Below are 115,343 nucleotides of genomic sequence, written 5' to 3'. Positions count from 1 at the left end.
GCATCCGGTTATATGGCGAGAGCGGCATTTGTGGTCGATAAACTGATGCGCCTTTTGGGCTTGCCGGGTAAATCCTTTGTACCGATGATTGTCGGATTCGGCTGCAACGTGCCTGCTATTATGGCGGCAAGAACCCTCGATTCCGAACGAGATCGCTTACTAACAGTATTAATGAGCCCTTTTATGTCCTGCAGCGCCCGTCTGGCGATTTACGCAGTGTTTGTCGCCGCGTTTTTTCCCAGCGGGGGACAAAACGTCGTTTTTGCCTTATATCTTATTGGTATTTTAATGGCGGTATTAACCGGGTTACTGCTGCGTAAAACCACTTTGCAGGGACAGGCGTCGCCTTTGGTTCTGGAACTGCCCGTTTATCATAAGCCTTCATTACGCCGCCTGCTCAGAGAGACCGGCTTTCGCTTGAAACATTTTATTGTGCGCGCCGGGCGGGTCATTATTCCTGTTTGCATTTTATTGGGCGGTTTAAATGCCCTGACAGTCAGTGGCGGCATTAGCAGTAATGAGGCCGATACGCATTCCGTTTTGTCCTTGCTGGGTCAATGGCTGACGCCGCTGTTTGCGCCCATGGGGCTAACCCAGGAAAACTGGCCGGCCACGGTGGGACTCCTGACTGGCATGCTGGCAAAAGAGGTGGTGGTCGGCTCTTTAAACTCTCTTTATGCACAACTGGGTCATGTAGGACAATCTGCGCTTGACGGCTTTGATTTCCTGGGCTCACTGCAATCGGCCTTCTGGTCAATTCCTGAAAATCTGGCCAATCTCGGGCAGGCTTTGATTAATCCCATTCTGGCAAGCGCGCCTGATAACGAGCTTTCTCATTCAATGTATGGCATGATGGCCGAGCGTTTTGATGGAAAAGCCGGTGCATTTGCCTATTTATTGTTTATCCTTTTATATATACCCTGTGTTTCCACAATGGCAGCTATTCGCCAGGAAGCCAATCGCCAGTTAATGTGGTTTTCAGTGATCTGGTCTTTTGTAGTGGCTTACACAGCAGCGGTTTTATTTTATCAATTGGCGCGATTCGGTCAGCATCCGTATCAGACAATTAGCTGGATTACAGGTTTGGCACTGTTCATGACTGGATTTATCAGTTACCTTCGCTGGCAGGGGGTTAGGAAAAATAAACATGCTTATGCAAATTCTTGAGTATTTTAAAAAAGAGAAAGTAGCCAGTAATCAGCAATTGGCAAGATTATTAGGCGTCGATATTGGCGCACTGCAGCCTATGCTTGATCTGTGGCTGCGCAAAGGAATGATTGCCTGCTGTCAGGAAAAGTCAGCCTGTCAGAGCAGTTGTTTCAAGTGTAAAGCCACACCACCCGTTTACTATCAGTATGTCGCTCCAAACTAATAGCTTGCGATGCACCACTTTTTGTTGACTGCTGCCTGGATTTACAAATTTTTTTCTATTTATCAGGGATACACCTATCCTTAAATTGAGCTAAGATAGTCTATAGATAGTGAACCGGTGTAAATTATGGCTGAAGCAAATAATTCTGATGGCTTTTTGATTGGGGATGACATTCGCCAGGAAATTAAAAATGCCCAGGATATGGACCCTATAGCATTGGTAGAACAGGTCTATCAACTCTGGTGGCATTGGGCTAATTTTGAATTGTATATTATTAGTCCTATTATTGATCCGGTAATACCCCCTTTAGTTATCGAGCCTGAATTACTGCCCAACTCGCAAGAGCGTGAATTCGTTTACAATATCCATGATTTCGGCCATAAAATGACCACGTCAAAGGCAGAGGATATGTATGAGGCGGGCATGTCGATGTGCAAACTGTATTACACCATAGAAAAAATGATCTTCCTGCTAATTGAACGATTAAAGTCGGGTGGTATTGATCAGGAAACAGAAGTACAAATTGCTTTTGGTGGTCATGAGCTGGGCCAGCGAAAGGCTTTCGAGTCTGTAATCAATCTCAGTTACAATGTGGTTGTAACCAATTTCGACCCCGGTGCCTGGGGCGAACGCTATTTGCAAAATGTCAAAGTATTGGCCGCCAAGGGCTATGGTTATCCTGAAGGTACCCCGCGTGATGTTTATCGAAAACACCCGCAGGCGGGCACTCCAGGTATGAAGAGATAAATCCTTTTAACGCCAAATGCCTACGTTCCGCGCTTTATGCGCGGAATCCAGTTTCTTTACGAGTCTCTGGATCCCTCAGACAAGCCGAGGGACGTAGAAGCCAGGAGCAGACAGTAACTCAAAGTTTAATCAGCCTCCATTGCGTTTTCCCTTTATTAACCAGGCGTAATTTCCAGCTTCGCATTCCGATAGTCTGTCCTCCGGAACGCAGAGAAACGAAGTAATAAAAAAAGAAAAGCAACGATAAGGCGAGTTGTAGATAGTGATTGCCTGGCATGATCGCCTGGCCATGATTCAGAAATACAGCAATCCCTGTCAAAATAAAACCGAGGGCGCTGAGAATCAGGCAGTCATAAAGGCAGGCGGCAAGGCATCGAATCCACATATATAATGATATTAAATGAAATTCCCTGTTTTAGCAGGAGAATCCCTGCCAAAGCAAGCAGTTTACTGTGAAAATTATCATTCTTTCACAAAGAGTGGAATTGCTTCAAAAAAACAGAGTGGTATACTTTGCGAGGTTTTGGCTTGAGTTTTGATAATTCAGCGTTGATTATTGTCTCTAATTTTAAGGATGGCTAATAAGTGAAACAAAAACGACCGATAAATCTTGATTTGGGGTCTTTAAAATATCCACCGATGGCAATCGCATCGATTTTACACCGCATTTCCGGAATACTATTATTTGTGTTGATGCCAGTCGCATTCTATTTTATAGATTTATCCCTCCAGAGCGAAGAGTCATTTCGCAAAGTGGGAGAGATGATGGCCCATCCATTTTCAAAACTGGTGTTCTGGGGTCTGGGCGCAGCATTAATTTATCATTTTCTTGCAGGCATACGACATATGCTGATGGATTTAGGTTATGGAGAACACCTTGAATCCGGGCGGCGCGGGGCGATTTTAGTCATTAGTGCGTCGGTCATCTTTTCACTTCTTCTGGGGATATGTATATGGTAACAAATGTCACCAGTTTGACCGGAAATGGTCTACGGGATTGGTTAATTCAAAGAGTCAGTGCGGTTTATTTTGCTGCCTATATGGTTTTTATTCTGGCATTTCTGCTCATCCATTCGCCGTTTAGTTACACCGAATGGCATGCCTGGGCTCAAAGCAGCTGGTTCAAAGTAGCCAGTTTACTGGCATTGGTTGCATTCTCTCTGCATGCCTGGATAGGAATATGGACTGTTACTACTGACTACATAAAATGTACGGTTCTGCGGCTCAGTGTCCAATTATTGGTTGCAGGTTGGTTATCCGCCCAGTTTATCTGGGGCTTCATGATTTTCTGGGGACTATAAATGGCCTTAGCTCGTAATAAATTTGATGCGGTAATTATTGGCGCTGGCGGTGCAGGTATGCGCGCCGCCCTTCAGCTCGCCAATTCAGGATTGAAAGTGGCTTTATTATCAAAGGTCTTTCCAACCCGATCACATACAGTATCGGCGCAGGGAGGAATTACCGCGGCACTCGGCAATGCGGATGAAGACGATTGGCGCTGGCATATGTATGATACCGTCAAGGGAGCAGACTATATCGGCGATCAGGACTGTATCGAATACCTGTGCAAGACCGGGCCTGAAGCAGTGTACGAATTAGAACATATGGGGCTGCCATTCTCCCGTATGGACAATGGCCGTATTTACCAGCGTCAGTTTGGCGGGCAATCAAAAAACTTCGGCGGTGAACAGGCCGCTCGAACTTGCGCTGCCGCTGACCGGACAGGTCATGCGCTTTTACATACGCTGTATCAGCAAAACCTGCGTGCCAAAACACATGTATTCAGCGAATGGTATGCCCTTGATCTGGTAAAAGATGCGCAGGGCAGGATAGCTGGTGTAACCGCAATCTGCATCGAGACTGGTGAAGTTGTATTCTACCAGACCCGTATCTGTATTCTGGCAACCGGCGGTGCTGGACGTATCTATCAATCAACCACAAATGCCTATATCAATACTGGCGATGGATTTGGAATGGCGCTGCGCGCTGGAATCCCCCTGCAGGATATGGAAATGTGGCAATTTCATCCAACCGGTATTGCTGGCGCAGGAACACTGGTTACTGAAGGTTGCCGCGGTGAAGGCGGTTATCTGATCAATAAAGATGGCGAGCGCTTCATGGAGCGCTATGCGCCACGCGTCAAGGATCTGGCTTCCCGTGATGTGGTCGCCCGGGCGATGGCACTGGAAATTCGTGCCGGCAAGGGCTTTGATCCACAGGGTGTAGATTATGTAAAATTAAAGCTTGACCACCTTGGTGCCGATTTAATTAAAGCCCGCCTGCCAGGCATTCGCGAGCTGTCAATCAAGTTTGCAGGTGTGGATCCGATTGTCGAGCCAATTCCTGTTGTACCCACCTGCCATTACAGCATGGGCGGAATTCCAACCAACATTCATGGGCAGGTTCTGACACATCGCAACGGTATGGATCAAATCGTTGAAGGCTTGTACGCTGTGGGTGAATGTGCCTGTGTCTCCGTGCATGGCGCAAATCGTCTTGGCGGTAACTCACTGCTTGACCTGGTTGTTTTTGGCCGGGCTGCTGGATTGCATGTAGAAGAATTATGGCAATCGAATCAATTGCCGGATATGCCTTATGTAACCGATGATGATGTCGCCATGTCGCTGGCTCGCTATCAGCGCTGGCAAGATGCAAAAGAGGGTGATTCACCGGCGGTACTGCGCGCAGAAATGCAGCGGGTGATGCAGGAAGATTTTGGTGTGTTCAGAACAGGCCAGGTGATGGCAGAAGGGCTGCATCGTCTCGATGCATTGAAAGCACGTCTGGAAAATGCCTGTATCAAAGACAAGAGCAAAGTATTTAATACAGAATTAATTTCAGCTCTTGAGCTGGACAATTTAATGGCTACGGCCTATGCGACAGCGCAATCAGCACTCGCACGCACAGAAAGCCGCGGAGCGCATAGCCGTGAAGACTTTCCAAAGCGTGATGATGCGAACTGGATTAAACATACGCTATATTTTGGTGAAGAGAACCTCATTGATTATCGGCCGGTTAATGTGAAGCCGAAATATGTAGAGCCGTTTCAACCCAAAGAACGTGTTTATTAAGAGGATATATTATGTCGGCAAGCAGAACATTGAGCCTGCATCTCTATCGTTACAATCCTGAGGTTGATAGCAAGCCTTATGTGCAGGAATTTAAAATGGAGATCCCTGCCAAGAGTGATCCCATGCTGTTAACATTACTGGAAAGGCTTAAAGCGGAGCAGGACGAGACGATTACTTATCGTCGTTCCTGCCGTGAGGGCGTTTGCGGATCAGACGGAATGAATATTAATGGCACGAATGGATTAGCCTGCATCACTTCTTTGTCACAATTAAAAACCGATAAAATTGTGGTTCGACCTCTGCCTGGCTTCCCTGTTATCCGTGACCTGGTTGTTGATATGTCGCAATTTTATCAGCAATATGAGCGTATTGAACCTTATCTGCAAAATGATGAGGTGGCGCCTGCTCGTGAGCGGCTGCAGACTCCGGAAGAGCGTTCCAAGCTGGATGGTTTGTATGAGTGCATTTTATGCGCTTGCTGCACCAGTTCCTGTCCGTCATTCTGGTGGAATCCAGATAAGTTTGTTGGTCCAGCCGGATTACTACAGGCGCGGCGCTTTCTTGCAGACAGTAGAGATACAGCTACTATTAAACGGTTGGATAAATTACAGGATCCATTTAGCGTTTTTCGTTGTCGTTCGATTATGAATTGCGCCAATGTGTGTCCGAAGGGACTCAATCCGACGCAAGCGATTTCTGATATTCGCAAGCAAATGTTAACAGAGGAAACTTGATAAGATTCTGATAGCTCTGATTAATCAGAAAGGCGGCGCATGCAGCGAACGATGTGATTGAGCAGAGCATTTCCCTTTGGAGAGTGAAAAATGAGTGCTAGTGATTTGCAAAATGAATGGGCTTTAGGCTATCTTTCAGGCGGCAGTATGGCCTATGTGGATGGGCTTTATGAAGATTATCTTCAGGATCCTGATTCCGTTCCTGCTGATTGGCAAGCTGTTTTTAGCAAAATGGCTGCGGAAAATAGAGGTAATGGTCAGGATGTAGCGCACCGTGAAGTTCGAGATTACTTTTTGCAAAACGCAAGCCGAAAGAAAACAGCAGTTGTCAGCTCTGAAGACAGCAAGCAATATCAGATAGCTCATCTCGTCAATGCGTATCGTGCCTACGGCCACCATGCGGCCAGGCTTGATCCTCTTGATATGGCCGAGCGTATCTCTGTACCGAGCCTTGAACTAGGTTATCACCATCTTACCGAGAGCGATCTGAACCGCAGCTTTTATGTCGGTAATAATTTCAATGGCTCTGAAATGCCTCTGAAAGATCTCTTCAAGGCATTACGTGATACCTACAGCGGCAGTATCGGTATTGAGTACATGCATATTTCGGATAATGAAGAAACCGAGTGGCTGCAGAAAAAAATGGAGTTCAGCCGCGGTCGTCCTCAATTTAATAATGAACAAAAGAAAAAAATCCTCAACGATTTGATTGCTGCAGATGGTCTGGAGCGTTACCTGGGTACGCGCTATGTCGGACAAAAGCGTTTTTCGCTTGAAGGCGGGGATTCATTAATACCGATGATGAAAGAAATCATCCACCAGGCCGGTGAGTTTAAAACCAATGAAGTCATCATCGGTATGGCACATCGCGGCCGTCTCAACGTGCTGGTGAATGTGCTCGGAAAAGCCCCTGATGCCTTATTTCAGGAGTTTGAAGGCAAGGTTAAATCAGAGCTGACTGGTGATGTGAAATATCACATGGGCTTTTCTTCTGATATTCGTACCGAAAGCGGGGCAATTGTTCATTTGGCTCTTGCATTTAATCCCTCGCATCTTGAAATCATTGGGCCCGTGGTAGAAGGTTCAGTTCGCGCCCGCTTAAGACGGCGTAATGATTTGGAAAAAAAGGACAAAGTGGTTCCAGTGGTCATACATGGCGACGCAGCCTTTGCCGGCCAGGGTGTCGTAATGGAAACCTTCAACTTCTCCCAGGCACGCGGTTATTCGACTGGCGGTACAGTCCATATCGTCATTAATAATCAGATTGGGTTTACAACCAGCAATCCTCTCGATGCCCGTTCCACGCTTTATTGTACGGATGTGGCTAAAATGGTTCAGGCGCCGATCATTCATGTGAATGGCGATGATCCGGAAGCCGTGGTTTTTGCGACCCAGATAGCCTTTGACTTTCGTATGAAGTTTAAACGCGACGTGGTAATTGATTTAGTCTGTTATCGCCGTCATGGACATAATGAAGCCGATGAGCCGTCTGTTACGCAGCCGACGATGTATCAAAAAATAAAAAGCATGCGTCCTTTGAGAGAAATTTACGCCGACCAACTCATAAATGAGCAAATTATTTCCAGGGAGCAAGTAGACGAAGCCATGGAAAATTATCGCAACCGTCTCGATCAGGGCCAGCCGGTTGTTGAACTGGTACACGGTGATTACGAAGGAAACATATCGATTGACTGGTCGCCTTATGTGAATGCCAAATGGACTGATAAAGCCGATACAACAATAAGTCCTGCCGATATTAAAATGCTTTCCGATAAAATACAGCAATTACCGGAAGGGTTTGAACTGCATCCGGTCGTCAGTAAACTGATGGCTGAACGTCAGAAGATGACTGATAATGAAATCCCCATGAACTGGGGTTATGCGGAAACAATGGCCTATGCCAGTCTGCTTAATGATGGCTATAAGGTACGTCTGTCCGGTCAGGATTGCGGTCGTGGTACTTTTGCTCATCGCCATGCGGTTTTGCATGATGTGAAAACAGGGGATTCTTATGTTCCACTGGAAACCCTGTCGACCGATGCTGAACGAAACTTCGTGGTAATCGATTCGGTGCTGTCAGAAGAAGCCGTCCTCGCATTTGAGTATGGTTATGCCTCTTCCGAGCCAACCTCACTGGTATTGTGGGAAGCGCAGTTTGGTGATTTTGCCAATGGTGCGCAGGTTGTAATTGATCAGTTCATCAGTTCTGGTGAGCAGAAATGGGGACGCTTATGCGGTCTGGTGATGCTGTTACCGCATGGTTACGAAGGCCAGGGACCGGAACATTCATCAGCTCGTCTTGAACGGTATATGCAGCTTTGCGCCCAGCATAATATACAGGTCTGCACACCTACCACACCGGCACAAATGTTCCATTTACTGCGCCGGCAAATGATTCGAAACTTCCGTAAGCCCTTAATCGTAATGACGCCCAAAAGTTTATTACGTCATAAGCTCGCAGTATCCCCGCTTTCTGATCTCTCGGAAGGAAAGTTCCACACTGTAATCCCTGAAGTGGATACAATGGATCCGGCCAAAGTTACAAAAATAGTATTATGTTGCGGAAAAGTTTATTATGATCTGTTGCAAAAACGCCGTGACGAGAAAATTGAGAGTGTTGCAATCATTCGAGTTGAACAACTCTATCCTTTCCCTAAAAAAGCGCTAGGAAACGAGCTTGCCAAATTCCCGAATGCAAAAGCAATTGTCTGGTGTCAGGAAGAACCTCAAAATCAAGGGGTCTGGTTCTCTTCCCAGCACAACATCAAAGACTGTCTGAGCCCGGAGCAAACATTGAGCTACGCCGGCAGAAGCTTTGCAGCTTCTCCAGCAGTAGGCAGCCCCTTGCTTCATGCCAAGCAACAACAAGAACTGGTACAAGCGGCATTAAGTAATTAAAAATGATAGGTCCAGCGGTATAGCCGCTGGAGAAAATAACAATTAGTTAAGAAGGACACACCATGTCTATTGAAGTGAAAGTACCGACGCTGCCAGAATCGGTTGCTGATGCCACCATTGCAGCCTGGCATAAAAAAGCAGGCGACAGGGTCAGCCGCGATGAAAATCTTGTAGATTTGGAGACTGATAAGGTTGTTCTTGAAGTTCCGGCTCCAATGGATGGCGTACTCACAGAAATCCTGTTTAAAGAAGGAGATACGGTTACAGCCAGCCAAATCCTGGCTAAAATTGAAGCAGGGGAAGCCGCAGCACCAGCCCCTGCTGCACCAGCCAAAGCAGAGCCTGCAGCTCAGGCCGAGCCGCAGGAAGACAAAGCCACAGGTCCCGCAGTGAGACGCATGCTGTCTGAGCATGACTTACAGGCGCAGCAAGTGACCGGCAGCGGTAAAGACGGTCGTCTGACCAAAGAAGATGTGGTTTCATTTATTGAATCCAATCGAGCCAAATCTGCTCAACCTGCAAGCGCTGCTTCAAGCCAGCAACCAGCTGCTGCAATGGGGGCAAGAGAAGAACGCCGTGTGCCCATGACTCGCCTGCGCGCTAAAATTGCTGAACGTCTGGTCCAGGCACAGCATAATGCGGCCATGTTAACGACCTTCAACGAAGTTAATTTGAAAGGCGTCATGGATCTACGCAACCAATACAAAGATCAGTTTGAGAAAAAACACGGTGTTAAATTGGGATTCATGTCCTTTTTCACCAAGGCAGTTGTAGAAGCATTAAAATTGTTCCCGGCAGTTAATGCATCTATCGATGGTCAGGACATTGTTTATCATGGCTTTTATGATGTTGGTATTGCAGTTTCCACTGATAGAGGATTAGTTGTTCCTGTAGTGCGCGATGCTGATCAAATGAGCATGGCCGAAATTGAAAAGGCAATTAACGACTCTGCTGGCAGAGCCAGACAGGGCAAGCTCAGCATGGAAGAAATGCAGGGCGGAACCTTTACCATAACAAACGGCGGTGTTTTCGGCTCGCTGCTGGCCACACCCATTATTAATCCACCGCAAACTGCCATTCTGGGTATGCACAAGATTGAAGAGCGCCCCATTGCCGAAAAGGGCCAGGTTGTCATCCGCCCAATGATGTATGTGGCCTTATCCTATGATCATCGCTTAATTGATGGTAAGGAGTCGGTACAGTTTTTAGTGACCGTGAAAGAGTTACTTGAAGATCCTGCACGCTTGCTGCTGAATGTATAGAGTCTACTCACAATCCATTAACCAGGCTGACCTGCGGTATGCAGGTCTGTTTTTTTTATAAGGTGTTGCAATGAATTTACATGAATATCAGGCAAAGGAGCTATTTAATAATTACGGTTTGCCAGTTCCTAGGGGACATGTGGTCTACACAGTTGAAGAAGCGGTTCAGGCTCTGGATATGTTATCCACTCCCAAAGCAGTAGTGAAAGCGCAGGTTCATGCCGGCGGGCGTGGAAAAGCAGGTGGTGTCAAGCTGGTTTCCAGCCGTGATGAATTGGCCAATGCGGCGAAAGCCTTGTTAGGCACGCGTTTAGTAACCTATCAGACTGATGCCAAAGGTCAGCCGGTTAATGCCCTGCTAATTGAAGAAACCTGTGACATCGGACGCGAACTCTACCTGGGCGCAGTAATTGATCGTTCCACACAGCGAGTTGTCTTCATGGCTTCTACAGAAGGCGGCGTGGAAATTGAAAAAGTAGCGCATGAGACACCTGAGAAAATTTTCAAGGTCATCATGGATCCGCTGGTCGGTATTATGCCATTCCAGGGCCGTGAAATCGGTTTTAAACTGGGACTGGATGATAATCAGATTAAGCAGTTCACCCAGTTAATGATTGGACTTGGGAAAATGTTTGTTGATTGTGATTTAAGCCTGCTGGAAATCAATCCGCTGGTTGTGACCAAATCAGGCAATTTGTTATGTCTGGATGGCAAAATTAATCTTGATGGTAATGCGCTGTATCGTCAGCCAAGGCTAAAGGCAATGCGCGACACTTCACAGGAAGACGAAAGAGAAAATCATGCGACCAACTGGGAGCTTAATTATATCCCGCTGGATGGCTCGATTGGCTGTATGGTTAACGGGGCGGGTCTTGCGATGGCCACCATGGACGTTATCAAACTGCATGGCGGTGAACCAGCAAACTTCCTCGATGTCGGCGGTGGCGCCACCAAGGAAAGAGTGAGCGAAGCATTTAAAATTATTCTTTCTGATGAACAGGTCAAAGGTATTCTGGTCAACATTTTCGGCGGTATTGTTCGCTGTGATTTGATTGCTGAGGGGATTATTGCCGCAGTAAAAGAAGTTGACGTTAAAGTGCCCGTTGTTGTGCGCCTTGAAGGTAATAATGCGCAGTTAGGTGCAGAAATCCTGAACAAAAGTGATCTGAATGTGATTGCAGCGGACAGTTTAACCGATGCTGCTAAAAAAATCGTAGCCGCAGTGGCATGATTTACGAATATCTGTAACCTTGATACGCAGAACGCATCAGGGTTTTCAGTTCAATGGATTCAGAAGAAAATTATTAGAACCAGTTTGAGGTTAGCATGAGCGTATTAGTTAATAAAGAAACCAAAGTAATTTGCCAGGGTTTCACCGGCAAGCAGGGAACCTTTCACTCCGAGCAGGCAATTGCCTATGGAACTAAAATGGTGGGTGGGGTAACCCCTGGAAAAGGCGGTCAGAGCCATTTAGGTTTACCGGTATTTAATACCGTCAGGGAAGCGATGGAGGCAACACAGGCTGATGCGAGTGTGATCTATGTTCCGGCTCCATTCTGCAAAGACTCCATTCTCGAAGCAGCCGATGCGGGCGTAAAGCTTATCGTCTGTATCACTGAAGGGGTCCCCGTACTGGACATGCTGGATGTGAAAGTGTATCTGGAAAACAATACCCAATCCCGTTTAATCGGGCCTAACTGTCCAGGAATTATTACCCCTGGCCAATGTAAAATCGGTATTATGCCTGGTTCAATTCATTTACCAGGAAGAGTCGGTATCGTTTCTCGCTCTGGTACACTGACTTATGAAGCAGTGAAACAAACAACAGATAAGGGATTCGGTCAAAGCACCTGTATCGGTATTGGCGGCGATCCAATTCCTGGAACCAGTTTTATTGATGCCTTGAATCTGTTTGAGCACGACGAGCAAACCGAAGCAATTATCATGGTGGGCGAGATTGGTGGTTCTGCTGAAGAAGAAGCGGCAGAGTTTATTAAATCGAATGTCAGCAAACCGGTTGTTTCCTATATTGCCGGGGTCACTGCACCTGCTGGAAAGCGTATGGGACATGCCGGCGCTATCATTTCTGGTGGAAAAGGCACTGCAGCTGAGAAATTTGCAGCGCTGGAAGCTGCAGGAGTGAAAACCGTCCGCTCACCCGCTGAACTTGGTGATGCGATTGCGGAAGTGACTGGCTGGTAATAGGCAGTTATGCTGGTTCGAAGTGTCGGTGGATAAATAGGAAATATGTCGTCTTTGCGAACGAAGTGAAGCAATCCAGAGTAAGTCTTGAACACACAGTTAGGAGCATTGGATTGCTTCGCTGACGCTCGCAAAGACGGTTTTTTGTGCACCTATCTTCATTAGCCTACGTACCGCGACTTGTTCGCGGTATCCAAGGATGCTTGAAAAAGGAATTAAAATGCTCAACTGGATGATTTATGGGGCGAATGGATATAGCGGGAAGCTGATAGCAAGAGAAGCCAAATCAAGAGGTTTAAATCCCATTCTGGCTGGGCGCGACTCACATTCCATCACGGAACTTGCGAAAGACCTGGGGCTTCACAGCCGGGTTTTCGATTTAAGCGATCAACAGAATCTCTGTACACAACTCGCTGACGTAAAACTGGTTTTAAATTGTGCGGGTCCCTTTTCTTCCACTAGTCAGGCAATGATCAACGCCTGTATTCAATCAAGAGTCCACTATTTAGACATTACCGGTGAAATTTCTGTTTTTGAATATGCGCAGAAACAGGATAGTTCAGCAAAGGCCGCGAATATCATACTTTGTCCAGGCGTTGGTTTTGATGTAATACCGACAGACTGTCTCGCCGCCCAGTTAAAGCAACAGCTTGCTGATGCCAACTATTTGGCCCTCGGGTTTGACTCAAAATCAGGCCTGTCTCCGGGAACGGCAAAAACTGCGGTAGAAGGATTAGCATTAGGGGGTAGAGCTCGGGTGAATGGGTTAATACAAACCGTTCCTCTCGCCTGGAAAACGCGGACGATTGATTTTGGGCGAGGGGAGAAACTGGCAACGACCATTCCCTGGGGAGATGTAAGCACTGCCTTTCATACCACCAGAATACCCAATATTGAAGTCTATATCCCAATGAGTCCAAAGCGAGTATCGATGTTAAAGAGGCTCAATTATCTGCGATGGTTATTAGGCTTCAAGTGGGTGCAGAATTTTCTGAAATCGAGGGCCGCCGGGCAAAAAGGGCCTGATAATGAGCAGTTACAAAAGCAACTCACCTATGTCTGGGGAGAGGTAAAGAATGCCAGGGGCGATATTAAAACATTAAGATTTGCTACAGCGAATGGATACGCACTCACCGTCACGGGCAGTCTGGCTATTGTTGAGCACTTACTGGAAACAGAGATAAGCGCAGGCTACAAAACGCCATCGCAAATAATGGGAGCAGATTTTATCACTAAATTGCCTGGGTATAGCGAAAGGATAAATGATGAGGCCGCATGAACGTATTGATGGCAATGGTAAGCTAAACTTTGTTTTGATTCATAATGCCGGTGGCAATCATCATTTTTTTAGCCACCAGGTAGAGTTACTGAAGCAGTTTGGTAATATCGTCTGGCTTGATCTGCCTGGCCATAGCGGTAGTGAGGGAATCGCAAGCTACGAGATGGCTGATTTATCCGCTTTAATAAACAAGGTTTGCCGAGAACTATCGCTCGATAATATCTGCTTAATTGGCCTTAACAATGGTGCAGATATAGTGTTTGATACTGTGCTTAGTCATAATCTGCCCATCAAACACATTATCCTTATCGATCCGCCGATTTTTATGGATGAAAAATTTATCGAGGAAATTGAGGAGTTTATCACTGCCCTGGACACGGCAAATTATGAAGAATTTGTTGATGATCTGGTCAATGCCCTGTTTATTGATGCGAATGAATCAACTAGGAAAATAGCGGCAGATGCCTTTAATCAGGTTGAAAAAAAGGCACTGCAGAAAATGTTTAAAGGCTTAATTGAATGGGATAGGCATTCTACAGGTAAATTAAGCCAGATTTCTTGTCCCGCATTATGTATTATTACCGATGAGCATCACTGCAGATATCAAAAATTACGGCAGGAAGCGCCTCAATTTGAGATTGGTAAAGTGATAGGATCCAAATGCTGGGCAACCCTTGAAGTACCAGAGCAGGTTAATGCAATGATTGCGCGATTTCTACAACTTAACAAAGGGTAAAAGCCAATATAACTTTTATCCCCTCCTGATAAAATCCCAAGCCGCTCCTTCAATCCTTAAGCTTCCGTTAAGTTTTCGATCGTATACTTTAAAGGAATGGAGAAAGGGAGTTATCATGCAAGTGATAATTGTTGAAGATCACGCCTTTAACGCATATTGCTTAACGCGCTTACTGCAGGAAGTTAATCCGCAGGTTAGCATAACCGTCTGTGCAAGCAGTTCTGATCTTAATCATTATTTGTCTCAATCAAGCCCTGATTTAATTATTCTGGATGGTGATTTGGGAGCTGGGGATGGTCTGGCTTGTAACGGCCCGGCCGTGGCCGATAGTCTGCTGCAGGCCAATAAAGCCGTGCCTCTCGTTGTATGGACTAATTCACCTGCGATGCGCGCTGCGTTTTCAGGGGTATTTGCCCAGTACCGATTAAAACTATCTGAGGTGAATTGCTGGCCTAAAATGGTTTCAACAGAGCGGATTAGTCACACCTTAAAAACCTATTCTGCCAGCTGCCAATCCAAGGCGGCAATGTCCCTGCCGATACCAGCCCGTCTAAGGGGAAAGGTCTCAAGGAATAACTTGCCTCGCGCCCAGTAAGCGAGCGTGGCGGCTTAGAAACTCATGCCATACTTTGGTAAGAGACAGTTTATCAATGGCAATTCACTAAGAGCTGCCTGATCTTTTCCAAGAATGAGCTGCTGCAATCGAGTTATTTTCTCTTTTGCTAAATATTCCGGGTCATTACCACCTCTAGCACTTGCCCTAACGGCTTCTTCGCATTCTTGTAAAGCCTGTATCACATACTTCTCTTTCTCTGCAGAAAGATCTTTAGAAGAAAGCTGGCGAATCAGGAAATCCTGTTTGGGAGCTACCTCGAGTTTTTTTGCAAAGTACTGAGCTGTTTGGTATCGAAGCTGATTAAGAGGGTCGCTATTACAGGGAACATTCAATAATTGTAATTGTGCAGACTGCAATTTGTCATAAAATTTCTCTATTAATGATCTGGCTGCATCCATATTTTGTTCAAAACTACCGCGATGACGATTACCATCGCCATCATATGCTTGTGACATTGCCTCATATTTTGTCAGCAGGTTTTGTAGTATCTTCAGATGCACTTTATCATCACCCGTACTAGTCAAATGTTTAAGCTCGCGTATTAAATCGACAGCCAATTCCAGTTTAGTTGATGATAGCTTATGATCAGGCGTTAAAAAGAATGTATTAGACATACTGACATTCGCCGCCTGATGTTTTTTTGTATACTGCTTTATATGATTTATGAGCAACTGCTTCGCTATTACGAAAAATGGAGTTCTTGAGTTATAAATCTTCTCAAAATCAGCTGCTGCAGTAGGTAGGTCTAATGAATGTTTATAACCTCTTCTAGCTAATGTCTGGACTAATTGCAGAAAGTGTTGCCGATCCCTGATATACTCTGCACCATCTCCTTCCTTTATCCAGGTTAATAAATAATCTGCACTTGTCATTAGCGGTTGATTATTCTTCGCAAGCCAGCGCTCAAAAGAATCAGCAATTTTCCTGTTTGCAAAATCTTCTTCGGAAATTGGCACATCCATAGCCGTTGAATAGCCTAATGCCGCTACTTCCTGTGCCAAGGCTAAAAAATCGCGGTGTCTTTTTACTAATTTGGTATGTTCATGGCTATCCAGCCATTTGAACAATAAATCGATATGCGATTGGTTGGAGTGACGGTTACCATCCATCCAGGCATCGAATGCCTTCGCAAAGGCTGCTATTTTCAAATGGGATAATTTGTTTTTAGTAGAAAATAAACTCATTTGGCAACTCAAAAGGCAGGTAATTGCAAAAATTATACGCCTGCGCTTTTAAATTGTCATTACAGGCGATTAATGCGCCTCTCCCCAATTTTTCCCGACACCGGCTGAAACTTTTAGAGGAACAGATAAAGACACAACATTTTCCATTAACCTACAGATAGTGTCCTTAGCGGATTCGACGCATTCCTGCTTTACCTCAAAGACCAGTTCGTCATGAACTTGCATGATCATCTGAAAATCAGTATTGGCGGTGTCATTTTGCCATTGGATAATAGCCAGCATTGCTTTTTTAATAATATCAGCGGCAGTTCCCTGCATCGGTGCATTAATGGCGATACGTTCTGCTGCCCGCTGGCGGGTGAGGTTTCTGGAGTTGATTTCCTGAAGATGAAGCCGTCGGCCAAAGAGGGTTTCAACATAGCCTTGCTGATGCGCGAGACGACGCGTCCTTTCCATGTATTCGAGAACACCGGGATACCGTTTGAAATAGCAATCCATATAATATTGCGCATCCTGCCGATCAATACCTAATTGTTTGGCGAGACCGAAAGACGACATGCCATAAATCAAGCCAAAATTGACCGCCTTGGTACGACGGCGCTGTTCCTGGGTTACTTCATCCAGCGGCACCTGGAAAATTTCACTGGCAGTGGCATTATGAATGTCCCAATTATTGGCAAAGGCGGTTAACAGACTATCATCATGGGACAAATGCGCCATGATTCTTAATTCAATTTGCGAATAATCGGCAGCGAGGATCACATGTTCAGGAGGCGCAATGAAGGCAGTTCGGATAAGCCGGCCTTCTTCATTACGGATAGGAATATTCTGTAAATTAGGATCACTTGACGATAGGCGACCGGTTGCAGCCACGGCCTGATTATAAGAAGTATGCACACGTCCGCTGTCTGCATTAATCCATTTAGGCAGGGCATCAATATAAGTGGACACCAGTTTACTTAAACTGCGGTATTCAAGAATTATGGCTGGCAGGCGATAATCGTAAGCCAATTCCTGTAAAACGGCCTCCGCTGTTGAGGGTTGACCGGTTGGAGTTTTACTGATGGCAGGCAGTTTCAACTGATCAAATAATATTTCCTGCAATTGCTTGGGCGAGTTAAGATTAAAAGGGCTTCCTGCAATGGCAATAGCCTCGGTCTCCAATTCAAGAATACGTGCCTTTAAACGTAAGCCATGCTCAGCCAAGGCATGGGTGTCAATTAAAACGCCTTTTCTCTCGATATCTGCCAGCACGGTGAGCAAGGGGATTTCAATTTCGTTGAAAACGCTTCTAAGCGGCTGATCCATCATTCCGTAAAGGATTTCATGGAGCTTCAAATTCAAGCTGGCATTTTCCGCGGCATAGTAAGCTGCCTTTTCAATTGGAATTAAATCAAAACTCAATTGCCGGGCGCCTTTTCCAGCAATCGCTTCAAGACCAAGCGGCTTGTGACCAAGAAATTTAAGAGACAGCGAATCCAGATCATGAGTTCCGGCTGAGCTGTTTAAAATGTAGGATTCGAGCATGGTATCAAAGGCAATGCCTTGCAGTGTAATACCATAGTGCTTAAAAATCGTATAATCCTCTTTCAGATTATGTCCAAGTTTCGCAATCAGCGGGTTTTCCAAAATGGGCTTCAAACCTGCAAGAACGCTTTGCAGTGATAATTGTGCACTGCTTTCCTGGTGGGCAATCGGTATATAAACCGCATCCGAGGTCTCGATAGCAATGGAAATGCCCGTAATTTCTGCATTAATGAATTGATTGTTTTTTGTTTCGGTATTAATACAAAATCGTTTGCAATTAGCCAGCTGGCCTAACAAGGCTTTGAGTTTTTCTTCGGAGGTAATAATCTCAAAATTGGGTTTAGGGCTTTCCTCACCACTCTCCATTGCATTGGCTTCGCTTTGTTGAAGCAGTTCTTTCAGCCAGCCTTTGAATTCCAGTTCCCGTATTAATTCGATTAAACGGCTATCATTTGCTTTGACAATGCGCAAATCGCTTAACAGCACCGGTAATTCAACATCTGTTTTGATGGTTACCAGGCGCCTGGACAAAGGCAGATGAGCCAGGCTCTCTCTTAAATTTTCGCCAATTTTGCCGCTTATGCTGTCAGCCTGAGCAATGAGGTTATCCAGGGTCTTAAATTGCTCAAGCCATTTTACCGCTGTCTTTGGTCCGCATTTATTCACCCCTGGAACATTATCAATGCTATCGCCGATCAGGGTAAGATAATCAATGATTTGCTCAGGAGTCACTCCGAATTTGGCCTTAACTCCCTCGATATCCAGGATCTGTCCAGTCATGGTGTTCACCAGGGTCACGTTGGCATTGACTAATTGCGCCATGTCTTTATCGCTGGTCGAAACAATAACGGAAATATTCTGCTCGGTGGCCAATCGGGCCAGAGTGCCAATCACATCATCCGCTTCAACCCCCTCAATGGTCAGCATCGGGATGCCCATCGCTTCAAGAAGGCTGCACAGCGGATCAAACTGGCAATACAGATCATTAGGCATCGGGGCTCGGTGCGCCTTATATTCCGGATACCAGTCATCGCGAAATGTTTTGCCTTTGGCGTCAAAGACTACCGCAAACTGCGAACTGGGATAGTCTTTCAATAAACGCTTAATCATATTGGCCACACCGTAAACCGCGCCGGTGGGCAGGCCTTTGGAATTTGTCAAAGGTGGAAGAGCATGGAATGCTCGAAAAAAATAGGAAGATCCATCGACAAGAATTAAAGGATCATTCATCGTTGTTCTCATATTGGTTAAGCCGCTCATCTAATGCATTTACTTTTTCACTAAGCGCCTTAAGATTTTTACGCATGATTGGTATTCGAGTGACCGACAGTTCCTGCTCAATGGCTTTATCCTTGGGACGGGCAGGATTACCAAGATATATATTCCCCTGCTTTAAATGTTTTCGCGGTGGAACGCCTGCTCTGGCGGCAAGGATTACCCCATCGTCAATGCGCACGTGATCGCTAACGCCGACGTTAGCAGCAAAGATGACGTTGTTTCCACTGGTAGTGCTGCCGGCGATGCCTGTAAACGCACAAAGGATATTGTTTTTTCCAAGTTTGACTGAATGGGCAACCTGTACCAGATTATCAATTTTGCTTCCTTTGCCCACGACTGTCGAGCCAAGTGTCGCTCTGTCAACTACCGAGTTGGCGCCAATTTCCACATCGTCTTCAATGATCGCATTGCCGACATGCGGGATCTTAAGGTGCGCTCCATCTGTAAAAGTATAGCCGAAACCATCAGACCCAATCACTGTTGAAGCATGGATGCTTACTCGATTGCCCACTACGGAGTGATCGTAAATAGTGACTTGAGGATGAATTACGGTATCAGTACCTATTTTTACTGATTGCCCTACATGAACATGGCTTTTAAGGATAGAGCGATCGCCAATCACTGAGCCCGCGCCTACTACTACAAACGGCCCAATCACCACATCTTTCCCGATAATCGCTGTTTTATCAATGACAGCGCTTGAGTGGATACTGGCTTGTAACCTGGGCGCAGGATAAAACAAATGGATTAGCTCAATAAAGGCTTTTAACGGATTATCGACCTGCAGCAATGTCTTGGACGCACTGCTGGTCTGCCGATTAACTAAAACGGCAGCAGCTTCCGATTGCTCGGCAAGATAGAGGTTGTCTTTTCCTTCAGCAAAAACCAGAGCGCCAGGGATGATATTATCAATAGGTGATAGCTGAGATATTGGAATAGTCATATCACCCAAAACAGTACCATTCAGCTTTTGAGCTAACTCTGACAACGTAACATTCATTGATTATTCTACCAATCACGCAAAATGTTTGGAATTATAACGCTATTGCAGAGTTTTGTCGTGGTTTAGATTTTAAGTTCTGCTGACTTCTCATTTTTTGGCTGTAGAACTGGCTAGTCTGCACAAATTTTAATTAGTTGAACGGGAGATATGGAGCAAGAAAAAAGGCTGCACCAAAGAAAGCCGTTGACTCAATTGTTTTATCAGGGAGAATGGGAGTAAGGTTTTGAGTGATTTATCGAAACAATATTTGCTAATCGAAACAGAGCGGGTTGATTTAAACCCTGCATCTTAAAACACATGCAACACAGGGAGATTTTTTTATGAAGAACACCGTGTCCTTATTTGCCGGATTGACTTTAATGGCAGGCATACTATCCGCACATGCAGAAACTGCGATTATTAAAACCTCTCAGGGAACCATTACCTGCGAATTATTTTCAGACCAGGCACCCAACACCGTCGCTAATTTTGTAGGATTGGCAACCGGTACAAAAGAATTTAAAGATCCCAAAACCGGTGAAATGGTCAAACGACCTTTTTATGATGGATTAACTTTCCATCGCGTGATTGCCGGTTTTATGATCCAGGGTGGTGATCCCCTTGGCAACGGCACCGGTGGGCCGGGCTATCAGTTTGATAATGAAAACACCAATGCCAGTTTTGACAAGCCAGGTGTACTGGCAATGGCTAATGCCGGCCCAAATACGAATGGCAGTCAATTTTTTATTACCGTTGCACCAACTCCCACTCTGCAAGGCGGTTACAATGTATTCGGCCAGGTCACAGCAGGACAAGACGTCGCTGACAAGATCAGTCAGACGGCGACCGATTCACAGGATAAACCGGTCACTCCTGTGGTAATTGAAAGCATTACTATTCAAAAATAGCCAGGCAGAAAGGGGTTTATAATCAACCCTCACCCTGGCCCTCTCTCACAACTTGGGAGAGGGGATTTTCTCTTAAAAGGAATCTTCCTTAAAGTCCTCTCTCCCCCTGGGAGAGAGTTAGAGAGAGGGCTTTAAAATCTACCATCTAAAGGAATCTTCCTTAAAGTCCTCTCTCCCTCTGGGAGAGAGTTAGAGAGAGGGTTTTTTACTGAACAAGTCGGAAATTCGAAGATCCTGCCTAAATATCTTATAAGCTCTATATCTTGGGAAAAAAAATGTTTAGGATCCAGGGCTTAGATTCTTCTCTGTATTCCAGGAATTCTTATGAGATGTGCTGTGATTCAATGGGTTAGTTTATTGTTGCTATTACACGGGAGTAGTGCGATTAGTCAGGAATACCCATTCTCGATGTTATATTCTTTTGACTATTATCTGGGCAGCGCCCCGCAAAATGCCTTAATCATCAGCAAGGATCAAACCTTGTATGGTCATACAGATTCCTTTATCTATCAATTCAAACTGAAATCTGCGAAGGATGAACTGGGGATATTGCAGGAAGCCGGTAAACAGCGCGACGGGGCGCGTTTAAACTTCACTGGGGAATTAACCCTGGATAAGCAACAGCAATTTCTTTATGGAGTGCGTAATGGCTTTTTACAGGGCGATGTTTTTAAAATGAGCATTGATGGGCGTTTCTTTCAAGTTCTCCATGAGGCCGACATCGAAACACGCTATCCAGAAGGCTATGATTTGAAAGGCGGGTTGGTCTTAAGCCCTGATGAGCACTTTCTTTACGGTGCCGCTGAATCCGGAGGGCTTGGAAATGAGCCGCGCTCTACTTCCGGTGTTATTTACCGAATCATTCTTGATAATTCCTTGCAGCCTGCCTATGAAGTCATTCATGCTTTCAAAGGTCAGGAGGATGAAAACGGTTCGGCACCGGCTGCAAGCCTGGCATTAAGCCAGGATGGGCATAACTTATATGGAATTACCAGTTTGGGCGGCAGTAAAAAATGCGGCAGTCTGTTTAAGATAGAGAATGCTGATTCAAGTGAGCCCCATTTTAAGCATTTACATTCGTTTGATTGCAACAATGAGGCAGGCTCTCGAAATGGCGGTATTCCTGAAAAAATTATTTTGAATGAAAAGACGCAGGCTATTTATGGGATTGCTTATAAAACCAGCCATTGGAATAATTCAGGAATCATTTTCAAAATTGATCTATCTGATGAATCCTTTTCATCCAGCGTATTGCATGAGTTTAGCGTTCATGACGGGATCCATCCGCAAGCCCTAACTCTTAGCCCGGATGGTAAAACACTTTTTGGTGCGACCAATTATTTTGGTTCGACCAAATCCAATTATGGAACCATCTTTAAATTAGACCTCGAAGAGCCCAAATCAGGGTTTGAAGTACTGCATGTTTTTACAGGCGCTAATGGACAGCCCATGAATCCTGGCTCGGGATTATGCCTGGCTGCCGACAAGCTTTACGGTGTGACCGAATTTGGCGGCAGGCATGGCTCTGGTGGATTGTTTGAGATTAGTCTCTGAGCTGTAGAGGCTAAGGGCATTAATAGGCTCTTCTTAACAAGAGAGCGGCATTGGCTCCACCAAACGCAAAATGGTTCGAGAGGGCGATATCGATGCGTTTGGGGCGTGCCTGGTTTGCCACATAATCCAAATCACAGGCTGGGTCCGGATTGTGAAGGTTAATAGTTGGCAAAAGAATGTCCTGCTGCAGGCTCAGGGTGGTTGCTATTATTTCCATTGCTCCGGCTGCTCCGATGGCGTGTCCTGTCATCGCCTTTTGGGCAGTGATAGGGATTTCATAGGCTCGTTCACCAAAAACTGCTTTGATAGTTTCGGTTTCGGTCAGATCATTTAACTGGGTTCCTGTGCCATGTGCATTAATATATTGCACATCACCTACAGATAATCTGGCATCGGCAAGTGCTGTTTCAATCGCCCGGGTTTGTCCTTTCGTATGCGGAGCAGTCACATGGTAGGCATCGCAACTGGCGCCAAAACCAATAATTTCCGCATAGATGGTGGCGCCTCGTGCTTTGGCGTGTTGCAATTCTTCGAGAACCAGAATGCCGGCGCCATCGGCCATCACCATGCCATCCCGGTCTTTATCAAAAGGACGGCAGGATAAATGAGGTTGTTCGTTTTGGGTTGACATGACTCGCAGCTTGCACCAGGCTGCCATAATCGATTCCCATAACAGCGATTCGGTTCCACCGCACAAAGCAAGCGCAAGCCTGCCATGTGCAATGTGCTGATAAGCAGTGCCAATGGCTTCCGCCGAGGACACACAGGCATTGGAAATAGTGGAATTTGGGCCGCCAAGACCAAAAGCGATTGCCACAAAATTGGCAATGGAATTGGGCATGCCGCGAATAACGCTTAAGGCTGGGATTTTTCTCCAGCTTTCTTTATAAAAGAATTCATAGGCTGTCTCCAACTCCGGTGTGCCGCCTACACTGGTGCCTATAAATGTACCGGCAAGAGATAATTCCTGAGGCGTGAGTCCTGCGCGCTCAATCGCATGATGCGCGCAGTAAAGGGCATACTGCGCTGCACGTGGATAACGTTTGCTTTTGTCAAACTCGGGCAGATGATCCAGTGACAAATCAGTCACTTCTCCCCCAATCTGGGTGGGGTATGGGCTGGGATCGTAATGCTGAATCCGCCGAATACCACAGCGGCCTGCCACTGCAGCCTCCCAAAAAGCGTCTAAACCACAACCTATAGAGGAGACAAGATCCATCCCCGTAATGACCACACGTTTTTTCATGCCACACCCTTAGGCGCTATCCATAAGCGTAAAAGGCAATACTAAAGTGGCCGCTGAAAATCTGTCAAGCTGAATTCTCGAAATCAGCAGGAATCGTCGCTGAAATGACCTCTTTCCAGTAAAGTCTGTATCTTTTCTATATTAATGACCCAATAATCAAAAACGCTGGCGATTTTAAAATCATGCCGCAGATAGAGATTTAATGCATTTTGATTCGTGGTTTCAACGTCGAGCGTTAGTTTGTATACTTCCTGCATCAACGCCTTGTTAATGCAATAAGCCAGAAGAGTACTTCCGAAGCCCTGTCCCTGGAATTCCGGTAAAATGGCAATGTCTGAAAAAGTGGCTTTATCATTTTGCCAGTGAATATGTGCCTTGCCGATTGGCTGCTCGCCCTTTATTGCCAGATAGATGCTGTAGTTCGGATCATTCATTATCTGAGTGAAGCGCTCAATATTACTGGGAACATCCATCTTAAAGGCGGAGTTGTCAATTTCGCACAATAATCCGGCATCATCAAAAACCGCTTTTCTAAAAGAAAGCGTGGAATGGTTGACAAGAATGGGCTCATAACTTTGCCGTTGCATGTGATAATCGCTCTGCTGATAGTTAAATCCCAGAGGACCAAGCCATGACTCGTTGAATTTATGGCCCATTGAAAAAATAAGACGCTTCATTTTTTTTGACTGGAGAAGCGGCAAGATATTAAAAAGCAGTTTACTGGCCAAGCCCTGACGGCGAGAATCGGGGTCTACCAGTACACTCACTTCGCAAGCGTCCTCATAAAAAAAGTAGGCGCTTAAAAAAGCAATCAGTCGGTTATCGACATAATACAGGATATTATTGGCTGTTTCTCGTTTCTGTCTCAGGATATGCGGGTAGAAACTGGGCAGTCCGCCATCAATGGCCTTGCATCTGTTTTTGAGGTCAGTCAATGCATCCATTTGCATTTCGGTTAACTGATAGGTTCTGAGAAGCATACGGTACTCCGTGTTCAGATTCTAATTAGTAAATTATAAACATTGCCGCTGAAAAGTGTGTATCTAAAGCGACAATTTTCCTGGTAATTGTTTAAAGTATTATTTGGTTTTTACCAAGGATATCATTCATCGAGGGGTGACCAGCAGGATGAGTAAAACCCGCAAACTGTCGAAAATACTGTTAGCAGGGAGCTTGCTACTTCCCTTTGACCTATCAATAAAATCAATAGGATACTCCATGATTTTGGCCTGCGTTTTATGCAGGGACCAAAATAATTCCAGTTTATAGGCAAAATTATTGGAGATAAATTGTCTGGGCAGAGCCTTGTTTAATACATGCGAGTGGCTGGCCCGAAAGCCACTGGTAAAGTCTTTGTATTTACTGGTCAATACAGTCTGACATAACCAGTTTCCTGCTTTGGATAAGAGTCGTCTGTACCAGCTCCAGCCAGACGGAATACTGCCGCCGGCAACATAGCGGCTTCCTACAACTACATCATAAACCGCTAACTGCTCAATCATTGGCAGCAAATAATGAGGCTGATGAGAAAGATCGGCATCAAACTCAATTATTATGTCCGCCCCTATGTCGCTCAGTGCATAACGCATTGCTTGCATATACGCTGAGCCCAGTCCTGTTTTGCAGGGTTCTGTCTTCAAATAAAGACGAGGATAAATGCTTTGCAGTCGCAGCACGATTTCCCTGGTCTGGTCTATCGAGCCACTGTCAAAAACCAGAACATAAAAAATCAGCGCAGAGCTTGATACTGACTGGAAAACCTGATGGAGTGTTTTTTCAATGGTAGCCGATTCATTGAACGTCGGAATGATGATTACGGCCGATTGAATGCTCATAATTATATTGTGTAGCTTTAATAGTTTCTGCAAAACAGTATTTATACTATATTAGCCGCGTCTTTCTCCATACCTGACCATCAAAATGCCTAAAGGTCTGCTTTTGCTCGAATATGCTATTCAAGTGCTGATTATCGGCGGTCTGAGCACGCTTTTTTTTGATTTTATCCATGTAGTCTTTCATTTATGCCTGAAATCCACTAACAGCGTATTGAGGCGAATAGGGCGATGGCATCTTGTACATCATCAGTTTTTAAATTCGCGACTGGAAATTAATGCCAATTTATGGCCTGACAATTTAATTTATCATGCAATACCTGAGTTTCTCATTCAGATTATCGCTTGCTTATTTTGCCTCTTCTTTTTTTCAGCCTCGGCTGTTTTTAGCACCATAGTTATTGAAGCATGGTTTTTTCTTTTGTCTGTATACAGGAGAGGAGTGGATAGAAATCATTCGCCGGTAAAGCGTCTGCCTGCCTGTTCAAACGGTTTATTGGTAACACCTGAGTATCATGCCTTGCACCATGTTTTTCCTGAGAAATATTTCGGTTCAGTAAGCCGGTTAATCGATTATTTTCTGGGAAGCGGCTGTCAGATTGCCAGAAAAAAAATTATGTTAACCGGGGCCAGTGGTGCTTTGGGGAGCGCACTTAAACTGCAGCTCGAGAAAGCCGGGGCATTAGTGACTACACCGCGTTTTGGAGTCGACTACCACTATGAAGATTATGAAAAAATAATTCCTCTGCTAAAGAGTGCTGATATCCTGGTGCTTTGTCATGGCTCAAAATATCAATTTGCCCAGCAAGCAAACTGTGATTCATTTATTGCAATAATTGAACTGTATAAACAGGTAAAAGTGCCTGCACTTTACCCTGCGGAAGTATGGGCGGTTGGTTCAGAGATTGAAATACAGCCTTGCTTCGGGAGAAAAAAGATAAAAGACTATGCGAGCTCCAAACGAAATTTTGCCAGGGCGGCTCGCGTTTATTTCCATGAACAGGATATTTTGTATCGGCATATGATTTATTCCCGCTTTACTTCGTCTATGGGAAGAGGTTTTATGAGTGCTGATTTTGCCGCCAGGGTTACCCTCTTTTTGATAAAAAGGGGATTCAAATATATTCCGGTAACGTATACGGGTTTAGCCTTTCTTAATTATTTTCGCTATTTATTCAAAACCTCCCATTCTATTCTGAACATAAAACAGAATTAAGATGATTTTTCTTCAATATTGAAGATTGCTTTGCTATATTGCTGCTTCGCTGAGGATAGGGAGATCATTAATGGCTGTAAAAAATATTTTTCATTGCTTGTTAAGCATTTGCCTGATGAGTACCTTTCATACCGCAATTGCCGGCAATATGGGCAGTTCAGTACCTCCTTCTTCCTCTTACCATCCTAAGGTAATAATTCAGGCTGGCGGTTTCTGGCCCTCATTCGGGCGCGCACAGGATATTAACATTGTCGATTTGGTGGGGGATCATTTTTCGGTAAGCGATCATTCCCGCTTTAAAGGGCTTGCCGGTCTTGGTATCTACTTCAACGCGCTTGAGCGCGAACGGTTCAATGTTTCTGTGGGTGTGAATACAGTTTACTTTTCGCGTACTTCAGTGAGCGGGATTGTCACTCAGGAGCAATTATTTACGAATCTGGCCTATCGTTATTCAGTCAGTAATTGGCCTGTCTATCTGGCTGCCAAAACGGATATTACCAGTTTTAGCGACAACTATGCACTCACCCTTGATGCCGGAGTAGGGCCCAATTTCAACAAAACCAGCCGTTTTAACGAGACCTCTCTTGATGGCGGTATCACCTTGCCTGATTATGCTTTCTCAGGACGAACCAGTACAGTGTTGAGTGCAATGGCGGGAGTTGGTATCAAATGGAATAACGTGTTTGGTCACTTGCCTCTGGAATGCGGATATCGGTATTTTTATCTCGGGCAGGGACGATTCAACCGACTAACTGATCAATTATTAAATACCTTAAATACGGGTCATGGCCATGCCAATGCGATCGTTTGTGCAGTGACTCTTTAATCTCATCAGGACTATGAAATGAAGAAAGTATTAACGCTGATTGGTTTTCTAATAGCAGGTTTGTGTAGCCAGAGCTGCCTGGCAATTCCCGGATTATTTTTTAATATAGCGGCCAGTGGCGAAACTGCCACTGTTAATATTACTCTTTGTCTAAATGGCGTCGCTCCTTTGTCTTGCCAGAATTATAATGTTTCGGCTTTGAGTCTGAGTATCGCCACGACCGTTCCTAATCATCTGTATCCTTCTGCCGGTATTAAAATTAATACCCCCGGATTTAGCCTTGCCAATCTGGGTCTGGAGTGTCGCCTCATAGCGAATGGATATTGTATTTTTTCCGTGAGTAACCTGAATCCGGTAAGAATTACCCTGAAAAATAATAATACACCGCCTCCTCCGCCACCTCCAGTTCCCCCGCAAGCACTGACTGTGGGCGGGAACGTGAATGGTTTGGCTAGCGGCAGCTCGCTGGTATTGCAAAACAATGGCAGCGACCCATTGTTGATTAATGCCAATGGCCTGTTTACCTTCCCGGCGGTATTGTCGGCAGGAACTCCCTATGCGGTTACAGTGCGAGCGCAGCCTGCGACACAGATTTGTACAGTCAGCAATGGCACAGGTACAATTAGCAACACGGCGGTCACTAATGTAGTGGTAAGCTGCAGCAGTTTTGTAAAGACCTTCAGAGCTGTTGGACGACGGCTTGTGGGAGGTATAGCTGCACCCGTTGCCTACAGTTCCTCCGACAATGGAAATACCTGGACAGGGGGAGGGTTGATTCCGGTGAATGATTCTATTTTACTGCTCACCTCTCTGGAGGATGTCGCCTGTGATCTGCCTGGTCAGACTTGTGTTGCCGTAGGTCAGATAGGTAATGCGATAAATACTAGCAGTACCTCGATGGGTTACTATGTTTCTCCAGCCACTGCCGATATATGGCAACCATCGGCATTTAATACTACGCCGCCAGGCACCGGGTATATTCTTTCAAGCCCGGCCTGCGATGGCCAGATCATTGATTGTCTGGCAGTGGGTAAATACGCTCCTCAGATTAATCCCCTGACCACAGCGCCTTTGAGCTTAAGCTCAATCGATGGGGGGGCTAACTGGAATCAAACGGCCACTCAGGCGATTGCAAGCAATAATCTCGATGGCTTAAACGGCGTGGCTTGCGACACGGCCACCGGGTTGCATTGTATTGCGGTGGGTAGTTCGCAGGCGGTGACTCCAAGCACCACGATAAGTCCTGTGAGTTATGTTACCCTGGATGGCGGTGCCACATGGAGTAGCGCCAATATATTTCCCTCTAACGGGCAGCTTAACAGCATTGCCTGTGATATCAGTGCCATGCGTTGCATAGCAGTGGGTTCTCGCGTTCAAGCCACCGGTAATTTGCCAATGGCATTCCTGACTGTTGACGGTGGAACTTCCTGGAACAGTTTGACGCTGCCTCTAATAGCAGGCATTGTATTAAATGGGGTTTCCTGTGATGTTACAGGTCAATTATGTAGTACGGTGGGCACACAAACAATATCCGGATCATCCTCCATTCCTGTGGGCTTTACCACCTCCAATGGCGGTGCTAGCTGGACAGCTTCAAGCTTTTTTGGAGGAAATGTCGTCTTGCTATCAGTACTGAATGATGTAGCTTGTTATGCCGACGGAATACATTGCGTTGCCCTGGGAACCAATGGCAACAATACTGCTCTGGCTTATCATACAGTTGATGGAGGAATTAACTGGATTGCTGCGGCCATTCCTCCGCAAATACCGGCTGGCAGTATTGGAGTCAATATTCTGGGTGCGGCTTAACGCGTTTCGGCTGATCTATACTCCTGCGTCCCGCGATGTGTGTTCACGGGATGCAGGAATCTAGCGGGATCACCGGATTATGCGGATAAACTGCAGAATGCAGGATGTCAAATTTTTTTACACTAGTTTGGGGTAAACGCTATTCTGTGCAGGAAAGTAAATGAGTTGTTCACCGGAGTTGACAGCAGAACCATTGAAGGCGTTTGATAAGAAGCGCTTATCTGGTGCATGGTTGCATGAATCAGGCATTACAGGATTTCGTGTTTTGTATTTTTTTATTGTCCTGCTTTACTTTCTGCCTTTTTCCTATCATCCCAATATGCGCTCCCCTAATGAATTATGCCGGCTATGGCAGACGATTGCGATTGTGGATAATCACAAGCTTAGCGTTAATGAAGTCCTTAAAACGCACGGGATGCTTGGCGATCTGTCGTTTTATGAGGGGTTTTATTATCCCAGCAAGGCGCCATTTTTATCCTTTGCTGCAGTTCCTGTTTATGGAGCACTCAAACTCATCAGCTCCAGTGACGATGAAGTGGCACTGGTGTACTGGGCGCGTGTTTTTGTAACGCTTTTACCCACTTTAGGATTGATATTACTATTGAGGCGTTTCCTGCTGCATTATGTATCCGCTGCTATTGCAGACAGTGTGGTCACAACTTATGCCTTGGGCTCTCTCGCCTACAGCTATTCCCTGCTGTTTATGAGCCATCAATTGGCTGCCACTTTTCTTTTTTTCGCTTTCTACAGTATCTGGTATCACTTGCGCTCGGGTTCAATGAAGGCTTTGCTGCTGGGTGGGCTTGCTTGCGGTGCTGCGCTGATGACAGAATATACAAGTATGTTAGGTATTCTGGGAATAGCGGGTTATTTAATGTTCGCCCGCCTGAAGGCAACTAATTTTTGCTGGAAGGATGAATTAAAAAGGTTTGGCTTTATGGGGATCGGTTCATTACCCTTCCTTGTGGGACTGATGTTCTATCATGCCACTTGTTTCGCGGGCCCGTTTGACTCTGGATATCAGCATCTTATCGATATCGCATCCCGAGAATTTCATAGGGGCGGGTTTCTGGGAATCAGATTGCCTGACTTGACAGCCTTTGCAGGCTCGTTTTTCTCACCCCTTTGTGGATTGTTCACCCTGTCGCCATTTCTTGTGTTAGCACTTCCGGGAATCCTGGTGTTAAGACAACAAGTGAACGGTACAAAAGATCAGGCACTGCTATGGTTTACTGTCCTGTTATTATTTTTGTATACCTATTTCACCTCTTCTTTTTCTTATGAATCCTGGCAAATGGCTACAGGACCGCGTCATCTGACGCCGCTGGTTGTATTTCTTATGTTACCGGTTGCTCTCTATTTAGAGCATTTACGGCAGTCAGGCTCCCAAGGGTTCGCAATAGCAATTGCTTTATGTGCCCTGTCGATTCTGAACGTCGGAATGCTAAGTTTTGTCAACTACATCCCTTTAATTGGGGATAATGCTTTATTTGGTTTAGTTATTCCCTTGTTTACTAGCGGCTATCTGCCACCCAATGTGCTCCACTGGACCGGGATTTTATCCAATCCCCTATCGGGGGGGTTATTGTTTTGTTTACTGGTTCTCGCTACTTATTGGGTTATCCGCCGCTCTTTGAGCGGATCTTGCGTAACTTTTAAAAAGGCGATGATAATTATTTGCCTGCTGAGTTTAATCTATTTTACAGGACTCTGGTTATTACAATTTAATGAGCAGGAAAACCAAAAAATGCTATATTATATCAGCACGTTGTGGGCTAAATAATTAGCAGAACCTAACCCTTATCAGGAAGAATGAATGTCGTTACAAATCCGGATGTTGTTTGTGTTGGTTTGCGGGCTGTATCTTTTTACCTTTCCTTATTTACCCAAATGGGCTCCCCCTAACGAGATTTCCCGCCTCGCCGAAACCATTGCTATTGTTGATCATCATAAGTTGAGCATCAATGAAGTGATAAAGCAGTATGGTACTGTAGGTGATTTGTCTTTTCATGAGGGTCATTATTATTCAACCAAAGCCCCTTTACTGGGATTCGCCGCGGTTCCTGTCTATGAAGTGTTGAAAAAAACCTGTTTCGCAGAGCAGGAGATGGATTTCTCGGTGCTGGTTTATTGGGCCCGGTTGTTTGTTACTATTTTGCCAACGCTTGGCCTATTGATTTTACTTAACCGTTTTCTACTATGTTATGTGTCGGCGCCTGTGGCCAGCGCAGTAGTGGCCACTTACGCTTTGGGAACACTGGCCTTTAGCTACTCCTTGCAATTTATGAGCCACCAAACGGCAGCCAATCTGCTTTTCCTGGCTTTTTACGCTTTATGGCGTTATTTGCGCAATGATTGGGCACGTAAAAGGCTTCTGATTGCAGGGATGGCTGGCGGGGCAGCGCTGATGGCGGAGTATCCCGCAGGGTTTGGCTTGGTGGCGATTTTGTTTTATACAGCACTCAGTTGCCTGACCAGTATGAATACAGTAAAGGAAGGTTTCTCTAAATTGTTTCGAATCGCGGTGCTGGTAAGTCTCGGAGCTGCTCCATTTTTGGCGCTGTTAATGGCTTATCACTGGTTGTGCTTTGGCAGCCCATTCGAGAGCGGCTATAGCCACATTGTCGAACCTGCTTATCGCTCGGTACATGGCAGTGGTGTAGGGGGCGTTTTCCTCCCGAATGGTGAGGCCCTTCTGAATTCATTCTTTTCGCCATTGCGTGGCTTATTTGTTTTAGCGCCGTTTCTTCTTCTGGCATTCCCGGGACTTTATCTTCAGTGGAAACAAATCAAACTGATGTCCGCTAATGACCGTGCTGTGTTTTGGTTCACTATTATTACATTTCTTAGTTATAGCTATTTTACGGCATCTTTTTCTTACGATGGCTGGGGATGGTCTACGGGGCCGCGTCATATTACGCCGCTGGTGATCTTTATGCTATTGCCGATAGCCCAGTTGCTGCAATATTTAAGAGATAAGCAGAGACTCTTCTATCTGGGAGTTGCCGGCGGCTTGTGTATCATCTCCATGTTCGTTACTGGTTTGCTGACTTTTATTGATTACATTCCTGATTTTATCAATAACGCTCTGTTTGAGCTGGTATTTCCGATGTTCAGGGATGGGTATTTTCCTCTGTCAGTATTCTCATTTTTTCATTGGCTGCCTCAAAGTGTTTCAGGAATTATATTACTGACTGCATTATTATTGGCTATGATGCTGGTTTTAGCTCTTTTACTGGGCCCTGAAAAAAAAACGGAAAGTCACCACCATCCTGCTCTTCTTTCAGTGGCTGTAGCAAGCCTTGTTTGCTTCGTCTATCTTGGAGTATTATGGCAAACACAAGGCGATGAAGCGCAATCTCAAATTGCGCTGACCATTATAAAGTCACTCTGGGTTGATTTGGCATAGAGTCAGCGGCTGTTAGTACTATGATTTTTGATGACAAAATTTCTGTGATTGCTCCCATGTATAATGAGGAGGCAATCATTGAGAGTTTCCTTATAAAAACGCTGGCTGTGTTACAATGCCATTTTACCGATTATGAAGTCATTCTGGTTGACGATGGCTCTACGGATCGCAGTTTAGCCTGTTGCGCCCCCTTTATTAAAAGCAATAAAAATATACGTCTGCTTGCTTTTTCGCGCAATTATGGGCACGAAATTGCCTCTACAGCCGGTCTTGATCATGCCACTGGCGACTATGTGATTTTAATGGATGCTGATCTCCAGCATCCACCCGAGTTGATTCCGGAGATGATGGCGAAAACAGCGGAAGGGTATGATGTAGTCTGTGCCCGACGCGTCAATCGAGCGCATGAGCCTCGGCTAAAGCGTTTTCTGGCGAAAATATTTTATCGGCTGACCAGTAAAATGACCGGTTTTGATATGCAGGAGGATACTGGAAATTTTCGTCTGCTAAGCCGTAAAGTGGTCGACTCCCTGAAAAAAATGAAGGAAAGTAATCGTCACTTACTCATGCTTTTTGCCTATGTCGGGTTTAAAACGGCAACGATTCCTTTCCACTGTCCGCCGCGGCAGGGAGGAAGCAGTAAATACAACTTAAAGAAGTTAATCAATTTATCTTTAGACTCTATTATTTCTTTCTCTGCACGTCCCCTGCGTGCCATGTCGGTTTTGTCTTTTCTGATTAGTCTTGCCATGATGGTTTATGCAGGATTTACATTAATAGGCAAATTATTCAATCCTTCCGGCAGCGAAGGGCTTGTTTCCATCCTTTTCTTTATATCGATTTTGTTTTCCGTATTGTTCCTGTTTCTGGCGATAATTTCCGAATATATCAGCCGCATTTTGGTGGAAACTAAAAATCGGCCGCTTTATTACATCAAAGAGGAAATAACCCAGGAGACAATCGAGCATGGGTTTTAGGGAAATACTCTTATGTGCAGATGATTATGGGCAAAATGAGGCTATTTCCGAAGGGATTAGACGGTTGGCTACCAGCGGGAGAATCAATGTCATCAGTTGTCTGGTCAATTCCGGGCACTGGACGCATTCTGCGGCTTCTTTAAAGAACTGCAATGAAGTGTATCTGGGTTTGCATCTGAATCTTAGCTTTGGTGATGCCTTAAGTCAGACATGGCGCCATCAATATGGCCATAATTTTAGAGGCCTGGGCTGGCTTTTTCTTCAGAGCTATATGCGAAAGCTTGATATTAACCGGGTGCAGGCGGAAATCAATGCGCAGCTGGATTGTTTTATTGAAACGATAGGGAGGCAGCCCGATTTTATTGATGGACATCAGCATTGTCAGCAATTTCCCCTGGTGAGAGACGCCTTGCTTGCAGTGTATAGTCAACGAAAGCTATTCAGTTATTGCCGGCACAGCAATGTGAATTGGCAGGCTATGTTTACCGCACCTTACTTCGTTAAACAGCAAATAATTACTTTATTTGGGGGGCGGTATTTTTACAAGCAGTTGCAAATTCAACAAATTGCGACTCATACCAGTTTTTCTGGCAGTTATAACTTTTCAAAAGCAAAACATTATCGGTCTTATTTCCAACAATTTTTACGACAAAGCACTTGTCAGGGGCTAATTATGTGTCATCCGGGAATGGTTTCCACTGATGCAGAGGATCCTCTGCATCTATCACGTATTCATGAATTCAATTATTTGATGAGTAATGAGTTTCTAAACGATTTGCAGATGGCGCAGTGCTGTTTGAAAAAAAGACAGCCCGTTTAAAAGATCTGGCTTGAGCGAATCATAAAAGAGAAGTGCTATCAGTCGAGCTTCAGGCTTTCATTATGCTCTTTTCTTTCATCATTTGTTCAGAAAATATAACTGAATATTTTTTTGCCAGCTGCTCCATATCATCGGCAATCGTTAATGCGTTGTTGGCAGCGTCTGGCATTAAGAGAGTATTTTTTCTAATGGCTTTTTTCCACAAAGGGATTTCTTCCAAAAGGAAATCAGCAAACTCGCTGGCATCTTCCAGATTGCTTACTTCCTTATTGAATGAGCGGGCCGAGCCTAATTGCGGAAAGCATCGCTCTGCATCTTGTTGGAAGTAAACTGCCGATTCCATTGAGATTGCTCTTGAGAGAGTAAAGACCAGATTATCTGCCTGCAGGCAGCAATACGCGACCACAAAGGTCTTGATTTCATCGAAAAGCACACAGTCTTTTTCTAGCTGATGGCTTAATGAAAAGTCATAAAACGCCTTGATATGAGAATTAAACTGTTCAAAATGATTACCATAATCCAGTTCTGCGCTAAGTCCACTGTCCAATGCTTCTATGGTCAATCGGATTAATTCCGGATAGTGCTGACTGTTCAGTGCTTTATTGATTAAATTGCTGGAGAGATTAAGACTAAAAGTGAATTTGCCAGTTGAATTTGCGGCCTCTTTGACAATTTTCTTTTTTGCCAGTTCAACTCTGTCATTAGCGCGTGCTAATTTTTTAACTAATGAAGTACAATTCTCTCTTGTGCAAGGTACATTATTGACAATAAATAACTCCACATCAGCTTTCTCCCCGAACCGACTTTTCCAAAAAGAGTGCATTTTGACCTCCTGTCAATTGCAGTGTTTTTCTGTTGCTATGATGTGGGATTAATCCTTCGCTCGTCAAGTTATGAAAGGAAATGAGCCCGCGTCAAAAGAACAGTTTTTCATTTTTTGAAAAAAATTGTTTCCTTCCTGGTGTATTCTAAAAATAAGCCAGCTTGCTAACAATGCAGCTTTTGCATCAGTGAGTGGCCATGACATTAACTATTGAAGCGATCCCGGCACATCTGTCTGCAGACCGAAGCACGTTAGTGCTTAAAAAACTCCAATTGGAGGATAATGATATCCGGCTTGTCTGCGACTATCTGCAGGAACATCCCTCCATTGTGCGTTTAGACATTAGCCAAAACGGCTTAGGCGATACTGCGGCTGCCTTATTGGCCGAAAATAATACGCTTGTGTATCTTGATATCGGTTGTAATCGTCTTAGTGCTGCGGGAGCGAAACTATTGGCTGGGCATAAGATGCTGCGCAGTCTAAACATCGGCAGCAATCAGATTGGTGCAGAAGGCGCGCATTTTCTGGCCGCTAATGAGCGGCTGATTGAGCTTAATATTAGCTGGAACGCTATTTTTTCAAAGGGTCTCATAGCCTTTGCAGACCATGAGTCGCTGGAGAAGCTGACTGCTATTGGTAATGAAATCGACAACGAAGGAGCTATCAGTATAGCGGCCAATAAAAAACTGAGCATATTGGATCTTGGATGGAATTTTATTGAGGATCGTGGCGTTGCCGCCTTTGTGAATAATAGACAGTTGAAATTTTTAAATCTGTCCTGGAACCGTATCGGGGATGAAGGGGCCACTGCTTTATCCAAAAATACAAGTCTGACTGGTTTGGATCTGAGTTTTAATCTGATTTATAAAAAAGGCATTGCGGCTTTGTCCTCTAATTTCAGGCTCAAGCAGTTAAAACTAGGGGGGCTGACTTGTCTTGGTGAAGAAGAAATGGAAGTCATTTCGGAAAAAAATCCACTGCGAAAGGCTAATTTCCGAGCAGGTGAGAAAGAAGTGCCTCCCTTGGTTTCACTCAGTTTGTTCAGCCTTCAAAAGGGAATCAGAGAAGGAAAAATCAGCAGTGAAAAAATTAAATCCTTGCCGCAGGAACTGATGGAAACACTTCGATATTAAATTATGCTGTTGTATCGTATTTATACCTACCTGCTTTAGTGTGCACTGATTAAAGCAGATTCAGCCTACGCGAGCATCATTTCGCGATATCTGGCAGTAAATAATCCTGTTAATAGAATTTTGACAACCTGTTTCTTGTATAAGACAATTGATACATTGGAATTTCTCAGTCTGAGGAATTTCTATAGATGAGCGTTGCAGTCAATGACTATCTATTGCCTAGGAAAATGAATGAAAGCGAAATTGGAAACCACTGCGGTAACAGCATTTAAAAAAGCAGTTGCAGAAGGCGATTTAAAACAATGCCAGGACATATTGGCGAATTATGCCAGTTATGAAAAAGAATTAATTACCGCCCTTAAATCCTCAGAACTATTGAAATTAAAAGAATTAACTCGGTATACAAGTCAATTTGATGGCGTGACCTCTGTGCCTTTCCCCCCAGAAACTGCAGCCGATTATTTCAAAGAAACCGAAGAGTATTACTATGTTGTCGACGAAAAATATGCTGAACGCTTTAAAAAAATTCCTCCTGAAGCGTCTTTTGTGGAGTGTTTTAATTTAATTAATAGCTTACGAGTTAAGTATGGATTTCCCTCTTATGCAAACAAATCTGAAGACAGAATAATACCTGAGAGATGGCCCTGGAATCATCCGGAAATAGATTGGGATATGGCAAATTATTCTTATACCTGTATCATAAAAGGAACCCGCAGTGCAGCACCCGCCAGGACACCACCCGCCAGCCCCATTCTTGAAAACGACATTGAAAGACAATTCCTTAATTCCACAACGCATTGGCCTGTACAAAGGTCCGAGCAAGAAACCCGCGCTCGGGCTTTTTTTGAAGAATTTGTCCGCAAAGCGCTAAGCGGTCGCAAAATCGAGGACAAAAAAGAGCCTGATGATTTATCTCCAGCTCAAAATGCCAATCAGTTAAAGTAGTGTGGGAAAAAAACAGCGAGCATCCAAAACTTGCCCTTTGGGCAGTAGTTAATTGTTGTCGCTTTGGTTATGCAATCTTTTAGATGCCTGCACTGTACATTTGGCGCGCCATGAGTTTAAATGACTGCCATCTGGATAGTTAATTTTGCATTCTATGTTTTTTGATGATACTTATTTGAATTATAAGGCAAGAGTTAATTACTCTGTGTCTCGCATTGAAGATTTTAATGAAATAGCTGCGTTTATCAAGGCTAATCGAATTTTAATAACACCTGTCGACTTAGCCGCGTATATCCTTAAGCCGGAAAATTATAAATATGCGATTATTGCCAGAATAAAAAATATCATTGCAGGCATTGTCTTATTTACGGATTTTGAATCGGAAGTATTTATTAATTGTCTGTTTGTAAATCCTGTACATCGATTTAAAGGGATTGGCTCAAATTTATTGAAAGAATTAAAAGCGTTTATGGGGCAAAGAACTGTTACTTATTTCGATACAAGTAACAATTACATGCCCTGGATGGATGCTTTGGATGTTTCTAATAAAGCAGCAATGATAAATCAATTGGGCTCTTTTTATAAACCCGGGAAGTGATAGCCAGAGTATTTTTTAAAAAATAATTCTAGCCTCCTGGTCCACACCGTGTTGATAAGGAATTCTCTTGCTGATGCCTGACAACCTCTTCACGGCATTCTCTGATTCTATCCTCTTTCCTGTAATCGCCGAAGCCTTGCAGTTCTGCAGCAGTTTTGCCCTGATGGTTCTCGATGCTGCTATCAACTCTGGGGTCTTGCAGCAGGCGTTTAACACACTCGAGATGGCCGCGTTCTACTGCATCATGGAGAGCGGTGTATCCAATATTGTCCTGTTGATTGGGGTTAAGTTTCTTGTCTTCCAGGAAGAGTTCAAGAAGCTTCACATCATTGATGGAGGTCGCCCAAAACAAATGGGGCTCAGTAGAGGAAGTGGTGCTATTCATATCAATGCCTGGCGTATTCAACAGGAATTGGATCAGTTCAAATCCCTTCCTGTATTTCTGGCCTTCTGTTCCAGCCAGATTGCGTATAGCTTCCATTAAGGGACTTGTACAATAAAGATTGCTCGATTGAAATACGTTTATTTCTGGGAAAGTAAGCAAGGCGCCGCGAATAGCAGGCAAATCATGGTTACGAATTGCAATAATCAAATAGTCTATATTTTCTTCAGCAATCCCGGGATTTACGCTTTGAAAATGTTTGAAATACTTGAGATCACTTTTACGTTGTTTTTTCTCAGCCTTAATTTTCTCTCTTAACGGCTCATCCTCTTTCACCATTTTAGTCAGTGAATCGCCGCGGTATGGTTTGAACAGGGTGCCTGGATAACTCAATAACAATTCGGCGGTGTCCTTACGGGCTTTTTTAAGCGCCAGATACAAAGGGGTTATACCATTAACATCCCTTGCAGCAGGATGTGCACCACCGTAATAGATCAGGGAACGCAGGTTTTCGTTATGACCCCCATTTGCAGCCGCATGAACAGCCGAGCGACGGCTGTGGGTGCATTTTTTTATTGCCTCTGGATGATGCTCCATTATCGCTTCCAGAATCTTTGGATCCTTTGTGGCGGCATAATATGCCGTATGTTTACTGGACTTTGCCCCTTGTTTAAGCAAGGCGAGAACCAGATCCAGTCGATTCTTTCTTACTGCATTGTCCAGGGCATTATCAGGCTTTGTTTCGTCCACACGTGCTCCAGCACTGACCAGAAGATTAACCATCTCCACAGACTTCACCAGACACAGTGGTTCATCATCAAACCAGTTTTTTAAATTCACCGCTTTCGGGAATAGCGCCAGCAAAGAGGAGGCAAGGGATATATTGTCATTCAGTACAGCAATATGTAACAGATGATAGCCCTGAAAGGTTTGTTCCTCAGAAGACCATGATTTAATTTCATCCAAATCATCTGCAGTGATCTGATTTTTAAGAAAGCGATCCAGAATTTGTCGGCGCCGGTTCGAGCCAGGGTCAAGAACAATGGAAAGGCGCTGCAGTTGCTCGTCGAATTGTTCGGTGGATTCGCCATTGATAATCAATAGCCATCGTTTAATCATGAATTCAGTTTGCAGGATATCCTGGCTGGTTGCAGAGGTAAAATGATCTCTTATCAATGTTTCTATCAGTTCCAGCTTATTCTCAGCTAACAGTTTTTGATTGATTAAACGCATCAAAATATGCGGCAGAACTGCATTTTTAGCATGATATGAAAGATATTCTTTCAGAAAAAACTGTTCAAAAAACTCGATACTGTCTTCATAAATCCGATCGGCAATCTCCTTGGGTAAAAACAGGCGATATTTGGTTTTTAAAGCAATTAACTGGCTGTAGAGTCCACAATTGCCAACCGTTTGAAAATGATCACCATGGCTTTGAGTGAACTCCAAACCGAGAATTTCATGTAAATCCTGTTGAATATAGGTTTTATTTTCTTTTCTGCTATTATACTGATAAAGCCTTTTGAATAATGTGTCAGTTAATTGATCGGGCCTGGTTATTTTATATTCTTCTGTGGTGGCATCAGTACTGCAGCCGCCAGCGTTATTGCGATACAGGTCATCTTGCTTAATGATGAGGTCTATTGCATGCCCTTTCCATCCGGTGACTATTTCGACCCCTCCACTCTGAATATCTGATAAAATCGAGTCTGTAAAAGGGTCTGCTTTTGGCGAATAGCCAAAAAAGGGGTTAGCGGCAAAAAAATATCGCATCGCTTTGACGGTCATGTTTCTTACTTGCCTAATCGCTTCTAACTGCTCATGATGTTCCCCACTGCTCTCACAATGTGACACATAGGCATTCATTAAATGAACCATGAAGGGGGCCGTCTCTGACGTGAACGAGCCAGTTAATTTTTTAAGTTTATTATTAACTGGGATATAACCATTCAGTGAAAATAAATGACCAAACATTGCTGAGTCGGTTTCGAGTTTATCTGCTTTTTTACTGCGAAGAAATCGCTCTTCCCAGGCTAGAACGTTCGAGTCAAAACAATCAAGTGATATGCCGAGTAGTTCAAAGACCTGTAATCCTCGTTGCCGTTTTATCGAGTCTTCTTCAGTCAGGCTTTCTATATAGCGGAAAATTTGATTAAAATCGAAATCAGGTTTTATTTTTTTAAGATAATTTGCGATATCCTGCTTGCGGAAATCTGAAGAACCAGTCGCTGTCATTACGAGAATATATTCAATGTCAATATCAATTTTTGCGCGCAGAATTCCCTCAAATAAGATATCCATTTCCTCAGTAGATATCCGAAACTTCTGGAAGTCATCAATGCAGTCTATGATTAGTTTGTTAATAAATTCACTACTGCCTGGCTGACTCTTGCATAGCTCAAGTAAACCAGGGAATTCGTCTCTGACGGCATTATCCCGCTTTCTAAGCAGCCTTCCCAATACTGATTCACCGTTAAGATATCTGGCAAGCAGTGCAGAAGGCTTAAGCTTAAGAATTTCAATTATGAATTCTGCACGTCTGACTTTAAGTTTAATCAAATCAAATACTGTTTTGCCCTCATCATTTTTATGCTCTGGATTAACCCCTTTTTGAATCAATTGTCTTGCACCATCACCGGGATTATTATTGTAACGAACCAGCAGTTGCAGATAATTATTCCCCTCATTATCCAGGGTGTTTATATTAAATGCCGGCAGGTTAATGCAGAGATCTAATAAAGTATTCAACTGCGATTCAATGCTGTAGTCGCGGCTTTTGATTAGCTCCGCTAATATTGTTTTACCGTTTCTATAGCTTTCGAGTATGGATGAGGGATGAAGTTTAAGGATTTCAAGCAGCAACTGATTATTGGCATACTCTGAACGCCTGGCTTTGTTTTCAATAATCAGGTCAAATACTGATTTGCCCTCGTTATTTTTATGTGTGACATCAATTCCGCTCTGAACCAGTAGTTTTGCAATGCCATCAGCCTGTACATTGCAATGAAGAACGACGAGCTGCAGATAGTTATTTCCTTGATTATCCAGCATGTTGATATTGAATGCGGGGTGCTTAATGAATTGGTTTATCAGCTCTATATCTTTGAACGACCCATCCGTCAAAATGCTGGCGAGGGCGGTTTTCCCATCTGGATTTTGAACATTAATATCAGTTTTTGCGTTAGTCACGATAGCTTCCAACTGCTGCACATTCGATAATTTCAGTTCACAAATCAGATGGAGCAATACAGAGTTATGCTTAGAGGTTCTTTGGTTAGGATCAAACTTTGGATGTCTTAATAAAACCTTATATAAATCGCGTACTGAGTAAGAGCCTGAATTACAAACAAGCTCAAAAAGACTATAGCCGTCACTGCCCACTTTTTGCTGAATATCAAGGCTTTCAGATTCAAGCAAATGTTTCAAGGTATCATCAGAAAAAGTCGAGCCAATTTCCAAATAACAAGTTAGAAAAGATCGCCCTTGCTGATCAACAATATTTGGATTTCCACCTGCTGAAATCAGTTGCTCAAGAAATTGGTAAAAATTATATTGTTTTACATGTCTTGAGAGCAGCAATAGATGAAAAATAGAATCGCCTTCCTCAGTACGTTCATTAACAGAGAAATTTTCCTGAGAAAGAACAGTTAAAATTTCAACAGGGTTTTGTACTTTATTGAGAATCTCCAGGAGCTTTTCTGATTTCATGTTGCTTTCCATTCAGCTTCAATTTTCGACTGAATGATACCAGAGCAATATTAAGCTAATGTTAAGGCAATATCTCGCATGTCATTGGTGGACTCAAGCAATTAATAGTTCCTATAAACGAGGCTTGATTTCTGCTTCTTCCAATGCGCTAAATTTCAAACCGAATTCTATATTTACCAGGCCCGTTTTGCCGCAAGAGGGCATATATCGTTTCATCTCAATCGCAGGATAATAAGGACGCTTTTTATTCCAGGGGTCGATAACGATTACTGTAGCTGGAAGGCTTGCACAATAGGGTATTAATTCTTCTGCGGTTTTTGGAAATAACCCTGTATGTTCAAGATTCATTAACAGGAGGGTATGTCCGCCGCGCTCATTTTTAATGTCAATACGATAAAGGCTATGCACTGGCGAAGCGACATGACTACTGGCTGCTTCCCGCGCCAGACTATACAGGAAAACAAAAGCGCAGTTTGCCTGTTCAGAACAATTCCCAAAGACAGGGCTTCGGCTATGAGCATGGTAATACCACATGCTCATGTTATAGCCAGTTCCCTTTCTAAATGCCGTTTGCTCAAACTCAGGATATTCTATTTGTTCGCGTCGTTCTTTAAAGCGGTTAAATACTTGCCTTAACTGCGTATCATTCATTTTTGTACGAAAGTCCTCAAGGATACGCATGCCAGCAGGAGACAAGGGCTTGTTTGCAGCCCTCATTCTGCGGTTTACATAGTCACATGCTTCTTTAGCGATGCATAGATTATTTGTTAACTGTTCAATTTCCTGCAAACGTTGTTCCAGGCCCTCATTGTGAAACTCAGGACTGGCAAGTTGATTCTGAAAAATAGATATCTGTGCTAATAGTGAGGGTTCATCAAGCTTTAGACGATTAATGCGCTCGAGAAGAACCCCCAGGCGTTGTAGATAAATTTCACGCATGATTTTTTCAATACAAAATGACAATGAATAATACATCATTGCATACTAAAGATCACATAGTAATCTCTTAGTGGTGTGATGGCTAATCAAATAATAACTTGTTGCGCCCAGAAATGATTTATATAATTGCCCGCCATAAAGTCTAAGCGTGTTTTCAGGATCAACAAGTTAAGGAAAGTTATGGTTGTTATCTTTCTCCACGGCTGGAGTGTTACGCATACCAATACCTATGGAGAGCTTCCTCAATGGCTTGAAAGTCAGAGTAAAGACGGAAAACTAGGCCTTCAGGTCGGGAATATTTATCTGGGACAGTATATTAGTTTTGATGATACGGTGACCGTTGACGATATTGCGCGCGCCTTTGATCAGGCAGTGCGTGATGAAGTTGCTGAGAAGCTCAGCAATGGAGGACGTTTTGCCTGTATCACCCACTCCACGGGCGGTCCTGTGGTTCGTAAATGGATGGACTTATACTATAAAAACAATCTTTCCAAATGCCCGCTAAGTCATCTTATCATGCTGGCGCCGGCGAATCATGGTTCGGCACTGGCGCAACTTGGTAAATCCCGTCTGGGCCGTATAAAAAGCTTTTTTGAGGGAATTGAACCGGGACGGCATATACTGGATTGGCTTGAACTTGGAAGCGAGATGAGCTGGCAGCTTAATGAAAGCTGGCTTGACTATGATTGCACTGCAAACGGCATTTATTCCTTTGTGCTTACAGGACAAAGCATTGACCGCCAGCTCTATGATGCGGTTAATTCTTATACCGGAGAAGCCGGATCGGATGGCATTATTCGCGTCGCTGCTGCAAACATGAATTATAGCCTGCTAAAAGTGCATCAGGAGGGAAATAATGGTGAAAATCTTGTCGTCGTCAAAATGAGACGCACACAGTCAATGGCCATGGGAATACTCCCAGGATGTTCGCATTCGGGTAAAAAAATGGGCATCATCCGCAGTATTACGATGGCCAATGCTGCCACGCATCCCACGGCTGTTTGGGTGTTAAAATGTCTTCAGGTGAAAAGTCGTGAATCCTATAATGCATTGGCAAAAGAGCTTGATAAATTAACTAAAGAAACTCAGGAAAGTGAACACAGAGAGGTGGTGAGTACGCCCCTTTATAAGCGTGAGTATATTACCAATCGCTATTCTATGATTATATTTCGATTGATTGACGACCGGGGCAATCATCTTGAGGATTATGATCTTTATCTGACTGCCGGCCCCCAGTATTGCGAAAATGCACTTCCTGCGGGTTTTTTCGCAGATCGCCAGCGAAACCAGTATAGCCGGGGAAAATTAACCTATTTTCTCGATTACGATATCATGGAAGGCGGTATTAATACGCCAAAAATGCAAGGTAATCTCGGCTTTCGCATCAAGGCTCATCCTGAGGCCAGTAATCAGGCGCTTGCCTATTACAGGCTGCTGGATTTTCATTCCTCGCTTGCCGACATTCACAAAATCCTTCACCCGAATGAAACTGTAATGGTTGAAATTATGCTGCAACGGCGCGTCGATAGAATTGTCTCTCGAATTACCAATAACCTTAACCCCGCTAGAATTAGCAGAAAACCAACTGGGAATAAGGCAGACTGAAGATATTTATTTATTCTAAACTCTGCTATACTACAAATGTAGCAAAACATTACGATTGTAGGTGATTTATGGGAATTCCGATAAGAATTGATGAAAGCATTTATTATGAGGCTAAGAAAGTTGCAGCTGCAGAATTTCGTTCAATTCCGAATCAAATAGAATATTGGGCTAAGTTAGGAAAATGTGCATTGGATAATCCTGATTTACCCATTGAGTTTATAAAAGATATTTTGCTTTCTAAACTCCAGGATAAGTCTTTAGCCGAACCTTTCCAATTCGAGGGTGAAGGTGAGTGATATTGAAATAAGACAAATGCCAGCGTTTAAAAGGGTCTATAAAAAATTGCCCGACTCGCATCAATGTATTGTGAATGAGGCTGTGCGTGCAATTATCAATAATCCCAGGATTGGAGAAGAGAAGAAAGGAGATTTAGCAGGAGTATACGTTTACAAATTTAAAATTAATCATCAACAGTTCCTGTTAGCCTATGAATGGGATCCCGAATTAAGGGTATTATTAGCACTGGGAGTCCATGAAAATTTCTATCGCGATCTGAAGGGAAAGTAATTAAATTATGAACTAAACAACTCCAGATAAAGCAATAATAAAGCGGCTGCCGACATCAGTAAAAACGCCAAAATACCAATCAGATTGGATAACCAGCCATTGGTAAATTCTCCCATTATCTTCTTGTTATTAGCGATATGCAGAATAATCAGTATGAGTACTGGTGCCGTTAGACCATAGAGAATGGCGGTCATTAATAAGGCTTCGATGGGGTTAAAGCCTGTAAAATTGATAAGCAATGCGATGATTAGAGAAACAATAATAATCAGATAAAATTCTTTTGCCGAGGAAAAGGAGTTATCCAGTCCGCTTTTCAAATCAAAAAGGGTAGTCAGCATATAGGACAAACAGCCGCTTAATACCGGAATTGCTAAAAGCCCCGTTCCAATGATGCCGAGCGCAAACAGGAAGTAGGATAATTCACCGGCTAAGGGTTCCAGTGCTTTGGCTGCCTGCTCCACGGTTTGTATGTCATTAATACCGGCTTTGTACAGTACAGTACCCGTGGTTAGAATTATAAAATACATCACCAGATTGGAGCTGAACATCCCAAAACTGACATCCCCGGTCATCGCAGTAAGCGATGAGCGTGTTATGAATGAAGACTGTTTTTTACTGCTTTCCTCCGCTTCCATCGTGGCTTGCCAAAAAAATAAATAAGGTGAAATAGTGGTTCCTAATATCGCAACCAGAATGCCCAGATATTGCTTGTTAAACTGGATATGAGGAATCAGAGTATTTTTTATTACCTGCCAGGCATTGGTATTTACCAGAAAAGGAATAATTAAATAAAGGAAAAGCGATAAGCACAAGTATTTTAAAACTGCGACAATCTTCTGGTAGGAACAAAAAACCATTCCTATGGCCAGAAGAATAGTAAACAATATTGAAAAAATGGCAGCGGGGATTTGAGGTATAACCAGATGGCTGACTGCCCCCATACCAGCAATATCAGCACTTATATTTAAAATAATTGCCGGCACAGTAAGCAGAGCAATAAAATATAGAAGTGGGCGGGGATACTGCTCTTTAATGTTACTGGCCAAGCCCTTGCAAGTGACTTTGCCAATGCGGGCGCACATTTCCTGAATGACGGTCATCAGTGGGAAGGTGAATAAGGCCGTCCATAAAGTGCTTAAACCAAATTGGGCTCCCGCCTGAGAATAGGTCGCGATGCCGGAGGGGTCATCGTCGCTGGCGCCAGTAATCAGTCCTGGCCCGAGCTTTTTAAAAAAATTACGTATTTTGGAACTGGTCTTGTGTGTTGTCATACATCTCCATTGCATAGATTCTCTGTGCGCTTAATCGTTAAGCTCTAATAAAAATTAGCGGTTACCCCAAACTTCTTCCAGCCGGCTGTCGCGGCCGCAGCGGTAGCGATAGTAGCGGTATCGCAGCGGGTTTTTCTGAGAATAATTCTGATGATAATCCTCTGCGGCATAGAAGGTTGTTGAAGGCAGTATCTCAGTGTAAATTTTTGGAAATTTTTTTTCCAACTCTTTTTTACTTTGCAGGGCTATTCGTTTTTGATTGTCATTCAGGTAAAAAATAGCTGCACGGTATTGACGTCCGCGTTCACAGAATTGCGCGTCTTTGGTTGTTGGATCAATATGGCGCCAGAAATAATCCAGCAGCTGCTTATAGGTTATCTGATCGGGATTATAAATGATACGCACAGCCTCCGTATAATTAGTACGTCCAGCGGTGACATCGTCATATGTCGGCTCTGGTGTTGTGCCGCCATCAAAACCAGTGACAGTGGCAAGGACTCCTTTCTGTTGATAAAAATCCGCCTCCATAAACCAAAAACAGCCGCCAGCAAAAATTGCTTCAGCGGGTTTTGCAAAAACAGACATACTGCTACCTATCAGGAAAATAAAGCAAATTAATTTGTTCATTGTATTCCCTTGAGCCAGCACTGATGTGTAGATACTATTTATTCCAAGGACCAAAATGTTATTTTGTATAGGCCAGGCAGAAAAATAATGCTATTAAAAACATCACTATTACAAAGCGTAGGGCAATACAGTTAAAATATCCAGCAATAATGAACAAGGAAAATTATGACAACTGCTATCATGTGGTTTCGTGCCGATTTACGCTGCGAAGACAATCCTGCCTTTGCCGCCGCCTGTGAAAATGCCCGCTTGATTCCGCTATATATTCGGGATGAGGAAACGTCTGTCGTCTTGGGTAGTGCGCAAAACTGGTGGCTGCATCATAGCTTGCTGGCGCATCAGAAAGAGCTGGAAAAAAGAAATTTGAAATTATGTCTCAAAAGCGGCAGGTCATTAGATATTTTGTTGCAGTTGATTGAGAAACATCAGGTGGAGGCTGTTTACTGGAACCGTTGCTATGAGCCTGCCACTATTGAGCGCGATCGGAAAATAAAATCTATTCTGAAAGACAGAGGCATTAAGGTTCATTCCTGTAACGGCAGTTTATTAGCTGAACCCTGGACTTTGCAGACTACGCAAGGAGGGTATTTCAAGGTATTCACCGCGTATTGGAAGCATGCTCAAAAGCAGCTGGATTTACCCGATAATATTGCCATTACTCAATTTCCATCTTGCCCCGAAACCGCTTCTGAAATTATTGAGGATTGGGATTTACTTCCTGACAAACCCAATTGGGCTGCCGGGTTTTCCGATTACTGGCAACCTGGAGAGATGGGTGCACAGGCGCGTTTGAACGACTTTCTTGATGAGGGGCTTTCAACTTATAAAGAGCAAAGAGATTGCCCGGCGCGTATTGGAACCTCGCGCTTGTCACCGCACTTGCATTTTGGCGAAATTAGTCCGACGATGATTTACAGACAAGTGCTGCAGATGCAGGAATCTCAAGCGTTGCCCTCTGCTTCAGTAAATCAGTTTTTAGCCGAGATAGGCTGGCGGGAATTTTCCTATTACCTGCTTTATCATTTCCCAAAGCTTCCGGAGCAAAACTTTCAGCCGGCATTTGATGGATTTCCCTGGCAGGATGATCTCTCTTTACTGCATGCCTGGCAGAAAGGCCAAACTGGATATCCTTTAGTGGATGCCGGCATGCGAGAGCTCTGGCACACAGGCTACATGCATAACCGCGTACGAATGGTAGTGGCTTCCTTTCTGGTTAAAGATTTGCTGGTTGACTGGCGAAAGGGGGCTGACTGGTTTCAGGATACTTTGTTAGATGCTGATTTAGCCAGTAATTCAGCAAGCTGGCAATGGGTGGCTGGCAGCGGGGCGGATGCTGCTCCCTATTTTCGTATTTTTAATCCAGTATTGCAGAGTGAAAAATTCGATCCCCAGGGCGAGTATATCAAAACCTGGGTGCCGGAATTGAAGAAGCTGCCAGCGGCATTAATCCACAAACCCTGGCAGGCAACGAAGGAAAAAGGATTTCGTATTGGTGAGGATTATCCGTGTCCGATAGTCGATCACAGTGAGGCACGAACTTTGAGTCTGCATTTCTATGAGTTGATTAAAAAGAAAAAATAAAATCTGTACGTCTTTGCGAGCGTCAGCGACGCAATCCAGATCAACTAAAATAAAGTCAGGAAGTAGATTGCTTCGCTGACGCTCGCAAAGACAGTTGTATGTGCCCTTTACTGTTCGCTTACTCCTGCCCTTAAGCGCCCTGGCAATGGGATAAACTGCTGTCCGCGTCTTTATTAAAGGTGGTTGAACCAAAATCCTTTTTTAAGTCAGTAATAAAAATCTGGGTACTGGTTTCCGTATTTTTTCGATCAGTCGAGAAAAAAAAGTTTCTATGTTGCGCCATAATCTCTGAGGCCGTTAAATTTTTAAATTGGTTCCCGGCGATCGGTGGCGAGTGTTCCCAATTTTCGATAAGGTCTCCCACTATGGCTTCGGTATTCCCATTGAAAGCGCTTACTAATTCACTACGAAGATTTTGGAACGCTTTTATCTTCAATTCCGGGTTTCTTAAGAAAATACTGGATTGCTCAAGCGTGTCTATTTGCGCGGCAATCCTTGTGAGAAGCGCAATTGCCGCTAATGCATTATCGTATTCTTCCGCGGATTGATCCGGATATAAATCGCGGTTGTTTAATTTGTTGGTTACAAGTAAGGTGGCAATTGCCAAATCAGGTGATTGCTGCTCCCTGTACTCCTTAATGGATTCAATCACTGCGGTTAAATCATCGGCAATTAAAATGTCGCTTACCCAGTCAGGTTTGTATTTTAAAAATAAGTCCAGCATTAAAGCTTTGGTGTGCTTATAATTCATTCGGTTAGCAAGACGGTCGGCAAATCCCTTGGCAAATGTACTTCTTTCCAAGAGGCCGTTAGGCATAGGAACTGAACCATCTTTGGCAGTTAATTTTTCAAAATCTTTTCTTGCTGCCTGAAACGCCGCCCCTGGAATATTTTTATCTGGCTGGTAATCCAATAAGTTGTCAAGAAAAGGATTATCTTCTCGCAGCTTGCTGATAAAATCATCAAATTCATTATCAGTATAAAGATATTCTTTTTCACCAGTCTCCCTGGCTTTAACTAGCAGCTGATCAAACCGATGAGCATTTTCCCTGGTCATTTGATTCCAGACCAGATCACAGGGCGTAATAATGCCATGTACGGTAAATCCTTTGGCTTCCAGTTTTTTTATTAATTCGATTCGCTCCTCGGTTTCCAGGACACGAAACCTCATATCCGAGAATAAATAAATGTCCTTAATGCCGTTTCGATGCAAAGCGTTCAACAGGTTTTCGTTTAAATCATTTGCATTAAAAAGAAGTGTTTTATCGATATCGAGAAGAGCGACAGGTCTGTTCATGATAATCCGTTACGAGGTGTGTCCTTGTATATAACTATATAGCAGAATTATTAAGGTACTCTTAATACCTTATACTCTTACGTCCCCCGCTTTATGCGGGGGACCCAGACTAACTCAACAGAAAAAACACCATAAAGGTTAAACTTAAAACGATCAAAAAAGGTTTTACAGCTTGTCTAGACAACAATTTTAACAGGGTGTATAAAATAATCCCCGCCCCAATCCCGTCTGCAATAGACGAAGTCAGAGGAATCATAATGATAGTGAGCATGCAGGGAGCAATTTCCGTCATATCGGTCAGTTTCAGGTCCACCATATGCTTCATCATGCAGCAGGCAACATAAAGTAAAGCCGGACCTACCGCATAAACCGGGATCATCCTGGCCAGTGGAAAGAAAAAAAGCATTAATAAAAAACCGGCGGCAATGACGGCAGCTGTCCATCCTGTACGCCCGCCTGCTTCAATACCAGCGGCGGATTCGATAAAAGGAGAGGTACTGGCTGAGCCCAATAATCCAGCCAGCATCGAGCCTGCAGCATCCGCTGACAAACTATTGGCGATTCGTTGCTGATGATCCTTCTGATCTTTAAACAGGGATTGATTCAAAAGACCAATTAAGGTTCCCGTTGCATCAAACAAAGCGATTAGGAAAAACGTAAAGGTTGCCTTTAAAGTAGTTGTCGAGCTGAAGGAAGAAAAATCAAGTTTCATAAAAGTAGGTGCTAAAGAAGGAGGGAGCGCAAAGAGCCCTTGCCAGGCCACCATCCCTGTAAGTAATGAAATGAGGCTAATCGAGAGGATACTCAAAATAATGGCACCAGATATTTTAAAATAGTCAAAGATTAAAATAAGAATAAAACCGAGAAAGAAGAGTCCGGCTTCAGGTCTTGCCAGATTTCCCATCTGTAAAAGAGTATGCGCATTACTGATGATAATCTGATTGGATTGCAGCGCAATAAGTGCTATCAGAAAGCTAATCCCAATAAGAATAGCTAGCTGCAGATTATCTGGAATTGAATCAACCAGTATTTTTCGTAATGGAGTAAGACTTAGTAACAAAAACAAAAGTCCGGATACAAAAACCATGGCCAGTGCCTGTTGCCAGGGGATCCCCATGCCCAGAACGACACTGTAGGAAAAATAAATATTCAGTGCCATACCGGGTGCGACCCCGATAGGCGCATTGGCTAGTATTCCGGTTAGCAAAGTGGTTATTGCAGTCACCAGGCAGGTGGCTGTAAATACCGCGCCCTGATCCATTCCAGCATCATGTAAAACAACGGGGTTTACAAATACGATATACACCATTGTTAAAAAGCTGGTAATCCCCGCGAGGACTTCAGTGGAAAATCGGACCGGATTGTTTTGAGCGGTTTGAACAGTATTCATAATGCTGGAATTAAGGGAGGGCATTGGAATCACAATGCTATCCAATCCAAAAAAATTTGCAATGAGTAAATTTAGAAATGAATATTTAAAACGCCGAAGATAATTTCTATCGCGATTAGGAAAATAATAATAATCTCCAGACTGTGCGAATGACGGTTTTCGAGATAACCATTAAACATATCAAAGATTTCATTGATTGTATCGAGACGATGATTTAAGGCATTCACCCGGCGTGGGATGTGTAAATACCGCTCCAGCATCGTGTAATACTCCTCCAGTGTCGGGTGTTGCCAGAAATATTTAGGGTGATAAAGAAAATTACTGATTAAATTCATTTCGCTTTTTGCGCCCAGGATTTCACCTATGACCTGGCGGATCTGATTACGGCTGATTGGCATTTGCCCTTTATGCGACAGGCTTTGAATCAGGGGGTTGTACTTTTCAATGAGTGCATCAATTTTAGTTTCAAAATATTGCAGCTTAACCGATTGTGAAAAGCCGTAGGACAAGCTTAATTTCAAGTCATCACTGTTGTCATCAATGCTGATGCAGTCAACATCAAAATAATCATGCGGTTCGATGGCGATTTTGTCGCTGATCCGATAGCTGAACTCGTCGCGGACCAAAAACGAGACAGGTTTATCGGCGTATAATTTAAACAATTCAATATAATTGTCAATCTGATGCCGTTTGATCCCCCAGGAAACTACGGTTCCATTTTTAAATATGAAAATCACATACTGCTCACCTGTGAAGGGCGTCAGTTTGAGCACATCACGTGATTTAATCGCAGAAAAGCCTTTCACGCTTGCTTTAAAATAGTGATCAAGACGTGTTAAATCAATACTATTGGCTACACAATAACTAAGGCATTCCATCGATGAAACCTGTTTTAAAACCCGTTGCTAACGGCATCAGTCAACTAATAATTGAATTATATACGATTTGCTTTTTTTATGCAGTCTCAGTTTCTTTCCTGACTGGATAAGGTTTCTTTCTATCGGTTGCCCCGCTTAACCACTGAGGACAAATTTCAAGAATCTGCGCAATTTTATCCAACTGCTCACTGGAAGGAAGCAGATGACCGAAAATCATCGCATTTGCTAAATGGCGGGTAACGCCAAACACTTTTGACACTGCTTTTATTTTTTCAGCGAGTTCTTCGGGGAAACCTAAAACAGCTAACTCCGAATTAAAACGCTGTGAAAATACCTTACTATTCATTTTTCACTCCATGAAATTTCTAATTACTCAGGGCTATTTTTATTAGTTAATAGTTCCCCATATACAAACATGTCCTGCCAATCCCTGTTACAGAACATAAGGTAGTCTAAATCCATTGTTCGCTTCCATTAAGAAGATGAGCTTTGGAGATTCTATCCGGGAATATCCAGCCTTTGGAATTAATACCACCCATTCTGTTATAACTCATTTTTCTCAAGTCGAAAAGTATTTTCTTTTGTTTTTAAAAACAGAGAGTTAAGCGGGAAATGTTTTAAGACTAATCTCAATGCAGAGTGGGCATCAAGCCCGGTAAGGAAGCATTATATGGCTGCCCAATCTTCATCGGGCAGTCATTGCGCCATAGCTGTTCTGATTATTCATTGTCCTGATGATATTTGAAATAATTTAAATCAAGTTCGCGGGCGGCCCGCACATCATCCAAACGTTTGACTGGTAAATTATGAGGTGCTCCTTTCAGTAATTCCGGATTTTTCTGGGCTTCGTCGCGTATGGCATGCATGGCAGCTGCCAGGCTGTCCAAATCTTCCTTGGATTCTGTTTCGGTGGGCTCAATCAATAAACATTCAGGAATCAACAAGGGAAAATAGGTTGTCGGTGCATGGAAACCATAGTCGAGCAGGCGTTTTGCCAAATCCATTGCCGTGACGCCGAAGTTTTTCTTTTCCTGACTAAGCGTCAGAATAAACTCATGGCTGGCCCGACGTTCTGGATAAGCGGCGGTAAACCCGGCTTTACTTAACACGCTCAACAGGTAGTTGGCATTAAGACTTGCAAACTCTGAAACACGCAAAAGTCCTTCTTTACCCAGGACACAAATATAGAAATACGCTCGCAAAAGAATGCCGGCATTGCCCATGAAACAGGACAGGCGGCCAATGCTCTGAGGATAGTCTTCCCGGGTTGCCCAGCGATACTTATCATCGGATTTTACAACCACCGGAATAGGCATATAGGGCAGAAGTCGTTTGTTGACGGCAATAGGACCAGAGCCAGGGCCGCCGCCACCATGCGGTGTGGCAAAGGTTTTATGCAGGTTTAAATGCATAACGTCAAATCCCATATCGCCCGGTCTGACTCGACCCAGAATGGCATTTAAATTCGCGCCATCATAATAGAGTAAACCACCGGCCTGGTGAACAATGGCTGCAATTTCCTTAATCTGCTTCATGAACAGCCCGAGGGTGGAGGGATTCGTCAGCATAATACCCGCTGTTTTTGGCCCCACTTTGCTGCGCAGTTCCTCCAGATCAATATCTCCATCTTTAGCCGTGCTTATCTCGATGACTTTAAACCCGCACATCACTGCAGAGGCGGGATTAGTGCCGTGCGCCGCATCCGGAATAAGCATCTCGGTTCGCGCACTGTCTCCTCTGGACTGGTGATAGGCTTTAATCATGGCAACACCGGCAAATTCGCCTTGTGAGCCGGCCATTGGGGTCAGGGAAACCCCTGCCATTCCGGTAATTTCTGCCAGATAGGATTGCAGCTCATACATCGTCTGGAGATAACCCTGGCTATGCTCTGCACCAGATAGAGGGTGTCTGCTCAGAAAGCCATTAATAGACGCCGCCTTGTGAACTCCTCTTGGATTATATTTCATCGTGCAGGAGCCGAGAGGGTATACATTGGTGTCAATCGAAAAATTCTTTTGCGAGAGACGAGTATAGTGCCGAATGACCTGCAGCTCAGAACATGCCGGCAAGCGGGCTGGTTTCTGGCGCAGAAATTTTTCCGGTATTCCAGAACTTTTCGTGCAGGATGAGGGGATCTGGGCTGCTGCACGACGTTTGGCTTGTGAGCGTTCAAAAATCAACATAATTTGCCCTCCGTATCCTGAATTAAATTTTTGAGTGCAGCACAGTGTTTCACTGGTGTAAATTCGATGTAGTTATAATCTGCAATTTCCGCCATGTAATAAGGATCCTTTTCCATTACTGACTCGAGATACTTACGATCAGTTGTCGCGGCAATAATGATCCCGCCGGTACGCGGTTTCATAGGTCCTGAAGCAACCAAAAGGCCCTGTTTATAGTAATAATCGAGAAATTCCCGATGAGCCTGAAGGTATTTATCTACCTCACTCAGCGGCGTTTTATAGGTTAATTGAATGATGATCATTACTTCCTCACTTAGCCATAATGCATTTCATCGTATTAATGAAGTGATCAATTTCTTCTGCCGAGCGCATTTCTGTGGCACAAACCAGCAGGCTGTTTTTCAAGGCCGGATAATGCGATTCCACAGCATAACCGCCCGCTATCCCTGCCTGGTGCAGCCGTTTAAGAACTTCTTCCACCGGGCTATCCAGTTGCAGCAGACACTCATGGAAAACCGCCGCTTTGAAAGCAATGCGGACGCCGTCTATTGCGCTTAAACCCTGAACAAGAGCCTGCGTATTGGCATGGCAATGTGCCGCTACCTGCTCTAGCCCCTCGGCGCCCAGTAAACTCAAATGAATGGTTGCGGCGGTGACCAGCAAGCCCTGATTCGTACAAATGTTGGACGTAGCCTTTTCCCGGCGAATATGCTGCTCTCTGGCCTGCAAAGTCAGCGTGAATCCGGTTTTACCTTCTTTGTCCAGCGTTCGCCCGATAATGCGGCCAGGCATTTGGCGAACATGTTCCATCCGCGTGCTGAAAAATCCAAAATAGGGACCGCCGGAAGCCATTGGACAGCCTAAGGGCTGGCCTTCGCCGCAAGCGATATCCACACCGCTTTCTCCCCATTGTCCTGGTGGTTTCAGTAAGCCCAGAGAGATGGGATTTACACAGGCAATGCTAATAACCTGATTAGCTTTCGCCCAATCCGTCATGGCATCCACTTCCTCGAGGCAGCCAAAAAAGTTAGGCTGGGATACAACCAGGGCTGTGATATCCTGGCCACTGTATTGTTCAAGAACGGAAAGGGCGGTAATACCCTGTTCCATATCCACAGGCAGCGTGATCACTTCTATGTGCTGATTACAAACAATGGTTTCCAGTGTCTGTCGATAAAATGGATGGACGCTTCCAGCGATCAATACCCGGCTGGTTTGCTTGTGCTTTTTGATGCGAACGGCCATCAGCACGGCTTCTGCCAGGGCGGTGGCCCCATCGTACATTGAGGCATTGGCCACTTCCATGCCGGTGAGCTCGGCAATCATTGTCTGAAACTCATAGAGCAGCTGCAGGGTGCCCTGACTGGCTTCTGCCTGATAAGGCGTATACGCTGTTAAAAACTCACCACGTGAGGCAATATCCCATACTGCGGCTGGAATATGATGTTCATAGCTGCCAGCCCCGATGAAACAAATGCCATTATCATTCAAATTGGCAATATGCTGTGCTTTTTTAAGCATCGCCATTTCACTGATGCCTGATGGCATATTTTTAAGTTCGTTATACAGCAACTCCTTGGGAATTTCGTCGAATAACTGCTGCGTGTGGCTTACGCCAATCTCGGCGAGCATAGCTTGTATATCATCTTCTGTATGGGGAATGTAAGGCATAATTAATGGTCCTCAGCAATCTCTTGCTCATATTCGGCTTGATTCAGGAGCCCGTTTAATTCGTCTGGATTACTGGCTTTAATCCGCACCAGCCAACCAGCTCCAAAGGGATCGGCATTCACAATCGCGGGATTTTCACTGACCTGATGGTTGACGGCTACAATAACACCACTGATCGGAGCGTAGAAATCAGAAGCGGCTTTCACTGATTCAACTACACCGATTTCATCTCCTGCTGAGACTTCATCTCCCTCTTCAGGCAACTCAACAAAAACCATATCACCCAATAGCTGCTGTGCGTGATCGGTAATTCCAACAACGCATTCATCTTCTTCTAATTGTAGCCATTCATGGGTGGGAGTAAATTTCATAACCATCATGATATCCTTTTATTAATGTTGAAAGACTTCAGTTAAACTTTTCTGACTAAACAGATGCGTATTAAAGAGGTGCTCCATTTTTAACAAATCGGGGCTTAACCACTTTTGCATTTAACAACTTACCCCTGATCTCTACCTGCACCTCGTCCCCAGTACCTGCAGGTACTCTGGCCAGAGCGACTGACTTTTCAAGTGTGGGGGAATAGGTTCCGCTGGTGATGATACCGTCATTCTCTGCTTGTACAGCAACCCGTTGTCCGGTACGCATGATGCCTTTGTCTTCGAGAATCAAGCCGACCAGTTTGCGTTTAACACCATGTTGTTTTTGAGATATTAAGGCCCCCATACCAATAAAATCGCGATCCTCGGGTTGCCATTTAACGGTCCAGCCGAGTCCCGATTCAAGAGGTGTGGTGGTCTCATCCATATCCTGCCCATAAAGCAACATGCCTGCTTCCAGTCTTAAAGTATCCCGGGCTGCAAGGCCGCAAGGTTTAACCCCTGCCTGTATTAATGATGTCCATAACGCTCTGGCGTTGTCGGGCGGAAGAATGATCTCCAGACCTTCTTCACCGGTGTAGCCGGTGCGGGCAAAAAAGTATTCATTGACATCGACACATTCAAAATAGGTGAGTGTGGAAACAGCATCTGCCTGTGCTGGTGTGAGAACCGACAGAGTTTTGGCCAGGGCTTGTGGACCCTGCACTGCCAGCATGGATAACTCGGTTCTTTCCTGCAGCCCAATGGAAAAGCCTGCACTTTTTTCGCGTATCCAGGCCAGATCCCTGTCGCGGGTAGCGGAATTTAGAACGATGCGGTAATTATCTGAAGCGCGCTGGTAAACAATCAAATCATCGATGATACCGCCATGCTCATTGCACATACAGCTATATAAGGCCCGGCCGGTGTGAGCTAACTGATCCACATCATTGGTCAGCAATTTGCGCAGGAACTGGCGACCTCCTGCTCCCAGGATGTCGACTACCGTCATATGCGAAACATCAAAAATCCCCGCGGCCTTACGCACGATGTGGTGTTCTTCCAACTGTGAACCATAATGCAAAGGCATATCCCAGTCATGAAAGTTAACCATTTTTGCACCCAGTTCCAGATGCAAGGAGTGCAGGGGTGTTTTAGCTACCATTTCTAATCCTTTAATTCGCAGGTGTGGGTCTGATTATACTCGGTTAAGTCATGAGGACAAGTCTAATTAACTCTTTCTATCTGCTGCTTGTTTGTACACAAGAAGCTGTCTTATAAAGAATATAGCACCGATACTTGCTGTGGTTTCAATCACATGCCAACATTAAAGGAAGAAATAAAAAGGAGCTTTAAGAATGGTTCAGGATTTGCCCCCTCACTCCTGGAGAAGCCGGCTGAAAGACACGTTGGTAGGGCTCATTTGCGGATTGCTGTGTATTGGATTGGCAAGCTACCTGATTTTCTGGAACGAAAGAACAGGTTATCGTTACGACTACTCGCTCGACCAGACACAATCACTGGTTACTTCAATCCCTGATCGTCCGGTGAACAATGATAACAATCAAAACGTCGTCTATGTTCAGGGAGATGCGACAACCAATCGATCACTTAGCGATTTGCAATTGAACATTACAGTGGATGGTCTGGCTTTAAAACGGCAGGTGCTGATTTATCAATGGCAGGAAGAAATTGATACAGATCATGAACAACCCCGCTACCGATATTTTACCGGCTGGGCTGAAAAATTGATTCTAAGCAGCAGTTTTCAGGAGGCGAATTCACATCCTAACCCGGCCACCTTGCCAATCGAGTCCTTGTATCAATATGCTGAAGATGCGGCCTTGGGAGATTTTGTGCTGCCGAGCACTGTTATTGACGCCATCCCCGATGTATCGAATGTGGATTTATCCAAAGTGGATCTGCTGTCGCTGCAGCAAAAAGTCAATAAGCCTGCGCATCTTGTTAATAATGAGATCTATCTCGGAGCTAATCCTAAAGAACCGCAGGTAGGGGATATGCGGATACAAGTGACCGCAGTTTTTCCACAGAAAATAAGCGTGATTGCCCAACAGAATGGAAATACCTTGCAGGCTTACCAGACTGCCACCGGTGATTCAATTCTGCTGGTTGCTCCTGGTGATGTATCAAAAGAGCGAATGTTTGAAAAGGCACGGGAAAGAAGCCCTGGCGTTGTTTGGTTTTTGCGCTTTTTCTGCTTATTGCTTTGTGTGACCAGTGTTTCCCTGCTATTGAAAATCATGATGGTTTTTGCAGATAAAGCAAGTTTTGCCCGAAAAGTAATTCACCCGGGCACCACGCTAGTCTCGGCTATCGCTGGCGGAAGTTTATGGAGCTTTATTACTGCTATTGCTATTGCTCCATTACAAATAGAAATAACCCTCGTACTCCTGGCCATCACAGTGGCCGGTGTTTATCTGCTAACCCGCATTCACCCCAAAGGATAGTAGTGTGAGTAATCCGACTAATGAGGAGTTTATACAGTGACCTTGCAGGGTACTATTGCGGTTATCTGGATGCTCATCCTGTTATTTATGCTGGGTTATTTCTGGCGGTACCGCTCTAAATTTAAAGCCTCGCAGGTCTGGCCCTTTGCAAAAGGTCAGATTACCAGGCTGAACTGGATTAGAAAAGATCATTTTCTCTGGGCGGATATTCAATACAGCTATGTCGTTGATGGGGTGAGTTATACAAATAACAGTCTGTTTATTGAGCAGCGATTTCGCTCTCCAAAATCAGCTTATGCGCGCCGCATTGCCTATCAGGCGGCATTGGCTTATGAAAAAGGAGAGGAAATTACGGTTTTTTATAATCCGGTGAACCCTCAGGAAGCTGCTTTGGATACCCGGGTGCCTTTAAAGCTGACGATTATTCTCATTTTACTGGGTGTATTCCTGGTCATCCATGTCTCAAGCATTCTAGTTGGCAATGTTCTGTGATCGGGTGCCTTCCAAAACCAGCTGAGAAGAATGCGACACTTTCGTCCTGAATCATATCATTCACTTATCTGCCTACTGTGTCATTCCCAGCAGGCCTTGTGCATAAATAGAACCACACAAGCAATCTGTTGTCTTTGCGAGCGTCAGCGAAGCAATCTAGATCGAATCCTAAACAAAGTTAGGAAGTGGATTGCTTCGCTGACGCTCGCAAAGACAGTGTTTTAGTGCACCCATCGTCTTCCATGCAACTATGCCGCGCGGAAATGACAAAGAGGTCTAAGTGCTACTTATCAGGGTTTTCCTGCCTCATGATGTTCAGCTTTACTTTGGCACTCACAGGGCGGTTCGATGGTTTTAGACGTCAGACTGGTGATCGCAAGTCCTCTTACTCCTTGCCCTGATGGAGCCTGTTCAAAGGTAATGGTGACGCTTAAATTCTGTTTCTGCTGGTATTGCGGGTTTTTATAAAGCACCAGGACAGGCATGGTGGCCTGCCAGTGACCATTTCCTGAAGCGCTGACGGTCGGGGGGAGCGTTGCCACTGCGCTAACATAATAGGCATTGGTTTTTACCGCATCGGGCAGCTTCGATTCATTAAGCGCTGTGCTGTAGGCTATCCATCCATTGGAACTGAAATATTTGGCAATCTGTTTCTGACGATCGATAAAATTCTGATAATTGAAGGTATAGGTTGCAATAATTGCTTCATTCGCCCAGACCGCCTGCTCTGTGAAATCCTCATCTGCTGCAAGACAGGAGGCAGAACAGAATAGTGAAACTGAAAGGAAACAGACTTTAGCTCTCATGATAATCCCTTAAATTAGTACCGCTTGGCCGCTTATAACCGGGAAACTAATAGTTTAACTCAATGTCTGCTGGCATCAAGTAATTTCCATTACCCCATAAATGGCATAAAAAAACCCGGCCTTAGGCCGGGCTAAATAGCATCACGTAACTGCCTGTATCAGGAGTTACCAGGATGCACGCCCCATCCAAGAGGGAAGATGAAGCGAAGCAATTACATTGCTTATTTGGTTAGACGTGACAAATTTGAAAAAGTTCATTTCTTTTTTTAAAATTCAGATTTTTTTCCGGTATCGAATGATGTGTATTTATGATACTCTAGGCCCTTACGCTCATTTGCGGCTTTAGTGCATAGAGCCTGGCGTTGAATTTAACCTGATTCATTCAATAAATTAAATCTTTATTCAGATTTGAACACGTATAGTTTGAAAAATTCAAGCTTGTACAAAATTGCATTTTCAATGCGGACAGGATAAAAAAATCCTGACTCGTCATTCTTATGATGGCTTGAACCATCAAATGGATTTGCCTGTGCGGAACATAGGTTGAAGTGGAGTTCGCTAAGACCATGAACGAGATCCGTATAAGTAATAAAAACTGATGAGAGGGGTGGCTTGGTGCGCAATAACCGATTCTACTTTGCCAACCGCGAAAATGTTGGTCGCTTTGTTAATCGCTGGGATTTATTGTTATTAATCCTGACCTTTTCGCTGTTATTTTTCCTGGGCTGGGCAGGCCAGCAAATGGCGGTTCCCTATCAATTGGGTGATCCCTTACCGATCTCCCTGGCCCCTTCTCATTTGCCTTTTTATGCGCTGCGTACCGTATTGCGTATGTTTATCGCGCTGGCCTTATCCATCCTGTTTACTTTTGTGGTAGGTGCCGCCGCTGCAAAAAACAGAAGAGCGGAGCAGGTGATTGTGCCGGCGATTGATATTTTGCAATCAGTCCCGGTCTTGAGCTTTCTTTCCATTACGGTAACCGGATTTATCCATTTATTTCCCAATAGTTTACTGGGACCTGAATGTGCGTCGATTTTTGTAATTTTTACCGCTCAGGTCTGGAATATCACCTTTGGATTTTATCAATCATTGAAAACAGTGCCGCATGACTTGAAGGAAGCGGCGGCCATGTTTCAATTGTCGTCCTGGCAAAGATTCTGGAAAGTCGAAGTGCCATTTTCCATGTCCGGTCTGCTCTGGAATATGATGATATCGATGTCGGCCAGCTGGTTTTTTGTGGTGCTATCGGAAGCTATTTCAGTTGCGCACCAGGATATCCTTTTACCCGGGGTCGGATCCTATATTGCCCTCGCCATCGAACAGCAGAATTTAGCCGCCGTAGGCTATGCGATATTAACAATGGTGATTGTGATCTTTCTTTACGATCAGATTTTATTCAGACCATTAATTGCCTGGTCGGAAAAATTTAAAGTTGAGCAATCGCCGGATGAAGAGGAATATCAGTCCTGGCTGATTGATTTGATTCGCAGCAGCCAGCTTATCAAACGCATGGCCAAGCCGCTTTCTGCTTTAAAGGAGCGTTTTGTCAATGCACGAAGGTTAACGAATCGCGGGCCTTCAGTGGTTAGAGAAATTGATTCGCGGCGGCAAAAAAAACTGGACTGGTTATGGAATGGGTCTGTGCTGCTGATTATTGTTGCCTGCAGCTGGATGCTGCTTGAATTTATCCTGACTAAACTGCGGATGCATGATATTGCCCATGCCTTTCTGTTGGGGGCAGCGACCGGCGCGCGGGTGATCATTCTTATTCTTCTAAGCTCTGTGATTTGGATTCCAGTCGGTGTATGGGTCGGTCTGAGGCCGCGTATTGCACAGAAAATTCAGCCCATTATTCAGTTTGCAGCAGCTTTTCCGGCCAATTTGTTTTATCCCTTATTCGTGATAGCCATTGTCCGCTTTCAGCTGAATGTTGAAGTCTGGGTCACGCCGCTCATGATTTTAGGTACCCAGTGGTATATTTTGTTTAATGTGATTGCGGGTGCGTCAACCATACCTCGGGATTTGTATCTTGCTGCCGACAATTTCGGTTTAAAAGGCTGGATTTGGTGGAAGCGTCTGGCCTTGCCAGGTATTTTCCCTTTTTATATCACCGGGGCGATTACCGCCGCCGGCGGCGCATGGAATGCCAGCATTGTGGCCGAATGGGTTAGCTGGGGCAGTACTACTCTAAAGGCGACGGGTCTGGGTGAATATATTCACGCCAGTACTATTGCAGGGGATTTTCCTCGAATTGCCCTCGGAACTTCGATGATGTGCCTTTATGTACTGGCCTTTAATCATTTGATATGGCGTCCTCTGTATCGGCTTGCAGAGAATCGTTTTAATTTTAACTGAGACTGTTTAATGTCAAAAACTATAATTAGTCTGGAAAATTGTCGTAAATCGTTTAAAAAAGCTTCAGATCAGGACTTACTGGTTCTGGAGGATGTCAATTTTGAATTGCATGAAGGTGAAATTGTCGCCTTGCTGGGAAAATCAGGCTCTGGTAAATCAACCCTGTTGCGAATTATCGCCGGTCTGGTCCCACCCAGTGCGGGCAAGGTCAGTTACCGTGGTCAGCCCGTGACCAAACCCGTAGCAGGTATTGCGATGGTATTCCAGTCTTTCGCCTTGATGCCCTGGTTAACCGTTCTCGAAAATGTGGAACTGGGATTGGAAGCGCAGGGTGTTGGCCGAGAGGAACGTCGCCGCCGCGCAATTGAAGCGATTGACATTATTGGTCTGGACGGATTTGAATCGGCTTTCCCGAAAGAATTGTCAGGGGGAATGCGGCAGCGGGTGGGATTTGCACGTGCACTGGTGATCAATCCCGATGTATTACTGATGGATGAGCCGTTTTCTGCTCTGGATGTACTCACCGCGGAAAACCTGAAGTCTGACTTGCTTGAGCTATGGCAGGAAAAGAAAACCAATACCAATGGGATTTTGCTGGTCACTCATAATATTGAAGAAGCGGCCATGCTTGCTGATCGCATCATTATTTTTGGCAGCGATCCGGGTTATATTCGTGCTGAATTACAGGTTGAACTGCAGCAGCCTCGCGATCCGGAAACGCCTGAGTTTAGCGCGCTGGTGGATAAAATCTATCGTCTGATGACTTCAGGACCGAAAGAGCGAGCCAAGCGGGCGCAGCGTGAACGCCAGATTGGCCTGGGTTATCGTTTGCCTGATGTGGAGCCCTCTGAGCTTTCAGGTCTGATCGACACTCTGCAAACCTACGAAGAGCGTATTGATCTTCCTGAGCTGGCCGATGAGCTCATGATGAACATTGATGATTTGTTCCCCCTGCTGGAAACATTGGAAATCCTCGGCTTTGCCAAGGTATCGGATGGTGATATCCAATTGACTGAGCTTGGCAATCAATATTCGGAAGCGGATTTACAGGAAAGGAAGAAGATATTTGCCCGCCGTCTTCTGGATAAAGTGCCTCTGGCGCGTTATATCCGGCGCATACTTGACGAAAAATTCGGACATCGGGTTTCTGAAGAACGCTTTCTTAGCAAACTGGAAGATTATCTGAGTGAGAAAGAGGCCGAGCGTGTCTTAAAAACAATGATTGACTGGGGACGCTACGCCGAGATTTTTGCCTATGATTTCAATACCGGTATTTTAAGTCTGGAGAATCCGGGAACCTCTGACCATATGGATGAGGAATAGGTTTAGTGGTCTAGGGATCCCCTCTCCCAAGTTTGGGAGAGGGCTAGGGTGAGGGTTGATTAACCCCCCCCTCTCTCTAACTCTCTCCCCGAGGGAGAGAGGATTTTTAAGGCAAACTCTTTTTCGAGGCGGCCTTTATCCTCAGCATGTAGGTTGTGCCCTTGGCACAACATTGAGTTCTGGATTAGTTCAACCCCTTTGTTGGGCCAAGGGCCCAACTACAATGATTTCTTTCAAGCCATACTCTTAGTCACCAGCTCCTTCAAATCATTCGACAATTTATGCCTGGCAAGTTCATGCAGCTGATTTTGCATCATTGATTGCCGCGGCAGATTATATTGCTGCCAGCGGGTAAATGGTGTAGCCAGTCGGGCTGCGATTTGCGGATTGATTTGATCCATTTGCAGCAGCATTTCAGTAAGAAACTCATAACCGCGGCCATCCATCGCATGGAAATTCCTCGGATTCGCCTGGCAGAAGCTGCCGATTAATGCTCTTACCTTGTTTGGATTTTTGATAGAAAATGCTGGATGCTGCAGTAATTTGCGGACATGCTGCAAGGTATCTCTGGCTTCACAACTGGCCTGGATAGCAAACCATTTATCAAGAACCAGCTCATTGTTTGCCCATTGCTCATAAAAGCGTGAAATGGCCTGCTGCTTCGCTTCATGATTATGCGAGTTAACCAATAAGGCGAAACTTGAAATCTGATCGCTCATTGTTCTGGCGCCGGCATATTGCTGCTGGCAAAGCGTGAGGCTGGTTTCTTCTTCTGCTTTCATCATAAACCAGAGCACGGTATTACGGAGCCTGCGGCGACTGTAAGAACTGGCATTCATCGTATGATTTTCTTTTTGCCATAGGCTTAAGTATTCAGATACCAGTGATTCATACAAGGCTTTACCCAGCTGACTGCGATAGGCATCGCGTGCGGCCTCCAGCAAATCAACGTCAACATCATGAAAATTAGTGATAATTTCCTCGAAACCTGGAGGGGTAAGCAGCTCGGCTTTAAGCGCTCGGTCAAGCGATTTATCGTGCAGGACATGCTGGCAGGCATTGATCAAATCATTGGGTATTTGCCATTGCGAGGAGTCCTGTTTCAGAAACTGGCCGATACAATCTGTAGTAAGACATTGTGCCGCATCCCATTTCGCGACACCGTCGGTTTCAAAGCGAAGTAATGATAACAGTTCACGACGGTTGATTTCTCGCTTTAATTTCACCGGTGCTGAGAAATCCCGCAATAAAGAGACCACAGGTTTCTCTGGAAGATTGGGGATACGGAAAGTTTGTTCCTCTTCTTTTAATTCCAAAACGTCCTGTTCAATCTCCAGTTCTTTTCCATGGGTATCAAACAGGGCAATACGAATGGGAATATGAAAGGCTTGCTTTTGCTCACATTCAGGCGTTGGCGGGCAGTGCTGTTTCATATGCAGGCTAAGCTCACCATCCTTATAAACGCTTTTGATTTCAATCTCGGGTGTTCCCGCCTGACTGTACCACAGTTTGAATTGGGTCAAATCAACCCCATTGGCATCTTCCATTGCGGCCACAAAATCATCAATTGTTACCGCCTGACCGTCATGGCGCTCGAAATACAAATCCATACCGCGGCGAAAACCTTCTTTACCAAGAATGGTGTGCTGCATACGGATGACTTCCGCCCCTTTATTGTAAATAGTTGCGGTATAGAAATTATTGATTTCCTGATAGGAGTCGGGACGAACCGGATGCGCCATACTGCCGGCATCCTCCGGGAACTGAGTGGTTCGCAGCATCTTCACATCAAGGATGCGGTTAACGTCTCTTGAGTTCATATCGCGGGAAAATTCCTGATCGCGAAAAACAGTTAGTCCTTCTTTTAAACTCAGTTGAAACCAGTCGCGGCAGGTGACGCGATTACCAGTCCAGTTATGGAAATACTCATGACCAACAACCCCTTCCACATCGGCAAAATCCTGATCAGTCGCAGTTTCCGGACGGGCTAGAATGTATTTGGAATTAAAAATATTTAATCCTTTATTTTCCATAGCCCCCATGTTGAAATCACTGACGGCCACAATCATGAAGATCGATAAATCATATTCCCGTCCATAGACTTCTTCATCCCAGGTCATGGCGTTTTTCAATGAATTCATCGCGTGCTGGCATTTGTCTTCGTTTCCAGGTTCAACATAAATGCGGCAGTCCACTTTATTACCAGAGCGCGTAATAAATTCATCCTGAATATGCACCAGACGTCCGGCAACCAGTGCAAAGAGGTATGAAGGTTTCTTAAAAGGATCCTGCCATACCGCCCAGTGACGCCCGCCAGGTAATTCGCCAGAATCAACGAGATTTCCATTGGATAATAAAACCGGATATTTTTCCTTGTCCGCTTTTATGCGTGTGGTGAAGACGGTTAACACATCAGGCCTGTCAGGGAAAAAGGTAATGCGGCGAAAGCCTTCTGCCTCACACTGTGTACAAAAGAGATGATTGGAGCGATAAAGGCCGGATAACTGAGTGTTATCCTGGGGGCGAATGCGGGTGACTATCGTAAGCTCAAATTCATCAGGACAATCCGGTAAAACAAGATCATTGTCTTTACGATAATAAGCCCCTTCATTCAAGGGAATATTATTGAGTTTTATACTGACTAGCTCAAGTTCATCGCCGTTTAAATGCAGTGCTCCGAGCCCCTGGCGCTTCAGCTGCATGTGATTTTCAACCATTGCATGATCATCGTATAAATCAAAATCCAGATCGATTTTCTCGATAGAAAATACGGGAGGCTGATAGTTTTTACGGTAAATAGTAGTGTTGGACATAAACTTTTCTCCCTTTAAGAAATAATTTTCATTTCAATAACAAGTCAGTAAGGTCAGTCGCTTGATTCTTTGGGAATTTTTTATCGAAAGCACCTAGTCGGCAAGCCTTATTTGATCCTATACTAAATTTAGGAAGATAGTGTCTCGCTTTTACCAGCGAAATGCAAAATTAGAATGAGAAAGACTCGCGGATTTCCCGGTAGGGATCTGTAAAAGGGGATAAGTGATGAATACGCACGATTTTTTAGCTGGTTACACCAAACGCTATGTGGATAACAAAGAAGAGGAATTCACACTCGACGAATATCTTGAGATATGCAGCCAGGATCCCTCTGCCTATGCGAACCCGGCAGAGCGTCTGTTAATGGCTATCGGGGAACCCGAAGTGATTGACACCCGCCATGATCCGGTACTGTCACGCATATTCTCTAACAAAATTATTCACCAGTATCCTGTGTTCAAAGAATTTTTTGGCATGGAAGACTCAATTGAGCTTATCGTTGGATTTTTAAAGCATGCCGCTCAAGGTCTGGAAGAAACCAAACAGGTACTGTATCTACTGGGTCCTGTAGGGGGCGGTAAGTCCTCACTGGCTGAAAAACTGAAAGATTTAATGCAGAAGGTGCCGATATACGCCATCAAAGGTTCGCCAGTGTATGAGTCACCACTTTCCTTATTTGATCCCCAGGAAGATGCGGAACTGCTCTATGAGAAATTTGGCATTCCTTCACGTTATCTGCGCTATGTGATGTCTCCCTGGGCTGTCAAACGCCTCCATGAGTTCAATGGCGACATCAGCAAATTCAAAGTTATTAAGGTCAAGCCATCGCGTCTAAAGCAGATTGCGGTCGCCAAAACCGAGCCGGGTGATGAAAATAATCAGGATATTTCTTCTCTGGTCGGTAAGGTCGATATTCGTAAGCTCGAAGAGTTTTCTCAGGATGACCCGGATGCTTACAGTTTCTCTGGCGGTCTGTGCCGAGCTCACCGTGGTTTGCTCGAGTTTGTGGAAATGTTCAAAGCACCCATTAAAGTGCTGCACCCCTTGCTGACAGCTACTCAGGAAGGTAACTATAATGCGACTGAAGGCCTTTCCGCGATTCCTTTTGAAGGTATAATTCTCGCTCACTCCAATGAATCAGAGTGGCAGACCTTCCGTAACAACAAAAACAATGAAGCCTTCATCGACCGGATTAACATTGTCAAAGTACCTTATTGCTTGAGGGTCTCCGAGGAAAAACGCATTTACCAGAAACTGCTTGATCATAGTTCTTTAACCGATGCGCCTTGCGCACCAGGAACCCTGGATATGCTGGCCCAATTTTCCGTACTGACTCGCCTGAAGGAGCCGCAAAACTCCAGCATCTACTCCAAAATGCGCGTGTATAATGGTGAAAGTCTCAAAGATACCGATCCGAAAGCCAAGTCCTATCAGGAATATCGGGATTTTGCCGGAGTTGATGAGGGTATGAGTGGTATTTCAACCCGGTTTGCATTCAAGATCCTGTCCAAAGTATTTAATTTTGATCACAGCGAAGTGGCAGCCAACCCGGTTCACCTCTTGTACATTCTGGAGAGACAAATTGAGCAGGAGCAATTTCCCCAGGAGCAGCATGAGAAGTATCTGACTTTTATCAAAGAGCATTTAACCCCGAAATATGTTGAGTTTATTGGCAAGGAAATTCAAACGGCCTATCTTGAATCCTATTCAGAATACGGACAAAACATCTTCGATCGTTATATCACCTACGCTGATTTCTGGATCCAGGATCAGGATTATCGTGATCCTGATACGGGTGAAATCTTTGATCGCAGTTCTTTAAATATGGAACTGGAGAAAATTGAGAAGCCAGCAGGCATTTCCAATCCCAAAGATTTCCGTAACGAAGTCGTTAATTTCGTATTAAGAGCCAGAGCGAATAATCATGGAAAAAATCCAATCTGGAACAGCTATGAGAAACTGAAAACAGTAATCGAAAAGAAAATGTTCACCAATACGGAAGATTTACTCCCGGTTATTTCCTTCAATGCCAAGGCATCGGAAGATGACAAGAAGAAGCATGAAGAGTTTATCGCGCGTATGGTTGATAAAGGATACACCCGAAAACAGGTTCGCTTGCTGTGCGAATGGTATTTAAGAGTGAGGAAGTCGCAATAATAGAAAATCCCCTCTCCAAAGTTGGGAGAGGGCTGGGGTCACTGCCATTAAGTTAAGGAAATTTGTCTTTCCCGCGAAGGCGGGAATCCATTCCTCAATTGGCATTATAGCGAGCTCAGAGATGGATCCCCGCCTTCGCGGGGAGGACAGTTTATATACAACTGAGCTTAACTAATGGCAGTGAGGGCTAGGGTGAGGGTTGTTTTTAAATCCCTCTCTCTAACTCTCTCCCTGAGGGAGAGAGGATTTTTGCTTAGCTAATGCTTGGAAACTGGTATTTTGAATAGGATGAGCGTATGTCGCAATTAATTGATCGACGACAGAATGCCGGCAAAAAGAGCACAGTCAATCGCCAGCGCTTTCTGAGACGTTATAAAAACCAAATAAAACGTGCCGTTTCTGATGCTGTAGGAAAACGCAGCATCACCGAGATTGATCAGGGCGAAATGATAAGCATCCCGGCAAAAGATATTTCTGAGCCGCAATTTCACCGTGGCAGAGGCGGGCGAGTTGAACGAGTCTTGCCTGGCAATGATCAGTTTATTGCCGGTGATCGAATTCGAAGACCCGATGGCGGCGGCAGCGGTGGCAGCGGGAGTCAGGCCAGTAACAGCGGTGAAGGCGAAGATGAGTTTGTATTTCAGTTATCTCGTGAAGAGTTCCTGGATCTCTATTTTGAAGATCTGGAGCTTCCTGATTTAATTAAAAAAGAACTGGCGCAGTTAACAACCTATAAAACTATTCGAGCCGGTGTAACCAGCAGCGGTATTCCGACCAATATCAATGTTGTCCGCTCAATGCGGCAGGCTACCGGGCGGCGTATGGCCCTGGGCGGCTCTTATAAAAAACGTCTGCGGCAGGCGGAAGAAGAGATGGAGCACCTGCAGGCAAATCCTGATGCCGAAAAGTTTCAGATATTAGAATTGCAGCATGAAATTGAATTTCTTAAGAAAAAACTGAAAGCGGTTCCATTTATCGATACCATTGATTTGCGCTATAACAATCGGGTAAAGGTTCCGGCCCCTTCAACGCAGGCGGTTATGTTTTGTGTAATGGACGTTTCCGGATCAATGGATGAAGCAAAAAAAGATATTGCCAAACGATTCTTCATTCTACTGTATCTGTTTCTGACCAAGAATTATGAAAAAATTGAACTGGTGTTTATACGCCATCATACTTCCGCCAAGGAAGTCAATGAAGAGGAGTTCTTTTACTCGCGAGAGACGGGAGGCACAGTAGTCTCCAGTGCACTGGAGTTACTCAGTACTATTATTGAGGCGCGTTATCCGGTCTCTGCCTGGAATATTTATGTGGCCCAGGCCTCTGACGGTGATAACTGGAATGCCGATTCACCATACTGTCAGGAATTGTTGCAGGAAAAAATTATGCCGCTACTGCAATATTTCGCCTATATTGAAATTATGCCGCGTCATCATCAGAGTCTCTGGGAGGTTTATCAGAAAGTGCATGAGCTATATCCTAATTTCGCTATGGAAAATATCGATAATGTAGCTGATATTTATCCAGTATTTCGTGAACTGTTTAAAAGGAAGACCGCATGAAAAAAGAGCCGCTGTCAAAAGGGGCCGAGTGGACCTTCGACTTAATCCAGAGCTATGATCGCGAAATAGGCCGGCTGGCCAAAGATTTCAAACTGGAAACTTATCCCAACCAGATTGAGGTCATTACCGCCGAGCAAATGATGGATGCCTACGCTTCGGTGGGCATGCCGATTGGTTATCACCACTGGTCGTTTGGAAAACATTTTGTCGGGGTTGAAAAAAGTTACAAGCGGGGTCAGATGGGATTGGCCTATGAGCTAGTTATCAATTCCAATCCCTGTATTGCTTATCTGATGGAAGAAAATACAATGGCGATGCAGGCGCTGGTTATCGCCCATGCCTGCTATGGCCATAATTCCTTTTTTAAAAGCAATTACCTTTTCAAAATGTGGACTTCCGCCGACGCGATTATTGATTATCTGGTATTTGCCCGTAATTATATCAGTGAATGCGAAGAGCGTTATGGAATTGATGAGGTCGAATCGATTCTTGATGCCTGCCATTCATTAATGAATTATGGTGTTGACCGTTACAAGCATCCCGCTATCCTCTCGGTACAGGAAGAAAAAATTCGTCAGCAGAATCGCGAAGTATACTTGCAATCACAGGTCAATGAATTATGGCGAACCATCCCGCAAAGCAAGCGGGTAGACAGTAATGGTCAAAAGAAACGCTTCCCAGAAGATCCACAGGAAAATATTCTTTATTTTATTGAGAAAAATGCGCCCCTTTTGAAGTCCTGGCAGCGGGAAATTGTTCGGATTGTACGAAAAATAGCTCAGTATTTTTATCCGCAGGGACAAACCAAGGTAATGAATGAAGGTTGGGCCTGTTTTTGGCATTACACCCTGATTAATGCACTTTATGATGAAAACCTGGTCACTGATGAGTTTATGCTGGAAATTTTGCAAAGCCATACCAATGTGATTATGCAGCCCTCCTTTAACAGCCCTTATTTTAGCGGTATTAACCCCTATACTCTGGGTTATAACATGATGCAGGACATCAAACGGATTTGTGAGAATCCTACCGCGGAAGACAAGCAATGGTTTCCATATCTCGCAAATACCGATTGGCTAAGCAGTCTCGATACCGCCATGCGTAACTATAAGGATGAAAGTTTTATTGCCCAATACCTTTCACCGCAGCTAATTCGGGATCTCAAACTGTTTCATATCGTGGACGATGACCGCCAGCCTGATTTAATGGTTGGGGCAATCCATGATGAGCAGGGTTATCAGTTAATTCGTGAAGCTTTGTCCCGCCAGTATAATCTCGGTTTTCTGGAGCCTGATATTCAGGTCTACTCTGTGGATGTCGAAGGGAATCGAAGCCTTACATTGCGCTATATTCAGCAAAACCGCTCGCCCTTGGGGGATAATACCCAGGAAGTATTGAAGCATCTGTACACGCTTTGGAAATTTCCAGTTCTTTTGCAAACTGTGGATGCTCAGGGAGAAGTTATCGCAGAATATCATTGTCCGCCTGTAAATAAAGGAAATAAACCTCCTCATTGATAGTTCAAAACAGTTCCTTTGCGAAAAAATAAACTGGCAATGCGTTATTTAAAAATAGGTATTGTCAGTAGGAGGGTGGGCTCATTTTGATCGATCAAAAAAAGGCTCTTCTGTACATTAATCGAATTTCATGTTTAAATGTTGATCTTTTGCAGGGCTTTAACCTGCAGATGATATCGTTGTATGTCGTTTCATCTGTACGCAAATAAAACAGGAAACTATTATGCAATTCATTTTATATTTAGGTTTAATGCTGCTTACAGTGGCTTATGTTTATCGAAGAATAGTCCAGTCTACCTTAACTTTCCCTCATCCTGTCTCTTACTTAAAATTAACGGCCACACTGTTTAGTGAAAAATTACAATCCACTGAAAAGCCTGAATTAAGTAAAGAAAAAATACAGGAAACCTTTATGCAATTCGTGGTTGATGTAGGTAAAAAATCATTACAGCCCAATCATAAAGGCATCAGTCTTTTTCTTTTACCCAATCTCTCTCGGGTGTATGTCATTGCAAAACCTGCTCTGATTCACCAGATTTACAACACTAAAGCCTTGCAGGGCAAATTTGGCCAGACCCCTTTGTTTAACCGCCTTGATCATATTCTAGGCCCGCATAATCTGATGTCTTCAAAAAATGGTACACCTGGTCATGATAATCTGCGAGGAGCTATCTTGCGGCGTAATGAAGACCTGCTTCATCGGAAAAATAAGGAAAATCGCTATGAGCTGGAGACTTTGATAGAAGAGTTTTTTGAATTGCAAAGTGCGGATGTGAATCCACATAAAAAAACACTCGGCCAGGTTATGGATACGCTGTCCAGGCGTGTGCTGCTGTATAATTATTTTAGTAAAAAAAGTATTGAGGTATTTGAAAAACTCTATCATCCCAGTTTAACTCAGGAACTGATGGGCTGTTTGTTTGATATTGAGCCCATATCCGATGCCGAGAAAATGCAATTATGGAGCCTGCGAGAAAAGATTTTTAATTTTGGCTGCTTACTTCTGCAGCATGAGGACCTGAAACGAGAACTCTGCGCGACGGATAGCTGGCTTAATCGTTTAATGACCGCGCATGTTCTGGATAAGAAAGCTTTGGAGAAGGACCTGCTAAGCCAAGGGATTGATCCGAAACGCCCTTTAGCAGGGGGTGATTGCTCAAACTTAATCGAATTTGCAAAATGCCATGGGGATACTTGTGCGTTATCCTCCGCGGTCATTGATGCGCTTAATGAAAGTCTGTTTATCCCGCTGCTGGGTTTTGATGCGACTGCGACCCTGCTAATCACAACGCTTAGAATTATGCTGCAGGATCCAAGGATTTTAAAAATGGTCCGCCAGGAATTAGCCACCGCTGATTTTGACCACTCCAGACTTTCCACCTGGGGAGGCGAGGAAAAACTGTCTTATACCGAGGCAGTCATATTGGAGGCATTGCGCATACTTCCTCCTGCTCCAGCGATCCCTGAAGTGGTACAAGAGCCTTTCGAGCTTAAGCAGGATGGTCAGTCAATCACGTTTCCACGCGGTGCTCTTTTGTTAATGCCGCTTGAAGCAATCCATCAGGATAGCAGCAATTTTCCCGATATTTATTTGTCCGCAGAAGGGGAGGCATCATTGGGGAAAAAACTAGTAACCGCCAAAGATATTTTTCCTGAGCGCTGGCTGCCAGTAGACTCTCAGGGAAATCACTACAATGCCTGCTTGTTCGCTGATACACCACAAGCTATCCATCCTGCTCAGAAGGAGAAAGAGGGCAGCTTTCTATCATTTAAAACAGGCCGACGGCGTTGCCCGGGACTTCGACTTGCTCTTGGTGAGGCGCTTTCGGTGGTCAAGATGTTGACTAAATATGATTTTGAAATCGAGGGTGAAGACGCGCTGAATTTTCCCTTTGTCTATAAAACTCCGTTACAAAGGCAGGGGGGAAAGGGACATTTGACGATAAGGAAACACCAGGAATCCAAAAAAGCGCATGAAAATACCTCTGTTCAAAAGCCTTCTCCAAGCATAGAGCATTTCAATAATGTCTCTGATAAATACATTAATCTTCCGGAGGAAGATTTATCACAGCATTTCATTAAGGGCTAGGAGGAGCGTCCCTGGCCTTCTTTCTATTTTTTCATGGCTAGAATATTTTTTGTATTTAAGCGTTTATCATGAGTTTCTTAAATCTATGCATGCTTATCGAAATGTCAAATAGTTCCTGTCAGTCCGTGGGATTAGAGAATTGCACAGAATCTTGTTGATGAAACAGATTCTATGGTCTCGGTGGTATCAGGAACTGTTGGTATTTCAAGAAGATCAAGAACCTCACTGTCACTACTCGCCGAGCCACTCGCACTTCTCATGCTTGATAAAATGCAGGAATAAGAGGAAGCTTCCGGAACGAGCGCTTGAATGCTCGCATTGTACTGAGCATTCTGAATATCATTATGTAAAGCGGGTTTCATTTATCTGACTCAAGTTAAATTTTTGCTCATATTATATATGGTAAAAAACGCCATGCATCTAGGTTCTGTGAACCAATTTTAATTGTGGCTGCAAATGCGGCTAACTGGTGCCAATATGCCTTTGAATTCGTTAAATAGGACTCGCTATTCGCCTCATTCAAAAACATATTGGCACTCAATTATCCGCATTTTCGCTCACAATAAAATTGGTTCACAGAACCTAGTGATTATGGTTATATTTGTAAGTCATTACCAATGACAGCCTGTGATTAAGATTGTCTATTGTGATCTGAATGAAGTCAGTGTCCCACCGCATCAATCGCGCCCCGCTTAGAATCAGGTGTGATTGATGCGGCGAAGTGAGGAGGTTTTAATTAATCACTTGCCAGTTCGATGGCAAAAGCCAAGCCTAATTTGGCAAAATTAACCATATGTTCAGGAGTCAGACGATCCATTGTATCGCCAGAGGTATGAATTTTCTGGTTATGGTGTTCAAAATCAGTCTCGCAGGGGAATGCTGCAGGAACCCCAGCTGCTGTCCATGAAGCATGATCGCTACAGCCATAACCACATTCTGATTCAGCCACAGGAACACCAATATAAGTCTTGATTAACTCAGACAGATAATCCGTTAACATATCATTGGTGTAATCGCGGAAAACCCACATGGTAGGATCATTGCGATCATTACGGAAACCGGTCATATCAAATTGAACTGCGGCAAGCACAGGAATATGTTCCTGCTCAAAATGCTCGACTACATACTGAGAACCGACCAGACCGCGCTCTTCCGCAGCATACCAGATGATATAGATTGGACGGTTAAACTCCTGATGTGAGTTCAGTAACACCCTTGCAATTTCCATGACGCTTGACGATCCGCTGCCGTCATCCCCGGCTCCGGGCATACGGCCATCAAGAGTGTCCATATGCGCGCCAATCACTATTCCGGGAGATCGGCTGTCTTTATTTATTACCGTAACCAGAGAGGGCTGCTTATACCACACGCCCGTTTTGACAAAATAGGCATCCACATCGGTACGTCCTGCTTCTTTTGCCATTTGTAGAAACTCTGACTTAAGCCATTTAGCGGCCTGAACTCCGGTATTTTTGGTAGCGGAACGATTCTCATAATCAGTCAGGTGCTTAAGAGTTTTTAAAATATTCTCGGATTTAACTTGCTCGAGCGCTTCAATAACCGCCGAACGATGCTTGAGTTTAAACTCGTTCTTTAAGAGCGTGTTCTGCTTTAAGGCAGGTTTTGTCAGCAGGTGATGAGCAGCATCTGCTTTTTGATTGCCAGTTTTGTTACTTAACTGTCCGCTCACATTAACAAATCGACCACAATTCAATTGGTCAGCCAGCAAGCTGATACTTTGAAGCTCGTCAGAAGGCAGATTGATAATCTTAAACTCGTTGTTCTCCGCAAGGACTTCAAATTGCGAAGGCATTTTAGCTGCAAGACATTGCGGGACCTGTATTTGTTCCATATGAGCCTGGCTTTGTGCTGCCAGAGGATTGGTTATCAGCATTAACCCAGTGGAAAGAAAAGTCATCCATTGATTCAAACGCATCATTACTCCTTAATTGATAAATGGCTTAATTCGTCATAAAACATGTCTGCTGCAAGCGCTGATAGGAGGGTACTCAACAGGCTGTTTGAGAAAATGTTTTACGATGCCTACAGATAGTACATGATGACTTCAAGATTGTAATCCTAAATTTTTCCTAAGAATTCATCCAGGCGGTCAAAATCGACTCTATGCTAGATTAATCAACAGCTTGCCTTATAAATCTCACCAATAAAAGTCGCTTATTAAGAACAATATGTGTCATAATTGCCCGTTTCCTTATTGATAATCATTTTCATTTGTTATAAAGTTGCAAATTCTTTTGGATGGTAAACACGGGCTAAAAATGAAATCAAAAAAAATACCCTATTATCTGCTTCTCCTTCTGTTAACTGTTGGAGCCAGCCTTATTCTCGGCTTCCTGAGTTTTGGCGGTATGTTTGTTCTTTGGCCCGTTCTCCCTCTGGCTTTCGGCGCCTTCTTTCTCTCTGTTGCTTACGAATACGAAATATACATGCAGAATATCACCGGCGCGCTCGGTAAGCTGGGTTTTAAACGTGATTATCTGGAACGCCATCTGGCCAAGGAGTTTTTGCTTAATAACTTTCCTAAAGAAGGAGAAGAGCTTGCAAACGGGCCGGAGTTTTTCAGAGATTATAAAAAAATGCTGGAGCGTCTTCATGCCTTTGGTGAGGATCCTTTAGACGAAGCAGGTCGTCTCAAAAAGAAAAAGATTGAGAAAAAACTCAGCGATATGGAAAAATGGTTTGCTGAACAACTCTTTGCCAAGAATGATGAGGAAGAGGACCTCACTCCCTATCAGCAGGAGCTTCGCCAATGGTTGAAGGCCAGAGGTCAGGATGAAGTGCAGGAGTTGTTTACAAGACGTCGTCTATACTACCGTCTAGCCGGTGCATTCAGTATTCTTGCGGGTCTTTTCATGGGGGCGGGAACCACTTACCTCCTGGTTGGAGAATTTGCTGCTATTCCTTTACTGGCGGCGATACCGTTTTCCGTGTTACCGGCCTTCATTCTTCCAATGGCTATCATTGCCGGGGCTGCATACGGCTTTCTAACCTATAATGCCATTACGGACATGATCAATAATGATACTTTGCGACAATGGTATTACAAGATTCGTGATAATTTAGTCAAAGAAGTCAATTGGCGAAGTATTTTCCTGGCAGCGACTTCCGTACTCCTGGTGGGGCTGGCCATTGCTTTAACGATTTGTACGGCTGGTACCTGGTGGACAGTGGTTAAGAACTCGCGTCCTTTGTTTGCCTGGATGGGTAAAATCCCCGTATTCGTAATGGGGATCATAAATCCCATTATCACAGGCCTTTCTGCAGTGTTTTTTAATCTGGAAAATACCAGCAATACCTTTGAAATTATCGAAGGCGCTCTGAAAAGTAAGAAATCCTGGTTTAGAGAATTGGTAAACGATATCAGGCAAGGTTGGGCTGAACTGCGTCAGAAGGAAAACTGGCTACAGATCATCAATCCATTCCGTCTGGTCATTAATATTTTATTGGCCCCTCTACGTCTGATTTTATTTTTAGGGCATTTGATTAGCATTGGCGTCACTTCCGATCGCGTGCCCGGGATTCCGGAAACTGTGTCTGCAGGTTTGGGAACCATAAGTGAACTGGGTGAGGACTGGCATTATTTCTTCCCCGGCAGCCATGAGCATAAGCATGATGATTTCAAATTAAAACATGCTTTAAAAGATCGTCTGAGTGCAAAAGGAGGGCATAGCCATGATAATGACGATGCGCCTACCCTCATATTGAAATTTGTACTTTCTCCTGTATTTTTGCTGGCAACGCTTTATGCCTGGGGAGCAAGCCAGTTTAATAACCCGAATGATCCAGCGAATCCCCGCGAGGTCTTAAGTTTCAAACAGGCCTGGTATCAGCAAACAGGGCGAAAAGCAGAAACCTCTATCGAATTGAAAGAGCCGGTTGAAGCTGTCTCTGAGGACTGGGAAATTGAGCATACCCTCTATAAAGTGGATAATTTCCAGAAAAAACATTTCAGTTCTGCCTTTAATTCCAAAATAGTCAAGGAAAAAACTGAGGGTCTGAACAGCTTCCAGAAGGAGCTGCGTCAACTGGCGAAACAAAAGACGGCTCTAAGCGAAGAGGATTCTCCAAAGCTGAATCTGAAGGCCAAAATTGAAGAAGAAGCCGAAAAGGCTCTCTACAATAAGCATCGTTTCTTTGAGAAAGGCGACGCTACGACCAAAACCTTCCTGCAGGAGTTGCCACAGTCGGTTTGTGCCGCTTGATCCTGCTTGCTTCCATCCTGCGAGAATGGTAGAAGGTAGTTTTAGAATTTAGAATCGAGGCAGTTATGTCAATTAAATCGGATCAGTGGATTACCAGAATGGCACTGGAACACGGGATGATTTCCCCGTTCCAGTCGGAACAAGTACGAGACACCGGCAACGGTCGTATTATTTCCTTTGGTGTGTCCAGTTATGGTTATGACGTGCGTTGTGCGGATGAGTTTAAAATTTTTACAAACATTAACTCAGCAATCGTTGATCCCAAATCATTTGACGCCAACAGCTTTGTTGATGTCAAATCGGATGTTTGCATTATCCCCCCCAATTCCTTTGCTTTAGCCAGGACTGTGGAATATTTCCGTATTCCACGCAATGTTCTGACGATTTGTCTTGGTAAATCGACTTATGCGCGCTGCGGCATTATCGTGAACGTCACACCGCTTGAGCCGGAATGGGAAGGGCATGTCACTCTGGAGTTTTCTAACACGACCCCTCTACCCGCTAAAATTTATGCTAATGAAGGGGTGGCGCAAATGATATTCCTCGAGTCTGATGAGGTCTGTTCTGTTTCCTATCGCGACCGTCACGGCAAGTATCAGGGGCAAACCGGGGTTACTTTGCCGCGAACCTGACGTTGTCCTGGTAAGCGAAGCTTACCCAGGTTCTCAAGCGGTTAATGCCCAATAGCCGTTCCCTGGGTGCGCTTTGCTTACCGAGGCTACGGCTGCATTAATCCCTATTCGTCGTCTTCCTCATCCTGCAACGGGATGGTTTCCCTGGAACTGTCTACCCGCTCACGTAGCTCTTTTCCTGGCTTAAAGTGGGGACTATATTTAGCCTCAGTGATAACTTTTTCACCTGTTTTAGGATTATGGGCATTTCTGGGTGGACGATAATGCAATGAAAAACTGCCAAAGCCACGAATTTCAATCCGTTGACCGCTAATAAGTGCTTCACTCATTAATTCCAGAATACGATTGATACCATCACTGACTTGCTTTTCGGGCAAGTGAGTCATTTTTGCAGCTAGGTTTGCTATGAGTTGCGATTTAATCATACCTACCTCGGTTGGCCGCGTTTCAGAAGGCTCTTGCCCAAAAGGCTTCAGCTAAGAGCTTAAAGTACTACTCTATTAATCAGTATAGACTCGCAAAAAAATTATTCAATCTTATCAATTAACTGTAACAAGATTTTATGAGTCTGCAAATAGTAAATAGCCTGAACTTTTTATTACTGTCTTTGCTGGATAAAAACATCGACTTCGCCCCAGTTCATTTGCACTCTGACAATGCGTATCAGAGTAAACAAAGAGGATTGCAGTGCTTTGCTGGTGCTGAGCACCAGGCTGCCGGCGGCAATGCCTTCCAGTACATGACTTAAGTGCTGCCAGCGCTCGCCAAAAAAGGCGGTGGCATTAATATAGACTATGTTTGCATCGGAAAAGTCAGCAGAAAAGATATCATTATTTTCAAAATGAATATGATGATAACTTTCTTCATAAGCAAGCATTGCTTTTAGTTTTTCCTGCTGCCGCAGGGCGCTGCAATGGAGATTTTCAAACAGCTCTATTCCCGCGCTTTTTTTAACTGGAAACACCATCGCACAGGCAAGTACTGTTTTGCCGGTTCCGCTGCCTAAATCATAGAAAATGGTAGCAGGCCCTGGCTTGCATAAAGACAGCAAGGCAATAAATGATTGAAACTCAATTTCTCCGTATACATATTCCGGCGAATCATTGTGAGCACGGGCCTCCTTGGAAAGATGAAATCCGCTAACCGATTGATATAATTGATTGAATACCTTTTCATGTGCATCAAGGTTTAGGCCATTACGCCATTGCTTCAGCCGCCATCCTTTGCGCCATTTTTTGATATGAATCATCAACAAAGGGATGGCCGCTATACCAAGAAAAGTCCACATATCAGCTCTTATTCATTGAGGCAGTATTCAGAATCTTGTTTTTTTCCTGATGGGACAGGTTAGGCCAGGCCTTTAGCAAGACTTTACCCGCCTCACGCTCGTTTCGGGCATGCTGATGCATTTCCCAAGGCATTTCATTGCTGATGTAAAGCCCGATAAACAAGCTGGTAATAAAGGTGACAATCAAGGCGAGGCTCACTGAACGCCATTGAAATGAGCGTAGAAGGCCTGTGCTTTTCTGAATGGCGCGAGTCGCTACTTTTTCAACCTGGACACAGCTCTCATTGGCAATCCGTTTGAAATAGTGTGCATCATAATCCGCCAATTGCTGATCAATTTTTGCGATAGCCTGCTGGGTGTGTTGTTCAATTAAATTAAGTTGTTTGTGAAAATTTTTATTAAATTCCCGCAGCTGGCTGGCAATTTCCACGAGCATTTGCTGACTGGCTTTTTCCAGCATAGCAAGATGTTTTTCTCCCTGTACTAACGTTTGCTCAGCACTGAGCCTGAAGCGCGCCAGACCGGCCTGGGTGAGGACTTCATGCAGGGATTCCAGTTCCTGATGCAGATTTTGTAATTTCTGCTCTATCTTCAGATGCTGATTATGCGCCTGTTCTTCAATATCTTGCCGCCAGGCAATCATTTTCGTCTCTGCCAGTTCAAAATAAGCAATAAATTCACCAGTATGCCGTAACAGCTCTTTCAGTTTAGCTATTTCCTGGTCTCGCATTAGTTCCATAGGCCCTCCTGGTTGTCAGAACTGGCACGCCTGTTAATATTAGAGTTCCGCTGCAATTTTTCATTGTAAAAGGTTCTTCATGTTAAAAAATTTTGCCCTCTTTAGCATTTTATTTATTCTGCTGGGAACGCTTTTTATCTTTTTTTATCAAAGAAAACTAATCTATTTTCCAGCAAAACTGATGCCAAGTCCTGCGAGTTTCCAAGCGAAGGATATGCAGGTAGTACCATTGCGGACAAGCGATGGACTGACATTGCAATCCTGGTACAAAGCGGCTAAATCCGGACAAGCCACCGTTCTTTTTCTGCATGGCAATGGTGGCCATATTGGGATGCGCATGCCGATGGCAAGGCAATTGATTAATCATGGATTTGGCGTCTTTCTTTTGGAGTACCGTGGCTACTCGGGTAATCCTGGCTTTCCTTCAGAGAAAGGTTTTTATCAGGATGCTGAAGCGGCAAGAGCGTTTTTAAGACAGCAGGGTGTAACCGATAAACATCTGGTGATTTACGGTGAATCGCTCGGCACTGGAGTGGCTACCTATTTGTCAGTAAATCATGGCGCATGTGCTGTAATTCTGCAAAGTCCATTTACTTCGTTAAGCGCTGTCGCCAGATACCATTATCCGCTGATACTGATTTCTCCCTGGGATAAGTATGATTCCCTTTCGCGTATTCAGGACGTCAAAAGCCCCCTGCTGATACTTCACGGAGACCAGGACATAATAGTGCCCTATGCTCAGGGGGTTGAGCTCTTTGATGCCGCCAATCAGCCCAAGGAATTTATTCGGGTTCAACACAGAGGGCATAATGATTTATGGGGGCAGGCCTTTTATCAGAAAGTCGTTCAGTTTATTCAGCAAAATTGCAGCCAATAGTCCGGTGTGCACACAAAAACTGTCTTTGGGAGCGTCAGCGAAGCAACTCCTGACTTTGTTCAATGTCAGGATTGCTTCACTTTGTTCGCAAAGACAACAGGCTTTTCTATACAAATTAATATTTCCTTAATCTATATTGATTAGAATGGAATCATACAGGTAAGAGGAGAGGTGTCATGGCCATAGCGACGACATCGACATTTTTTAGACAAGCCCCAGGTATCACTTCACTTGTCCGGCCTGTCATCCAATCCGCTGACAAGCAGCAGGCAGGATATATTTATGTTGGTGAAGAGAACGATTGTTTCTTTCGTTCTGCAGCGGCCGCAATTATCAGCAAAGCTTTGGATAATCCAGCAAAGCATGAGGGACTGATTCAGCAGATCCTCGAATACCATAAACCTCTTTTTCCGAAGCCCCAGCAGCTTGAACGAGCTGATTCTTATGTGAAACGTTTAAGACAGCTAATGGCACAACAGCCCATCACTCAGTTTGTGAGAGATTTGGGCTTTACCCTTCGCCAGATCACTGTCGATGAGTTGGTTTCTGACCCGGTTGCTTATCAGGATGCGTTTTCTGAACCGCTTTCATCGGTGGCAGAAATGAGGCAGTCTGACACCCGAATCAATGATAATGTGGTAAGGGATGCCTTGGCAAAACGTTTAAGTTTATCCATTAAGATACTTGAAGTGGAGCCAGGTAAAGAATTTCATGCTACTCATCATTCTTCACCACCGGAAGGCGTGACGCCTGCTGCGAAACTTAAACTGCAAGTCGAGGACAAGCTTTATCGACCACATGTAGCCAATATTGCCGTTTTTGAAAAGTATAATGCTGCTATGGCCTTGCCAGAGTTGCCTGAAGTAAGCCGAGCCAATGAGCCCAGTATGGACGAACTGAAGGCTCAAATTAAAGAAAGCCGACAATTATTGCGGCAAGATTATTTACGCCGCGCTAAAAATCTGGAAGTGCAATATAACGCAAAAGGCTTTGATAAGACGGGACTCAGGGAAACATTGCTTGAGGAATGGAAATATAGCTTTAATTATCATTTGCGTGTTCCCTATGCGGGTATTGAACATGGTGTTCAGAAATTTTTTCGCAGGAACATTGGGCTTGCCAACAAGCATGAAGCAATCAATAGTAAGCCGCAGAGAGATTACCAGGAGCATACAGCTCTGGATTTCATCCATGCTATCGCTCAGGGATTATCCCTTGGAATTTTTAATGAAGACAGGGTATTTGCTAATTTGGAGAAGTACTCTTCAAAAAATAAGAAGCAAGAGCCATCTCCTGGAATGAGAATGCGTTAATTTTTAAGAGATCCTCTCTCCCCTCGGGGGAGAGAGTTAGAGAGAGGGTTTAAAATCAACCCTCACCCTAGCCCTCTCCCAAACTTGGGAAAGGGGATTTTCTCTTATGTTTACACCCACGCCGGCTCAGGAATAACAAAAAAATTTATTAACTTAATGGCAGTGTCTCTAACTCTCTCCCCTGAGGGGCGAGAGGATCGCTATGGATTCAAATATCCCTGTTGCCGCATCCAATCGTCACTGACAAATTTACTCATGTAGTTGCGAATTGAATCAGGGAGGATGACCAGGCATTTGTCCCCATTTTTTAAGGATTTAGCTGCCTGCAGCGCTGCCCAGGCGGCGCCTCCGCTGGAGCCTCCTACCAATAAGCCTTCTTCGCGAATTAAACGTCTTGCTGTATTAAAAGAGTCTGCATCATTGATTTTGACATAACGGTCGATGAGCTGGTTATTCAGAACATCGGGGAAGAAATCATAGCCAATGCCTTCCACGTCATAGGGTTTAATTTCATCTCCGCCGCCCAGAATAGAGCCAATCGGGTCAACGCCGATTATCTGGATTTCAGGATTATATTCTTTCAGACGTCTGGCAATTCCGCTAATCGTCCCACCGGTGCCAACGCCTGCCACGACCATTGTCAGGCTTTTGCCGAAATCCTCAATGATTTCTTCCGCTGTTCCATGGTAATGGGCATTGGGGTTATTGGGATTGGCGTATTGGTCGAGAATATGCGAATTGGGTATCTCTTTCTGCAGCCGGCTGGCCAGCGAAATATGGCTTTCAGGCGCATTCCAGGCGGCTTCAGTCGGGGTTCTGTAGATTACAGCCCCTAAACGCTCCAGAGCCACTTGTTTTTCCTGGCTCATTTTATCCGGCATGGTAATAATGACTTTATAACCCAGCACAGCTCCTGCCAGCGCAATGCCAATTCCGGTATTGCCTGAGGTGGGTTCGATCAGCGTATCACCCGGTTTGATACGGCCTTCCTCCTCTGCTTTTTTCACCATTTCATAGCCAATACGGTCCTTAACTGAACCCCCTGGATTGAAAAATTCACATTTGGCATACAGCTCACAATCGAGTTCTTTTCCCAGTTTATTTAACCGCACAACCGGAGTATGGCCTATCGTTTCCAGAATATTTGAATAAATCATGAATAACTCAAGATTAAAGAAGGAGGGTGCTCTACTTTAACAAGTAATTTTATCAGGAACAATTGCTAAAATGATTAGCCCAATTCCAGGGCCACAACCTAAATTCAAGCATATTGATTTTACAAGTTAAAATACAAGAGCTAGAATTTCAACTTGTATGGAATTAACTAACCGCAAGGAAGAATAACCATGAAAAGAAAAATCGCTTGGGTTATATTGGCCGCCCCTTTGGTATTAACTGGCTGTGAGCAAATGGACTCCTTATTTGGAGGATCTGATCACAATGAGCCTTACTATCATGGTAAACGCTCTTCTTCTGCCAGCACAGAAAAGAAAAATACCAGCTCTCACCAATCGAACTCATCCAACAACAGTTCCTATAGCAGCTCCTCCTCCAGCTCTTCGTCATCCTCTGGACAATCAGGGAATGCTGCACAAAGCGTCACTTCAGTAAGCGATAGCCCTGCTGATATCAGTAATGCGGCAACCACTCCCAAACCTGTGCCAAGCGGAGCTGTACCGAATACCAGTCCGATGGTAGGTCAATAATCTGTTAACAAGGAAAATGGCATGACGACTGTTGCTGATGTGTTTATCGATACCCTGGAAGAAGCCGGTGTTAAGCGTATTTATGGGATTGTAGGCGATTCCCTCAATGGTTTGACCAATGCTTTGCAAAAAAGGAAAACCATTTCCTGGGTTCATACAAGGCATGAAGAGGTCGCTGCTTTCGCAGCAGGTGCCGAGGCTCAGCTCACCGGCGAGTTAAGCGTTTGCGCGGGAAGCTGCGGCCCTGGTAACGTTCACCTCATCAATGGACTGTATGACTGTCAGCGCAGTAACGCGCCGGTATTGGCAATCGCGGCGCATATTCCCTCACCTGAAATTGGAGGGGATTATTTTCAGGAAACGCATCCCGCGATCCTGTTTAAGGAATGCAGTGTGTATTGCGAGATCATCTCTTCTCTGGAGCAGATGCCGCGCATTTTGAAAATTGCCATGCAAACAGCAATTGCAAAGCGTGGGGTTGCGGTGATCGTCATTTCCGGGGATTTCGCTATGCAGGAAATTCGTACCCGGCACTCACCTGCCTGGATTCCAGCACCAAAACCCGTGGTTTTACCGGATAATGCGCTGCTTAAGCAATTGGCTAAAGAATTAAATGATGCCCAGCGAGTCACCATTTTTTGCGGGATTGGCGCAGCAGGCGCGCATCAGCCATTGATGACTCTATGCGACAAGTTAAAATCCCCGGTGGTCCATACGCTGCGCGGCAAAACCTTCATTGAATATGATAATCCCTATGACGTCGGCATGACCGGTTTAATAGGATTTTCCTCAGGCTATTATGCAATGGAGTCCTGCGATGTCTTGTTATTATTGGGAACCAGCTTCCCATACCGTCAGTTCTATCCTGAAAATGCCAGAATTATTCAGATTGATATTGAAGGCAGCCAGTTAGGAAAACGAGCCGACATTGATTTAGGCGTGGTGGGTGATGTGAATGCTACACTGGAAGCATTGCTGCCATTAATAAAGCCTAAGACAGATAGCAGCCATCTTGACAAAGCGGTGGAGCATTATCGTCATGCTCGCAGAGAGCTCGATGATCTGGCGAGCGCTAAGCCTGGTAAGAAACTGATTCATCCCCAATATCTGGCAAAACTAATCAATGAAGAAAGCAGCGATGATGCGATCTTCACCTGTGATGTAGGAACTCCAACGGTATGGGCTGCCCGTTATCTGATGATGAATGGCAAACGGCGTCTGCTGGGCTCTTTCAATCATGGCTCAATGGCAAACGCCCTGGCGCAGGCTATTGGCGCGCAGGCCTGTTATCCCGAGCGCCAAGTCGTTGCTCTGTGTGGCGATGGCGGGTTCAGTATGCTGATGGGCGACATTCTGACTCTTGTTCAGCAGCAATTACCGGTTAAAATGGTGATTTTTAATAATGGTACTCTGGGCTTTGTCGAAATGGAAATGCATGTCGGTGGAATGCTTGAGTATGGCACTGAGCTGCATAATCCCAATTTTGCCCAAATGGTTGAAGGGGCCGGGATTCATAGCCTGCGAGTCGAAGACCCTGCTGATTTGCGGGATGCCTTGCGGGCTGCATTCAAACATCAGGGGCCGGCACTGGTTGATGTGCGAGTGAATCGCAATGAGCTGGTTATGCCGCCTGCAATCAATATTGCCCAGGTTAAAGGATTTAGCCTCTATATGATGAAGGCCATTATTAATGGTCAGGGCACAGAGATTTTAAATCTGGTTAAAAATAATTTATGGCGGTAGGATTTTTATGGAATCATTAAAGCAACAGGCTGCGAAAGCTGCCCTGGATTTCATCGACGATGATATGATTGTCGGTGTCGGAACGGGTTCAACGGTTAATTTTTTTATTGAGCAGCTTGCTGTCATTAAACATCGTATTGATGCCTGTGTGGCCAGCTCTTTGGGCACACAACAACGTCTTCGGGCATTGGGAATTCCTGTAGTCGATCTCAATGTGGCCGGCGAGGTGGCTATCTACATTGATGGCGCTGATGAGGTCACGGTCGCTCACCAGATGATCAAAGGTGGAGGGGGAGCCTTAACCCGGGAAAAAATTCTGGCGGCTGCATCCAGACAGTTTATCTGTATTGTGGATGAGTCTAAACTGGTAAATCGTCTGGGTGCGTTTCCTGTGGCGGTAGAAGTGATTCCAATGGCCCGAAGCATGGTAGCACGAGAATTAGTCAAGTTAGGCGGTGACCCTGAGTATCGGGAAGGTTTTGTGACTGATAACGGAAATATTATTCTCGATGTCTATAACTTTGAGATTGAAGATGCGATGGCACTGGAACAAGCGATCAAATTGTTACCTGGGGTAGTTGAAAATGGGCTTTTCGCAAGAGAGCTGGCTGACAAGGTCATTGTGGCTGGAAAGCAGGGGATCCGTGTGGTGTAATGAATGAGTCCTGGTATCAATTGGAAGAGGGAAAGCTGACTCTTTTTCTTTATATTCAACCCGGCGCTAAAAAAAGTGAAGTCTGCGGTTTACATGGCCAAAGTCTGAAAATTAAACTCGCCGCACCCCCTGTTGAGGGCAAGGCCAATAAAGTCTTGATAAAATTTTTGGGCAAATCCCTGAATATCCCGCTCGCGGCGATTTCAATTCGTCATGGGGAGAAATCCAGGATGAAGACGGTGATAATTCAGGGTGGCAGGAAAGAGCATTTGTCATCCCTTGTTGATCAGAAAATTTAAAAAGTCCTCCTCTATAGAAACAACTTGAAAATCTGCTACACTGAAAACTTCCTCGGTTGATAATGGATTATCATGAGACTATTTAATTTTCTGTGTTGTTTATTAATTTCTTCAAGCTGTATTGCAGAAACCAAAGAGGTGGCAATCACCATTGATGATTTGCCTCTGGTCGGTTCCAGTATGAATACCCCGGGCAATCAGCAGCGCTCAACCGAGCGATTCCATCGAATTGTTCAGGCTTTAGTGGATAATAAGGTACCGGCAACCGGATTTATTATCGCGGGTGCTATCGCCAAGGGGCAATGGGAGTTTCTGGAAGAGTTTCGCAATGCCGGTTTTATGTTGGGAAATCACACCTATTCCCATTACAACCTAAATAGCATGAACGCGGACAAGTATATTGCCGATCTGGATAAAGCGGATAAAAAGCTTGAGCCGATTATGACCGAACCCAAATATTTCCGCTATCCTTATCTGGCAATGGGAAATAAGAACTCAAAGCCAAAAGTATTAGCCTATCTTCAGGAACATCATTACACCATTGCCCCGGTCACCATCGATAGCAAAGATTTTCAGTTTAATGAGCAGCTTTACAGAGTGCCTTATCGTATGCGTGAAAGTTATGTGAATAAACTAAAACCGCGCTATCTTGCCTATATCTGGAAACAAACCCTGAGAGCAGAAAAGCAGGCAGAGGGTAAACCGGTTAAACAGATTCTGTTGATTCATGCCAATTTGCTTAACAGTTATGCCTTGCCCGATATCATTAAGATGTACCGTGATAATGGGTATCAGTTTATCAGTTTGACAGACGCACTTAAAAACCCGGCGAACCAGTTAAATTATGGCACCGAAGAGAAAGATAACAGCGATGATGAATTGGAAAAAGAGCTGATGCCCTTTTCTTTGGATTGATTGAATGAATACAGATTCGGATTGCTCAATCCGGATCTGTTTCCTGAGAATTGTTTGGCTGCTTTTTCTGCTCCAGCAACTCATCAAAGAGTTTCTGCTTTTCAGGCGATAAGGATGCCCGTCTTAGCTGCATCATCTCGGCGTAAGTTCCCTGCACGCAATCAGGCGTCAGACGATCAATAATTAAAATGCCATTTAAATGATCAATTTCATGCTGAAGCACTCTGGCATAAAAGCCTTCAGCCATTTGCTCATGTGGCCTGCCCTGTTCATCATAATAAGTGACCCGAATTTTATTAAAACGAGGAACCTTGCCTGCCTTGCTGTTCACTGAATAACAGGCTTCGAAATCAGCGGTCTTCTCATCACCCACTGCCTGATAATCAGGATTAATCATAATATGCATGGGATAAGTGACGACATTGTCACGCAATAGAGCAGCACTTTCCGGAATATACAGAGCAATAATCTGTCGCGCATGATTGACCTGCGGTGCCGCCAAACCAACCCCTCCAAGGCTGTATAGCTTCGATTTCATCGCAGCAATCAGATTAATATCCTCATCAGATAAGGGAAAACTAACCGCCTTGGCGCGAGTGCCAAGCACAGGCTTATAAGCCTCGTCTTCAATATGAACAATAGTTAAGGCCTGGGTGGAAATGCTGGTCATAAGGGCTCCAAAGAAAAAGATGGCTTTAATCAATAAGGACATGACTGGGCTTTGATTCCATTTTAGACTGACTATCATAGCATTATTTTCTCAATGAGCTACTTTCTTTACTGTATTCTTAATCCGGAGGTGTGCATCCCAAAGCACTTGTCTCTGGAATGCATTTTGAAAAAGCTAACGGCAGCGTGTTATGTTAGCGGGTTGATGAGTGGCGGTGCATTTACTGGATCATCAACTACGGGGGCCTGCTGCTGCTTTTTGTTGAATAAGCCATGAGGATTCTGACCATAACCATTGGGGTTGTCCATTTTGGAAAATGGGGTATGGGCTGCGGAATGCAGTTGATCATACTTTCTAAGATGCGCCGGTTTATAAAGGTGCAGGGCTTCAAGCAGATCGAAAAAGCATCGTTTCACCCAAGCCAGGCTAAACATATCCAAATGTTGTCTGGCTGTAATGATGGTTTTAAAAACAGGACTTTCCACGTCTGATTTTAAATTCTCCAGGCGTTCGGAGATGGGTATTGAGGTGTCATCGGCAATGGTTTCCAGCTTTTTAATTTCAATCTGCTTGGCAGTCAGGGTTTTCTGGCTTTCATATAAAGATTTCTGTTTTTGCAATGCGTCACTGGCATGATCAAAATAGAGTTTAAATGCATTAATTGCAGCTTTCACCTTGTCCAGTTGCTGGTATTCAGCAAAATGTTCGGTTTGAAACTGACGGGCTTTATTCATTAGCTCTTTACGGATTTTCCTTTTAATATCCTGTTCATTCAAAGCCCGCTCAACAAAATCATTTTTGAACGACATCAAGTGCTCTTTCAGCTTCGCCTTATATTCCTGATCAACCATATGCAGGCCCACTTGCCTGTTAATGATCAGTTCCACCCGCTTATCAAAGGTGTTTTCCGTATATTGTCGTCTGAAATTGCTGTTTTCCTGAACCTGTGAGGTTTGCAGCTGTTCAAGATAAGCTATTTTCTCTTCTGCAGACTTGATTGCCAATTCAGCTGTGGAGAGATTTCCAAGGTAATAACTGTAGGTGCTGCGTACTCGCTCCCTGATATTCGCGAGTTTTACTGCGGTTTTAAGTTCAGAGTTATGAATTAACTGATCAATCAGTTTGTTTTCAGCACTGATTTCTTTAGGTAAGGGCAACTGCTTATGATGTTCTTCCAATAAAGGATAAGCCTCTGCATACGACTGCAAGACACTGGTTTTTGCTTTCTCAATTCCTTTGTTAATTTTATCCAGTGCCGGATTTTCTTCAGTCTCATCCTTAGCGTCTTTATTCTGAGATTGAATAAAGTTCAATTGATTGACCAGATTCAGATAATGATCCATAGCGCCCATCAGCGTCGTGAGCGGCTTCATTTTGCTTTTGATTGGCTCTATCTGGTTTTCCGCTTCATCCAGTCTTAGGTACGCCGCGTCTTTTCGTTGGACAATGGGCGAAAAATTATGAACCAGACGCATGTGTTTTTCTGACACAAGCTCCAATGGCTCAAGCATTCCCTTGTAAAGCTCATCGAGAATTACTTTCATCGGGCCTGTCAGCGTGCCCGGAGCCAGGTTGAGTTTGTCTTCCCATTTATCGGTTTCCAGAAGAATTTTGGCGAAGATGACCGTATTGATTTCTTCAAGATGATCAATAGTAAAGTTATTGGTGGTCTGAGTAAATTCGGCAAGCCTGACACGCAGTTCCTGAAAGAGCCGGTACATAACCGGTGTTTCCAGCAATAGCCTGAAATAAGAGTCGGAGTTGGCAATAATTCGCTCAATATGGACAACAACTTTCTTAGTGTTGGTTTGTATGCTTAAAAGCTGGGCCTCAGAAAGATTCGGTTGACCTTCCAGTGCCGACTTAATTTGCGCAGGGACCATGAAAAAGGCCTGCAGTGTGTACCAAATCGCGTTGTAACGTACTTCTCCGGGGACTTCTTCTGGGTCGACGTTACTAGCATCTGACAGATAAGGTTCGCTTTGCTCCATCACCACGCGTTTCATATCCTGGGCTTTGGCGAGCAATTCATTGGCCAGCATGGAAAGATGAGGATCTGCTGCCAAGGCTTTGCACAACTCTAAAAGCTCGGAGACATGCCCATAAGCCTGTAAAAGATAGAAAACATACAATAACTTTGTGCTGCTGTTATCCAGTCTCTGTAATTGCTTAATAATTTGTTCTACATGATATAAGGCATTAAACAATTGTTTGATATGAAGAACCTGATGGCTTTGCGCCAGTACTTTGTGTGGATCTTCCAACTCCGGGAAGGGCAGCTTATTGCGTTCCTGAGTACCAAGATGCAATTCTGTTTTCACAGAAATATTTAAAAATTGCGTCAACTTCATTAGAGATTCGCGGAAATCACCAATTTTTTGCGCATAGTAATCATGTTTAAACACGTAGCTTGACCGGTTGCCATAAACCAGATTAGGCAGCACTTTAGCGGGCGCATGACCACGGCTGGCGATAACCGCCATGATTTTTGAAGAAAGGGTTCTTAACTCGTCATGGAGGAAAGGACTGGCTAACGCTTCTGCAAAATCGGAACGAACTTCAGTCTGAATGTCTGTTCTCAGCTTTAATTCAGCAATCGGAGCGCCCGCCGGATAACTGATTTTGTCGTCCAGCCTTTCCTCAAGCTTGTTATTGCTTAATTGCTGATATTGCCGCGATTTGCCATCGCAGATTTCATCCAGGCTGGCGAGTACCTTTTTGAACCAGGCTGCGTTGTTTGAAAAGTCGTTTGTCCTTACTTTTATGCTGAACTCATGCTCCGATTCAGGATTCAGATTCTCAATAATGGCCGCATCCAGTTTTTTCATATTTTCCACGCTGGATTTTGCTGCCGTGGCTGCTAGAAAGTAAGGGCGGAATTGATAATAATAGCGGCGAGCATTAAGTTTTTCTTCTGCGGACATATCGCAGACAAACTCCGTTTTTGCTCCTTGCAGGATATTGGTGAACTGTTCAAAATACAGTTCGGCTTTCTGCAGATCGTTTTTTCGGAGTGAGTAGTAAGCGTGCAGGGCCTCTGCTTGCTCGAAGGATAAATTCTCCAGTTTGCCAATCTGTTTACCATAATCCATCGCCTGGATATCTGCCTCGCTGCTTGCCTGAGGGGATAAATGAATCGCCTTCGCTTCATTAAACAGAACCAAATCCTGTTCAATGCTGACAGGATGCAGGAAAATTTCAGCTTTACCGACGAGCTCTTCCTCCAGGGCCCGGTTTTGATCCATCATATGCTGCTGTGAGGCATTGTCTCTGGCGATACCTTTACCAATGATCTCTTTGTTACTCCGTACATTGGCAATCCAATCCATATTCTGATAATTGTGAACATAGCGGTCATAAAGGGCTTTGAAACCATACAAGGCGGCGCGGCCTTCACCATTAAGTCCATTAACGATCGCATCTTCCAGTTCGGGAGCGGCTTCGAGCACATAGCTTCGGAAGTATACGAAATGCTGTTTTAATATGAGTTTGGTCGGGGAGGGCAGGTCAATTAAGCGTTTACCCTGCAACTCCTCGTCTTCGATAATCTGATAAAAGGCTTCAAATGCGGCTTGTGCACGCTCTATTTTGTTTAAGTTTTGCTGAGCTATTTGCTGACGTTCTCTCGGGCCCTGACTTCGCTTATTAAAGGCAGCTGCGGACCCCTCGAGTAATTCAGGACTGTCAGCAACCACTGGCAAGAACTTCTCAGTTTCTTTAACAAGCCCAAGGTACAGGGATTCTAAACTTTCCTCCAGTCGATTGCCTAATTTGCCATGAACCAATTGGGCTTTAAGCTCAATCTGATCGGCAATACCCAGCAACTGAGGAATAATCTCCTCTTTCATTACCAACAGTTTATGACGGATAAACTGAGGGTTTGAAGCCCCATTTTGCAATAACTCTCGAAGGGTATAAAAAGACTGGCGAGTTAACTTATAAGCCAGTTTAGATGCCGCATCTTTTAGTTCTCTGGGAACCGCGTAGCTGTCCCATTCCTGTTTAGCTTTTTGAAGTATTGAAAAAGCCTGTTCCAATTGGCTGAGTGTGGATGGGGTTACTGCCAGGGTTTTGATGTTTTCAAAATCCAGGAAAGGAATATGCTCAGAAACCGGGCTGCTTAAATCAGGTAAATCATTTTCGCTGAGAATATCGCTAATCGATTCACCCGCAGCAGTAACAACCGAATAAGCAAGACCTTTATCAGTCACTTCGTAATAGATAGCCTGGTTTCCTGCATGACCATAATTTAAAGGCTCAGCTGGAATAGCGGCCAAAGCATTGGATAGCGGTTGATCAAGTGGTTTAAGCGTTAACTCGGGAGCAGAAAGACCTGCGCCTAAGTCAAGGTTTGCCGCTAAAGCGTCTGCCAGTTTATCAAAGCCGAGATTACGGTAAGTCAGTTGCTGCTGCAGGCAAAGGGTCTCGGTTTTTCGTAAAGTCTGCTGAAATGCGGCGCTTGAGTCTTTGAAAAAGTCTGTACTAATGCTGTTTGGATCAGGTTTGTGATTCAATAAGCCCGTATTTAAATTATCTACAATATCCTGGTCCAGACGTTCAAACAATTGTCTTGGCAAGGCCTCTGCCATGAACACCATAAAATAGGGCTGGAATTGGTTATAGTATTGTCTGGCGAGCTGTTTATCTGCTTCAGACAGCTCAAGCAGTGAGGCGGCGGGAGAGGCTTCCAGAAGCTGGATAAAATTTTCAAAGGCCGTAGCCGCCCGTTCTACACGGGTGTGTTCGCTTAAATAATAGGCATATAGTTGCTGAGCCTGGGTTGCCTTAAGCCTGCGAGGGGTCGTAATTTGTCGACAGTAGGCCTCTTTTTTAGGTTTGTAAGCCTGGTATTTTTCTTCTGGAATTCCCAATACTTCCAATTCATTAAAGAGGATAAGATCATTGTTAACTTTTGCCGCAGGATTTAATAAAGTTGTTGTTTGTTTCTCAATGCTCTCAATGAGGTTCAAACCTGCATTGTAATGCTCTGTCTGCCTGTTGGACGCGTCTTGTAATGCCTTGGCAAGATTTTCTTTATTGGCTAATACATGAACAATCCAATCATTGGTCTGATTACCATGCACATGATAATCCCAGTGCTTCATCACGCCATAAAAAACAGAGCGGCCTTGTGAGTTAAGTCCATTGACAATGCTGGCTTCCAGAGCGGGATTCATCGCTAAAAGAAACGGGCGGAAATAAGCAAATTGTTTTTTCAATAACTCTTTGGTTTCGGCAGACAAATCGATAATTCGTTTGTCTTTAAATTCTTCATCCTCCAGGATTGAGTAAAACTCTTCAAGTGCATCCTGTGCCTGGCCAATCATGTTAGAGTTATAATGGCAGGCCTCGATTCGCTGATAAACAGGCGCAATACGGGCTTTCAACGCTGAAGCCGAAACCACATGCAATGGAGGGTTATTGTCCAGAGCAGGATATCGACCGCTAACAACCGGCATGATTTCATTATGGAAGGCATTCAGATTATCAAGCAGGGGTTTTGTGAAGGTTCGCAGTTCTGCTTTTGCATGAATCTCCAGTTCATCGGTCAAGCTCAATAACTGAGGAATGAGTTCTTCTTGCAGCTGCTGCAATTTTTCTTTAACAGATAAATAGTTTTTATGATAGTCGGCGGCAAGACTTGCTTCGAGTAGCTGTATGTACTGATTACAGATTTTGGCCAATAACTGATTGCATGCCGCTTTTTGCTCTGCGCTGAGCGGGTAAGATTTCAGCTGCTCATCCAGATTAAATAAATGGGTAATCTGCTGTTCAACTCGGCCCTTAACCAGAGGGCCTAATGGAAGTGAGGACAGGGTTTTAAGCTTCAGTCGCTCAAGAATTGCCTTTACTGGCTCAGGCATAGTCAAATTATGGGTGTAACCATGGCGCTGGTTATCAAAATACAGTTTGAGTGCCTCAGTTAAACTGTTTGCCTGGATCGTTATAACAAGAGAATATTGCGCTTCATCGACTATTTCTTTATTTCGTTTTGCATGAGTCAGTCCGGCATATGACTGCGCCCGTTTTCTGCAAACGGATGCTGCGTCAGCAAAGCAGATATGCATATCCGATTCATGTTGCTGCAAAAACTCAAAACCTGAGTCGGGAATTGTCAGCTCATCGGAGTTCAGCCAGTCAATGTTTTCCTTGTCTATAAATTGAATTCTTGGATCTGAGAAAGCGACGCAGAAATAAGGCTGAAAAATGTTGTACCAGTTCCTCAGTTCAGTTTTGGCTTCTACTAAAGCGGACTTCTCTTCCTCATTATTGCCTGGCAGGGTGCTATAGCGGACCAGTGAAAGCATAAAGTTTTTATAGGCGGCATTCGCACTCAGCAATCTGTCTTCTATCCCCGCGTAGTATGTCATCAGCGAAAGACACTGTTTTGCATTCAGATTCTCAGGCTTTGATATGACCGTGCCCCATTTATCATCCGTCTTTATCCCATACGCAGGGGCTGCTTCCTTGCTGATATCCAGCGCTTTTTGTTCATCGAAACTCAATACCTGGCGGCTCGGGTCAAAGGGGTAGAGTCTCAAATCAGCTTTAGTATAAATGGACTCGATCAGAGCGATATTGGAGTGGAGGTGGAAATTCTGTGTATTTAATTCTCGCTCAATTAAACTGCCAATGTTGCCTGCATGGTTGAACAGATTCGCAATCCAGTCGACGCCTTCATATTTTTTCCACCAGCCATCGTAGTATTCTTTAATTGTCTGAAATGTGCTGGTGTCGCCCCCATTCAGTCCATAGACAATCGCGTTAGCCAAATTGACATCGTATTGCTCGACAGAATGCCTGAAACGCATAAAATAGCTGGTCAGAAGCTCTCTCACGGGCAGAGGCAGGTCCATTATGCGTATGCCTCGATATTGAGGAGACTGAATGATCCCGTAAAATTTCAGAAACGCTTCCTTCGCATCCTGAGCGGCATACAGTTTTTGTCGGCTATGATCTATTCGTGCTCTCGTTCCCTGAATTCGTAATTCGAGAAGCTTGCTGTCTTCTACAGTAGATAGTTCCGGCGCCTGTTCTGAAAATTTAACGAGCTTGCCAGTGTGTTCAATAATAGCGCTGTAAAGTGCCTTGATTTGCGTGTTTATGGGATCAGATAAAGAGCCTGGCTGTAACAGGAACTGATCTTCTATTTTATCGGCAAGCGCAAAAAGCTGCGGGAGCAGATCATATTTGAGCTTGGATAACTGGGCACAGACTGCTCGCTGAGTGGCCTCATTCATATTCATCGATTGCGCAAGAATACTGGATGTCAAGGTCACGACATTGCGCAGGATTTTAATATAATGAATCACCTGCAAGGGTAAAAAGAGTCGATTATCCTGCAGCAGAGTAATTGAATTAAGCATTGCCAGGGCACTGGCCTGTAACGATTCAATTGCTTTCTTATCAAGGCTTTGCATCTCTTGTAAGGTTTCAATGGCCTTGGGATCCAGAGGAACGCCTTTCTCGATAAGCGCTTGCATCAGTTCCTGAGAATGCGATTTAATCTGTTTGGTAAATTCCTGCAGATATTCAGGCAACTTGGCAGATAAATGGGTCAAAAAGTTGTAGTCGGTTTTTCCGCCTTTGGGTTGCAGCTGATCAACAGCTACTCCGGCAACATAACCGGCAGTATAGGCATGATTTCGGGCAAATTGGCTGGCCTGTTCAAGCAGCTTTACCCCTCTTTCCGGTGAGTCGGCATAGTTTTGAATACCCGAAAGCAGTTGTTCTCCCACTGCGAATTCGCGGGAAAACATTTCTACCAAATCAGAGTCAAGGTGAGTTGCCAGATAGCAGGCCGTATAGGCATGATCAATTGTACTATTCAGCAGTTTTTGAATGTCTAACTGGCGTTGCTCCTGTGCTTCAACTATCTGTTGTCTTTCTTTGGCTATTGAAACGATGCCATCTTTTAGCAGTTGCAGGTTTTCAATTTCATGTTCTTCAAGAGCAAAACAAAGGCGATTAATCTCTTCCTCACTGAAAATTTTACTTAATTCTTCAAGAGGAATTTTATCGACAATTAATCGTTGATTACGGGTGTTGATTACATAGTAAATCAGAGGTAATTCACCGGCTTTGAGTAAATTGCTGCCCAGTTTCTTCTTGAATAGCTCAAGCCTGGAGAAGTCCCCAGCTCGCAATACACTCAGAAATTGGGGAGTTTCTTCTTCGCCGAGCATGGCTTTCAATTCATCAGCGCTGAAATTGCCCTCAAACAGTTGTTTACTAATCGGATGAATAAAGGAATAACGAAGGGTTTTGTTTTCTTCGCCTTCCTCTTTTAAATAAAGCGTATTGGCGCTGAGATCGCCTTCCTGAGGAAATGCTGCAATAGAGAAGCTGTCTAAAGGGTTTCGCAAATAAATTTTGCCTGTGACCGGTTTTTTATTTACGTCTACGATGTCAAGGTGATATACCCCTCTGATATTCAAACTTTCCAAATCAAGGAAAGCCTGTTCTCCGTGGTATAGGGCATTAATCAAATCTTTTATCTGTACCACTTCCCGCGGTTCACTGCTGTAATTCAGAACAGTATGCCCTGCCTTGTGGGTGGCCTGCATAATCAGCGGTAAGTTCGCTTGCAGATTTTCTATAGTCAGAGGATCACTCAGAGTGATTCCCAGGTTCAGTGGATCTAGTCTTGCGCTAACTTTCTGTGCCGGAGGGGCAATTACAGTATACTCAATCTTGCCATCCTGGATGGAGAAATAAATTTTTCCAGGTTCAATTAGCATTTGATTGATATCGGCATCCTGCTCAAGCAAAATCGGTAAATAGGATTTAGGGAAAGGAACGCCCACTGTGTACATGTTCGATAAGTAATGGCTGTTTAAACTCTCATTAAATCGAATGGAAACTTTAGGATTATCACCGGCAGGGAAGTCATAGCCTTCAGCCAGCGTCTTGCAGATGAGTTCTCGCTGGGCACGAAGAAACGCCGCCACTTGCTTCTCTTTAAAAGACTCGAGGGTTTTTAGCTGTTTGTCAGTAAATTCCAAGACAGGATTAGAGAATATATCTAAAATGGCTTTTAGCTTATCGAGCACGGCTTCATCTCTATGCAGTATTTATATCCTACATAATATATGTTGAACATTAAGTAAACCTTAAAATGCTTTTTTATTTATATAGGTCAATATAAAGGCTCGATAGAATTTCAAAGAAAGTAGTTTATAATTCCTAAACGGTTTTAGAGTGAATACGAAAATGAATCCTGACAAGTTGGCCGAAATTCGCCGTGAATACGGCAATTTGACCTTAGACGAGCAGCTGGAGACAGATCCTTTTGAGCTTTTCCAGCGCTGGTTTGAAGAAGTTTTACAGATTGAAATCAGTGATCCGACTGCGATGGTGTTGTCCACTACGGATGAACGCGGATTACCTGACTCAAGAGTGGTTCTGCTAAAAGGGCTGGAACAGGATTCTTTTTTATTTTATACCAACTATGACAGCGCGAAAGCGATGCAATTAAATCGTACCCCTTATGCAGCCTTGAATTTTTTCTGGCCGCAGCTAGTGCGCCAGGTCCGTATTCGCGGACGGGTTAAAAGAAATTCCCCCGAACAGTCTGATGAGTATTTTAACAGCCGTCCTCTTGCCAGCCGGATAAGCGCCGTGGTTTCACCACAAAGCGCGGAAATCACTGAACGCATGCAGCTTGAAAAAGCGTTCAATGATTTGCTGGCAAAGCATAGTCAGGAGCCTGTTATCCGTCCTCGCAATTGGGGTGGTTATCTGGTGCTTCCTGATGAGTTTGAGTTCTGGCAGGGGAGAGATAACCGATTACATGATCGTCTGCACTTCAGACTGCAGGGAGGACAGTGGGTTTGCCGACGCTTAGCTCCTTAGAACGATTTTCAGGAACCTTTGTATATTAATTTTCAGGAACCTTTGTATATTAAACTGTCCTCCCCGCGCAGGCGGGGATTCATCTCTGAGCTCGCTATAATGCCGATTGAAGAATGAATTCCGCCTTCCCGGGAATAACAAAATTCCTTAGGGATTCCTCTCAATCTGTCCGCCTATACATCAATCCCGCACAAATGTTTAATAAAAAAAATATTGTCAAGATTTTGTAAATTGTGTCTTCCCTCAGGCACACCCAATTTCCCAGGCGTACAATGGAACCATAACTTAAGATTAATTGCTTCACAAACTGGTGCGATAAATGCTTAAGGATTAATGAATACATTTTAGTATGCAAAGGGGTATTGAAATGAAAGATAAAACAACGCTTACACCTTATTTACGATTACGTTTTAATATTGACCATCCAAGTCTTGAAGAGTGTTATGTTTTTGGTTACGAATGTGCCGCTGCCGAGCTTTCTGAAGAGGAAAACCCTTATGCTGCCGGAACTGAAGAGCATGACCAATGGAGCGAAGGCTGGTGGGCAGGATTTTACGGAGAAGAGCCTTTATTTTCACTGTCTGAGCAGATTGAAGAAGAGGAACTGGAAGCACCGCAGGCTGCTGCCAATGATCAATGGTATCATCATCCTTTTCAGTCAGCGTTTCTGTCAACGTTCTTAAAAATTACCGGGGCCCTGGCAGCGACTGCTGTAGTTGGCTATCAGGTTTTGGATTTGGTGGCTTAATGATTACAAAGAAATAAACCGCCTCTTGTCGACAAAAACAAGAGGCTGTGATGTTATTTAAACAGTTTCAGAACCATGCTACGCATTCTCTCCAGTTCCGATGGATTAAATTCCTTATAAATAGAACTGCCAATGTTCAGACATACCGTAACTTGCTCGCCCACTCCCTTAAGCAGATCAACACCTGACAGGCGAAGAATTTGAATTTCATCTTTAATATCCTGTGCCCAGGGGTGGAAATAACTCATATCTGAAAATACCGGCAGAAAATAATTTCCGTTTTCAACCATATAAAGCACTTCCGGATTATCCGCTGCTGATTTTTTATCAATTGGAATGATAAAATTGGCTTTAATAAATTCAAGATAGGCCTTATTGGCTTCCTGACTGCTTCCAGACAAAGCCAGGGCTTGCTTCACCGCTGTTTCTAATGCGTTCATGATGACATCATTCTCATATTGAAATGCGCAGAGTATACCAATTTTTTTGCCGTCAGCGGCAAAAGATGGAATTTATTTCCAGTTCAATCGGATTCCTCGAATTTAGTTGCCGATCTATTTTTGCATGTAGATCTCAACCATTTCCGCGCAGGCGTTGTTGCATAATGAAAATAGGTGCACAAAAAGCCGTCTTTGCGAGCGTTAGCGAAGCAATCTCCTGATGTTGTTCAAGTTTTCGATCTGAATTGCTTCACTAACGTTCGCAAAGACAACAGGCTTATTGTGCAACAACATCCGGATAAGTAACCCCCTCAACAATCAAGGGGTTTTCTGTAGGTCGTTAGCACGTTCTTCCAGAATAGCAACGGCCGGCAAGGTTTTTCCTTCCAGACATTCAAGGAATGCTCCGCCACCTGTAGAAATGTAGGAAATCTGCTGATTTAAATCATAGAGGTCAATAGCTGCCAGCGTATCGCCGCCGCCTGCAACTGAAAAAGCGTCGCTGTCTGCGACAGCAATAGCCAGTGCCCGAGTTCCATAGGAAAATTGAGGAAACTCAAAGACACCTACTGGTCCATTCCATATAATGGTCTGAGCCTTATCAATAATATCCACATAAGCACGAACGGTGTCCGGGCCAATATCCATAATCATATCATCACTTGCAATGTGATGAAGTGATTTATTGAACGCAGGACAGTTTTCAGTAAAGCTTTTACCAACCACTACATCAGTAGGCAGGGGCATTTTGCATCCCTTGTCTTTGGCCAGCTGCAGAATTTCCCGCGCCTCGTCCAAAAGCTCATCTTCACAGAGTGATACCCCAATTTCATGGCCCTGAGCTTTTAAAAAGGTATTGGCTATTCCGCCGCCTGGAATCAGGTAATCTACCATCGTCACCATTTGTTTGAGCAGACTAAGCTTGGTAGATACCTTCGCTCCGCCTACAATGGCCACGATCGGATGTTTTGGTGCTTTCAAAACCTGCTGCAAAGCTTCTAACTCACTCACTAATAAAGGACCGGCAGCGGCAAGAGGGGCAAATGCGGCTACACCTACTGTCGATGCCTGAGCGCGATGTGCCGTTCCAAAGGCGTCCATAATGAAGATGTCGCATAATGAAGCCAGTTTCTGCGATAAAAACCGGTCATTCTTTTTTTCGCCCACATTGAACCGAACATTCTCGCAAATCACTAATTCGCCGGGTCTGGTATCAATTCCATCGAGATAGTCGCTGACAAAACGGACTGGATAATCAAGATATCCGGCAAAATAATCGGCTATCGGCTCAAGAGAAAATCGCTTCTCGAAACGCCCTTCTTCCGGGCGGCCCAGATGGGAAAGCACAATAACGGCAGCGCCTGCGTCCAAAGCCTGCTTGATAGTAGGCAGAGAGGCCTGCAGACGTTGGTCGCTGGTAATCATGCCATCCTTAATCGGGACGTTCAAATCCTCACGAATAAGAACCCGTTTATTCCTGAGATTCAGGTCGCTCATTTTTAAAACATTCATGTTTTTTTGATCTCTTAACGATTCATCATGCACTTGGCAGTATCAAGCATGCGGTTAGAAAAACCCCACTCATTATCATACCAGGCGACTACCTTAACCAGATTACCCATGACTTTGGTCTGTGTCACGTCAAATATTGCAGACGCTGGATGGTGATTGAAGTCGCAGGAGACCAGAGGCTCTTCGTTGATGTGAAGAATATCATTTTTTGCCTGACGCATAATGTCGTTAACTTCACTGACCGATGTTTCCCGGGCAGCAATAAACGTCAGATCGACTACGGAAACATTCAAAGTCGGGACGCGCATTGCAAAGCCGTCCAGTTTGCCGGCCAGCTCAGGTAATACCAGACCTACCGCAGAGGCCGCACCTGTTTTAGTGGGAATGATGGATTGAGTTGCTGAGCGGGCGCGTCTTAAATCAGGATGGCTGCCATCCAGTAACATTTGATCTTTGGTATAGGCATGCACCGTGTTAACCAGACCCTGGGTAATGCCAATACGCTGATGCAGGGGATTGACGACCGGTGCAAGGCAGTTCGTAGTGCAGGAGGCATTTGAAACAATGATATCGGTGGCACGCAGGCTGTGGTGATTTACTCCATAGACAATGGTGGCATCTGCATCTTTACCTGGCGCTGAAATCAGCACCTTTTTGGCGCCAGATGCGATATGCTGCATGGCTTTTTCCCGGGATGTGAATGCACCGGTACATTCCAGCACCACATCGACATCCAGATCGCCCCAGGGTAAAAGGGCAGGATCTCGCTGCGCCAGCACTTTAATCGGCTGGCCATCAACGACCAGTTTATCCCCATCAATAGCAACAGTACTGGCAAAACGGCCATGGGTGGAATCATATCGGGTCAGATGAGCAGTAGTTTCAATGCCTGAGAGGTCATTGATTGCTACTATTTGCAACTCATCCTGACGGCCGTTTTCAAAAAAAGCACGCAGAATGCAGCGTCCAATACGGCCATAGCCATTAATTGCGACTCGTATAGTCATAAAACTTCTCCGAAATATACTGACTCAATCAAAGAGCCATTATTACAATCTATTGATTACTTTAATAATATTTTCTACGGTTAGTCCCAGATACTCATAGGCTTTTGCCGCCGGTGCGGAAACTCCAAAACGCTCAAGACCTACCACCTCGCCATCAAGTCCTATAAAGCGATACCAGTAACCACTGGCCGCAGCCTCAATCGCAATGCGCTTGCGTACATGTCTGGGCAAGACCTGTTCCTGATAGGCTTCATCCTGCTGCAAGAAACGTTCGCAGCAGGGCATGGAAACCACACGAATTCGCTTACCGTTCGCACGAGCCTGTTCTGCAGCATCCAGGGCGAGCTGAACTTCCGAGCCGGTAGCCAGCAGAATAATTTCCGGTTCTTCACAGTCACTCAGAATATAACCACCTTTGCTGATTAAGGCTGACGCGTCGGTCGCGTGAGAAAGCGCCGGCAAATTCTGGCGCGATAACAAGAGAGCGGATGGGCCGGATTGGTGTTGTAAGGCTTCTGCCCAGGCGACTGCCGTTTCCACCAGATCAGCAGGGCGCCAAACCTGCATGCCAGGCGTTAGACGAAGCATGGCGGCATGTTCTATAGGTTGGTGGGTAGGACCGTCTTCGCCAAGACCAATCGAGTCATGGGTTAACACAAAAATAACCCGCTGGTTCATCAATGCACTTAAACGGATTGCATTTCGAGCATAATCCGTAAACACCAGGAAGGTACCGCCATAGGGAATAAAGCCGCCATGTAAAGCGATGCCGTTCATTACCGCGGCCATCGCAAATTCACGCACACCATAATATAAATAGTTTCCTGAAAAGTCCTCTGCAGAAATAGCCTTGCTGCCGGACCAGTCGGTATTATTTGAGCCGGTTAAATCGGCTGAACCGCCCAGCATTTCAGGTAATTCTTTGGCAAAATGCTCAATGCAATACTGGGAACTTTTACGAGAAGCCATTGTTTTGTTTTCGGCAATACACTGCTGAATAAAATGCTCTGCATCAGCTGGCCAGTTATCAGGTAAGTCGCCATTAATACGTCTTAAAAACTCCTGATAGTCATCTTTATATTGTTTCTGATAGTTGTTGCAGGCCAGGAGCCATTGTTTTTCATCATGCTGACCCTGCTCAACATGATTCCATTCTGCATAAATCTGATTTGGAATTTCAAATGCCGGGTGAGCCCAGTTCAGTGTGTTACGAACCTGCTCAATTCCAGCCGCACCAAGAGGAGCGCCATGCGACTTTTCACTGCCAGCCACGTGAGACGCAAAGCCGATGGTGGTTTTGCAGATAATAAGGCTGGGTTTTGCCGTTTCTGCCTGGGCTTGTTTAATGGCTGTTTCAATCTCAATAGGATTATGGCCGTCAATTGGGCCGATTACTTGCCAATGATAGGCCTTGAAACGCATCGCCGTGTCATCGCGAAACCAGTTGTCGACCTTTCCATCAATGGAGATGCCATTGTCATCATAAAAAACAATCAGTTTGCCTAATTTGAGAGTACCGGCAAGAGAAGAAGCCTCATGGGATATCCCCTCCATCAGACAGCCGTCGCCAACAAATGCATAGGTGAAATGATTAACCAGCTCCATATTGGGGCGATTAAACTGGCGGGCCATTAATTTTTCAGCAATGGCCATTCCTACCGCATTCGCTAAACCCTGGCCTAAAGGGCCGGTCGTTGTTTCCACACCAGGGGTTTCACCAAATTCCGGATGGCCGGGGGTTTTGGAATGTAACTGGCGAAAATTTTTAAGCTCTTCAATCGGCAGATTGTAGCCGCTTAAATGCAGTAAGGAGTACAAGAGCATCGAGCCATGTCCATTGGACAAGACAAAACGGTCGCGGTCATACCAATGAGGATTCTTGGGATTATGTTTCAGAAATTTCTGCCAGAGCACAGTGGCAATATCAGCCATTCCCAGGGGCATTCCAGGATGTCCGGACTGCGCTTGTTCTACCGCATCAATACTCAAAATTCTTACAGCATTGGCCAAATCACTTGATGAATGCATGTGTTACTTCCCCTATTATCAGGTTGCCTATTGTCGCTCAGAAGCTTTTAATCAGCAAGGTTGCCGAGATTGTTTTATTAGTATTGTATAAAACTTGTTCATTACCAGACTTTTTCTATATTTATTTTACTTTTTGTTTAAAATTTGAGATCATGCTTGTCTCGAATTTAAACCTAAAGGGCATTATGTACGTTGTAATGCGACGATTGCCGCAAGTTGTTCAACTGGAACCGTCAATTACACTGGAAGGCACAAAAATTTGGCAAACCGCGGACTTTTCTAGCAGGCCGCAGGCGTTCTACGAGTCTCTTGTCGAAGAACATCTGGCATTGACACTCGAATACAGCATACTCTGTACGCATCTCGCGCGCGAATTTATGCTGCAGCCAGACTCGCCCGAATTTACAAAACAGCTTGAGGCAGCACTCTTATTTGCCGAATTATTGGAATATCTGTTCCGTAATTACATCAATGTGCCACGCGAGGTGCTCCGCTTAAGAAAAGAGCAGGCTGTTTACCGTTACTACCTGGAAAAACGTGGCTATTATTTCGAGCCTCAGCCTGCCGATCTGGAGTTAAAGGCTGACGCCTTCACGCAGAAAATGCGCAATGATACGGCCTGGGTTAATCCTTTTCGATTGATTTTTATCCGCAGCAAGCGTTTGCTCAATGCCCTGGTGCCAGTTCTTAGCCAGATCGATCAATATGCGAAAGCGATGGCCACGGTTGATAAAGTGCTCAATCCGGCATTGGCTTATCTGGGCTGGATATTCTTTGCCCCTCGTCTGTTCTCCAATTTATTCCTTCTTTTCAAGCATTCTGTACCCGCATTCATGACTGAGCAGGAGAAAAATCTCGGTTTCTGGTTTCGTTTTTTAGCGCAATTAAAACGGCGCTATTTCGAGATTGGAAATGATGTGATCTGGTTTACCGCCGGGGTATTGAATTGCTTCGTTTTTGTTGGACCATTGGCACCCATTGGCGTTTATTTCAGCCTGGCCTGCTTTATTTACGACATAATTTGGGCAAGCATCAGAGCCGGCATTGAGATCCACCGCTTTAATCAGTTGAAAGCCAAATATGCTGAAATGGCTGAGGAGATTAAGGATGATGATTCACGATACGAAGAATACCAGGCATTGCTTCGCCATCAGAAAATTCTGGACTTTCGTATTGAAATAGAGACCAGGCGCGTACTCACTACAATTGCAACGACTGCAGGCGTTTGTCTTGGCTTCATCCTGATGCTGCCATTTTTCATGGCCAACCCTATTATTCCCCTCATTGGCGCAATGATTTTTTTAAGCGCGACCGTAGCCGGCTTTTTGGCTACCCGTTATTTTGAAGAGTTAAGACCTCAGGACCAGCTGCAATTACCAGCAAAAGAAAAGCCGAGTATTACCTCTTCGCCACTCCTGTTTTTTAGTTCGGTTAATAAGAGCGAACAGGATGAGAACTATAACGATACACTTCTTACTCAGCCTGCATTCCAGCTCACATAGCCTGGGCATTGGAGCATTCTTTCGGAAAGTGCTATGCTCTTCTTTTTATTCCTAGAGATCTTGTAATGTCGAAAGTTAAATTACCGTCTTTCAAATCGATTGATCCAGAACATTTTGCAAACGATCTGGGCGACATGCTTCAAAATAATCTGGAGCGCATCAATACGTTATTGCAACAGGAAACCGCTTTTACCTGGGAAAATCTGATTGATCCGCTGGATGAAATGGAAGACGAACTGGAGCGTTTCTGGTCTCCGCTATCCCATCTGCATGCTGTGGTAAATTCCCCCGAATTACGGGCTTGCTACAAAGATTGTCTGCCCAAACTGTCAGCTTACCAGTCAGCGATTGGCCAAAATCAGGCTTTATATGAGGCAGTCCGTTCCCTGGATGTCACCCGCATGAATGATGTCCAGAAAAAATTACATGAGGATATGCTGCAGGGCTTTGAATTATCCGGTGTGGCTTTGTCTCCTGAGGATAAGCAGGAATTTGAAAACATCCAGGCGCGAGTTTCGGAATTATCCAATCAGTTTGAAAACAATGTGCTCGATGCCGGGCAGGCATATACAATGCATGTTACCGATGAGGCCAAACTGAAAGGCCTGCCAGAGCATGCCATACTGACGGCAAAAGAGTTGGCCGAGGAAAAGCAATTGCCAGGATGGGTGTTAAATCTTGAATTTCCCTGTTATCTGGCGGTAATTACCTATGCCGACGATAGAGAGTTACGCGAAACCTTTTATCATGCGTTTGTAACCCGTGCGTCCGATCAGGGTCCGACAGCGGGTAAATTTGACAATTCAGCCATTATGCAGGAAATCCTGGCATTGCGTCATAGAGAAGCGCAGTTGTTGGGATTTAAAAATTATGCAGAATTATCAATTGCTACCAAAATGGTGGACTCAACCACTCAGGTCACTGACTTTCTGCTAGATTTAAGCGAACGCGCTCTGGATCAGGCCAGGGCAGAGTTCCAGAATTTGCAAAAATACGCAAGAGAAGAATGGAAAATCGATCCCGTCTCACCCTGGGATATTCCTTACCTGTCTGAAAAACTGAGTCATCGTGATTACAATTTCTCACAGGAGGAATTGCGTCCATTTTTCCCGCAGAATCAGGTGATGAACGGGCTATTTAACATCATCGAACGCTTGTACGGTATTCGCCTGCAAGAGGTCAAAAACGCTGAAACCTGGCATCCTGACGTCATTTGCTATGAGTTGCTGGATGAGAAAAATGACTCCCGCGGGTTCATGTATGTGGATCTCTATGCCAGACAAAATAAACGCGGGGGTGCCTGGATGGATTCTCTGCAAACAAGACGACGCCTGCCCAACGGTGAAATTCAGTTACCTATCGCCACACTGACCTGCAATTTTGCCAAACCCGCTGGAGACAACCCAGGCACGTTATCCCATGACGAAGTGTCTACTTTATTCCATGAGTGCGGTCATTGCCTGCACCATCTACTGACCCAGGTTGATTACTTAAGCGCATCCGGCATTCACGGTGTTGAATGGGATGCCGTTGAATTACCAAGCCAGATTTTTGAGAATTGGTGCTGGGAGAAAGAAGCGCTGGATGAGTTGAGCTGCCATGTTGAGACTGGAGAAAAGCTCTCTGATCAATGGTATGAAAAAATGCTGGCTGCAAAAAATTTCCAGTCCGCAATGGGAATGATGCGGCAACTGGAGTTTTCATTGTTTGATTTCAGAATCCATCAGCATTTTGCGAATGAAGCCGATTTTATTGCCCGAATGCTGAAGGAAGTCCGAAGCATTACCGCGGTAACACCATCAACTCCATACAATCGCTTCCCGCATAGCTTCACCCATATTTTTGCAGGCGGATATGCCGCTGGTTATTACAGCTACAAATGGGCGGAAGTGCTTTCCAGCGATGCCTACTCCCGTTTTGAAGAAGAGGGCATCTTCAACCCAAAAACCGGGCGCGATTTCCTGCGAAGCATATTGGAAGTAGGAGGATCTAAAAAAGCCGCCGACGCCTTTATTTCTTTCCGCGGCCGCCCTGCCACAGTAGACGCCTTACTGCGTCACAACGGCATCAAAAGCTAAGAAAAAGCGTCCCGCCCCTGACTTCTACGTCCCTCGGTTTATCCGAGGGATCCAGAAAAACTCATAGAGAAACACTGGACCCTGCGGACAGCCGCAAGGCGTAGGAGTGATGATGTGTAGATACCTATGCCCTGAAGCGGGAAGCTTTTCATCAATAAAACAGACATTTTTCCCTCCACAGGATCAAAATTCCCAGACTTATGTTATAATAAAAGTTGGGGGGCGACCTGGCTTCGACGCGGGTTGCGAAACCGGAGGTGCATGCCGAGAAGGAGATCTCTCGTAAATAAGACTCAGTAAATATAAATGCAAACGATGAAAACTTTGCTGGTGAAGCTATCGCTGCGTAAGCTTTGATAGTGTAACCCACCGTGTGCTGCCAAAAAACCAGCACCCCGTTCGACCGAGCCCGCTTATCGGTATCGAATCAACGGTCATAAGAGATAAGCTAGCAATCCCGCCCGTCTCGAGCGAGCTTGCGAAATTCAGAGAATCGCTGTGTCTAATCCTGCCTGTCGGAGGAGCCACAGCTAAAACCAATCGACAAGGCTAAGCATGTAGAACTAAAGGCAGAGGATTTGCGGACGCGGGTTCGATTCCCGCCGCCTCCACCATATAACTTCTTGATTTATAAGTAAATTATTACTGGTTTTCAATTCGCGGGGTTTCAGAGGGTTTTTATGTCAAATTATCCTCAATAAAGGTCAACAGCTTTTCATAATGTTCTGTACATTCTAGTTGTTTTAAAATAGTTTCTTTCAATTCATAAATTGCTCTTGATGCAAAATCTATTGTTTCATTAGTTACATTACTATTATTTTTAACAAGGTATTCAGCAATCTTTTGAAACTCAGCTTCTTTATCGATTACCCTTTGGCGAATTTGTAAGATGCAACCGCTGAAAGTAGTGCGCCGGAACTTTTGATAATGGATATTGCAATACTCCACTGCTCCTTCGATACTATGTGGATATAATTTTTTTTTATTTATGCCGAAAGAGTCTAATTGATTGAGACAAGCTCTCTGATCTTCCCTTTTGACATAAATTTTTCTGAAGTAAGTGAATAAATCTTCGTCATGGCAAATATAACTTTCAAAATTTTTACATGGTTCTGTTATGGTAAATATACCATTCTGATTTAAAACTCGCACATTAGCGTCGGAATCACTGTTAATGATTCTGATATGCCCATTGGATTTTTCCTTTATTAATTCTTTATTAAAACAGTAAATCGAACAATACGGGTTGTCTGAAGAATTATTATCATTGTCTTCAAACGCAAAATACAATGCAACATTGTGGTCATTGCTCCAATCTAAAAGCGGAGTAAGTAAGCCGTGATGTCTTCCTAACCCCCATAAATCATCGTCATTTAACTCAAAGCAGGATAGCTCCATCTCTATGACAGTATTGCGAAAGAAATCTAATATATCTTGAAGTTCTTGAGGTTTAGGATTATTACAAAGTCGCTGAAAAGATGAAACTAAATCCCATTTCCCAATTTTATGCCCCCTAAAAGCAAAGTCAGAAAATTGGGGAGCAGCGAAGTATTCATGAAAACTTTGCCAAGAATCTATTTTTGAAACAGGTATAAATCCTGTGTCGAATGGCTCCAAAGCAAAGTCAGTTTCAAACTCGTGCAGTATGGGTATATTTCCTAAATCATATTTTTTGATTTTTATAGGCATGATCTTATGCTCTAGCTTGTTTATAAATTAAAGCATAGGCAAAAAAGCATTTTTCAGCTAAGTGGTTGCGAAAATGAACAGAACCACTAGATAGATATTCTCCATATTAATTGATGCAGTCGGAAACTGAAGTAATCGTTTTTTTAGAAAAAGCTGTCCCAATTATTCACCGGTTGGTATCCTTTCTTTGAAGAGTCATCAGGTATCCACTTACCATATGTCTTCATAACCATTTCAGTATCTACATGCCCCATTTGACTGGCAACCCACATGATGTTTTCACCGCTTGAAAGCATCATAGATGCATAAGTATGTCTTGTTTGATAGGGATTGCGGTAGCGGACACCGGCTTTTTTTATAGTATGAATCCAAGCTGTTCTGCGAATCTGGTGATCTGTTTCCCAGGGTAAGTTGGTACGTGGATTATGGAATACACGTTTATTATTAGAAAATGTGTATTTCATTTGTTTGCTAATAGCCTCAAGTGCTGGTGGTAGTAACATAACTGTTCTTGTGCCAGAGCTGGTTTTGGTTCCTTTAACTTGTTTTTTTACTACTGCCCTAACAACGTGAATTATTTCATTTTGTAAATCTACATCTTCCCATTCTAAAGCAATTAATTCAGAGGTACGTAATCCTGTGAAAAAAGCAAATTGAAAGAGATTTCTAATTTGTTCATGATGCGAAGCATTTAAAATCGCTTTGATTTCATTCCTTTCAAATGGATCGACCTTAAAGCTACTCTTACTAGTCTGTTTACATAATAGCTTAGAGATAATAATTTTATCCAAAGGATTACTTTTAATTAGTTCATCATTCAATGCTTGCTCTATTACAGCACGCAAAGGGATTAGCACATTGCTAACTGTTTTAGAAGTAATATCAAGACCCCTAATCCATTCTCGAATAAACGCCGGCTTGAGATCTTGTATTGAGACAGTGCCGAAATAGGGAATAAGTCGAGCGTCACATACTTTCTTATATCCAATGTACGTACTGAATTCCCGAGAGGCTTTTGTCTGCTCTAAGAAATCATTAAGTAATTCACCAATAGTAATATCTGTTTTAACGTGCCCGAACCGCCTTGCCAATTTTGATTGGGGGAAATAATCAGCATATGAAAATGTACCTTTTTCAATCGCATTTATTATTTCACCACGTAGCCGATCGGCGTATTTGATATTGCTTGAAGTTACGTCCAACTTTAAAGTTTCCCTACACTGCACCCCTTTATAATAGAAACTAATGCGGAGGGTATTTTTTCCTGATTTCCACTGCCTAATCTCTACCCCAGTTGGAGTCTTTGGAGTGTTCCAAGATTGCCGTTTTCCACCCATTTTTCCACCTCAATCAAGTTTACCCATAAATTTCCGTCTGGCCCCACTTTGCAATGCAATCCATCAATCCAGACTCCCCTTTTACGTTTGGAGTGAACTGCATTAGCCGTGTCGCCTGATTCAACACAATATTTTTTGAGTTTTACCCATTTCATATAATCCTGCTCCTTGGATGATTTTGCTTTTCAGAGATATAGGGTTGAGCTGTATGAACATTAAATTGTAAAACCGCTTGGTATAGCTTTAACAGTTTAAGTTCTGAGGAGTATTTTATTGAGAATGCTTGTTCAGAGTACGCTAAGTTTATGCTACGCATAGACGTATCTATTAGATCGGCAATGTTCTTGAGAGAGTAATTTGTTGTTTTGAGCAGATATTCAATTATCCCTTTATAGATTCTTATTTTTATATCCATCATAACTCCAGTCCTTAACAAAAATGATTTTATCATAACTAATTTAAGAATAATATTAACAATATTGTTTTGCAAGTCAACTTTTGTGTGCTGTTTTGCAGTGTTCAAGCTATGAGTCCACCTTCCGTGTTAACACTTAATGTTGATTCAAAATTCAATTGCGGTACAATTTCGAGACTGATGGGTAATAAAAGATAAGAATGGAAATAGAACAGTTAAATCTTGACCGGGAGCAGCGAGATTACATTGCTCAGAATCTCAGCCAGTTAATGCAGTTAAGAAAAATCACCGATAATAAGCTTGCCCAGGATTTGGGTATACCGGTCATGACCGTTAGACGTTTATTATCCGGCGAAACAACTGATCCGAGAGTTTTCACTCTCAAGACTATCGCAGACTATTTTCAGGTGACTGTTGACTCATTAATTGGCACATCAAAAATTAGCGATTACGAATTGAGTAATTCATCTAAGCCAGTCTTCGTTCCACTATTTGATTGGGAAGAAGCCAAAACAAGGCAATCCTATGATTTAAAAAGTTGGAAAGAATGGGTTCCTGTTCCAATGGATGGTACAACTCAATTAAGCAAGAATGCGTTTGCTTTAGAAAGCCGACCCTCTATGATTCCGAGATTCCAGCAAGGAACTCTCTTTATACTTGACCCCGATTTGACTCCGACAGATGGCGATTTAGTGTTAATCAATTTAGTTGAGAATAATGATCTAACCCTTAAAGAATTATTTATCGATCCGCCAGAATGGCAATTACATCCCATAAATCACGGTCATTCTGTGATACATTTTTCAAAAGATGAGCACCAAATAGTAGCAGTTGTATTCGTAACGCTTTTTTACAATAGGAAAATGCGTTCTTTAGGATGAAGTGAATGAAGTTGTTTGGAAGTATATTGGCTCGTCTTAATGCAGCCAAAGGTAGCAAGAATCAAATAGGAAATTATGTATTGTATAGAATTGCTGACTACGAGAACGGCTTTTATATAATTCAATTAATTAATACAAAGGTTGCTTTTCAGAAAACCTTCCCGGATCTAATATCCGATCTTGAGACTTTATATGGACTTCATCCCGTTCAAGCTTGCTTTCTTGGGATCGAATTTTCAAGATTGCTGAAAACCAATCGATGCTCAGAAAAAATACAAATCAAAAATATAAATATCACTGGCCAATCATTCTTAAGCCGTTATGGGGCTTATGAGTTGTTATACCATAAAAGAGGTGGTCTTATAGGTTTCCAGTGTAAAGAATCCAAAAAAACCTTAGAAAAGAGCGCCAAAGAAATCGCTCTTGATGAGGAGATTATTCAAGAGTTTGATGCTGCTCATGCCTTTTATATAGGTATTGCTGCTGGAGCACAATTTGCCAAGGACGCTAGAGATGAAACACCAAAATTGAATCATTTAAAATTAGTAGTAGGATAATAGATGTACCACTTAAAAAAGAAAACCATTGTTGACTCTAGCGGTTATATGGTACTTGTCATCCTAGGTATGCTTTACGTAAGCATTATGATTTGCAATGCGGTTTTAACAAACAGATATATAGGTAACGATGCTGTATTCGTTTTAGGGGGTAGTTTCACTTCACCATTAATTTTTATTCTGGATAATATTATTGCAGAAATTTACGGGTATAACCTAACTCGTTCAATGATTTATACGGCATTCGTGGCTCAAACCTTCTTTGTTGTAATTTGCCAAATAGTCCTTATGACTCCTCACCCAGAATTTTTCAAAGAGCAAAATTATTATGCGCACGTCCTAGGTTATTCCCTAGTCAGGATAAATTTCAGCGGATTATTAGCTTACATCATCGCAAATCTGGTTAATTCCCGTATATTGTCTCGTTGGAAAGTATTGTTAAAAGGTAAATATTTCTGGTTAAGAAGTTTAGGTGCCTCAATTGTTGCAGAAGTCCTCTACTCGTTTATTGCTATTTTAATGATGGAGCTAGCCTCTATCCCATTTAAACACATTCTTAAAGTAGTTTTATTAAGCTTCTCGATAAAAGCATTCTATAGCGTGGTGCTAGCTGCTCCTGCCAATATTCTTGTCAAATATCTGAAAGATTATACCGGTATTGATGTTTATGATTTTCCAAACAGGTTTACACCTTTTGTCTATTCACGAAATGTTAAGGATTTTTTAAATGATTGAGAAAATAGTTTCAGGTGGTCAAACCGGGGTCGATCAAGCTGCTCTTCTTACAGCCTCGGAAGTTGGACTCGAAGTTGGAGGATGGTGTCCTAAAGGAGGGCTTGACGCGGATGGGATCTGCATCCTAGACAAATACCCTCAAATGAAACAAGCAACGACAGAAAACCCTGACGAACGCACCAAACTTAATATTCGAGATTCTGATGCAACTTTGATTATTGTTCCCAGCTGGCCTCTGCCAGCAAACATTAAAGATGGAACTAATCTAACTGTGGAAGATGCGAAGCGTCAGGAAAAACCCTATTTCATTTTTGATTTAAGTAACAAAGAAGAAGACACGGAACTTTTTCAAGAATGGTTGAAGACGCACTCGATTACCATCTTGAATGTTGGGGGACCTCGCGAATCCAATAGTCCCGGAATTTTTGAAGAGTCCTGCAAGTTATTGGAAGAGTTACTTTCAATTGCAAATCGGCCGTCCTTAACGCTTTGAGTAAATACGCGATTAGAAAACTTGATCCTCTTTAATTTAAAATTGAGGTAACACATGAAAAGATTTTTTTTTACAGCTCCAACTGCTGACAACCCAGAAGATGCTAAGAAAAATGCCGAGGAATTTCTTGAGAAATCTAATGAAACTAATAAACAAGCACTGGAGTTCTTAGAAAAGAATCCGGGAGCTTCAGTACAAACCTCAGCTAGATTCACCGGGATGTCTGTCAAATTATTTAAAACACCAGAAGAACTTAAGAAGTTCATCGAGGAAGCATCCAAATCTTCTTCGACGCCTACAAATAGTTAAACCACTACCGCCTGGCGCAAACTCAGTACAGCTGACGCGCCAGATACCTTCGCGCTATGTATTTTAGGTAAGTAATGCACTAGTTGGTCTGAGAACTCCGAAAAAAATAAGAGCAGACTAGGTAGCGTTTTTAATAAATAGTAGATTACCTCTTTCTTCAAGTAATTTAACTAAATCACTATCTAAAATCTGCTTTTGAATATAATCCAAAGCGCCGAGAATAATAGCTTTGTTATAAGCATCCATGCCTGATTTTACAACAAGCCCACCTAATTCTATTTTACGACGCGTCTCATCACGCCGTTTTTTTAGCTTCTCAACCATCAACAATTTTTCTTCACGGCAAACAATTTGTTTCTGTTTGGCAATCTGTTTAGTTATGTCCATGAATCACCTCACGGGCTAACTTGGCAAAGAGAGAATCAAGGCGGTTGAAATCGATTTGATGCAGGCCGTGTTTGTAGGCCAACTGACCAATTTTGAGCTGGTGCTTCTCTTGTAGGAGATCCAACTTTTCTTTTGCTTTTTGAATTTTATCCATAAGTACAGCTTCCATTTGCGATACTGTCTTCTTTGACATAATTACTCCGCAAATTTGAACGAGATCAAAAATATCATATACCCACAGATCTTCGAGTTCAATAGCTTTTATCCATGAGCGCCAGCGAATTC

96 protein-coding genes and 1 other RNA gene (1 of these 97 cut by a window edge) are annotated in these 115,343 nt (G+C 44.1%); 57 read left to right on the top strand and 40 right to left on the bottom strand.

The genetic code is table 11. The features are described from left to right. The 3 genes from feoB to B1207_RS08135 all read left to right on the top strand — a co-directional run. A protein-coding gene (feoB, locus tag B1207_RS08145; RefSeq protein ID WP_112219489.1) for a Fe(2+) transporter permease subunit FeoB crosses the window boundary here: on the top strand, positions 1–1,167 show its 3' portion. Its footprint begins 1,056 nt before the window's first position; only the last 1,167 of its 2,223 coding nucleotides appear in the window; its start codon lies beyond the left edge, outside the window; its stop codon occupies positions 1,165–1,167. Beyond that, positions 1,148–1,372: a FeoC-like transcriptional regulator gene (locus B1207_RS08140; protein ID WP_112219488.1), complete on the top strand. Its 225-nt coding sequence runs from the start codon at positions 1,148–1,150 to the stop codon at positions 1,370–1,372. Before feoB ends, B1207_RS08140 begins: the two co-directional genes overlap by 20 nt. Before the next feature lie 126 nt (positions 1,373–1,498). Beyond that, positions 1,499–2,119, top strand: a complete 621-nt coding sequence (locus tag B1207_RS08135) for a virulence factor (RefSeq protein ID WP_112219487.1) — start codon at positions 1,499–1,501, stop codon at positions 2,117–2,119. A gap of 118 nt (positions 2,120–2,237) precedes the next feature. Here B1207_RS08135 and B1207_RS08130 read toward each other — a convergent pair whose 3' ends face one another. Next, positions 2,238–2,504: an RDD family protein gene (locus tag B1207_RS08130; RefSeq protein ID WP_112219486.1), complete on the bottom strand. Its 267-nt coding sequence runs from the start codon at positions 2,502–2,504 to the stop codon at positions 2,238–2,240. A 200-nt stretch (positions 2,505–2,704) separates the two neighbouring features. Here B1207_RS08130 and sdhC point away from each other — a divergent pair, with 200 nt between their 5' ends. The 11 genes from sdhC to B1207_RS08075 all read left to right on the top strand — a co-directional run bounded on the left by sdhC (position 2,705) and on the right by B1207_RS08075 (position 14,896). Then, positions 2,705–3,079, top strand: coding sequence for a succinate dehydrogenase, cytochrome b556 subunit (gene sdhC, locus B1207_RS08125; protein ID WP_112219485.1), 375 nt, complete (start codon positions 2,705–2,707; stop codon positions 3,077–3,079). Beyond that, positions 3,073–3,420, top strand: a complete 348-nt coding sequence (gene sdhD / locus B1207_RS08120) for a succinate dehydrogenase, hydrophobic membrane anchor protein (RefSeq protein ID WP_112219484.1) — start codon at positions 3,073–3,075, stop codon at positions 3,418–3,420. The genes sdhC and sdhD overlap by 7 nt, the downstream gene beginning before the upstream one ends. Further along, positions 3,421–5,190 (top strand): succinate dehydrogenase flavoprotein subunit, encoded by a 1,770-nt coding sequence (gene sdhA, locus B1207_RS08115; RefSeq protein ID WP_058507095.1) that lies wholly within the window; start codon positions 3,421–3,423, stop codon positions 5,188–5,190. It abuts the gene before it with no gap. An 11-nt stretch (positions 5,191–5,201) separates the two neighbouring features. Beyond that, positions 5,202–5,924 carry a succinate dehydrogenase iron-sulfur subunit gene (locus B1207_RS08110; RefSeq protein ID WP_112219483.1) on the top strand — a complete coding sequence of 241 codons (723 nt, stop codon included), beginning with the start codon at positions 5,202–5,204 and terminating at the stop codon, positions 5,922–5,924. Positions 5,925–6,014: 90 nt separating this feature from the next. Further along, positions 6,015–8,822: a 2-oxoglutarate dehydrogenase E1 component gene (locus tag B1207_RS08105; protein WP_112219482.1), complete on the top strand. Its 2,808-nt coding sequence runs from the start codon at positions 6,015–6,017 to the stop codon at positions 8,820–8,822. A 62-nt stretch (positions 8,823–8,884) separates the two neighbouring features. Then, positions 8,885–10,084, top strand: coding sequence for a 2-oxoglutarate dehydrogenase complex dihydrolipoyllysine-residue succinyltransferase (odhB, locus tag B1207_RS08100; protein WP_112219481.1), 1,200 nt, complete (start codon positions 8,885–8,887; stop codon positions 10,082–10,084). A gap of 70 nt (positions 10,085–10,154) precedes the next feature. Continuing rightward, positions 10,155–11,315, top strand: a complete 1,161-nt coding sequence (gene sucC, locus B1207_RS08095; protein ID WP_112219480.1) for an ADP-forming succinate--CoA ligase subunit beta — start codon at positions 10,155–10,157, stop codon at positions 11,313–11,315. A gap of 95 nt (positions 11,316–11,410) precedes the next feature. Continuing rightward, the gene (gene sucD, locus B1207_RS08090) at positions 11,411–12,286 is read left to right on the top strand and encodes a succinate--CoA ligase subunit alpha (RefSeq protein ID WP_112219479.1); all 876 of its coding nucleotides are present in this window, start codon (positions 11,411–11,413) and stop codon (positions 12,284–12,286) included. Positions 12,287–12,506: 220 nt separating this feature from the next. Beyond that, complete coding sequence (locus B1207_RS08085) at positions 12,507–13,565, top strand: saccharopine dehydrogenase family protein (RefSeq protein ID WP_112219478.1); 1,059 nt, start codon at positions 12,507–12,509, stop codon at positions 13,563–13,565. Then, complete coding sequence (locus B1207_RS08080; protein WP_146740048.1) at positions 13,549–14,301, top strand: alpha/beta fold hydrolase; 753 nt, start codon at positions 13,549–13,551, stop codon at positions 14,299–14,301. The genes B1207_RS08085 and B1207_RS08080 overlap by 17 nt, the downstream gene beginning before the upstream one ends. Positions 14,302–14,416: 115 nt before the next feature. Further along, positions 14,417–14,896 (top strand): response regulator, encoded by a 480-nt coding sequence (locus B1207_RS08075; protein ID WP_112219476.1) that lies wholly within the window; start codon positions 14,417–14,419, stop codon positions 14,894–14,896. Positions 14,897–14,910: 14 nt separating this feature from the next. Here the strand turns inward: B1207_RS08075 and B1207_RS08070 are convergent, their stop codons facing one another. The 3 genes from B1207_RS08070 to lpxD all read right to left on the bottom strand — a co-directional run bounded on the left by B1207_RS08070 (position 14,911) and on the right by lpxD (position 19,906). Beyond that, complete coding sequence (locus B1207_RS08070) at positions 14,911–16,101, bottom strand: hypothetical protein (protein ID WP_112219475.1); 1,191 nt, start codon at positions 16,099–16,101, stop codon at positions 14,911–14,913. Between the two features lie 69 nt (positions 16,102–16,170). Continuing rightward, positions 16,171–18,858 (bottom strand): DNA polymerase I, encoded by a 2,688-nt coding sequence (polA, locus tag B1207_RS08065; RefSeq protein WP_112219474.1) that lies wholly within the window; start codon positions 18,856–18,858, stop codon positions 16,171–16,173. Next, complete coding sequence (lpxD, locus tag B1207_RS08060; protein ID WP_112219473.1) at positions 18,851–19,906, bottom strand: UDP-3-O-(3-hydroxymyristoyl)glucosamine N-acyltransferase; 1,056 nt, start codon at positions 19,904–19,906, stop codon at positions 18,851–18,853. The genes polA and lpxD overlap by 8 nt, the downstream gene beginning before the upstream one ends. 323 nt (positions 19,907–20,229) lie before the next feature. Between lpxD and B1207_RS08055 the strand changes: the two genes are divergently transcribed. Both B1207_RS08055 and B1207_RS08050 read left to right on the top strand, forming a co-directional pair. Then, positions 20,230–20,796 (top strand): peptidylprolyl isomerase, encoded by a 567-nt coding sequence (locus B1207_RS08055; RefSeq protein WP_112219472.1) that lies wholly within the window; start codon positions 20,230–20,232, stop codon positions 20,794–20,796. A 324-nt stretch (positions 20,797–21,120) separates the two neighbouring features. Continuing rightward, positions 21,121–22,350 carry a choice-of-anchor tandem repeat GloVer-containing protein gene (locus tag B1207_RS08050; RefSeq protein ID WP_146740047.1) on the top strand — a complete coding sequence of 410 codons (1,230 nt, stop codon included), beginning with the start codon at positions 21,121–21,123 and terminating at the stop codon, positions 22,348–22,350. Positions 22,351–22,369: 19 nt separating this feature from the next. Here the strand turns inward: B1207_RS08050 and B1207_RS08045 are convergent, their stop codons facing one another. The 3 genes from B1207_RS08045 to B1207_RS08035 all read right to left on the bottom strand — a co-directional run bounded on the left by B1207_RS08045 (position 22,370) and on the right by B1207_RS08035 (position 25,431). Continuing rightward, entirely contained in the window at positions 22,370–23,596 is a 1,227-nt protein-coding gene (locus B1207_RS08045; protein ID WP_112219470.1) for a beta-ketoacyl-[acyl-carrier-protein] synthase family protein, read from the bottom strand. An 83-nt stretch (positions 23,597–23,679) separates the two neighbouring features. Further along, entirely contained in the window at positions 23,680–24,576 is an 897-nt protein-coding gene (locus B1207_RS08040; RefSeq protein WP_112219469.1) for a GNAT family N-acetyltransferase, read from the bottom strand. A gap of 126 nt (positions 24,577–24,702) precedes the next feature. After that, the gene (locus tag B1207_RS08035; RefSeq protein ID WP_112219468.1) at positions 24,703–25,431 is read right to left on the bottom strand and encodes a polyprenol monophosphomannose synthase; all 729 of its coding nucleotides are present in this window, start codon (positions 25,429–25,431) and stop codon (positions 24,703–24,705) included. Between the two features lie 85 nt (positions 25,432–25,516). Between B1207_RS08035 and B1207_RS08030 the strand changes: the two genes are divergently transcribed. The 7 genes from B1207_RS08030 (at position 25,517) to B1207_RS08000 (ending at position 34,485) form a co-directional block, all read left to right on the top strand. Beyond that, positions 25,517–26,644 (top strand): sterol desaturase family protein, encoded by a 1,128-nt coding sequence (locus B1207_RS08030; protein ID WP_112219467.1) that lies wholly within the window; start codon positions 25,517–25,519, stop codon positions 26,642–26,644. A gap of 70 nt (positions 26,645–26,714) precedes the next feature. Further along, complete coding sequence (locus tag B1207_RS08025) at positions 26,715–27,470, top strand: hypothetical protein (RefSeq protein ID WP_112219466.1); 756 nt, start codon at positions 26,715–26,717, stop codon at positions 27,468–27,470. Positions 27,471–27,488: 18 nt separating this feature from the next. After that, on the top strand, positions 27,489–29,279 hold the full coding sequence (locus B1207_RS08020) for a WD40/YVTN/BNR-like repeat-containing protein (protein ID WP_112219465.1): 1,791 nt from the start codon (positions 27,489–27,491) through the stop codon (positions 29,277–29,279). A gap of 160 nt (positions 29,280–29,439) precedes the next feature. Next, positions 29,440–31,062, top strand: coding sequence for a hypothetical protein (locus B1207_RS08015; protein ID WP_112219464.1), 1,623 nt, complete (start codon positions 29,440–29,442; stop codon positions 31,060–31,062). Positions 31,063–31,095: 33 nt separating this feature from the next. Then, entirely contained in the window at positions 31,096–32,688 is a 1,593-nt protein-coding gene (locus B1207_RS08010; protein WP_146740046.1) for a hypothetical protein, read from the top strand. Between the two features lie 20 nt (positions 32,689–32,708). Beyond that, entirely contained in the window at positions 32,709–33,665 is a 957-nt protein-coding gene (locus B1207_RS08005; protein ID WP_112219462.1) for a glycosyltransferase family 2 protein, read from the top strand. After that, on the top strand, positions 33,655–34,485 hold the full coding sequence (locus B1207_RS08000; RefSeq protein ID WP_112219461.1) for a ChbG/HpnK family deacetylase: 831 nt from the start codon (positions 33,655–33,657) through the stop codon (positions 34,483–34,485). Before B1207_RS08005 ends, B1207_RS08000 begins: the two co-directional genes overlap by 11 nt. A 49-nt stretch (positions 34,486–34,534) precedes the next feature. Here B1207_RS08000 and B1207_RS07995 read toward each other — a convergent pair whose 3' ends face one another. Then, complete coding sequence (locus B1207_RS07995; RefSeq protein WP_112219460.1) at positions 34,535–35,308, bottom strand: hypothetical protein; 774 nt, start codon at positions 35,306–35,308, stop codon at positions 34,535–34,537. Between the two features lie 197 nt (positions 35,309–35,505). Here B1207_RS07995 and B1207_RS07990 point away from each other — a divergent pair, with 197 nt between their 5' ends. The 3 genes from B1207_RS07990 (at position 35,506) to B1207_RS07980 (ending at position 37,984) form a co-directional block, all read left to right on the top strand. Further along, positions 35,506–36,441, top strand: a complete 936-nt coding sequence (locus B1207_RS07990) for a hypothetical protein (protein ID WP_112219459.1) — start codon at positions 35,506–35,508, stop codon at positions 36,439–36,441. Between the two features lie 231 nt (positions 36,442–36,672). Continuing rightward, positions 36,673–37,386, top strand: coding sequence for a hypothetical protein (locus B1207_RS07985; protein ID WP_112219458.1), 714 nt, complete (start codon positions 36,673–36,675; stop codon positions 37,384–37,386). Positions 37,387–37,540: 154 nt separating this feature from the next. Continuing rightward, the gene (locus B1207_RS07980; protein ID WP_112219457.1) at positions 37,541–37,984 is read left to right on the top strand and encodes a GNAT family N-acetyltransferase; all 444 of its coding nucleotides are present in this window, start codon (positions 37,541–37,543) and stop codon (positions 37,982–37,984) included. Positions 37,985–38,012: 28 nt separating this feature from the next. Here the strand turns inward: B1207_RS07980 and B1207_RS07975 are convergent, their stop codons facing one another. Beyond that, positions 38,013–42,074, bottom strand: coding sequence for an ankyrin repeat domain-containing protein (locus B1207_RS07975; protein WP_172458203.1), 4,062 nt, complete (start codon positions 42,072–42,074; stop codon positions 38,013–38,015). Positions 42,075–42,185: 111 nt separating this feature from the next. Then, positions 42,186–43,013, bottom strand: a complete 828-nt coding sequence (locus tag B1207_RS07970; protein WP_112219455.1) for a hypothetical protein — start codon at positions 43,011–43,013, stop codon at positions 42,186–42,188. Positions 43,014–43,193: 180 nt separating this feature from the next. Here B1207_RS07970 and plaB point away from each other — a divergent pair, with 180 nt between their 5' ends. The 3 genes from plaB to B1207_RS07955 all read left to right on the top strand — a co-directional run bounded on the left by plaB (position 43,194) and on the right by B1207_RS07955 (position 45,185). Beyond that, the gene (gene plaB, locus B1207_RS07965; protein ID WP_112219454.1) at positions 43,194–44,618 is read left to right on the top strand and encodes a phospholipase PlaB; all 1,425 of its coding nucleotides are present in this window, start codon (positions 43,194–43,196) and stop codon (positions 44,616–44,618) included. Positions 44,619–44,686: 68 nt separating this feature from the next. Next, positions 44,687–44,914: a TA system antitoxin ParD family protein gene (locus tag B1207_RS07960; RefSeq protein ID WP_112219453.1), complete on the top strand. Its 228-nt coding sequence runs from the start codon at positions 44,687–44,689 to the stop codon at positions 44,912–44,914. Further along, entirely contained in the window at positions 44,907–45,185 is a 279-nt protein-coding gene (locus tag B1207_RS07955; RefSeq protein ID WP_216362463.1) for a type II toxin-antitoxin system RelE/ParE family toxin, read from the top strand. The genes B1207_RS07960 and B1207_RS07955 overlap by 8 nt, the downstream gene beginning before the upstream one ends. Positions 45,186–45,190: 5 nt before the next feature. Here B1207_RS07955 and B1207_RS07950 read toward each other — a convergent pair whose 3' ends face one another. Then, positions 45,191–46,456: an NRAMP family divalent metal transporter gene (locus B1207_RS07950; protein ID WP_112219452.1), complete on the bottom strand. Its 1,266-nt coding sequence runs from the start codon at positions 46,454–46,456 to the stop codon at positions 45,191–45,193. Between the two features lie 54 nt (positions 46,457–46,510). Further along, positions 46,511–47,083 carry a peptide-methionine (S)-S-oxide reductase MsrA gene (gene msrA, locus B1207_RS07945; RefSeq protein WP_112219451.1) on the bottom strand — a complete coding sequence of 191 codons (573 nt, stop codon included), beginning with the start codon at positions 47,081–47,083 and terminating at the stop codon, positions 46,511–46,513. 165 nt (positions 47,084–47,248) lie between these two features. Here msrA and B1207_RS07940 point away from each other — a divergent pair, with 165 nt between their 5' ends. After that, positions 47,249–48,664 (top strand): cryptochrome/photolyase family protein, encoded by a 1,416-nt coding sequence (locus B1207_RS07940; RefSeq protein WP_112219450.1) that lies wholly within the window; start codon positions 47,249–47,251, stop codon positions 48,662–48,664. 130 nt (positions 48,665–48,794) lie between these two features. Here the strand turns inward: B1207_RS07940 and B1207_RS07935 are convergent, their stop codons facing one another. The 9 genes from B1207_RS07935 to gcvT all read right to left on the bottom strand — a co-directional run bounded on the left by B1207_RS07935 (position 48,795) and on the right by gcvT (position 57,607). Then, positions 48,795–49,961, bottom strand: a complete 1,167-nt coding sequence (locus B1207_RS07935; RefSeq protein WP_112219449.1) for a hypothetical protein — start codon at positions 49,959–49,961, stop codon at positions 48,795–48,797. Between the two features lie 109 nt (positions 49,962–50,070). Further along, positions 50,071–51,351 carry an NCS2 family permease gene (locus B1207_RS07930; protein WP_112219544.1) on the bottom strand — a complete coding sequence of 427 codons (1,281 nt, stop codon included), beginning with the start codon at positions 51,349–51,351 and terminating at the stop codon, positions 50,071–50,073. Between the two features lie 71 nt (positions 51,352–51,422). Next, positions 51,423–52,229 carry an RMD1 family protein gene (locus tag B1207_RS07925; RefSeq protein ID WP_112219448.1) on the bottom strand — a complete coding sequence of 269 codons (807 nt, stop codon included), beginning with the start codon at positions 52,227–52,229 and terminating at the stop codon, positions 51,423–51,425. Positions 52,230–52,305: 76 nt separating this feature from the next. Continuing rightward, positions 52,306–52,575 carry a hypothetical protein gene (locus B1207_RS07920; protein WP_112219447.1) on the bottom strand — a complete coding sequence of 90 codons (270 nt, stop codon included), beginning with the start codon at positions 52,573–52,575 and terminating at the stop codon, positions 52,306–52,308. Positions 52,576–52,948: 373 nt separating this feature from the next. Next, on the bottom strand, positions 52,949–54,412 hold the full coding sequence (gene gcvPB / locus B1207_RS07915; RefSeq protein WP_112219446.1) for an aminomethyl-transferring glycine dehydrogenase subunit GcvPB: 1,464 nt from the start codon (positions 54,410–54,412) through the stop codon (positions 52,949–52,951). Next, entirely contained in the window at positions 54,406–54,714 is a 309-nt protein-coding gene (locus tag B1207_RS07910; RefSeq protein WP_112219445.1) for a YciI family protein, read from the bottom strand. The genes gcvPB and B1207_RS07910 overlap by 7 nt, the downstream gene beginning before the upstream one ends. Positions 54,715–54,721: 7 nt before the next feature. Continuing rightward, on the bottom strand, positions 54,722–56,083 hold the full coding sequence (gene gcvPA, locus B1207_RS07905) for an aminomethyl-transferring glycine dehydrogenase subunit GcvPA (RefSeq protein WP_112219444.1): 1,362 nt from the start codon (positions 56,081–56,083) through the stop codon (positions 54,722–54,724). A 2-nt stretch (positions 56,084–56,085) separates the two neighbouring features. Continuing rightward, a complete protein-coding gene (gene gcvH / locus B1207_RS07900; RefSeq protein WP_112219443.1) occupies positions 56,086–56,463 on the bottom strand; it encodes a glycine cleavage system protein GcvH in 378 nt (125 codons plus the stop codon). 61 nt (positions 56,464–56,524) lie between these two features. Further along, on the bottom strand, positions 56,525–57,607 hold the full coding sequence (gene gcvT / locus B1207_RS07895; protein WP_112219442.1) for a glycine cleavage system aminomethyltransferase GcvT: 1,083 nt from the start codon (positions 57,605–57,607) through the stop codon (positions 56,525–56,527). A 193-nt stretch (positions 57,608–57,800) separates the two neighbouring features. Between gcvT and B1207_RS07890 the strand changes: the two genes are divergently transcribed. Both B1207_RS07890 and B1207_RS07885 read left to right on the top strand, forming a co-directional pair. Beyond that, on the top strand, positions 57,801–58,910 hold the full coding sequence (locus B1207_RS07890) for a TMEM43 family protein (protein WP_112219441.1): 1,110 nt from the start codon (positions 57,801–57,803) through the stop codon (positions 58,908–58,910). Positions 58,911–58,946: 36 nt separating this feature from the next. Continuing rightward, positions 58,947–59,402, top strand: coding sequence for a DUF3592 domain-containing protein (locus tag B1207_RS07885; protein ID WP_112219440.1), 456 nt, complete (start codon positions 58,947–58,949; stop codon positions 59,400–59,402). 290 nt (positions 59,403–59,692) lie between these two features. Here the strand turns inward: B1207_RS07885 and B1207_RS07880 are convergent, their stop codons facing one another. Next, positions 59,693–60,208 carry a DotI/IcmL family type IV secretion protein gene (locus B1207_RS07880; RefSeq protein WP_112219439.1) on the bottom strand — a complete coding sequence of 172 codons (516 nt, stop codon included), beginning with the start codon at positions 60,206–60,208 and terminating at the stop codon, positions 59,693–59,695. Between the two features lie 615 nt (positions 60,209–60,823). On the opposite strand from B1207_RS07880, the gene B1207_RS07875 reads away from it, so the two are divergent. Together B1207_RS07875 and B1207_RS07870 are read left to right on the top strand one after the other, a co-directional pair. Next, positions 60,824–62,563 carry an ABC transporter permease gene (locus B1207_RS07875; RefSeq protein ID WP_112219438.1) on the top strand — a complete coding sequence of 580 codons (1,740 nt, stop codon included), beginning with the start codon at positions 60,824–60,826 and terminating at the stop codon, positions 62,561–62,563. A 9-nt stretch (positions 62,564–62,572) separates the two neighbouring features. After that, positions 62,573–63,886 (top strand): ABC transporter ATP-binding protein, encoded by a 1,314-nt coding sequence (locus B1207_RS07870; protein ID WP_112219437.1) that lies wholly within the window; start codon positions 62,573–62,575, stop codon positions 63,884–63,886. 233 nt (positions 63,887–64,119) lie between these two features. On the opposite strand, the gene pepN is transcribed toward B1207_RS07870, so the two are convergent. Next, positions 64,120–66,699 (bottom strand): aminopeptidase N, encoded by a 2,580-nt coding sequence (pepN, locus tag B1207_RS07865; RefSeq protein WP_112219436.1) that lies wholly within the window; start codon positions 66,697–66,699, stop codon positions 64,120–64,122. 226 nt (positions 66,700–66,925) lie between these two features. Here pepN and B1207_RS07860 point away from each other — a divergent pair, with 226 nt between their 5' ends. The 4 genes from B1207_RS07860 to B1207_RS07845 all read left to right on the top strand — a co-directional run bounded on the left by B1207_RS07860 (position 66,926) and on the right by B1207_RS07845 (position 74,025). Then, positions 66,926–68,857, top strand: coding sequence for a PrkA family serine protein kinase (locus tag B1207_RS07860; protein WP_112219435.1), 1,932 nt, complete (start codon positions 66,926–66,928; stop codon positions 68,855–68,857). A gap of 296 nt (positions 68,858–69,153) precedes the next feature. Then, positions 69,154–70,419: a YeaH/YhbH family protein gene (locus tag B1207_RS07855; RefSeq protein WP_112219434.1), complete on the top strand. Its 1,266-nt coding sequence runs from the start codon at positions 69,154–69,156 to the stop codon at positions 70,417–70,419. Next, positions 70,416–71,936, top strand: coding sequence for a SpoVR family protein (locus tag B1207_RS07850; RefSeq protein ID WP_112219433.1), 1,521 nt, complete (start codon positions 70,416–70,418; stop codon positions 71,934–71,936). Before B1207_RS07855 ends, B1207_RS07850 begins: the two co-directional genes overlap by 4 nt. A gap of 223 nt (positions 71,937–72,159) precedes the next feature. Beyond that, the gene (locus tag B1207_RS07845; protein WP_112219432.1) at positions 72,160–74,025 is read left to right on the top strand and encodes a cytochrome P450; all 1,866 of its coding nucleotides are present in this window, start codon (positions 72,160–72,162) and stop codon (positions 74,023–74,025) included. Between the two features lie 131 nt (positions 74,026–74,156). Here B1207_RS07845 and B1207_RS07840 read toward each other — a convergent pair whose 3' ends face one another. Together B1207_RS07840 and lapA are read right to left on the bottom strand one after the other, a co-directional pair. Further along, on the bottom strand, positions 74,157–74,387 hold the full coding sequence (locus tag B1207_RS07840) for a hypothetical protein (protein ID WP_112219431.1): 231 nt from the start codon (positions 74,385–74,387) through the stop codon (positions 74,157–74,159). Between the two features lie 374 nt (positions 74,388–74,761). Next, a complete protein-coding gene (gene lapA / locus B1207_RS07835; RefSeq protein WP_112219430.1) occupies positions 74,762–75,961 on the bottom strand; it encodes an aminopeptidase LapA in 1,200 nt (399 codons plus the stop codon). 343 nt (positions 75,962–76,304) lie between these two features. Here lapA and B1207_RS07830 point away from each other — a divergent pair, with 343 nt between their 5' ends. Then, positions 76,305–78,248 carry a hypothetical protein gene (locus B1207_RS07830; RefSeq protein ID WP_253255809.1) on the top strand — a complete coding sequence of 648 codons (1,944 nt, stop codon included), beginning with the start codon at positions 76,305–76,307 and terminating at the stop codon, positions 78,246–78,248. Between the two features lie 65 nt (positions 78,249–78,313). Beyond that, positions 78,314–78,880, top strand: a complete 567-nt coding sequence (gene dcd, locus B1207_RS07825) for a dCTP deaminase (protein ID WP_058507148.1) — start codon at positions 78,314–78,316, stop codon at positions 78,878–78,880. A gap of 104 nt (positions 78,881–78,984) precedes the next feature. On the opposite strand, the gene B1207_RS07820 is transcribed toward dcd, so the two are convergent. The 3 genes from B1207_RS07820 to B1207_RS07810 all read right to left on the bottom strand — a co-directional run bounded on the left by B1207_RS07820 (position 78,985) and on the right by B1207_RS07810 (position 80,907). Next, the gene (locus tag B1207_RS07820) at positions 78,985–79,356 is read right to left on the bottom strand and encodes an integration host factor subunit beta (RefSeq protein ID WP_367379936.1); all 372 of its coding nucleotides are present in this window, start codon (positions 79,354–79,356) and stop codon (positions 78,985–78,987) included. A gap of 122 nt (positions 79,357–79,478) precedes the next feature. Beyond that, entirely contained in the window at positions 79,479–80,168 is a 690-nt protein-coding gene (locus B1207_RS07815; RefSeq protein ID WP_112219428.1) for a hypothetical protein, read from the bottom strand. 1 nt (position 80,169) lies between these two features. Continuing rightward, positions 80,170–80,907: a hypothetical protein gene (locus B1207_RS07810; protein ID WP_112219427.1), complete on the bottom strand. Its 738-nt coding sequence runs from the start codon at positions 80,905–80,907 to the stop codon at positions 80,170–80,172. A gap of 79 nt (positions 80,908–80,986) precedes the next feature. Between B1207_RS07810 and B1207_RS07805 the strand changes: the two genes are divergently transcribed. Then, positions 80,987–81,784, top strand: coding sequence for an alpha/beta hydrolase (locus B1207_RS07805; protein WP_112219426.1), 798 nt, complete (start codon positions 80,987–80,989; stop codon positions 81,782–81,784). A 176-nt stretch (positions 81,785–81,960) separates the two neighbouring features. Then, positions 81,961–83,097 (top strand): hypothetical protein, encoded by a 1,137-nt coding sequence (locus tag B1207_RS07800; RefSeq protein WP_112219425.1) that lies wholly within the window; start codon positions 81,961–81,963, stop codon positions 83,095–83,097. Between the two features lie 200 nt (positions 83,098–83,297). Here B1207_RS07800 and B1207_RS07795 read toward each other — a convergent pair whose 3' ends face one another. Next, positions 83,298–84,254: a pyridoxal-phosphate dependent enzyme gene (locus tag B1207_RS07795; RefSeq protein WP_112219424.1), complete on the bottom strand. Its 957-nt coding sequence runs from the start codon at positions 84,252–84,254 to the stop codon at positions 83,298–83,300. 189 nt (positions 84,255–84,443) lie between these two features. On the opposite strand from B1207_RS07795, the gene B1207_RS07790 reads away from it, so the two are divergent. The 5 genes from B1207_RS07790 to B1207_RS07770 all read left to right on the top strand — a co-directional run bounded on the left by B1207_RS07790 (position 84,444) and on the right by B1207_RS07770 (position 88,415). Further along, the gene (locus B1207_RS07790; protein ID WP_112219423.1) at positions 84,444–84,803 is read left to right on the top strand and encodes a hypothetical protein; all 360 of its coding nucleotides are present in this window, start codon (positions 84,444–84,446) and stop codon (positions 84,801–84,803) included. A 21-nt stretch (positions 84,804–84,824) separates the two neighbouring features. Further along, entirely contained in the window at positions 84,825–86,546 is a 1,722-nt protein-coding gene (gene poxB, locus B1207_RS07785; RefSeq protein ID WP_112219422.1) for a ubiquinone-dependent pyruvate dehydrogenase, read from the top strand. 7 nt (positions 86,547–86,553) lie between these two features. Further along, entirely contained in the window at positions 86,554–87,201 is a 648-nt protein-coding gene (gene rpiA / locus B1207_RS07780) for a ribose-5-phosphate isomerase RpiA (protein WP_112219421.1), read from the top strand. Then, positions 87,201–87,500, top strand: a complete 300-nt coding sequence (locus B1207_RS07775; protein ID WP_112219420.1) for a DUF167 domain-containing protein — start codon at positions 87,201–87,203, stop codon at positions 87,498–87,500. The genes rpiA and B1207_RS07775 overlap by 1 nt, the downstream gene beginning before the upstream one ends. A 72-nt stretch (positions 87,501–87,572) precedes the next feature. Beyond that, the gene (locus B1207_RS07770) at positions 87,573–88,415 is read left to right on the top strand and encodes a polysaccharide deacetylase family protein (protein ID WP_058507159.1); all 843 of its coding nucleotides are present in this window, start codon (positions 87,573–87,575) and stop codon (positions 88,413–88,415) included. A 25-nt stretch (positions 88,416–88,440) separates the two neighbouring features. Here the strand turns inward: B1207_RS07770 and B1207_RS07765 are convergent, their stop codons facing one another. Both B1207_RS07765 and B1207_RS07760 read right to left on the bottom strand, forming a co-directional pair. Further along, the gene (locus B1207_RS07765) at positions 88,441–89,085 is read right to left on the bottom strand and encodes a peptide deformylase (RefSeq protein WP_253255812.1); all 645 of its coding nucleotides are present in this window, start codon (positions 89,083–89,085) and stop codon (positions 88,441–88,443) included. A gap of 188 nt (positions 89,086–89,273) precedes the next feature. Continuing rightward, positions 89,274–98,090, bottom strand: a complete 8,817-nt coding sequence (locus B1207_RS07760; RefSeq protein WP_172458201.1) for a hypothetical protein — start codon at positions 98,088–98,090, stop codon at positions 89,274–89,276. Between the two features lie 208 nt (positions 98,091–98,298). On the opposite strand from B1207_RS07760, the gene pdxH reads away from it, so the two are divergent. Both pdxH and B1207_RS07750 read left to right on the top strand, forming a co-directional pair. After that, entirely contained in the window at positions 98,299–98,940 is a 642-nt protein-coding gene (gene pdxH, locus B1207_RS07755; RefSeq protein ID WP_112219417.1) for a pyridoxamine 5'-phosphate oxidase, read from the top strand. Between the two features lie 367 nt (positions 98,941–99,307). Further along, complete coding sequence (locus B1207_RS07750; protein ID WP_112219542.1) at positions 99,308–99,688, top strand: transmission trait enhancer LetE; 381 nt, start codon at positions 99,308–99,310, stop codon at positions 99,686–99,688. Positions 99,689–99,741: 53 nt separating this feature from the next. On the opposite strand, the gene B1207_RS07745 is transcribed toward B1207_RS07750, so the two are convergent. The 4 genes from B1207_RS07745 to tkt form a co-directional block, all read right to left on the bottom strand. Continuing rightward, positions 99,742–100,128 carry an SseB family protein gene (locus B1207_RS07745; RefSeq protein ID WP_112219416.1) on the bottom strand — a complete coding sequence of 129 codons (387 nt, stop codon included), beginning with the start codon at positions 100,126–100,128 and terminating at the stop codon, positions 99,742–99,744. Between the two features lie 318 nt (positions 100,129–100,446). Then, positions 100,447–101,640, bottom strand: coding sequence for a phosphoglycerate kinase (locus tag B1207_RS07740; protein ID WP_112219541.1), 1,194 nt, complete (start codon positions 101,638–101,640; stop codon positions 100,447–100,449). Between the two features lie 14 nt (positions 101,641–101,654). Next, a complete protein-coding gene (gene gap / locus B1207_RS07735) occupies positions 101,655–102,647 on the bottom strand; it encodes a type I glyceraldehyde-3-phosphate dehydrogenase (RefSeq protein ID WP_112219415.1) in 993 nt (330 codons plus the stop codon). A 42-nt stretch (positions 102,648–102,689) separates the two neighbouring features. Continuing rightward, positions 102,690–104,675 (bottom strand): transketolase, encoded by a 1,986-nt coding sequence (gene tkt / locus B1207_RS07730; protein WP_112219414.1) that lies wholly within the window; start codon positions 104,673–104,675, stop codon positions 102,690–102,692. 185 nt (positions 104,676–104,860) lie between these two features. Between tkt and B1207_RS07725 the strand changes: the two genes are divergently transcribed. From B1207_RS07725 to ssrA, 3 genes are all read left to right on the top strand, one after another. Beyond that, positions 104,861–106,177 carry a hypothetical protein gene (locus B1207_RS07725; RefSeq protein ID WP_146740045.1) on the top strand — a complete coding sequence of 439 codons (1,317 nt, stop codon included), beginning with the start codon at positions 104,861–104,863 and terminating at the stop codon, positions 106,175–106,177. A gap of 65 nt (positions 106,178–106,242) precedes the next feature. Next, complete coding sequence (locus tag B1207_RS07720; RefSeq protein ID WP_112219412.1) at positions 106,243–108,255, top strand: M3 family metallopeptidase; 2,013 nt, start codon at positions 106,243–106,245, stop codon at positions 108,253–108,255. A 218-nt stretch (positions 108,256–108,473) separates the two neighbouring features. Next, positions 108,474–108,869, top strand: a transfer-messenger RNA (tmRNA) gene (gene ssrA, locus B1207_RS07715). Between the two features lie 64 nt (positions 108,870–108,933). Here ssrA and B1207_RS07710 read toward each other — a convergent pair. From B1207_RS07710 to B1207_RS07700, 3 genes are all read right to left on the bottom strand, one after another. Further along, the gene (locus tag B1207_RS07710) at positions 108,934–109,944 is read right to left on the bottom strand and encodes an FRG domain-containing protein (protein ID WP_112219411.1); all 1,011 of its coding nucleotides are present in this window, start codon (positions 109,942–109,944) and stop codon (positions 108,934–108,936) included. 143 nt (positions 109,945–110,087) lie between these two features. Further along, positions 110,088–111,281, bottom strand: a complete 1,194-nt coding sequence (locus B1207_RS07705; protein WP_112219410.1) for a tyrosine-type recombinase/integrase — start codon at positions 111,279–111,281, stop codon at positions 110,088–110,090. Beyond that, positions 111,230–111,436, bottom strand: a complete 207-nt coding sequence (locus B1207_RS07700; protein ID WP_112219409.1) for an excisionase — start codon at positions 111,434–111,436, stop codon at positions 111,230–111,232. Before B1207_RS07700 ends, B1207_RS07705 begins: the two co-directional genes overlap by 52 nt. Positions 111,437–111,896: 460 nt before the next feature. Between B1207_RS07700 and B1207_RS07690 the strand changes: the two genes are divergently transcribed. Genes B1207_RS07690 through B1207_RS07670 form a run of 5 tightly spaced genes read left to right on the top strand, consistent with a single transcriptional unit; the run spans position 111,897 to position 114,671 of the window. Then, the gene (locus B1207_RS07690; RefSeq protein ID WP_112219407.1) at positions 111,897–112,577 is read left to right on the top strand and encodes a S24 family peptidase; all 681 of its coding nucleotides are present in this window, start codon (positions 111,897–111,899) and stop codon (positions 112,575–112,577) included. Positions 112,578–112,582: 5 nt separating this feature from the next. Further along, positions 112,583–113,134, top strand: coding sequence for a hypothetical protein (locus B1207_RS07685; RefSeq protein WP_112219406.1), 552 nt, complete (start codon positions 112,583–112,585; stop codon positions 113,132–113,134). A 3-nt stretch (positions 113,135–113,137) separates the two neighbouring features. Further along, entirely contained in the window at positions 113,138–113,869 is a 732-nt protein-coding gene (locus tag B1207_RS07680; protein ID WP_112219405.1) for a queuosine precursor transporter, read from the top strand. Then, positions 113,862–114,362: a putative molybdenum carrier protein gene (locus B1207_RS07675; RefSeq protein ID WP_112219404.1), complete on the top strand. Its 501-nt coding sequence runs from the start codon at positions 113,862–113,864 to the stop codon at positions 114,360–114,362. Before B1207_RS07680 ends, B1207_RS07675 begins: the two co-directional genes overlap by 8 nt. Positions 114,363–114,416: 54 nt before the next feature. Continuing rightward, the gene (locus B1207_RS07670; protein WP_112219403.1) at positions 114,417–114,671 is read left to right on the top strand and encodes a hypothetical protein; all 255 of its coding nucleotides are present in this window, start codon (positions 114,417–114,419) and stop codon (positions 114,669–114,671) included. A gap of 117 nt (positions 114,672–114,788) precedes the next feature. On the opposite strand, the gene B1207_RS07665 is transcribed toward B1207_RS07670, so the two are convergent. Beyond that, positions 114,789–115,058 carry a conjugal transfer protein TraD gene (locus tag B1207_RS07665; protein ID WP_112219402.1) on the bottom strand — a complete coding sequence of 90 codons (270 nt, stop codon included), beginning with the start codon at positions 115,056–115,058 and terminating at the stop codon, positions 114,789–114,791. Beyond that, on the bottom strand, positions 115,045–115,251 hold the full coding sequence (locus tag B1207_RS07660) for a hypothetical protein (protein WP_112219401.1): 207 nt from the start codon (positions 115,249–115,251) through the stop codon (positions 115,045–115,047). Before B1207_RS07660 ends, B1207_RS07665 begins: the two co-directional genes overlap by 14 nt. Between the last annotated feature and the right edge of the window lie 92 nt (positions 115,252–115,343).

Source organism: Legionella quinlivanii, assembly GCF_003265995.1.
Lineage (GTDB): Bacteria > Pseudomonadota > Gammaproteobacteria > Legionellales > Legionellaceae > Legionella_C > Legionella_C quinlivanii_A.
Note: the sequence above shows the minus strand (reverse complement) of the source record. Positions and strands in the feature narration are given on the sequence as shown.

What these genes read in the sequence shown, in the direction of transcription:
- B1207_RS07890 (WP_112219441.1), top strand. Translation starts at nt 57,801, where the DNA reads ATGGTTCAGGATTTGCCCCCTCACTCCTGGAGAAGCCGGCTGAAAGAC.
- sdhD (WP_112219484.1), top strand. Translation starts at nt 3,073, where the DNA reads ATGGTAACAAATGTCACCAGTTTGACCGGAAATGGTCTACGGGATTGG.
- B1207_RS07980 (WP_112219457.1), top strand. Translation starts at nt 37,541, where the DNA reads ATGTTTTTTGATGATACTTATTTGAATTATAAGGCAAGAGTTAATTAC.
- B1207_RS08070 (WP_112219475.1), bottom strand. Translation starts at nt 16,101, where the DNA reads ATGAGTTTATTTTCTACTAAAAACAAATTATCCCATTTGAAAATAGCA.
- B1207_RS07725 (WP_146740045.1), top strand. Translation starts at nt 104,861, where the DNA reads ATGTACGTTGTAATGCGACGATTGCCGCAAGTTGTTCAACTGGAACCG.
- B1207_RS07740 (WP_112219541.1), bottom strand. Translation starts at nt 101,640, where the DNA reads ATGAATGTTTTAAAAATGAGCGACCTGAATCTCAGGAATAAACGGGTT.
- B1207_RS07975 (WP_172458203.1), bottom strand. Translation starts at nt 42,074, where the DNA reads ATGAAATCAGAAAAGCTCCTGGAGATTCTCAATAAAGTACAAAACCCT.
- B1207_RS07935 (WP_112219449.1), bottom strand. Translation starts at nt 49,961, where the DNA reads ATGAACAGACCTGTCGCTCTTCTCGATATCGATAAAACACTTCTTTTT.
- B1207_RS07710 (WP_112219411.1), bottom strand. Translation starts at nt 109,944, where the DNA reads ATGCCTATAAAAATCAAAAAATATGATTTAGGAAATATACCCATACTG.
- lapA (WP_112219430.1), bottom strand. Translation starts at nt 75,961, where the DNA reads ATGCGTTTGAATCAATGGATGACTTTTCTTTCCACTGGGTTAATGCTG.
- sdhA (WP_058507095.1), top strand. Translation starts at nt 3,421, where the DNA reads ATGGCCTTAGCTCGTAATAAATTTGATGCGGTAATTATTGGCGCTGGC.
- B1207_RS08025 (WP_112219466.1), top strand. Translation starts at nt 26,715, where the DNA reads ATGGCTGTAAAAAATATTTTTCATTGCTTGTTAAGCATTTGCCTGATG.
- tkt (WP_112219414.1), bottom strand. Translation starts at nt 104,675, where the DNA reads ATGCATTCATCAAGTGATTTGGCCAATGCTGTAAGAATTTTGAGTATT.
- B1207_RS08020 (WP_112219465.1), top strand. Translation starts at nt 27,489, where the DNA reads ATGAAGAAAGTATTAACGCTGATTGGTTTTCTAATAGCAGGTTTGTGT.
- B1207_RS07920 (WP_112219447.1), bottom strand. Translation starts at nt 52,575, where the DNA reads ATGAATAGTAAGGTATTTTCACAGCGTTTTAATTCGGAGTTAGCTGTT.
- B1207_RS07705 (WP_112219410.1), bottom strand. Translation starts at nt 111,281, where the DNA reads ATGGGTGGAAAACGGCAATCTTGGAACACTCCAAAGACTCCAACTGGG.
- dcd (WP_058507148.1), top strand. Translation starts at nt 78,314, where the DNA reads ATGTCAATTAAATCGGATCAGTGGATTACCAGAATGGCACTGGAACAC.
- msrA (WP_112219451.1), bottom strand. Translation starts at nt 47,083, where the DNA reads ATGAACAAATTAATTTGCTTTATTTTCCTGATAGGTAGCAGTATGTCT.
- B1207_RS07930 (WP_112219544.1), bottom strand. Translation starts at nt 51,351, where the DNA reads ATGAATACTGTTCAAACCGCTCAAAACAATCCGGTCCGATTTTCCACT.
- poxB (WP_112219422.1), top strand. Translation starts at nt 84,825, where the DNA reads ATGACGACTGTTGCTGATGTGTTTATCGATACCCTGGAAGAAGCCGGT.
- B1207_RS07680 (WP_112219405.1), top strand. Translation starts at nt 113,138, where the DNA reads ATGTACCACTTAAAAAAGAAAACCATTGTTGACTCTAGCGGTTATATG.
- B1207_RS07770 (WP_058507159.1), top strand. Translation starts at nt 87,573, where the DNA reads ATGAGACTATTTAATTTTCTGTGTTGTTTATTAATTTCTTCAAGCTGT.
- B1207_RS08130 (WP_112219486.1), bottom strand. Translation starts at nt 2,504, where the DNA reads ATGTGGATTCGATGCCTTGCCGCCTGCCTTTATGACTGCCTGATTCTC.
- B1207_RS07950 (WP_112219452.1), bottom strand. Translation starts at nt 46,456, where the DNA reads ATGACAACACACAAGACCAGTTCCAAAATACGTAATTTTTTTAAAAAG.
- B1207_RS07995 (WP_112219460.1), bottom strand. Translation starts at nt 35,308, where the DNA reads ATGCACTCTTTTTGGAAAAGTCGGTTCGGGGAGAAAGCTGATGTGGAG.
- B1207_RS07960 (WP_112219453.1), top strand. Translation starts at nt 44,687, where the DNA reads ATGGGAATTCCGATAAGAATTGATGAAAGCATTTATTATGAGGCTAAG.
- B1207_RS08110 (WP_112219483.1), top strand. Translation starts at nt 5,202, where the DNA reads ATGTCGGCAAGCAGAACATTGAGCCTGCATCTCTATCGTTACAATCCT.
- B1207_RS08030 (WP_112219467.1), top strand. Translation starts at nt 25,517, where the DNA reads ATGCCTAAAGGTCTGCTTTTGCTCGAATATGCTATTCAAGTGCTGATT.
- gcvT (WP_112219442.1), bottom strand. Translation starts at nt 57,607, where the DNA reads ATGGTAGCTAAAACACCCCTGCACTCCTTGCATCTGGAACTGGGTGCA.
- B1207_RS08050 (WP_146740047.1), top strand. Translation starts at nt 21,121, where the DNA reads ATGAGATGTGCTGTGATTCAATGGGTTAGTTTATTGTTGCTATTACAC.
- B1207_RS08015 (WP_112219464.1), top strand. Translation starts at nt 29,440, where the DNA reads ATGAGTTGTTCACCGGAGTTGACAGCAGAACCATTGAAGGCGTTTGAT.
- sucC (WP_112219480.1), top strand. Translation starts at nt 10,155, where the DNA reads ATGAATTTACATGAATATCAGGCAAAGGAGCTATTTAATAATTACGGT.
- B1207_RS07845 (WP_112219432.1), top strand. Translation starts at nt 72,160, where the DNA reads ATGCAATTCATTTTATATTTAGGTTTAATGCTGCTTACAGTGGCTTAT.
- B1207_RS07670 (WP_112219403.1), top strand. Translation starts at nt 114,417, where the DNA reads ATGAAAAGATTTTTTTTTACAGCTCCAACTGCTGACAACCCAGAAGAT.
- polA (WP_112219474.1), bottom strand. Translation starts at nt 18,858, where the DNA reads ATGAATGATCCTTTAATTCTTGTCGATGGATCTTCCTATTTTTTTCGA.
- B1207_RS08055 (WP_112219472.1), top strand. Translation starts at nt 20,230, where the DNA reads ATGAAGAACACCGTGTCCTTATTTGCCGGATTGACTTTAATGGCAGGC.
- plaB (WP_112219454.1), top strand. Translation starts at nt 43,194, where the DNA reads ATGGTTGTTATCTTTCTCCACGGCTGGAGTGTTACGCATACCAATACC.
- gcvPA (WP_112219444.1), bottom strand. Translation starts at nt 56,083, where the DNA reads ATGCCTTACATTCCCCATACAGAAGATGATATACAAGCTATGCTCGCC.
- B1207_RS07675 (WP_112219404.1), top strand. Translation starts at nt 113,862, where the DNA reads ATGATTGAGAAAATAGTTTCAGGTGGTCAAACCGGGGTCGATCAAGCT.
- B1207_RS07700 (WP_112219409.1), bottom strand. Translation starts at nt 111,436, where the DNA reads ATGAAATGGGTAAAACTCAAAAAATATTGTGTTGAATCAGGCGACACG.
- odhB (WP_112219481.1), top strand. Translation starts at nt 8,885, where the DNA reads ATGTCTATTGAAGTGAAAGTACCGACGCTGCCAGAATCGGTTGCTGAT.
- gap (WP_112219415.1), bottom strand. Translation starts at nt 102,647, where the DNA reads ATGACTATACGAGTCGCAATTAATGGCTATGGCCGTATTGGACGCTGC.
- B1207_RS07660 (WP_112219401.1), bottom strand. Translation starts at nt 115,251, where the DNA reads ATGTCAAAGAAGACAGTATCGCAAATGGAAGCTGTACTTATGGATAAA.
- B1207_RS07720 (WP_112219412.1), top strand. Translation starts at nt 106,243, where the DNA reads ATGTCGAAAGTTAAATTACCGTCTTTCAAATCGATTGATCCAGAACAT.
- B1207_RS07925 (WP_112219448.1), bottom strand. Translation starts at nt 52,229, where the DNA reads ATGGAATGCCTTAGTTATTGTGTAGCCAATAGTATTGATTTAACACGT.
- B1207_RS08105 (WP_112219482.1), top strand. Translation starts at nt 6,015, where the DNA reads ATGAGTGCTAGTGATTTGCAAAATGAATGGGCTTTAGGCTATCTTTCA.
- B1207_RS08140 (WP_112219488.1), top strand. Translation starts at nt 1,148, where the DNA reads ATGCTTATGCAAATTCTTGAGTATTTTAAAAAAGAGAAAGTAGCCAGT.
- B1207_RS07805 (WP_112219426.1), top strand. Translation starts at nt 80,987, where the DNA reads ATGTTAAAAAATTTTGCCCTCTTTAGCATTTTATTTATTCTGCTGGGA.
- B1207_RS07750 (WP_112219542.1), top strand. Translation starts at nt 99,308, where the DNA reads ATGAAAGATAAAACAACGCTTACACCTTATTTACGATTACGTTTTAAT.
- gcvH (WP_112219443.1), bottom strand. Translation starts at nt 56,463, where the DNA reads ATGATGGTTATGAAATTTACTCCCACCCATGAATGGCTACAATTAGAA.
- B1207_RS08085 (WP_112219478.1), top strand. Translation starts at nt 12,507, where the DNA reads ATGCTCAACTGGATGATTTATGGGGCGAATGGATATAGCGGGAAGCTG.
- B1207_RS07790 (WP_112219423.1), top strand. Translation starts at nt 84,444, where the DNA reads ATGAAAAGAAAAATCGCTTGGGTTATATTGGCCGCCCCTTTGGTATTA.
- B1207_RS07830 (WP_253255809.1), top strand. Translation starts at nt 76,305, where the DNA reads ATGAAATCAAAAAAAATACCCTATTATCTGCTTCTCCTTCTGTTAACT.
- sucD (WP_112219479.1), top strand. Translation starts at nt 11,411, where the DNA reads ATGAGCGTATTAGTTAATAAAGAAACCAAAGTAATTTGCCAGGGTTTC.
- B1207_RS08010 (WP_146740046.1), top strand. Translation starts at nt 31,096, where the DNA reads ATGTCGTTACAAATCCGGATGTTGTTTGTGTTGGTTTGCGGGCTGTAT.
- B1207_RS08005 (WP_112219462.1), top strand. Translation starts at nt 32,709, where the DNA reads ATGATTTTTGATGACAAAATTTCTGTGATTGCTCCCATGTATAATGAG.
- B1207_RS08135 (WP_112219487.1), top strand. Translation starts at nt 1,499, where the DNA reads ATGGCTGAAGCAAATAATTCTGATGGCTTTTTGATTGGGGATGACATT.
- B1207_RS07855 (WP_112219434.1), top strand. Translation starts at nt 69,154, where the DNA reads ATGTCGCAATTAATTGATCGACGACAGAATGCCGGCAAAAAGAGCACA.
- B1207_RS08045 (WP_112219470.1), bottom strand. Translation starts at nt 23,596, where the DNA reads ATGAAAAAACGTGTGGTCATTACGGGGATGGATCTTGTCTCCTCTATA.
- rpiA (WP_112219421.1), top strand. Translation starts at nt 86,554, where the DNA reads ATGGAATCATTAAAGCAACAGGCTGCGAAAGCTGCCCTGGATTTCATC.
- B1207_RS07690 (WP_112219407.1), top strand. Translation starts at nt 111,897, where the DNA reads ATGGAAATAGAACAGTTAAATCTTGACCGGGAGCAGCGAGATTACATT.
- B1207_RS07745 (WP_112219416.1), bottom strand. Translation starts at nt 100,128, where the DNA reads ATGAACGCATTAGAAACAGCGGTGAAGCAAGCCCTGGCTTTGTCTGGA.
- B1207_RS07665 (WP_112219402.1), bottom strand. Translation starts at nt 115,058, where the DNA reads ATGGACATAACTAAACAGATTGCCAAACAGAAACAAATTGTTTGCCGT.
- B1207_RS07775 (WP_112219420.1), top strand. Translation starts at nt 87,201, where the DNA reads ATGAATGAGTCCTGGTATCAATTGGAAGAGGGAAAGCTGACTCTTTTT.
- B1207_RS07990 (WP_112219459.1), top strand. Translation starts at nt 35,506, where the DNA reads ATGACATTAACTATTGAAGCGATCCCGGCACATCTGTCTGCAGACCGA.
- B1207_RS07985 (WP_112219458.1), top strand. Translation starts at nt 36,673, where the DNA reads ATGAAAGCGAAATTGGAAACCACTGCGGTAACAGCATTTAAAAAAGCA.
- B1207_RS07765 (WP_253255812.1), bottom strand. Translation starts at nt 89,085, where the DNA reads ATGACCAGCATTTCCACCCAGGCCTTAACTATTGTTCATATTGAAGAC.
- B1207_RS07880 (WP_112219439.1), bottom strand. Translation starts at nt 60,208, where the DNA reads ATGAGAGCTAAAGTCTGTTTCCTTTCAGTTTCACTATTCTGTTCTGCC.
- B1207_RS07970 (WP_112219455.1), bottom strand. Translation starts at nt 43,013, where the DNA reads ATGCGTGAAATTTATCTACAACGCCTGGGGGTTCTTCTCGAGCGCATT.
- B1207_RS07815 (WP_112219428.1), bottom strand. Translation starts at nt 80,168, where the DNA reads ATGTGGACTTTTCTTGGTATAGCGGCCATCCCTTTGTTGATGATTCAT.
- B1207_RS08075 (WP_112219476.1), top strand. Translation starts at nt 14,417, where the DNA reads ATGCAAGTGATAATTGTTGAAGATCACGCCTTTAACGCATATTGCTTA.
- pepN (WP_112219436.1), bottom strand. Translation starts at nt 66,699, where the DNA reads ATGTCCAACACTACTATTTACCGTAAAAACTATCAGCCTCCCGTATTT.
- B1207_RS08035 (WP_112219468.1), bottom strand. Translation starts at nt 25,431, where the DNA reads ATGAGCATTCAATCGGCCGTAATCATCATTCCGACGTTCAATGAATCG.
- B1207_RS07685 (WP_112219406.1), top strand. Translation starts at nt 112,583, where the DNA reads ATGAAGTTGTTTGGAAGTATATTGGCTCGTCTTAATGCAGCCAAAGGT.
- B1207_RS07850 (WP_112219433.1), top strand. Translation starts at nt 70,416, where the DNA reads ATGAAAAAAGAGCCGCTGTCAAAAGGGGCCGAGTGGACCTTCGACTTA.
- B1207_RS07800 (WP_112219425.1), top strand. Translation starts at nt 81,961, where the DNA reads ATGGCCATAGCGACGACATCGACATTTTTTAGACAAGCCCCAGGTATC.
- B1207_RS08080 (WP_146740048.1), top strand. Translation starts at nt 13,549, where the DNA reads ATGATGAGGCCGCATGAACGTATTGATGGCAATGGTAAGCTAAACTTT.
- pdxH (WP_112219417.1), top strand. Translation starts at nt 98,299, where the DNA reads ATGAATCCTGACAAGTTGGCCGAAATTCGCCGTGAATACGGCAATTTG.
- B1207_RS07840 (WP_112219431.1), bottom strand. Translation starts at nt 74,387, where the DNA reads ATGAAACCCGCTTTACATAATGATATTCAGAATGCTCAGTACAATGCG.
- lpxD (WP_112219473.1), bottom strand. Translation starts at nt 19,906, where the DNA reads ATGAATGTTACGTTGTCAGAGTTAGCTCAAAAGCTGAATGGTACTGTT.
- B1207_RS07870 (WP_112219437.1), top strand. Translation starts at nt 62,573, where the DNA reads ATGTCAAAAACTATAATTAGTCTGGAAAATTGTCGTAAATCGTTTAAA.
- B1207_RS07795 (WP_112219424.1), bottom strand. Translation starts at nt 84,254, where the DNA reads ATGATTTATTCAAATATTCTGGAAACGATAGGCCATACTCCGGTTGTG.
- B1207_RS07860 (WP_112219435.1), top strand. Translation starts at nt 66,926, where the DNA reads ATGAATACGCACGATTTTTTAGCTGGTTACACCAAACGCTATGTGGAT.
- gcvPB (WP_112219446.1), bottom strand. Translation starts at nt 54,412, where the DNA reads ATGTTGATTTTTGAACGCTCACAAGCCAAACGTCGTGCAGCAGCCCAG.
- B1207_RS07810 (WP_112219427.1), bottom strand. Translation starts at nt 80,907, where the DNA reads ATGGAACTAATGCGAGACCAGGAAATAGCTAAACTGAAAGAGCTGTTA.
- B1207_RS08000 (WP_112219461.1), top strand. Translation starts at nt 33,655, where the DNA reads ATGGGTTTTAGGGAAATACTCTTATGTGCAGATGATTATGGGCAAAAT.
- B1207_RS07940 (WP_112219450.1), top strand. Translation starts at nt 47,249, where the DNA reads ATGACAACTGCTATCATGTGGTTTCGTGCCGATTTACGCTGCGAAGAC.
- B1207_RS07910 (WP_112219445.1), bottom strand. Translation starts at nt 54,714, where the DNA reads ATGATCATCATTCAATTAACCTATAAAACGCCGCTGAGTGAGGTAGAT.
- B1207_RS08040 (WP_112219469.1), bottom strand. Translation starts at nt 24,576, where the DNA reads ATGCTTCTCAGAACCTATCAGTTAACCGAAATGCAAATGGATGCATTG.